This is a genomic window from Shewanella sp. KT0246 (genome assembly GCF_019654955.1).
In the GTDB taxonomy this organism is placed as follows: Bacteria; Pseudomonadota; Gammaproteobacteria; order Enterobacterales; family Shewanellaceae; genus Shewanella; species Shewanella goraebulensis.
Genome location: NZ_BPEV01000001.1, coordinates 1 through 115,343, shown reverse-complemented (window position 1 = coordinate 115,343; position 115,343 = coordinate 1). Strand labels below are relative to the sequence as shown.

Annotated in this window: 104 protein-coding genes, 7 tRNA genes and 1 pseudogene; 63 read left to right on the top strand and 49 right to left on the bottom strand. The window is 41.2% G+C overall.

Annotated elements, in window-relative coordinates; translation table 11 throughout:
* The first annotated feature begins 166 nt into the window (after window positions 1-166).
* Window positions 167-712, top strand: coding sequence for a DUF4136 domain-containing protein (locus K5Q58_RS00560; RefSeq protein ID WP_220751531.1), 546 nt, complete (start codon window positions 167-169; stop codon window positions 710-712).
* A gap of 135 nt (window positions 713-847) precedes the next feature.
* On the opposite strand, the gene K5Q58_RS00555 is transcribed toward K5Q58_RS00560, so the two are convergent.
* Together K5Q58_RS00555 and K5Q58_RS00550 are read right to left on the bottom strand one after the other, a co-directional pair.
* Window positions 848-1,996, bottom strand: coding sequence for an HlyD family secretion protein (locus K5Q58_RS00555; RefSeq protein WP_220751529.1), 1,149 nt, complete (start codon window positions 1,994-1,996; stop codon window positions 848-850).
* Between the two features lie 2 nt (window positions 1,997-1,998).
* On the bottom strand, window positions 1,999-2,388 hold the full coding sequence (locus K5Q58_RS00550) for a DUF3302 domain-containing protein (RefSeq protein WP_220751527.1): 390 nt from the start codon (window positions 2,386-2,388) through the stop codon (window positions 1,999-2,001).
* Window positions 2,389-2,656: 268 nt separating this feature from the next.
* Between K5Q58_RS00550 and purT the strand changes: the two genes are divergently transcribed.
* Window positions 2,657-3,853 carry a formate-dependent phosphoribosylglycinamide formyltransferase gene (purT, locus tag K5Q58_RS00545; protein ID WP_220751525.1) on the top strand — a complete coding sequence of 399 codons (1,197 nt, stop codon included), beginning with the start codon at window positions 2,657-2,659 and terminating at the stop codon, window positions 3,851-3,853.
* A 100-nt stretch (window positions 3,854-3,953) separates the two neighbouring features.
* Here purT and K5Q58_RS00540 read toward each other — a convergent pair whose 3' ends face one another.
* The 5 genes from K5Q58_RS00540 to K5Q58_RS00520 all read right to left on the bottom strand — a co-directional run bounded on the left by K5Q58_RS00540 (window position 3,954) and on the right by K5Q58_RS00520 (window position 8,314).
* Window positions 3,954-4,904 carry a D-2-hydroxyacid dehydrogenase gene (locus K5Q58_RS00540; protein ID WP_220751523.1) on the bottom strand — a complete coding sequence of 317 codons (951 nt, stop codon included), beginning with the start codon at window positions 4,902-4,904 and terminating at the stop codon, window positions 3,954-3,956.
* A 14-nt stretch (window positions 4,905-4,918) separates the two neighbouring features.
* Entirely contained in the window at window positions 4,919-5,542 is a 624-nt protein-coding gene (locus tag K5Q58_RS00535) for an outer membrane protein (protein ID WP_220751521.1), read from the bottom strand.
* 91 nt (window positions 5,543-5,633) lie between these two features.
* A complete protein-coding gene (gene djlA / locus K5Q58_RS00530; RefSeq protein WP_220751519.1) occupies window positions 5,634-6,410 on the bottom strand; it encodes a co-chaperone DjlA in 777 nt (258 codons plus the stop codon).
* 123 nt (window positions 6,411-6,533) lie between these two features.
* The gene (gene murU / locus K5Q58_RS00525) at window positions 6,534-7,214 is read right to left on the bottom strand and encodes an N-acetylmuramate alpha-1-phosphate uridylyltransferase MurU (RefSeq protein ID WP_220751517.1); all 681 of its coding nucleotides are present in this window, start codon (window positions 7,212-7,214) and stop codon (window positions 6,534-6,536) included.
* 98 nt (window positions 7,215-7,312) lie between these two features.
* On the bottom strand, window positions 7,313-8,314 hold the full coding sequence (locus K5Q58_RS00520; RefSeq protein ID WP_259651183.1) for an aminoglycoside phosphotransferase family protein: 1,002 nt from the start codon (window positions 8,312-8,314) through the stop codon (window positions 7,313-7,315).
* Between the two features lie 133 nt (window positions 8,315-8,447).
* Here K5Q58_RS00520 and lptD point away from each other — a divergent pair, with 133 nt between their 5' ends.
* The 7 genes from lptD to K5Q58_RS00485 all read left to right on the top strand — a co-directional run bounded on the left by lptD (window position 8,448) and on the right by K5Q58_RS00485 (window position 17,403).
* Window positions 8,448-10,748, top strand: coding sequence for an LPS assembly protein LptD (gene lptD, locus K5Q58_RS00515; RefSeq protein ID WP_220751515.1), 2,301 nt, complete (start codon window positions 8,448-8,450; stop codon window positions 10,746-10,748).
* A gap of 144 nt (window positions 10,749-10,892) precedes the next feature.
* Window positions 10,893-12,197 carry a peptidylprolyl isomerase SurA gene (gene surA, locus K5Q58_RS00510; RefSeq protein WP_220751513.1) on the top strand — a complete coding sequence of 435 codons (1,305 nt, stop codon included), beginning with the start codon at window positions 10,893-10,895 and terminating at the stop codon, window positions 12,195-12,197.
* A 9-nt stretch (window positions 12,198-12,206) separates the two neighbouring features.
* Window positions 12,207-13,193 (top strand): 4-hydroxythreonine-4-phosphate dehydrogenase PdxA, encoded by a 987-nt coding sequence (pdxA, locus tag K5Q58_RS00505; protein WP_220751511.1) that lies wholly within the window; start codon window positions 12,207-12,209, stop codon window positions 13,191-13,193.
* Window positions 13,194-13,200: 7 nt separating this feature from the next.
* Window positions 13,201-14,007 carry a 16S rRNA (adenine(1518)-N(6)/adenine(1519)-N(6))-dimethyltransferase RsmA gene (rsmA, locus tag K5Q58_RS00500; protein WP_220751509.1) on the top strand — a complete coding sequence of 269 codons (807 nt, stop codon included), beginning with the start codon at window positions 13,201-13,203 and terminating at the stop codon, window positions 14,005-14,007.
* A gap of 51 nt (window positions 14,008-14,058) precedes the next feature.
* Window positions 14,059-14,439 (top strand): Co2+/Mg2+ efflux protein ApaG, encoded by a 381-nt coding sequence (gene apaG, locus K5Q58_RS00495; protein ID WP_220751508.1) that lies wholly within the window; start codon window positions 14,059-14,061, stop codon window positions 14,437-14,439.
* 4 nt (window positions 14,440-14,443) lie between these two features.
* Window positions 14,444-15,259: a symmetrical bis(5'-nucleosyl)-tetraphosphatase gene (locus K5Q58_RS00490; RefSeq protein ID WP_220751506.1), complete on the top strand. Its 816-nt coding sequence runs from the start codon at window positions 14,444-14,446 to the stop codon at window positions 15,257-15,259.
* Window positions 15,260-15,381: 122 nt separating this feature from the next.
* Window positions 15,382-17,403, top strand: a complete 2,022-nt coding sequence (locus K5Q58_RS00485) for a methyl-accepting chemotaxis protein (RefSeq protein ID WP_220751504.1) — start codon at window positions 15,382-15,384, stop codon at window positions 17,401-17,403.
* A gap of 447 nt (window positions 17,404-17,850) precedes the next feature.
* On the opposite strand, the gene K5Q58_RS00480 is transcribed toward K5Q58_RS00485, so the two are convergent.
* The 7 genes from K5Q58_RS00480 to rplU all read right to left on the bottom strand — a co-directional run bounded on the left by K5Q58_RS00480 (window position 17,851) and on the right by rplU (window position 22,107).
* Complete coding sequence (locus K5Q58_RS00480) at window positions 17,851-18,243, bottom strand: DUF3718 domain-containing protein (protein WP_220751502.1); 393 nt, start codon at window positions 18,241-18,243, stop codon at window positions 17,851-17,853.
* Window positions 18,244-18,329: 86 nt separating this feature from the next.
* Window positions 18,330-18,806, bottom strand: a complete 477-nt coding sequence (folA, locus tag K5Q58_RS00475; protein ID WP_220751501.1) for a type 3 dihydrofolate reductase — start codon at window positions 18,804-18,806, stop codon at window positions 18,330-18,332.
* A 27-nt stretch (window positions 18,807-18,833) separates the two neighbouring features.
* Window positions 18,834-19,301, bottom strand: a complete 468-nt coding sequence (locus K5Q58_RS00470) for a threonine/serine exporter family protein (protein ID WP_220751499.1) — start codon at window positions 19,299-19,301, stop codon at window positions 18,834-18,836.
* Window positions 19,298-20,062 (bottom strand): threonine/serine exporter ThrE family protein, encoded by a 765-nt coding sequence (locus K5Q58_RS00465; RefSeq protein WP_220751497.1) that lies wholly within the window; start codon window positions 20,060-20,062, stop codon window positions 19,298-19,300. Before K5Q58_RS00465 ends, K5Q58_RS00470 begins: the two co-directional genes overlap by 4 nt.
* Before the next feature lie 63 nt (window positions 20,063-20,125).
* The gene (cgtA, locus tag K5Q58_RS00460; protein ID WP_220751495.1) at window positions 20,126-21,292 is read right to left on the bottom strand and encodes an Obg family GTPase CgtA; all 1,167 of its coding nucleotides are present in this window, start codon (window positions 21,290-21,292) and stop codon (window positions 20,126-20,128) included.
* A 232-nt stretch (window positions 21,293-21,524) separates the two neighbouring features.
* Window positions 21,525-21,779 (bottom strand): 50S ribosomal protein L27, encoded by a 255-nt coding sequence (gene rpmA / locus K5Q58_RS00455; RefSeq protein WP_055024328.1) that lies wholly within the window; start codon window positions 21,777-21,779, stop codon window positions 21,525-21,527.
* 16 nt (window positions 21,780-21,795) lie between these two features.
* On the bottom strand, window positions 21,796-22,107 hold the full coding sequence (rplU, locus tag K5Q58_RS00450; RefSeq protein ID WP_102529859.1) for a 50S ribosomal protein L21: 312 nt from the start codon (window positions 22,105-22,107) through the stop codon (window positions 21,796-21,798).
* A gap of 277 nt (window positions 22,108-22,384) precedes the next feature.
* Between rplU and ispB the strand changes: the two genes are divergently transcribed.
* Window positions 22,385-23,356, top strand: a complete 972-nt coding sequence (gene ispB / locus K5Q58_RS00445; RefSeq protein WP_220751493.1) for an octaprenyl diphosphate synthase — start codon at window positions 22,385-22,387, stop codon at window positions 23,354-23,356.
* Window positions 23,357-23,668: 312 nt separating this feature from the next.
* On the opposite strand, the gene ung is transcribed toward ispB, so the two are convergent.
* Window positions 23,669-24,328, bottom strand: a complete 660-nt coding sequence (ung, locus tag K5Q58_RS00440; protein ID WP_220751491.1) for a uracil-DNA glycosylase — start codon at window positions 24,326-24,328, stop codon at window positions 23,669-23,671.
* A gap of 99 nt (window positions 24,329-24,427) precedes the next feature.
* Between ung and K5Q58_RS00435 the strand changes: the two genes are divergently transcribed.
* Window positions 24,428-24,970 carry a prepilin-type N-terminal cleavage/methylation domain-containing protein gene (locus tag K5Q58_RS00435; RefSeq protein WP_220751489.1) on the top strand — a complete coding sequence of 181 codons (543 nt, stop codon included), beginning with the start codon at window positions 24,428-24,430 and terminating at the stop codon, window positions 24,968-24,970.
* A 71-nt stretch (window positions 24,971-25,041) separates the two neighbouring features.
* The gene (locus K5Q58_RS00430; protein ID WP_220751487.1) at window positions 25,042-25,365 is read left to right on the top strand and encodes a DUF3144 domain-containing protein; all 324 of its coding nucleotides are present in this window, start codon (window positions 25,042-25,044) and stop codon (window positions 25,363-25,365) included.
* 90 nt (window positions 25,366-25,455) lie between these two features.
* On the opposite strand, the gene K5Q58_RS00425 is transcribed toward K5Q58_RS00430, so the two are convergent.
* Complete coding sequence (locus K5Q58_RS00425) at window positions 25,456-26,073, bottom strand: LysE family translocator (protein ID WP_220751485.1); 618 nt, start codon at window positions 26,071-26,073, stop codon at window positions 25,456-25,458.
* A gap of 170 nt (window positions 26,074-26,243) precedes the next feature.
* Here K5Q58_RS00425 and K5Q58_RS00420 point away from each other — a divergent pair, with 170 nt between their 5' ends.
* Window positions 26,244-26,774, top strand: coding sequence for a thioredoxin family protein (locus K5Q58_RS00420; RefSeq protein WP_220751483.1), 531 nt, complete (start codon window positions 26,244-26,246; stop codon window positions 26,772-26,774).
* Window positions 26,775-26,836: 62 nt separating this feature from the next.
* On the opposite strand, the gene K5Q58_RS00415 is transcribed toward K5Q58_RS00420, so the two are convergent.
* On the bottom strand, window positions 26,837-29,422 hold the full coding sequence (locus K5Q58_RS00415) for a TonB-dependent siderophore receptor (protein WP_220751481.1): 2,586 nt from the start codon (window positions 29,420-29,422) through the stop codon (window positions 26,837-26,839).
* Window positions 29,423-29,894: 472 nt separating this feature from the next.
* Between K5Q58_RS00415 and K5Q58_RS00410 the strand changes: the two genes are divergently transcribed.
* Window positions 29,895-31,493: an AMP-binding protein gene (locus tag K5Q58_RS00410; RefSeq protein ID WP_220751479.1), complete on the top strand. Its 1,599-nt coding sequence runs from the start codon at window positions 29,895-29,897 to the stop codon at window positions 31,491-31,493.
* Window positions 31,494-31,587: 94 nt separating this feature from the next.
* Here the strand turns inward: K5Q58_RS00410 and K5Q58_RS00405 are convergent, their stop codons facing one another.
* Window positions 31,588-33,381, bottom strand: a complete 1,794-nt coding sequence (locus K5Q58_RS00405) for an ABC transporter transmembrane domain-containing protein (RefSeq protein WP_259651182.1) — start codon at window positions 33,379-33,381, stop codon at window positions 31,588-31,590.
* 294 nt (window positions 33,382-33,675) lie between these two features.
* Window positions 33,676-34,086 carry a hypothetical protein gene (locus K5Q58_RS00400; RefSeq protein ID WP_220751474.1) on the bottom strand — a complete coding sequence of 137 codons (411 nt, stop codon included), beginning with the start codon at window positions 34,084-34,086 and terminating at the stop codon, window positions 33,676-33,678.
* Between the two features lie 211 nt (window positions 34,087-34,297).
* Here K5Q58_RS00400 and K5Q58_RS00395 point away from each other — a divergent pair, with 211 nt between their 5' ends.
* The gene (locus K5Q58_RS00395) at window positions 34,298-35,431 is read left to right on the top strand and encodes a methyltransferase (protein WP_220751695.1); all 1,134 of its coding nucleotides are present in this window, start codon (window positions 34,298-34,300) and stop codon (window positions 35,429-35,431) included.
* Between the two features lie 1,093 nt (window positions 35,432-36,524).
* Here K5Q58_RS00395 and K5Q58_RS00390 read toward each other — a convergent pair.
* Window positions 36,525-37,265 carry a FadR/GntR family transcriptional regulator gene (locus tag K5Q58_RS00390; protein WP_220751472.1) on the bottom strand — a complete coding sequence of 247 codons (741 nt, stop codon included), beginning with the start codon at window positions 37,263-37,265 and terminating at the stop codon, window positions 36,525-36,527.
* An 813-nt stretch (window positions 37,266-38,078) separates the two neighbouring features.
* Between K5Q58_RS00390 and K5Q58_RS00385 the strand changes: the two genes are divergently transcribed.
* From K5Q58_RS00385 to K5Q58_RS00370, 4 genes are read left to right on the top strand one after another with little or no spacing between them, the layout of a single operon-like run.
* Window positions 38,079-40,346 (top strand): polysaccharide lyase 6 family protein, encoded by a 2,268-nt coding sequence (locus K5Q58_RS00385; protein WP_220751693.1) that lies wholly within the window; start codon window positions 38,079-38,081, stop codon window positions 40,344-40,346.
* 2 nt (window positions 40,347-40,348) lie between these two features.
* The gene (locus K5Q58_RS00380) at window positions 40,349-42,739 is read left to right on the top strand and encodes a heparinase II/III family protein (RefSeq protein ID WP_374758466.1); all 2,391 of its coding nucleotides are present in this window, start codon (window positions 40,349-40,351) and stop codon (window positions 42,737-42,739) included.
* Between the two features lie 9 nt (window positions 42,740-42,748).
* Entirely contained in the window at window positions 42,749-43,096 is a 348-nt protein-coding gene (locus K5Q58_RS00375) for a cupin domain-containing protein (protein WP_220751469.1), read from the top strand.
* Entirely contained in the window at window positions 43,093-44,394 is a 1,302-nt protein-coding gene (locus K5Q58_RS00370) for an MFS transporter (RefSeq protein WP_220751467.1), read from the top strand. The genes K5Q58_RS00375 and K5Q58_RS00370 overlap by 4 nt, the downstream gene beginning before the upstream one ends.
* A 415-nt stretch (window positions 44,395-44,809) precedes the next feature.
* On the opposite strand, the gene K5Q58_RS00365 is transcribed toward K5Q58_RS00370, so the two are convergent.
* Both K5Q58_RS00365 and K5Q58_RS00360 read right to left on the bottom strand, forming a co-directional pair.
* Window positions 44,810-45,691 carry a sterol desaturase family protein gene (locus K5Q58_RS00365; protein WP_220751466.1) on the bottom strand — a complete coding sequence of 294 codons (882 nt, stop codon included), beginning with the start codon at window positions 45,689-45,691 and terminating at the stop codon, window positions 44,810-44,812.
* Window positions 45,692-45,744: 53 nt separating this feature from the next.
* Window positions 45,745-46,788: a DUF2804 domain-containing protein gene (locus K5Q58_RS00360; RefSeq protein WP_220751463.1), complete on the bottom strand. Its 1,044-nt coding sequence runs from the start codon at window positions 46,786-46,788 to the stop codon at window positions 45,745-45,747.
* A 307-nt stretch (window positions 46,789-47,095) separates the two neighbouring features.
* Here K5Q58_RS00360 and K5Q58_RS00355 point away from each other — a divergent pair, with 307 nt between their 5' ends.
* From K5Q58_RS00355 to K5Q58_RS00340, 4 genes are all read left to right on the top strand, one after another.
* A complete protein-coding gene (locus K5Q58_RS00355; RefSeq protein WP_220751461.1) occupies window positions 47,096-47,662 on the top strand; it encodes a YajG family lipoprotein in 567 nt (188 codons plus the stop codon).
* 78 nt (window positions 47,663-47,740) lie between these two features.
* Window positions 47,741-48,325: a peptidylprolyl isomerase gene (locus tag K5Q58_RS00350; RefSeq protein ID WP_220751460.1), complete on the top strand. Its 585-nt coding sequence runs from the start codon at window positions 47,741-47,743 to the stop codon at window positions 48,323-48,325.
* 421 nt (window positions 48,326-48,746) lie between these two features.
* A complete protein-coding gene (locus K5Q58_RS00345; protein WP_220751458.1) occupies window positions 48,747-49,085 on the top strand; it encodes a hypothetical protein in 339 nt (112 codons plus the stop codon).
* 120 nt (window positions 49,086-49,205) lie between these two features.
* Complete coding sequence (locus K5Q58_RS00340; RefSeq protein WP_220751455.1) at window positions 49,206-50,624, top strand: MFS transporter; 1,419 nt, start codon at window positions 49,206-49,208, stop codon at window positions 50,622-50,624.
* Window positions 50,625-50,696: 72 nt separating this feature from the next.
* Here K5Q58_RS00340 and kdsA read toward each other — a convergent pair whose 3' ends face one another.
* The 7 genes from kdsA to hemA form a co-directional block, all read right to left on the bottom strand.
* The gene (kdsA, locus tag K5Q58_RS00335) at window positions 50,697-51,545 is read right to left on the bottom strand and encodes a 3-deoxy-8-phosphooctulonate synthase (protein WP_220751453.1); all 849 of its coding nucleotides are present in this window, start codon (window positions 51,543-51,545) and stop codon (window positions 50,697-50,699) included.
* A 60-nt stretch (window positions 51,546-51,605) separates the two neighbouring features.
* The gene (locus K5Q58_RS00330) at window positions 51,606-52,859 is read right to left on the bottom strand and encodes a DUF819 domain-containing protein (RefSeq protein WP_220751451.1); all 1,254 of its coding nucleotides are present in this window, start codon (window positions 52,857-52,859) and stop codon (window positions 51,606-51,608) included.
* A gap of 250 nt (window positions 52,860-53,109) precedes the next feature.
* Window positions 53,110-53,898 carry a SirB1 family protein gene (locus K5Q58_RS00325; RefSeq protein ID WP_220751449.1) on the bottom strand — a complete coding sequence of 263 codons (789 nt, stop codon included), beginning with the start codon at window positions 53,896-53,898 and terminating at the stop codon, window positions 53,110-53,112.
* A gap of 9 nt (window positions 53,899-53,907) precedes the next feature.
* The gene (locus K5Q58_RS00320) at window positions 53,908-54,303 is read right to left on the bottom strand and encodes a SirB2 family protein (RefSeq protein WP_220751447.1); all 396 of its coding nucleotides are present in this window, start codon (window positions 54,301-54,303) and stop codon (window positions 53,908-53,910) included.
* A gap of 112 nt (window positions 54,304-54,415) precedes the next feature.
* Window positions 54,416-55,282: a peptide chain release factor N(5)-glutamine methyltransferase gene (gene prmC / locus K5Q58_RS00315; RefSeq protein ID WP_220751445.1), complete on the bottom strand. Its 867-nt coding sequence runs from the start codon at window positions 55,280-55,282 to the stop codon at window positions 54,416-54,418.
* A gap of 124 nt (window positions 55,283-55,406) precedes the next feature.
* Window positions 55,407-56,492, bottom strand: coding sequence for a peptide chain release factor 1 (gene prfA / locus K5Q58_RS00310; protein ID WP_220751443.1), 1,086 nt, complete (start codon window positions 56,490-56,492; stop codon window positions 55,407-55,409).
* Between the two features lie 14 nt (window positions 56,493-56,506).
* Window positions 56,507-57,757 carry a glutamyl-tRNA reductase gene (gene hemA / locus K5Q58_RS00305; protein WP_220751441.1) on the bottom strand — a complete coding sequence of 417 codons (1,251 nt, stop codon included), beginning with the start codon at window positions 57,755-57,757 and terminating at the stop codon, window positions 56,507-56,509.
* A gap of 371 nt (window positions 57,758-58,128) precedes the next feature.
* Here hemA and lolB point away from each other — a divergent pair, with 371 nt between their 5' ends.
* From lolB to K5Q58_RS00285, 4 genes are all read left to right on the top strand, one after another.
* Complete coding sequence (lolB, locus tag K5Q58_RS00300) at window positions 58,129-58,704, top strand: lipoprotein insertase outer membrane protein LolB (protein ID WP_259651180.1); 576 nt, start codon at window positions 58,129-58,131, stop codon at window positions 58,702-58,704.
* A 92-nt stretch (window positions 58,705-58,796) separates the two neighbouring features.
* Window positions 58,797-59,681 (top strand): 4-(cytidine 5'-diphospho)-2-C-methyl-D-erythritol kinase, encoded by an 885-nt coding sequence (gene ispE, locus K5Q58_RS00295; protein ID WP_220751439.1) that lies wholly within the window; start codon window positions 58,797-58,799, stop codon window positions 59,679-59,681.
* A gap of 104 nt (window positions 59,682-59,785) precedes the next feature.
* Window positions 59,786-60,733, top strand: coding sequence for a ribose-phosphate pyrophosphokinase (locus K5Q58_RS00290; protein ID WP_102528060.1), 948 nt, complete (start codon window positions 59,786-59,788; stop codon window positions 60,731-60,733).
* Between the two features lie 175 nt (window positions 60,734-60,908).
* Entirely contained in the window at window positions 60,909-61,904 is a 996-nt protein-coding gene (locus K5Q58_RS00285) for an FAD:protein FMN transferase (RefSeq protein ID WP_220751438.1), read from the top strand.
* A gap of 140 nt (window positions 61,905-62,044) precedes the next feature.
* On the opposite strand, the gene K5Q58_RS00280 is transcribed toward K5Q58_RS00285, so the two are convergent.
* From K5Q58_RS00280 to K5Q58_RS00265, 4 genes are all read right to left on the bottom strand, one after another.
* Window positions 62,045-62,692, bottom strand: a complete 648-nt coding sequence (locus tag K5Q58_RS00280; RefSeq protein WP_220751436.1) for a hypothetical protein — start codon at window positions 62,690-62,692, stop codon at window positions 62,045-62,047.
* An 846-nt stretch (window positions 62,693-63,538) separates the two neighbouring features.
* A complete protein-coding gene (locus tag K5Q58_RS00275; RefSeq protein ID WP_220751435.1) occupies window positions 63,539-65,116 on the bottom strand; it encodes a general secretion pathway protein GspF in 1,578 nt (525 codons plus the stop codon).
* Between the two features lie 101 nt (window positions 65,117-65,217).
* Entirely contained in the window at window positions 65,218-67,662 is a 2,445-nt protein-coding gene (locus K5Q58_RS00270; protein WP_259651179.1) for a LamG domain-containing protein, read from the bottom strand.
* 2 nt (window positions 67,663-67,664) lie between these two features.
* Window positions 67,665-68,936 (bottom strand): hypothetical protein, encoded by a 1,272-nt coding sequence (locus K5Q58_RS00265; protein ID WP_259651178.1) that lies wholly within the window; start codon window positions 68,934-68,936, stop codon window positions 67,665-67,667.
* Window positions 68,937-69,190: 254 nt separating this feature from the next.
* Here K5Q58_RS00265 and K5Q58_RS00260 point away from each other — a divergent pair, with 254 nt between their 5' ends.
* From K5Q58_RS00260 to K5Q58_RS00190, 15 genes are all read left to right on the top strand, one after another.
* Entirely contained in the window at window positions 69,191-71,902 is a 2,712-nt protein-coding gene (locus tag K5Q58_RS00260; RefSeq protein WP_220751433.1) for a hypothetical protein, read from the top strand.
* A 52-nt stretch (window positions 71,903-71,954) separates the two neighbouring features.
* Entirely contained in the window at window positions 71,955-72,767 is an 813-nt protein-coding gene (locus K5Q58_RS00255) for an SH3 domain-containing protein (protein ID WP_220751431.1), read from the top strand.
* Window positions 72,768-72,805: 38 nt separating this feature from the next.
* On the top strand, window positions 72,806-73,477 hold the full coding sequence (locus tag K5Q58_RS00250; protein WP_192022254.1) for an outer membrane beta-barrel domain-containing protein: 672 nt from the start codon (window positions 72,806-72,808) through the stop codon (window positions 73,475-73,477).
* A gap of 126 nt (window positions 73,478-73,603) precedes the next feature.
* Window positions 73,604-74,107, top strand: a complete 504-nt coding sequence (locus K5Q58_RS00245) for a TlpA disulfide reductase family protein (protein ID WP_220751429.1) — start codon at window positions 73,604-73,606, stop codon at window positions 74,105-74,107.
* A 16-nt stretch (window positions 74,108-74,123) separates the two neighbouring features.
* Window positions 74,124-74,360 (top strand): DUF4266 domain-containing protein, encoded by a 237-nt coding sequence (locus tag K5Q58_RS00240; RefSeq protein ID WP_197495523.1) that lies wholly within the window; start codon window positions 74,124-74,126, stop codon window positions 74,358-74,360.
* A complete protein-coding gene (locus tag K5Q58_RS00235; protein ID WP_231919061.1) occupies window positions 74,347-75,504 on the top strand; it encodes a DUF3570 domain-containing protein in 1,158 nt (385 codons plus the stop codon). Before K5Q58_RS00240 ends, K5Q58_RS00235 begins: the two co-directional genes overlap by 14 nt.
* A gap of 36 nt (window positions 75,505-75,540) precedes the next feature.
* Entirely contained in the window at window positions 75,541-76,101 is a 561-nt protein-coding gene (locus K5Q58_RS00230) for an AraC family transcriptional regulator (protein WP_220751427.1), read from the top strand.
* 3 nt (window positions 76,102-76,104) lie between these two features.
* A complete protein-coding gene (locus K5Q58_RS00225; RefSeq protein WP_220751425.1) occupies window positions 76,105-78,426 on the top strand; it encodes a tol-pal system YbgF family protein in 2,322 nt (773 codons plus the stop codon).
* Window positions 78,413-81,736 carry a tetratricopeptide repeat protein gene (locus K5Q58_RS00220; RefSeq protein ID WP_220751423.1) on the top strand — a complete coding sequence of 1,108 codons (3,324 nt, stop codon included), beginning with the start codon at window positions 78,413-78,415 and terminating at the stop codon, window positions 81,734-81,736. Before K5Q58_RS00225 ends, K5Q58_RS00220 begins: the two co-directional genes overlap by 14 nt.
* The gene (locus tag K5Q58_RS00215; RefSeq protein WP_082420040.1) at window positions 81,711-82,496 is read left to right on the top strand and encodes a tetratricopeptide repeat protein; all 786 of its coding nucleotides are present in this window, start codon (window positions 81,711-81,713) and stop codon (window positions 82,494-82,496) included. Before K5Q58_RS00220 ends, K5Q58_RS00215 begins: the two co-directional genes overlap by 26 nt.
* A 1-nt stretch (window position 82,497) precedes the next feature.
* Window positions 82,498-82,842 (top strand): hypothetical protein, encoded by a 345-nt coding sequence (locus tag K5Q58_RS00210; RefSeq protein ID WP_055025746.1) that lies wholly within the window; start codon window positions 82,498-82,500, stop codon window positions 82,840-82,842.
* 102 nt (window positions 82,843-82,944) lie between these two features.
* Window positions 82,945-83,598: a MotA/TolQ/ExbB proton channel family protein gene (locus K5Q58_RS00205; protein WP_055025747.1), complete on the top strand. Its 654-nt coding sequence runs from the start codon at window positions 82,945-82,947 to the stop codon at window positions 83,596-83,598.
* Between the two features lie 4 nt (window positions 83,599-83,602).
* Window positions 83,603-84,151, top strand: coding sequence for a biopolymer transporter ExbD (locus K5Q58_RS00200; protein WP_220751421.1), 549 nt, complete (start codon window positions 83,603-83,605; stop codon window positions 84,149-84,151).
* A complete protein-coding gene (locus K5Q58_RS00195) occupies window positions 84,148-84,678 on the top strand; it encodes a biopolymer transporter ExbD (protein ID WP_220751420.1) in 531 nt (176 codons plus the stop codon). Before K5Q58_RS00200 ends, K5Q58_RS00195 begins: the two co-directional genes overlap by 4 nt.
* A 1-nt stretch (window position 84,679) precedes the next feature.
* Window positions 84,680-85,642 carry an AgmX/PglI C-terminal domain-containing protein gene (locus K5Q58_RS00190; protein WP_220751418.1) on the top strand — a complete coding sequence of 321 codons (963 nt, stop codon included), beginning with the start codon at window positions 84,680-84,682 and terminating at the stop codon, window positions 85,640-85,642.
* 48 nt (window positions 85,643-85,690) lie between these two features.
* Here K5Q58_RS00190 and K5Q58_RS00185 read toward each other — a convergent pair whose 3' ends face one another.
* From K5Q58_RS00185 to K5Q58_RS00135, 11 genes are all read right to left on the bottom strand, one after another.
* Entirely contained in the window at window positions 85,691-86,173 is a 483-nt protein-coding gene (locus K5Q58_RS00185; protein ID WP_220751416.1) for a GNAT family N-acetyltransferase, read from the bottom strand.
* 168 nt (window positions 86,174-86,341) lie between these two features.
* Window positions 86,342-86,416 (bottom strand) — tRNA-Gln (locus K5Q58_RS00180).
* Between the two features lie 57 nt (window positions 86,417-86,473).
* Window positions 86,474-86,558 (bottom strand) — tRNA-Leu (locus K5Q58_RS00175).
* Window positions 86,559-86,666: 108 nt separating this feature from the next.
* Window positions 86,667-86,743: transfer RNA gene (locus tag K5Q58_RS00170), tRNA-Met, on the bottom strand.
* Between the two features lie 5 nt (window positions 86,744-86,748).
* Window positions 86,749-86,823: transfer RNA gene (locus tag K5Q58_RS00165), tRNA-Gln, on the bottom strand.
* Between the two features lie 26 nt (window positions 86,824-86,849).
* Window positions 86,850-86,924, bottom strand: a tRNA-Gln gene (locus tag K5Q58_RS00160).
* Window positions 86,925-86,971: 47 nt separating this feature from the next.
* Window positions 86,972-87,056, bottom strand: a tRNA-Leu gene (locus tag K5Q58_RS00155).
* Window positions 87,057-87,180: 124 nt separating this feature from the next.
* A tRNA-Met gene (locus K5Q58_RS00150) sits at window positions 87,181-87,257 on the bottom strand.
* Window positions 87,258-87,472: 215 nt separating this feature from the next.
* On the bottom strand, window positions 87,473-88,564 hold the full coding sequence (ychF, locus tag K5Q58_RS00145) for a redox-regulated ATPase YchF (protein WP_220751413.1): 1,092 nt from the start codon (window positions 88,562-88,564) through the stop codon (window positions 87,473-87,475).
* 104 nt (window positions 88,565-88,668) lie between these two features.
* Entirely contained in the window at window positions 88,669-89,256 is a 588-nt protein-coding gene (gene pth / locus K5Q58_RS00140) for an aminoacyl-tRNA hydrolase (RefSeq protein ID WP_102528076.1), read from the bottom strand.
* Window positions 89,257-89,414: 158 nt separating this feature from the next.
* On the bottom strand, window positions 89,415-90,638 hold the full coding sequence (locus K5Q58_RS00135) for an FAD-dependent monooxygenase (protein ID WP_220751411.1): 1,224 nt from the start codon (window positions 90,636-90,638) through the stop codon (window positions 89,415-89,417).
* A 235-nt stretch (window positions 90,639-90,873) separates the two neighbouring features.
* Here K5Q58_RS00135 and K5Q58_RS00130 point away from each other — a divergent pair, with 235 nt between their 5' ends.
* The 7 genes from K5Q58_RS00130 to K5Q58_RS00100 all read left to right on the top strand — a co-directional run bounded on the left by K5Q58_RS00130 (window position 90,874) and on the right by K5Q58_RS00100 (window position 97,646).
* A complete protein-coding gene (locus K5Q58_RS00130) occupies window positions 90,874-91,386 on the top strand; it encodes a hypothetical protein (protein ID WP_220751409.1) in 513 nt (170 codons plus the stop codon).
* Between the two features lie 93 nt (window positions 91,387-91,479).
* Window positions 91,480-92,907, top strand: a complete 1,428-nt coding sequence (gene miaB, locus K5Q58_RS00125) for a tRNA (N6-isopentenyl adenosine(37)-C2)-methylthiotransferase MiaB (protein ID WP_220751407.1) — start codon at window positions 91,480-91,482, stop codon at window positions 92,905-92,907.
* A 143-nt stretch (window positions 92,908-93,050) separates the two neighbouring features.
* The gene (locus tag K5Q58_RS00120) at window positions 93,051-94,142 is read left to right on the top strand and encodes a PhoH family protein (RefSeq protein WP_220751405.1); all 1,092 of its coding nucleotides are present in this window, start codon (window positions 93,051-93,053) and stop codon (window positions 94,140-94,142) included.
* On the top strand, window positions 94,132-94,650 hold the full coding sequence (ybeY, locus tag K5Q58_RS00115) for an rRNA maturation RNase YbeY (protein ID WP_220751403.1): 519 nt from the start codon (window positions 94,132-94,134) through the stop codon (window positions 94,648-94,650). Before K5Q58_RS00120 ends, ybeY begins: the two co-directional genes overlap by 11 nt.
* 50 nt (window positions 94,651-94,700) lie before the next feature.
* On the top strand, window positions 94,701-95,579 hold the full coding sequence (gene corC, locus K5Q58_RS00110; RefSeq protein ID WP_220751402.1) for a CNNM family magnesium/cobalt transport protein CorC: 879 nt from the start codon (window positions 94,701-94,703) through the stop codon (window positions 95,577-95,579).
* Between the two features lie 46 nt (window positions 95,580-95,625).
* Window positions 95,626-97,155, top strand: a complete 1,530-nt coding sequence (gene lnt, locus K5Q58_RS00105; RefSeq protein ID WP_220751685.1) for an apolipoprotein N-acyltransferase — start codon at window positions 95,626-95,628, stop codon at window positions 97,153-97,155.
* On the top strand, window positions 97,152-97,646 hold the full coding sequence (locus K5Q58_RS00100) for a prepilin-type N-terminal cleavage/methylation domain-containing protein (protein ID WP_220751400.1): 495 nt from the start codon (window positions 97,152-97,154) through the stop codon (window positions 97,644-97,646). Before lnt ends, K5Q58_RS00100 begins: the two co-directional genes overlap by 4 nt.
* Before the next feature lie 64 nt (window positions 97,647-97,710).
* Here the strand turns inward: K5Q58_RS00100 and K5Q58_RS00095 are convergent, their stop codons facing one another.
* Window positions 97,711-98,211, bottom strand: coding sequence for a zinc ribbon-containing protein (locus K5Q58_RS00095; protein WP_220751398.1), 501 nt, complete (start codon window positions 98,209-98,211; stop codon window positions 97,711-97,713).
* Window positions 98,212-98,331: 120 nt separating this feature from the next.
* Between K5Q58_RS00095 and leuS the strand changes: the two genes are divergently transcribed.
* The 14 genes from leuS (at window position 98,332) to lipA (ending at window position 112,810) form a co-directional block, all read left to right on the top strand.
* Entirely contained in the window at window positions 98,332-100,911 is a 2,580-nt protein-coding gene (gene leuS / locus K5Q58_RS00090; protein WP_220751396.1) for a leucine--tRNA ligase, read from the top strand.
* Between the two features lie 182 nt (window positions 100,912-101,093).
* Window positions 101,094-101,588 carry an LPS assembly lipoprotein LptE gene (gene lptE, locus K5Q58_RS00085; protein ID WP_220751683.1) on the top strand — a complete coding sequence of 165 codons (495 nt, stop codon included), beginning with the start codon at window positions 101,094-101,096 and terminating at the stop codon, window positions 101,586-101,588.
* On the top strand, window positions 101,588-102,619 hold the full coding sequence (gene holA, locus K5Q58_RS00080) for a DNA polymerase III subunit delta (RefSeq protein WP_220751394.1): 1,032 nt from the start codon (window positions 101,588-101,590) through the stop codon (window positions 102,617-102,619). Before lptE ends, holA begins: the two co-directional genes overlap by 1 nt.
* The gene (gene nadD, locus K5Q58_RS00075; protein WP_220751393.1) at window positions 102,616-103,287 is read left to right on the top strand and encodes a nicotinate (nicotinamide) nucleotide adenylyltransferase; all 672 of its coding nucleotides are present in this window, start codon (window positions 102,616-102,618) and stop codon (window positions 103,285-103,287) included. Before holA ends, nadD begins: the two co-directional genes overlap by 4 nt.
* 99 nt (window positions 103,288-103,386) lie before the next feature.
* The gene (gene rsfS, locus K5Q58_RS00070; RefSeq protein ID WP_102528089.1) at window positions 103,387-103,716 is read left to right on the top strand and encodes a ribosome silencing factor; all 330 of its coding nucleotides are present in this window, start codon (window positions 103,387-103,389) and stop codon (window positions 103,714-103,716) included.
* Complete coding sequence (rlmH, locus tag K5Q58_RS00065) at window positions 103,716-104,186, top strand: 23S rRNA (pseudouridine(1915)-N(3))-methyltransferase RlmH (RefSeq protein WP_055025767.1); 471 nt, start codon at window positions 103,716-103,718, stop codon at window positions 104,184-104,186. The genes rsfS and rlmH overlap by 1 nt, the downstream gene beginning before the upstream one ends.
* Before the next feature lie 94 nt (window positions 104,187-104,280).
* Window positions 104,281-106,137 carry a penicillin-binding protein 2 gene (gene mrdA, locus K5Q58_RS00060; RefSeq protein ID WP_220751391.1) on the top strand — a complete coding sequence of 619 codons (1,857 nt, stop codon included), beginning with the start codon at window positions 104,281-104,283 and terminating at the stop codon, window positions 106,135-106,137.
* Entirely contained in the window at window positions 106,134-107,246 is a 1,113-nt protein-coding gene (gene rodA, locus K5Q58_RS00055) for a rod shape-determining protein RodA (protein WP_220751389.1), read from the top strand. The genes mrdA and rodA overlap by 4 nt, the downstream gene beginning before the upstream one ends.
* A 119-nt stretch (window positions 107,247-107,365) precedes the next feature.
* Window positions 107,366-108,376 carry a lytic murein transglycosylase B gene (gene mltB / locus K5Q58_RS00050; RefSeq protein WP_259651177.1) on the top strand — a complete coding sequence of 337 codons (1,011 nt, stop codon included), beginning with the start codon at window positions 107,366-107,368 and terminating at the stop codon, window positions 108,374-108,376.
* Window positions 108,377-108,392: 16 nt separating this feature from the next.
* Complete coding sequence (locus K5Q58_RS00045; protein WP_220751385.1) at window positions 108,393-109,217, top strand: septal ring lytic transglycosylase RlpA family protein; 825 nt, start codon at window positions 108,393-108,395, stop codon at window positions 109,215-109,217.
* Window positions 109,218-109,491: 274 nt separating this feature from the next.
* Window positions 109,492-110,670, top strand: coding sequence for a serine hydrolase (locus K5Q58_RS00040; protein ID WP_220751383.1), 1,179 nt, complete (start codon window positions 109,492-109,494; stop codon window positions 110,668-110,670).
* A 162-nt stretch (window positions 110,671-110,832) separates the two neighbouring features.
* Window positions 110,833-111,099 (top strand): DUF493 family protein YbeD, encoded by a 267-nt coding sequence (ybeD, locus tag K5Q58_RS00035; protein WP_220751381.1) that lies wholly within the window; start codon window positions 110,833-110,835, stop codon window positions 111,097-111,099.
* A 93-nt stretch (window positions 111,100-111,192) separates the two neighbouring features.
* Window positions 111,193-111,843 carry a lipoyl(octanoyl) transferase LipB gene (lipB, locus tag K5Q58_RS00030; RefSeq protein ID WP_220751379.1) on the top strand — a complete coding sequence of 217 codons (651 nt, stop codon included), beginning with the start codon at window positions 111,193-111,195 and terminating at the stop codon, window positions 111,841-111,843.
* 1 nt (window position 111,844) lies between these two features.
* The gene (gene lipA / locus K5Q58_RS00025) at window positions 111,845-112,810 is read left to right on the top strand and encodes a lipoyl synthase (protein WP_220751377.1); all 966 of its coding nucleotides are present in this window, start codon (window positions 111,845-111,847) and stop codon (window positions 112,808-112,810) included.
* Between the two features lie 178 nt (window positions 112,811-112,988).
* Here lipA and rimI read toward each other — a convergent pair whose 3' ends face one another.
* The 4 genes and pseudogenes from rimI to K5Q58_RS00005 form a co-directional block, all read right to left on the bottom strand.
* Window positions 112,989-113,408: a ribosomal protein S18-alanine N-acetyltransferase gene (rimI, locus tag K5Q58_RS00020; RefSeq protein WP_220751681.1), complete on the bottom strand. Its 420-nt coding sequence runs from the start codon at window positions 113,406-113,408 to the stop codon at window positions 112,989-112,991.
* A 59-nt stretch (window positions 113,409-113,467) separates the two neighbouring features.
* Window positions 113,468-113,812 carry a hypothetical protein gene (locus K5Q58_RS00015; RefSeq protein WP_220751376.1) on the bottom strand — a complete coding sequence of 115 codons (345 nt, stop codon included), beginning with the start codon at window positions 113,810-113,812 and terminating at the stop codon, window positions 113,468-113,470.
* Window positions 113,813-114,033: 221 nt separating this feature from the next.
* Window positions 114,034-114,942, bottom strand: coding sequence for a GGDEF domain-containing protein (locus tag K5Q58_RS00010; protein ID WP_220751374.1), 909 nt, complete (start codon window positions 114,940-114,942; stop codon window positions 114,034-114,036).
* 17 nt (window positions 114,943-114,959) lie between these two features.
* Window positions 114,960-115,343: pseudogene (locus K5Q58_RS00005) on the bottom strand (GGDEF domain-containing protein); the annotation flags it as partial.

Sequence of the window (115,343 nt, the reverse complement as noted above, 5' to 3'; positions counted from 1 at the left end):
TGTTAAGATTGGTTTAGCCGACAAAATTACATTAAGCTATTTAAACTACCCGCAGCTATACCCTTAAATTTATAATCAATTTGCTGCTTTAAAACGTTGCAGAACATCACCCATCTATTGCCATAGTGAATATTTTTGATGAACTCAGCCACACACGGAGATTGCCATGCTAATAAGATTACTCATGTTGTTTATGGTCATAGTTTGCTTAAGCGCTTGTAAGAGTACTAACAGTAATTCTGACTACGATACCAAATATGATTTCAGCCAACTTGAAAGCTTTCATTTTATTGATACTCCAGATCAAGGCGATCAACTCAGTGCAGAACGTATTCGCGCTAACATTAGAACCACACTCACAACTAAAGGATTTGTTGAACAACAAGAACAAAGTGATTTCTTAGTTAGCTATGCATTTTTAACTAAGGATAAACCAAAAAGTTCCGGGCTTTCTATCGGTCTAGGCACAGGGACTAGTGGTAGTCATGGTGGTGTCGGAGTCGGTACAAGTATGGGAATTCCAATCGGCAGCGATAGCGCTAAAATTCAAGTGATCCAGGTTGATATTATTGATGCTAAAGAAAATCGGTTAATTTGGCGTGGTACAGACGAGTTTGATTTTGAATCGGGAGGCGATGAAAAAGTTGCCCAAACAAGTAAAACAATCAGTAATATATTGGCACAATTCCCACCTGTACCTAAAGCGAAATAGCTTGAGCTACTATACTGACGGTCGTTGATATAAATGACGCTGAAATAAAAAGTCCGCTTAGTGCGGACTTTTTTTGTATCTTAAACCCATGACTTAAGACTCATAAATGCAAACACTTATAACGATAAAGGCTCACTAATGACCTTCGGCAAATAAGTAATTTAACCAGCCTTGCATGCGCAATAAGACTTTTCGAATAATCGATACATGGGTGAAGTGCTCGGTATAAATAGCCGATTGCCCTGCAACACCAGCTGGCAATGTTCTAAGTAATTCGTTTTCATCCTCCAGTTCAATAAGCACTAACGCCCTACCACGATTGAACAAGTCATTTGAAGAACGCAGTGAGCCGCCAAATTGCAGTTCACCTTCCGCCATTGCTGGTAATACTTTTACAACGCGACCTTTATGAACAACCCCAGGCATCGCATCTAAAATTAACTCTGCTTCATCACCTTCTTTTAATCGCAGTAAAGAGTTTTGCCAGAATGCTCCCGCAAAATAACGATCTTCATCAGGTATAAACGTCATAGCTGGACGCAGTGGGATAGGCACAGCCATCACACCAGGACGCAAGGCCATCTGAGTGACAACACCATCAACGGGTGCTGTTACTTCTGTTCGTTCAAGATTAAATTGAGCTTCATCAAGTTCAGCCTGAATAACAGCAACGTCAGTATTCACTCCATCGATATTTGATTCATAAGCAAGGCGGTATCGAATCTCATCAGCTTCTGCAGCTTTAAATTGTGCTTCAGCAGAAAGGTAGGTTTGACGCTTGTTGTCTAACTCAAGTTCAGAAAACGGTGAGTTTTTACCACCTTTACGTTTACCTTCATCATAACGTTCATAGGCAGACTTTGCTCTATCACGGTTAGCTTCAGCTTGAGTGACTTTTGCAATAGCACTATCCCATGCAGCCTTTAGTTGCGGCACAGCTTGTTTGGCGTCTTCTAAAGCAGCTTGCTTTTGCTTCACTGCAGCAATGAATGGCGTTGGGTCAATTCTAAATAATACATCGCCTTTTTTGACAGGAACATTCGGCTTAACATTTACTTCGACAACTAAACCTCGCACAGCTGGATTGATAGGAATTGAAACAAAGTATTCACGCGCAAAACGGGTATATGGATGGTTATAGTTCATCAATACCAATAGCGTACCAATTAATACTATCCCACCTAAAACGGCTGTCGGTACTGTCCATTTGGTTAATGGGATCTTAAATATCTTGAATATTGCTACACAAAACGCGGTGTAAGTTAAAATCAGTAGTAGATCCATGACTACACCTCTTGCTTAGGTTGTTGATCTGGAGTGGTTTCTGAAACCTTGTCAGCTTTTGGCGTCTCAATAAAGGCTAGGCGCTGATTTAAATCTTCAACCTTTTCCATTAATTCGCGTACCTCACCTTCAAGAATTAACTCTCGCTTTTTACCATTACTAAATCCCCACCCTCTATCTTCACGATACAAGGTTGCCCAAATCCATAAAAATGGCCAAATAGCATGCATGGTAAAAAGACTAACCCAGCCAGCAATATGCAATGCATCTTGTTGAGGGTGATTACGCTTTTTAGCAATTTCGTAGGGAATATCATGAATTGCAATCACACCGTAAAAAATCACTAGTGCTACAAAAAAAAGTAGTCCTAATGCAAAATAATCCAAAAACATATAACTCTCCTATTAAAGGTATGGCATTTGAAAATAAAAGCGCCTTAAACTAAAAACATCTCCATCGCAAACAAAGAAACATAAACACAACCTCAAGATAACATACGAACATCAATAAAATAACTGTAAAACACTGTTTATTCGCTGAAAAAATAACTCTTTTCACGTGATCCTTTACACATTTATAGGCTTTGCTAATCAATCAACTGCGAATAAAAGATAAAATATTTGAGTGTAATCCCTACAAGCTTCCCAACAAGGTAAAACAATGAACGCTCATACTCCTTTCAACTTTGGTACTGCTGGTACTAAAGGCTCTATTAAAGCGATGCTCCTAGGTTGCGGCGAACTCGGAAAAGAAGTTGCCATAGAACTACAACGTTTCGGCATTGAAGTCATTGGAGTTGACCGTTATCCCAATGCGCCAGCAATGCAAGTTGCCCATCGATTCCATGTGATTAACATGCTTGATGAAGTCGCTTTGAAGGCTGTTATTGAACTCGAAAAACCACATATGGTGATCCCAGAAATTGAAGCTATCGCGACCCAAGCCCTCGTAGAGCTTGAAGCAACTGGCATAAATATTATTCCAACAGCCAAAGCGACTCAGCTGACAATGGACCGAGAAGGTATCAGACGCCTTGCTGCAGAAACCTTAGGGATCCCAACGTCACCATACTTTTTCTGCGATACATTAACTGAGTTTAAAACGGCAATTAAACAAATTGGTCTACCTTGTGTTGTTAAACCAGTCATGAGCTCATCTGGCAAAGGCCAAAGCGTTATTAAGACCGAGCAACAAATAGAACAAGCTTGGCAATATGCCCAAGAAGGTGGGCGCGCAGGTGGTGGACGTGTCATTGTTGAAGGCTTTATTGATTTTGACTATGAAATTACCCTACTCACCATTAGTGCAGTCAACGGCATTCACTATTGCGATCCTATTGGCCACCGTCAAGAAGATGGGGATTACCGAGAATCTTGGCAGCCACAGGCAATGTCCAACAAAGCCATAGCTAAAGCACAACAAATTGGTGAGCAAGTCGTTGAAGCTTTAGGTGGATTTGGTCTATTTGGAGTTGAATTATTTATTAAAGGCGATGATGTTTACTTCTCAGAAGTATCGCCACGACCACATGACACTGGGCTAGTAACGCTAATAAGTCAGGATATCTCTGAGTTTGCCCTCCATGTTAGAGCTATTTTAGGTTTGCCTATTGCCGATATTAGACAACTCGGCGCCAGTGCTTCAGCAGTGATTCTAGCTGAAGGTCAATCAAAAAACATTCGATATCAGGGCGTTGAAAGTGCGTTAATAGAATCAGACACCCAAATAAAGTTATTTGGAAAACCTGACATAGATGGGCGCAGAAGATTAGGTGTTGCACTTGCAAGAGATAAAGACATCGATTCATCAATTGCCAAAGCCAAACGCTCGGCGGCTAAAATTAAGGTTATTTTTTAAGTTAACTTTACGTCTTAAAAACTAGTACTTATAAGGTAAAAAGCCTAACGGTTAACGTTAGGCTTTTTTGCTTATTTTAATTACATTGGCAATGACATAGCTAGTTAACCTGATTCACTGGTGAATGATTTAAAAATTGCTGCACATTATCAACTGCTATATTCAAAAGGTTCTGTCTAGCCTCAATAGTCGCCCACGCTATGTGTGGCGTAATCACGATATTATCAGCAGATAATAATGGATTGTCATCGCTAGGCGGCTCAGTAGACAGCACATCAACAGCGGCGAATAATTGATGCTGATTCAACGCTTGTGCTAATGCCGCTTCATCAATCAGACCACCACGTGCAGTGTTCACTAGCAAAGCGCCCATTTTTAACAAAGATAGGCTATCACCATTTATCATCTTCTCGGTGGCCTCATTTAACGGGCAATGTAATGAGATGATATCTGATTGTGCCAGCAACCCCTTAAGTGACAGCCAAGTCACATTATCTGGTAACCCTGTCTTTTCTCGACCACTAGTAATAATCACCTTCATATTGAACGCGAGTGCTAATTTAGTCACTTGTTGACCAATATCACCGTAGCCCACAATGCCAATGGTTTTTCCTTTGAGCGACATTAAAGGAGATAAAGTGAAACAAAAATCCCGGGATCTTGTCCATTGACCTTGCTTAACCGCGCTGTCATGCAAAGACACTTGTTGGGCATGTTGAAGGATTAAAGCAAATACCATCTGTGCTACGGCATCAGGGCCATAAGCAGGCACATTGGTCACCACAATATTACGCGCTGTTGCCGCTTTCATATCAACAACATTGGTGCCTGTAGCAGTTACACCAATATACTTAAGCTTCGGGCACTGCTGCATAACCGTATTAGTAATTAATGCTTTATTGGTGAGAATAATATCCGCTTGTTCACAGCGAGAAATGATTTGCTCATGATGGCTATGCTCAAAAACCTCAACATCACCTAGCTTTGATAATGCCGCCCAATTTAGGTCTCCAGGGTTTAAGGTATAGCCATCAAGTACAACTATTTTCATGCTCGGTCACCTATTTAAAATTTAACCTCTAAACCGACATTGGCTTGTCCTTGCCACATGACATCGGCTGAGATGTTCCAAACACATTCGTTAGGGCCACAAAAGAATGTATTATCTGAATTCACAAATGTCGCATAGCCTCTAACATCGGCAAATAATGCCACTTGCGGAGTAATTTCAAATGCCGCACCACCGCCAAAAGCCATAGAAAAACGCGTTTCTGATGAATAATTTCCACTAGGACGCATATGAGTAGCGCCCACACTGACAGTCACATACGGTTTAAATTTACCGTTGGGGAAATATAAACTGCCACCGACATGAAAATAATCGACATCGAGTTCATTAAAAATTTCATCACTAAAAGCACCGTCTCTCAGATCAGTTGCTTGGGTACTGTAAAGAAAATAGATATTGCCAGGATCTTTTGTAGTGGTACCAATCATCACGCCATAGTGTTCTGACTCTGAGATTTTTAACTTACCGCTTTCATCGGTACTAGGATTTGAAATATCGAATTCACTGCTGCCAAAACTATAACCTCCAAATGGTGCGACATAAATTTCAGCTTGGGTAGAAAGGGAAAAAGCGACAGTAGTGACAACAGTAACGAAACTGGCAATAGCGGTTAATTTCATGTGTAACTCCATATACAACAAACAATCATCATTGAAATAGCTCGAGTTATATTCTTCGAGCTATTTGATATTTTTAAGATTGAAAAACCCTTTAACGCATCCCTCTAGACGTTTTAACTGTTTCATAAGCAGACTGAATGTCTTGTGCCTTGGCTTTAGCTAGCTCCATCATTTCTTCAGGGAGACCTTTAGCAACTAGCTTATCTGGATGATGTTCATTCATCAGTTTACGATAAGCCCGTTTAATTTCTTGATCACTAGACGATTCTTGCTTACCCAACATCGAATAAGCATCATCAAGTTGCATGGTATTTCCACGACCAGATTGGTGATGATGAAACTCGGCTTGCCATCGATTAAGAAGCGCATCTAAATGAGCTTGCCCCAATCCTAACTCTTTGGCAACTGTAGATAATATTTGTTTTTCTTTACTGTGTAATTCGCCATCAGACAAGGCAGTTTGAATTTGAATTTCCAAAAACATTTGTAGAATTTCATTTCGACCTTGGGTCATCGCACGAAATTCTCGAAGAGTTAGTACTAAATCAAAATCAGCATCACGGCCTTTTCTAAAAGCGGCTTGCGCATCTCTTCTTGCATCACCGGTTAACTTCATTTGATCCATTAACATTGACGCGATGCGAATATCCACATCGGTAACATGACCTGAAGCTTTTGCGACATGGCCCATCACGGTAAATGTAGTATTAAAAAACTGAGCTTGCCTTTCTTGGCCTTTACGCAGCATGTCAGCAAAGCCAGCGCGCTTATCAAATAAATGTCCTAACCATAGTCCGATGAGGGCTCCAAAAAACCTGCCAAACATAAAACCAATGATAGAACCAAAAAACTTGCCCCAAATACGCATCAAACTTCCCACTAAATAACACCAAGACATTCATATAATAATGGCATCTTGGTTAAATGAATTCATTAATGACTTTAAAAGCCGCTAAAGGCTTTTATTAACTCTAAGGTTTTTTAATAACCGCTAAAGGCTTTCAATATAATCTGTTAACTTCTCTAAACGCTCAACCGTGCCGACATCACACCAGTAAGAAGCACTATAGCCTCCAGCGATTTTATGTTGCGATATTTTTTGCCTTAATATCGGCCCTAAGGCGCTTTTACCAGGCGCAATATCAACAAACATTTTCGGATGGTATATTCCCATGCCCGAATAAGTAAGCTTATTGTCAGTAGATTCTGTTAACTGATTATCAATAATAGCAAAATCTCCGTCAGGATTATGCTGTGGATTATCAACTAACCATAAAAAAGCATCTAATTCTGAATTACGCTTCATTACTGTTTTAGCATGCTCTAAACCTGGTAGTTCATCGATATAAATGTCGCCATTAATCACTAAAAAAGGCTCGGTGCCAAGTAAGGATATAGCTTGTTTTATTCCGCCTGCAGTTTCTAAGGCTGTTTCTTCAACGCTATATTGAATACTTAACCCCCACTGACTGCCATCACCTAAAGCTTCAGGTAACTTATGACCTAACCAAGCACTGTTAATAATGACGTCTTTAAAACCTGCCGCTGCCAACTTTTCTAAATGGTAGACAATTAACGCTTTATCCCCGGCCTTAACCAGAGGTTTGGGTACCGAATCTGTTAATGGCCTTAGGCGCTCACCACGCCCCGCAGCCAAGATCATGGCTTTCATTGATGACCTCTTTTGAAATCGATTAATATAGTGATTAATGTACTGATAATTTTATTGTCTTTGGGTTTACGCAAGAAAGAAGCGAAGCAAGCTTTCTATTAAACCTCAGATATTTTGCTTAGCACATTTAGCTCAACCCATTGACCAAAGGCTTCAAGTTGTGGGTACAAAGCTGAAACTTCAATGATATAAGTTAGCGTTAACGGAATATCTTTTAAATATCCTGATTTTCCATCACGATGATTTAACCGAGCAAATATACCTGCAGCTTTAACGTGTCGCTGTATGCCCATTAAGTCAAACCAAGTCTGATATTGATTGAAAGTTACGTCCTCAGAAATCAAGGCGTGTTGCTGGCACAAACTAAAGTGTTCACGTTTTAATACATCAATGATTTCAGTGGGCCACTTAATATAACAATCTCTAAGCAGCGACACCGCATCATATGTAACAGGCCCTATTACCGCATCCTGAAAATCAATTAACCCTAAACCATTTTCTACCACTAAAATATTGCGACTATGAAAATCACGGTGCATACCAACGCTTGGTTGTTCAAGTGCACTTGAAGCTAGTACATTAAATGCATTCTGGATAAGTGTTTTATCTTCTTGAGTTAAGGTAAGATCTAGATGCTTTATTAGTAACCATTCGATAAATATCTCGAGTTCCCTTTCAACAAACGCTCGATCATAAATAGGTAATGTGCCCTCTTCAGTTGCTGTAACCTTTGCTACTTGAGGCAATAAAGACAGGGCTTGTCGATAAAAGTCCGTCACGGTTTGTTCATTTAATTGATTTAAAAGCTGCTCATCGCCTAAATCTGACTGCAGAACAAAACCATTCTCATCATCTTGGGCTATGATTTTCGGAGCAATCAAACCAGCCTTGTTATAGGCTTGTGCCATATAGATGAAAGGTAAGATAGGCACCAGTTTAATGGGTGAGTCAGAGACTATATAAGAGTTTGCTAAATGTTTGACCCGAAAATAACGACGGAAACTAGCATCCCCACAAATAAGCTCAATAGACACTTCTGTCTTGAAATATTGACTTAACCAGTTCCTTAGTAAAATAAATCTTGTATCAGATAAACTCATCTCAATGGCTCTTATGGGAAAATTGCTTTATTATAGCCAACATAACATTTGGAAACAGCTAAAGATAAGTTGTTAGCTGCGGCTTTTTTCGATTCATTTTGTCAAGACTAAGAATTCATAATCATTAATTAAAATGCAGATCCGCTATTTTCTGGCATTGAGCCTATTACCTAACCTAGTCTCGGCACAAGAACCCTCTGACACAGAAGCGGTTGAGCTTCATTGTGTGATAAACCCTCCGGTTTCTAGTTCTATTGACGAACGTCAACAAGTTCCTAATTTAACAGCAGAAGATATTGTGATTATTTCAGATCGCTCTGAAGCTGCAATGGGCGATAAAGCGCATTTCTCTGGTAATGTTAGTTTCAGTCAAGGATCTCGTCACATTAGTGCTGACGAAGCTATCTTAGACCAAAAGAATGAGCAGCTAGATGCAAATGGTAATCTCATTTTTTCTGATGAGATGTTCACCGTTACCGCTGACTCACTTAATGCGCAGATGATTTCCAATAGCGCGACCCTAAATGGTGCTAAGTATTGGCTACATGGCCAGCAAATACATGGCGATGCTGAACAGCTCAAAATCACAGAACAAAATAATCTCGAATTACGAAATACCAACTTCACCACTTGTCCAGTGGGCGATGATTCTTGGCTATTAGAAGCGAAAGAAATCCGTATCGATAGTACAGAAGAGTGGGGAGAGATTTGGGAAGCTAAAATTCGCATTGCAGGCGTACCTGTAATGTATGTTCCTTATATGACAATTCCAGTATCAGATAAACGCAAATCTGGATTTTTATTCCCGGACTTTAGTACCAGCACCACGAATGGTGTTGAAGTCAGTACGCCATATTATTGGAACATTGCACCAGAGTACGACTTAACGTTTACGCCGACTTATATGTCATCACGTGGTTTTTACGCTAAAACAGAGTTTAGATATTTAGCGGGAGAAGACCAAGATGGTCAACTCAACCTAGAATATTTAGCCAATGATGACAAACTCGACAACAGTCCAGACCGTTACCTTTATCACTGGCGTCATCAAGGCTCAATTAATGAGAATTGGCGAGTACAGGCAAACTTTACTGATGTTTCAGATAATAACTATTTCAACGATTTAAGCTCTGACGTCAATCGCTCTACCGATAACCAGTTATCCCGTGTAGGTGAAATTAGTTACTTTGAGAAAGATTGGGATTTCGGTATGAAAGTCCAAGATATAAAAGTACTAGGTGAAGATGAAGTCCCTTATCAGGTAATGCCTCAACTTAACTTTAATTATCAAACTAATGATTTCTGGGAAGGATTAGATTTTAAGTTTAATTCTGAATTGACTAATTTTGAGCATAAAGAAAACGAATATAACACTGCAACTCGTCTCCATATGGAGCCAAGCATCACTTTGCCTATTCAAGGGCCTGCTGGCTCGTTAACCAGTGAAGTTAAATTACTGCAAACTCAATACTGGCAAACTAATTTCGATGATGACAGTGAACTTGAAGACTCTGTCAGTCGTACTATTCCCCAAGTACGCTTGCACGGGCAAATTAACTTTGAGCGTGAAACACACTTATTTGATGCTGACTTCAGACAAACTTTAGAGCCTCAATTCCAATATCTTTATGTTGGGTATGAAAACCAAGATGGTATTGGTATATATGATTCAGCTCAACTTCAAGAAGATTACTTTGGCCTATTCAGAGACAGACGTTACTCAGGTCTTGATAGAATTGCAGATGCAAACCAAATGACTTTAGGTGTAACGACTCGTTTATTTGACGATGCTAACATTGAAAAACTTAAAGTCAGTATTGGTCAAATCATTTACTTCCAAGACAGTAAAATTAATTTTACTGATGAAAATGTTGAGGCTGCGCCATCAACATCAGTGTTAGCCGCAGAAGTCGATGCTAATGTTTACCAAGATTGGTTTATTAGCGGCGCAGTGCAATTTGATACCGAGCATGGCGAAACAAAGAAAAGTGAAGTGACATTAGATTTTCGTCCAAGTAATGATAAATTGCTTCAGTTCAGTTATCGCTATGTACCCGATTTATTGAATACCAATACCAACGACCGAGTTGATATTTCACAAGTCGGTATGCGTACATCATGGCCAATTAGCGATGACTTATATTTTGTGGGTAATTTTTATTACGACCTTAACGAGTCTCGCAGTATTGAAACCTATACTGGCGTTCAATACGAGTCATGCTGTTGGGCCATGCGTTTAAGTTATCATTACCGCATTAAAACCAACTATGATGACGATTTAAACCCTAGTCTTGATACTAGAGAACAATTTGAGAGTGGCGTATACCTCAACTTTATTATTAAAGGTTTAGGTGGTTCAGGTCCTCTCGGTGTTGAAGATATGCTAAACGAAGGATTATTTAACTATCGTAAACCACTTTACTTAAGCAATTAGCCATCATTTAGCCATCATTTATGCATCATTTATGATAGATTGCTGAACCTAGTGGAAAACAAATAGTCCTATTAAACGTTAACAACACTATTTTGGCGATAGCGCCAACAATAATTAGAAATTTAAGTGCCAAGGATTCTGTGGATGAAACACTGTAAGAAAATGATTTTTGCTTTATTTACTCTGGCAGCAAGCCAAGTATCGATAGCCGCTCCCGTGCCATTAGACAGCGTTGCCGTGCAAATAAATGAAGGCATCATACTCGAAAGCGAAATCAGCCATATGGTCACTTCGGTTAAAACCAATGCAGAAAAAGCAGGCCAAGGTTTACCTTCTGATAATGCCTTGCGTACTCAGGTAATAGAACGTTTAATTTTAACTCATTTGCAATTACAAATGGCTGAGCGCATCGGCTTATCAATTGGTGACTTACAATTAGATCAAACCATTGAAAATATTGCTAAAGAGCAGCAACTGACTGTGAGTCAAATGCAGCAGCAAATCGAAAGCGAAGGTATGAGCTTTGGACAATACCGTGAACAATTACGTGAAGAAATCACCATTGGTGAAATTCAACGTATTCAAGTTCAACGTCGTATTCAAGTATCTCCTCAAGAAATTAATAACTTAGTCAAAATGATCCAAGAACAAGGCTTGAAAGATGTCGAGTTCCAAGTTGGTCATATTTTGATTGAAGTGCCTAGCAACCCAACAAGTGAACAACTTGAAGCGTCAAGCAAGCGTGCAAACATCGTACTCGAACGTTTAAAAGACGGTGAAGACTTTAGACGTACAGCGATTGCCTCTTCTTCAGGACCAAAAGCACTTGAAGGTGGTATTTGGGATTACATGAGCATTAATGAAATGCCAACTCTATTCGCTGAAGTGGTTACAGATGCGAAAAACGGCGATGTTATTGGCCCAATTAAAAGTGGTTCAGGTTTTCATATCATCAAAATTATGGATGCCCGAGGTTTACAAACTCAGGAAATCAGTGAGGTACGCTCACGCCACATTTTGTTAAAGCCTTCACCTATCCTTTCTGAAGACCGCGCTAAAGCGATGTTAGAAAGCTTCTTATCTCAAATTCGCTCAGGTGAAGCAGACTTTGCCGACCTTGCTCGCCAGTATTCAGAAGATCCAGGATCTGGAGCAAAAGGTGGTGAATTAGGTTGGGCAGAACCATCAGTTTATGTCCCAGAGTTCGCACAAACACTTAACAGTTTAGAAATTTATGAAATCAGTGAACCATTCCGCACCACTCACGGATGGCACATTGCTCAGCTTGAAGAAAAACGCACAACTGATGCAACCGATCAGTTTAATAGTAACCGTGCTCACCAGTTAATCTATCGTCGTAAATTTAACGAAGAACTACAAAACTGGTTAGATGAAATGCGTACAGAAGCTTACATTGAAGTTTTTGAACCAGAGAGTACTCGAGGTTAAGCTAACTTAATGACACAAAGAATTGCGATTACGCCGGGTGAACCGGCGAGTATCGGCCCAGATATAGTTATTAAACTTGCTCAGCAGGCTTGGCCTGCTGAGTTAGTTGTTTGTGCAGATCCAGAATTATTAACCAGCCGGGCTAAAATGCTTGGCCTGCCACTGAGCTTACGTCCATACCAGCCAACACTTGAAGCTAAACCTCAAGAGGCCGGAACCTTGACGATAGCGCCGTTTACACTTGCAGCTGAAGTTGAATGTGGCAAGTTAAACGAGCTAAACAGTGCTTATGTAGTAGATACCTTGCGTTATGCAGGTGAAAAAAACATGAGTAATGAGTTTGCCGCTGTAGTTACTGGCCCTGTTCATAAGGGAATTATTAACCAAGCGGGTATTCCATTCAGTGGCCATACCGAGTTTTTTGCACTGCAAGCGAATTGCCAAGATGTGGTCATGATGCTTGCCGCACCAGGATTGCAAGTGGCATTGATGACCACTCATATCCCTTTAGCTTATGTTGCAAAGGCTATTACGCGAGAGCGTTTACACCATATCATCCAGATTTTGCATAGCGAATTAGTGCAAAAATTTGGCATCACTTCACCTAAAATTTATGTATGTGGCTTAAACCCCCATGCTGGTGAAGATGGACACTTAGGACGAGAAGAAATTGATATCATGATCCCAGCGCTCAATGAGCTACGAGATCAGGGAATCGATATTGTTGGGCCACTGCCTGCCGATACACTCTTCCAACCTAAATACTTACAAGAAGCAGATGTGGTTCTTGCTATGTATCACGACCAAGGACTTCCAGTACTTAAATCATTAGGTTTTGGAAAATCGGTTAACATCACCTTAGGTCTTCCGTATATTAGAACCTCTGTCGATCATGGCACTGCATTAGAACTTGCAGGCACTGGTGAAGCAGATTGCGGTAGTTTTACCTGTGCATTAAATAAAGCCATTGAATTGGCCACAAAAGTAAGTAAATAATTTTCCAATGAGTAGCAATAAAGTACATTTAGGCCACACGGCCAGAAAACGTTTCGGACAGAACTTTTTAACTGATGAAAGTGTCATCAGCAGAATTGTGGGCGCTATCTCTCCTGACAATGATCACGTCATGGTTGAAATCGGCCCAGGTCTTGGTGCATTAACCGAACCCGTTGCAGATGCAGTGGATAACTTAACGGTTGTTGAGCTAGATAAAGATCTTGTTGAACGTTTACAAAACCATCCGGAATTAAAAAATAAATTAACCATCAATCAAGGTGATGCGCTTAATTTTGATTTTAGCCAACTTCAGCAAGACGGCAAAAAGATGAAAGTATTTGGCAACTTGCCATATAACATCTCTACCCCGTTAATGTTTCACCTTTTCGAATTTGCCGAAATTATTGAAACTATGCATTTTATGCTACAAAAAGAAGTAGTGTTACGTCTTTCAGCAAGCCCTGGCACAAAAGCCTATGGCCGCTTAACGGTAATGGCTCAGTATTTTTGTAAAGTCGTGCCTGTGTTAGAAGTACCGCCTGAAAGCTTCAAACCTGCACCAAAAGTGGATTCTGCTGTTGTACGTTTATTGCCTTACGATGTGAAGCCTTTTCCATGTAAAGATGTGAATGTTTTACGTCATTTATGTACTACCGCGTTCAATATGCGTCGTAAAACTTTAAGAAATAACTTAAAGCAAATGATCACTGATGAAGAGTTTACTCAACTAAACATTGATTCAACTCTAAGACCTGAGCAAATAAGCGTTGAGCAATATGTCGCGCTAGCCAATTTGGTTTGTGATAAGAGTTAGTATTTTCAAGGGCATTTTTAATGAAAGTGCCCTTTCTTTTTAGGAAGTTTAATGACCTCAGTAGCTGCTAACGTCAAAATAAAAGTTGAAACCAAATACCTTGAAGAACAATCATCAACCGAAGATGAAAAGTATTTGTTCAGTTATACCATCACCATTATCAATCTCAGTGAAATCCCTATTACACTAAAAGACCGTCATTGGATTATTACTAATGCCAACGGCGATACCAGTGAAGTTAAAGGGCCTGGTGTGGTAGGTGAAACCCCAACGATTGATCCTGATACCGCTTATCAATACTCTAGTGGTACGGTTATGGAAACACCTGTTGGTTTCATGGAAGGCAGCTACGGCATGGTGACTGCACAAGGCGAGCCTTTTAAAGCTGAGATCCCAACATTCAGATTAGCCATTCCAGGTATTTTGCAATAAACCTATGGCACATTATTTCGTTGGCGATATACAAGGCTGTTTCGACGAGCTGCAATTATTATTAGCAAAGGTTGATTTCAACCCTGCAAAGGATGAGCTTTGGGCTGTGGGTGATTTAGTTGCTCGAGGACAAGGCTCGCTACAAACTTTACGTTACCTTAAATCTTTAGAAGGCAGTGCCAAAATAACGCTTGGCAATCACGATCTTCATTTACTTGCACTTCACGGTAAAATCAAAAAAGCCAATCCCAAAGATAACCTTGCTGAATTACTTGCAGCAGAAGATATATCCCATCTCATTGACTGGTTAAGACAACAACCCTTGGTGCAAACTTTACCATCACATAATATCATCATGACTCATGCTGGTGTGCCACCACAATGGGATTTAGCAACGCTTGAATCTGAAGCACTAGCTGTCAGTGAGGCTCTTAAAAAAGATAACTACCTTTCTGCGCTTATCGCAAAAATGTACACAGAAGCCCCTGATTTATGGGATAGTCATTCAACAGGCTTACCGCGATTAAGATATTGCATTAACGCACTGACTCGAATGCGCTATTTACTCGATGATGGCAGTTTAGATTTTGCGTGCAAGAAACCTCTTAAAGATAAATCTGTAGGCCTTACCCCCTGGTTTGAGTTCGATTCTGAACTAAAGAAAACCCACACTTTGGTGTTTGGCCATTGGGCCGCCCTAATGGGGGTCACTAATCAAGCGAATGTGTTAGCGTTAGATACAGGCTGCTGTTGGGGGGAACATATGACACTTTGGCATGCTGAAACCAATGAAAAGATAATTCAGTTAAAACTAAAATAATTAATAAATTGTTAAACTTATAAAAACCTTAGCCGATAAAGCTAATAGATCTCACGTGATCACACTACCCTGAGCGATCAAGAGACAAATTCGGGATAAAATAATAACAGCCGGAGTATGCTATGAAAATTAATGTTGCCACCAGAGTCATTGGCGGTTTTACTGTTGTAACACTACTTTTAATTGTGTTGGGAGGCGTATCTCTGCTCACCAATAGCTCAATTAAAGATAGCACCACAACGTTGCAAAAAGTTAGCCTCCCAGCGCTCACTGCAACAGGTGAGTTGACACAAAATTTAAGCGCGCAGCAAATTCAAATACTATTTGGTTATTACACCGACGAGTCTGCCCAAATTCCTGCAGTTGAGAAAAAGATCAAAACTGAGTCTGCTGAGTTCACTAAAACGCTCAATAAACTATCGAGCCTCATTTCAGACCGACAAGAATTCTCTTCAAACCTGTCGCAATTAAAAACGAGTTATACAAGTTTTGAAAAAAATAGCCGTTTGATGTTAGAAGAGCATGAAAATGCATTGGTTAAACATGAAAAACTAATCCAGCTTCGTGGTGACTTAGAAGATAGTGCAGATGAAGCATCGTCCATCTTATTAGACCTCATTGATTTAGAAATGAGTGACGACCCTACAGAACAGAGTATTGCAGCTACAGCTGGCGTTGTAGACAGTACTTTTATTAATATTATCACCACAATTTATGACTTAGTCGCAGCTAAAGATAATAGCAAATATAACGTCATCGTTAACGAACTCGACTATATGGTTAGTGATACACGGGTCAAGATTGAGCATATTAATCGCCAAGGTAGAGGTATCATCAGCGACAATACGCTAAATAATCTTAATACAGAAAGTGAAGCGGTGTTTAAGCTAATCAATGACAGTAATACGATTGTTGCTTTAAAAGGTCAGCAATTAACTCATGCTCAACAAGCTGAGCAAATGCTCGCTGCAACAGATAAAGATCGATTAGAAGTTAATGCCAAGATGATTAATTTGGCAACTAATATTGAAGGCTTCACCGGACAAATCAGTGATAGTGCAATTGAGAATATCGACTCTGCAAGTTTAAAAACCATGTTTGTAGTCATACTTGCTATTTTGGTTTCAATCGTTGTCAGTATTGCTGTAGTTAAACCATTAACACGCTCGTTAGCAAAAGTGAATCAAGCATTAAATATTCTGGCTTCAGGTGATTTGACACATAAACTTGACGACTCTGGTCACGATGAATTTGCTGAATTAGCTAAAAATTGCAATAGCTTAGTTGATAGTTTGCGCAATCTTATTGTTGGCATCCTAGATAGATCAAACCAACTTGCTGCCGCAGCTGAAGAAACTTCAGCAATTACTACCCAAACAACAAGCGGAATTCAAGAGCAGAAGAGCCAAGTGGATCAAGTTGCCACCGCAACAACACAATTAAGTTCAAGCGCACAACAAGTCTCTATGAGTGCAGACCAAGCACTAGAGCAGATAAAGCAAGCTGATGAAGAAACTCAGCACATGCGTACACTTGCTGAAGAAAATAAGGTGACTATCCTAGCTCTTGCTGATGAAGTAGCTAAAGCTGGCCAAGTCATTAATAAGGTCCACTCTGACAGTGCTTCTATTGGTTCAATCCTTGATGTTATTCGTGGTATTGCAGAACAAACAAACTTACTAGCATTAAATGCGGCCATTGAAGCTGCACGAGCTGGTGAACAAGGTCGTGGTTTCGCAGTCGTTGCAGATGAAGTTCGAAGTCTAGCGTCAAGAACACAAGAGTCGACTAGCGAAATTCAACAAATGATTGAAATGCTACAGCAAGGTGCACAGCAAGCGGTATCAGTAATGGAACTAGGCCGCAGTCAAGCAACCAGTTGTGTTGATAAAACAGAACAAGCTAACTTAGCTCTTGAAACTATTAGCCAATCTGTCCATAAAGCTTATGATTCTGGTAATCACATTGCTCAAGCTGCGCAAGAGCAAAACCTTGTTAGCCAGCAAGTATCTGAGATGTTGGAGCATATTGCTGCAATTTCTGAAGAAACAGCAACAGGCGCAGATCAAACAGCACAATCTAGCCACCAAGTTGCTGTACTATCTGAAGAGCTACAAAGCTCTGTGGGCGAATTTAAAGTCTAAATACATAAAGGTAACACTTTTAATAAAAAGGCTCTTAGGAGCCTTTTTTAATGCCCTGAAGTTAGCAAACAAAGTTAACGTCGCTTATTACTGACCAAAATTGTATAGTTCCAGTGAAGTAAAATGAGAATGGGCTGTATTAAATGAACTTCAGGTGTTCAAATTACTGTCTAAAATAACCTAAAGTCGACAAAGATATTTTTTATATTTATCAATAACCGCAGCCGATTATTTAATTTTAATTTATTTGCAGCAATTAGCGTTTATAAGATTTATGACTTAAAACTGCTCCATAAAAAAACCGCCATTTAGGCGGTTTTTAGACGAATTGTTATTTGTACTAACAAAAGGCGCAAATTAACAATTTGGTCTTGCTTGTTATGGTGTAACTAACCAAACGAACTAGTTACACCTCAACATAACAGGGAACAATACTAAGCGTAATGCTTACTCACCACTGTTAATTCTATCTTGCACTGCAGCAGTAATAGCACTTCCGCTATGACCGTTAGCATTTGCCCAATCAAGAATGCTTTTTCCATCTGCTTCAGGTGAATTTAAATCACCTGCAGGAAGACGCTTGGCAATATACTCACCAACTTCTAATGAATTAGAGTTATAAGCAGTTCTTAATAAACTATTACCTTCGCAAGAAATACCAGTGTAAATATTACGTAATTTTACGCGGCTTTCTTTCAACTTTTTACGTAAACGATTTTTGTCATTAGATTTTACATAATCACAAATGTTTGCGACAAGCTGTTCAGTATTTGCTTCGGCAGGGGTTGACACAAAAGATGCTGCTATTAGGGCTGCTATGGCCACTGGCAGTAAACGCATCTGACACTCCTTTTTAGGTATTTTTATTTTGTACCTACCATCAAGGGTAAGTATCTATTCAGGGTAACACAGGACACAATTTAACATTATTTAACCAAAGTGTTAAAGCTATATTGCAATTGTGATTCATTTATCTCTACAACCTTCTCTGTTAACTTCCAATTACCATCATCCCACTCAGGAAAAAAGGTATCTCCATCAACAGTTAAATCTATAAAGGTTAGATATAAGATATCGGCCACGGGTAGAATTTCTTTATAGAGTTGCCCGCCTCCTATTACAACTAATTCATCACAATCACTAACTAGATCTTTTGCCGCCTCAAAGGAGTTCACGCAACTAACACCGTCAGGTTGATAATCACTCTGACGAGTAATAACAATATTATGTCGCCCTGGGAGTGGTCTTCCTATCGATTCAAATGTCTTACGCCCCATCACTACTGGCTTTCCTAACGTCATGGCTTTAAAGTGTTTTAGGTCTTCAGGTAAATGCCAAGGCATTTTATTGTCTTTACCGATTACACGATTGTTTGCCATAGCGGCGATCATTGCGATGCGCATGTAAAATCCTTATAGATGCTTAAGAAATTAAATAATGGGTCTAGTGCGATAATATACTAGTGAAGGCATTGCTAAACCTACAGCTAAAGCTCCTAGAATAAATACAGTTTTTAAACCATTAAAAATAACTAATGATGTTAAATCACTGCTAATTTGATCTTGTACACTCAATTGCACAATTGAAATTAAAGTATTGTACGCGTAAGTTCCTGGCACCATAGGAATGATGGCAGCTACTGAGTACATCAATGGTGGTGCTAAATGTTTTTTGGCAAATCGAATGGTAATCCCCCCAACTAATGCTGCAGCGGTAAAAGTTGCCCACTCGATTGGCATGTCAAAATGCATTAATAACGTTCGAAAGCTATGCCCTATTGCACCTGCTATTCCGCAATAAATTAAAAATCGCCTTGGAACATTAAACACCATTGCAAAACCTATTGCTGGAATCGCTGAGAAAAATGCGTCATGCAATAATTCTAAAATGAGATTCATAGAAATAAACTCCCTCCTAGTGCCATCGCAAGGGTTATCCCAATTACAGTGGCCAAAGTGAGTAGAGTTGCGTGTCCCCAGCGAGAAATTCCAACATTCATATGGCCTTTCACCATATCTGAAATAGCATTAATCAGCGGAAAACCTGGCACCAGCATTAACACGCTGGCCGCCATAGCTGTTTTGGGCGTCTGGGTGACATCAATCACATAACCCAGTTGAGCAATCATCGTGGTAATAAACGCGGTAATCGAGAAAATGATCAATAAGTTAAAATGTTTTTTAACTAAAGAAAGCCTAACCGTCATTCCAATTGATGATGCAATAAAGGTAATCATACAAGATGCAATATCGCCACCAAATAAGTGACAGAAACTTGCACAAGACAAGCCAATCATGCCAATGACATATTTAGCTGGATAACTTTTAGGTTCTATTTTTTCTAAACGCCGTTTAACTTGCTTGGCATTATAAATGCCCTTTTCAGCCAATAAACAGATTCGCTGAACTTCACACACAATCATCATATTGATGCCGTGTTCTCGAATACGTCTTGTGGTAGTAATACAGCGGCCATGAACTAGGCTGGTTAATACGAGGGAATTTGATGATATGGAAAGTTCAACACTGGCTAGGCCAAGTGCTTTGCCTAGGCGCTGACTGATCTCTTCAACAAGATCAGATTCAGCACCATAAGCTAAGAGTAATTGCGCACTGCGTACCACAAGACGAGTGATATCATTTTGAGTTTCTGCGTACACTGCTCTCTCTTCATTACCCTGTTATTGACTCAATGATAATCGAGTGCAATTTATCTCACAATTTTAGCGTTGATAAATGATTTCTACATCGTAATCATCTTCGTCAAAATCGTCATCAAAATCGTCGTCGTAATCTTCATTTACAGATTCAACATTTGCTTGATGATAATTATCCCACTTGAATTCAACTTCATCTTCAGGACTAGTTGATTCATCTACCGCAGGAAGTGCAGAAATAAAGTCTAATAATTTAAGACTCAAATCCTCAGTATTGGTACGGTTGAATGCCGACATAGTGTAAATGTCGCCTTTCCAATCGATTTCCTTAACGATGTGCTCCATTTTTTCAGCAAGCTCATCTTCTTGAAGTAAGTCGATTTTGTTAAAGACTAACCAGCGAGGCTTAGATGCCAGCTTTGGTGAATACTTCTCTAACTCAGCCACAATTGAACGTGCAGACTCAACAGGATCACTACCATCGATTGGATCAATATCAATGATGTGTAGTAATACCCGACAGCGTTCTAAATGCTTCAAGAAACGAATACCAAGACCCGCACCGTCTGAAGCACCTTCAATCAAACCTGGAATATCCGCAATAACAAAGCTTTGACCTGGACGTGGGCTAACCACACCTAAATTCGGTACTAAAGTTGTAAACGGATAGTCAGCAACTTTTGGCGTTGCACGAGAAACTGAACGAATGAAGGTTGATTTACCCGCATTTGGTAAGCCCAATAAGCCCACATCAGCTAGTAACAATAGTTCGAGCTTAAGCATGCGAACTTCGCCTGCAGTACCAAGCGTTTTCTGTCTTGGTGCACGGTTAGTACTACTCTTAAAACGAGTGTTACCTAAACCATGGAAACCACCTTTAGCCACAAGTAATTTTTGGCCGTGGGTTGTTAAATCACCTAATAGTTCTTCAGTTTCAAAATCCATTGCACGCGTTCCAACTGGAACTTTTAATAACGTGTCTTCGCCACCATGACCAGTACAGTCACGGCCACGACCATTCTTACCGCGCTCAGCAATATAAGAACGTACAAATCGAAAATCAATAAGCGTGTTCATGTTTTCGTCTGCGACTAAAAATACGCTACCGCCGTCACCGCCGTCACCACCATCTGGGCCGCCGTCTGGCACATATTTCTCACGTCTGAAGCTAACGCAGCCACTGCCACCGTTACCCGCTTCAACTTTGATTTTAGCCTCATCTATAAACTTCATACATACTCCTGACACCACTTAATGTGCCAATTATAACCTCAAAAGACTGAGATGTGCAGGGAAGCGTAGAAGATACAATCACCATAAATCGCTTACTGCAAAAAAAATAACTATCAATGCTATGCATCGAAATACTTCATTGAAGTTTAGTTAACTAAATTCAACAATGAGGTAATAAACACAAAAGCCCCGCCAGAAGGCGGGGCTTTCAAAGACTGATTAGAGTCTAGAATTAAGCTTCGATGCTAATAAACTTACGGTTATTAGGACCTTTTACTTGAAACTTAACTTTACCGTCTGTTAATGCAAACAAAGTATGGTCACGACCAATACCTACGTTTACACCAGCGTGGAATTTAGTACCACGTTGACGTACGATGATGTTACCAGCAACAACTGATTCGCCACCGAAACGCTTAACACCAAGACGTTTACTTTCTGAATCGCGGCCGTTACGAGTAGAACCGCCAGCTTTTTTATGTGCCATGAGTTAGACTCCTAAATTATGCGCTGATCGCAGTGATTTTAACTTCAGTGAACCATTGACGATGGCCCATTTTCTTTTCGTGATGCTTACGACGATTGAACTTTTGAATAGTTACTTTCTCACCGCGACCGTGGCTAACCACTTCAGCAACAACTTTACCACTAGCAACTAGAGGAGTACCTACGTGAACGTTCTCACCATCAGCAACCAATAATACTTGATCAAACTCTACAGTTTCACCAGTAGCAACTTCAATTTTTTCTAAACGAACTGTATGACCTTCAGCAACACGGTGTTGCTTTCCGCCACTTTGAAAAACAGCGTACATAGCTATTTCACTCCAAATGGACTAACACTCCGATTCATAATTGTAGATATCGGGTGCTAAAAACTTTTAATGACAATGGGCGCGGATTCTACGGGAAGATTTGCAGTCTGGCAAGCGTTAAATTTGAATCAATAAAAAAAGCTCGGTTTAACTCTCACTATCTAAGAACAAAAGCTGTCTAAGGCATGAAAATTAGTTAAAATTTGTTAATATACAATTTGAACCTTATATAGTGGGCAATATAATTTGCCTGACAGCCTAATAACTAGAGACCATTATGGATTTGAACGCCATTCGTCAACTAGCTGATAATGACATGCAAGCCGTCAATCAGTTAATTTACAAACAACTTGAGTCTGATGTTGCACTAATAAACCAACTAGGTTTTTACATTATCAATGGTGGTGGTAAAAGACTTCGCCCACTACTTTCAGTATTAGCAGCACGTGCAATCGACTATAAAGGTGAAGAGCATCTTAAGTTAGCTGCCATCATTGAATTCATCCATACCGCTTCTCTATTACATGATGATGTAGTTGATGAATCAACACTAAGACGCGGTCGTAAAACAGCCAATGCTTTATTTGGTAACAGCGCCAGTGTCCTTGTGGGTGACTTCTTATATACCCGTTCATTCCAAATGATGACAGAGCTCGATAGCATGAAAGTGCTCAGAGTTTTAGCTGACACCACAAATATTCTTGCAGAAGGTGAAGTCTTACAATTAATGAATTGTAATGACCCAGAAACCACTGAAGAGAATTATATGCGAGTGATTTACTGTAAAACAGCTAAATTATTCGAAGCCGCGACCTTACTCACAGGTGTGATTGCAGATGTGAGTAAGGAGCAACAAACCGCATTAGGTGAGTACGGTAAATTCCTTGGCACCGCATTCCAGTTGACTGATGATTTATTAGATTACACCGCTGATGCCGATGAGCTTGGCAAAAACATCGGTGATGATTTAGCAGAAGGTAAACCAACCTTACCTTTGATTTATGCAATGGCTCACGGTAATGACACCGCGAAGGCCTTAATTAAAGAAGCGATTGAAAAAGGTGATGGCACTAAAGCAATCGATGAAATTGTTGCGGCACTAAAAGAGTCTGGTGCACTTGAATACACTAAGCAAAAAGCTGATCAAGAAGCAGATAAAGCGATTGCTGCTTTAGCGCCAATTGCCGATAGTGAGTATAAAGAGGCATTGATTTCTTTAGCTAAGATTTCTGTTAAGCGTAACAACTAATGTTTTCATTAGTCTGAGCCTAAAGCAGAAATGGCAATCACCACTCCTGCTTACAATAAAAATGCACTTGCCTTTAATTAGCCAAGTGCATTTTTTTATTCATCAATAGAGTGCCGCTTAACTTTACAGTTTAGATTTCGTTCGAAGTAAAGTCATTTTAATCGAGGAAAGTGAATTGCTACCTCGTCATTTAAGCTAAATTCACTCAACAAAAAGTGTTATTAATCGCCCCCCTTTAGGACAGCGTTTAGTTGGCAAAAACAGCCATAAAAGTTCAAAAGGTCCTAGCCTGATTTCACGTAATAATTGGCACTACACCTGCCAATTAATCGTTTTATCGCCTTGTTGCTTCAAAAGCTGATTCACTTTTGAAAAATGCTGGCAACCGAAAAAGCCACGATATGCCGATAGAGGCGAAGGATGAGGCCCTGTCAAAACATGATGTTTAACGGTATCAATAAGCTTGCCCTTTTTCATAGCATGGGCTCCCCAGAACATAAATATCAGCGGTTCCTCTCGCTCATTGAGGCATTGCATTACGTTATCAGTAAAAGTCTCCCAGCCAGCTTTTGAATGCGAATGAGCCTTACTTTCCTCAACAGTAAGAACGGTATTTAATAACAGCACGCCCTGCTCTGCCCATTGAGTTAAATTTCCATGTGTTGGAATATCAAACCCATCGATGTCTTGATGCAATTCTTTATACATATTAACCAGTGAAGGTGGCGTTTTAACTCCCGTTTTTACAGAAAAACATAAACCATGAGCCTGACCAGCCCCGTGATAAGGGTCTTGACCGAGAATGACGACTTTTACTTTATCTAAAGGCGTTAACTCAAATGCACTATATATTTCCTCCGTAGGCGGATATATCACTTTATCAAGCTGTTTTTGATTTTCCAAAAAAAGTGTTAATGCTTTGAAATACGGCTTAGCTTTTTCTAATGTTATGAACTCTTTCCAACTATTCATCTGGTTATTTACCTCATTCAAAATACAACAACTCGCACAAACACATCATTTACATTAAAATTTAATTACAACAAGGATAAAAAAGGATGTTCATTTACCATGCAGAAATTGAACACCAACAGAGTTTCAGGCTTTACCCTAATCGAATTAGTCGTAGTCATTATAATACTCGGTGTGATTGCAGTAATAGCGTTACCTAAGTTTATCAATATTAAACAAGATGCTGAGATTTCAACAGTACAAGGTACTGGGGGCGCTTTTTCGAGTGGTATCTCACTGGCTAACGTTAAGTGGGCAGCTTTAGGTAATTCAGGCCCTGCGGACAATTTACAAATTTACCCAAATGCTGGCGCTGATGGTCAACTCGATATCAATCAATGGGGATTTCCTGCGCAAAACTGGCCACCATTTGAGGCTTCACCTCGACTAAATAATGAGAATGATTGCATGTCAGTGTGGGAAACCATTTTACAAGATGCTCCTTCGATATCTGATACCGCAGCTCCTGAAGATACACTCTACCTAGCCACCTACATCAATCCTGATCAATGCCGTTACTTTTATAATCCTTTGCCCGCGCTATCGATTTATTATGACTCCCGTAACGGCCAAGTGATCACAGATTCTGATCCTAATTCGTAATTGACTCTTTATTCTGTCGCTAAAGTAGGTAGACTCTTGGCTAATTTTTAAATCATTATGAGAAGATTTTCATGTCTGAAGAAAAAACAGAAACAACCATGTATCAGCTAGCTGATCAATTTATTGCATTAGCAAACCAGCTTGGTCAAACTGAAAATGACATTGGTAAAGTTGGCACAGCCTTACGCTTTGCAGCTGCTCGTTATAACGCATTCGAAGCCGCAATCAAATCAGCTGACTTAGAAGCTGAAAAAGAAAATGCTTTAAACTGGTTCTCTGATGAATACAAAGGCATGTTGAACGAGAATTTAAACGACCACATTAAGAATCCTCCAGGCGGACAAAAAGCCACTGAAGAAAAAGCTGATGACTCTGTGCAAGTATTTAAAAACTAAATAATACTTAGCGTCATATAAAAAGCCATCTCTCGATGGCTTTTTACTTTTCTAACTGACATTTTTAAACTTAGTTTGGCAGTTTAACCCCTAAAACAAGTTCACTATCACTCTGATAGCCAGCAAAATGAGTACGATTCCCGACAGTTTATCTATTAAAGCTGCTTTATCCCTTAAACGGGATAGTATCGGCCCATGGGATAAAACAACCGCGATAATCGTATACCACAGTCCATCAATCACCAGCGGTGTCAGTACAATCAGTGCTTGGCCAGTTGATGCTTCTGCAGCCATAACAAACTGACTGAATAAAGCCAAAAAGAATAACAGTATTTTAGGGTTAAATAGCGAAATCGCTAATCCATCGCGAGCTGCTTGTAATAAACTGCTCGACTCTCCAGATTGAAGTTTTTGCTCCATCCCACCTTTTGACTGCAGTGCTTGTAGCCCCATCCAAGCAAGATATAGAGCCCCCAAAATAGCAATACCATTGAAAACAATTGGCGACTTTGCTAACACAACAGCCAAGCCTAACAGGGTCACCAATGCGTATACGCCGATACCTATTGAATGCGCCCACGCACAAACCACGCCATGTAATCGGCCACCCGATAATGTATGCCTTAACACCATCGCTAAACTCGGCCCTGGCGACATTGCGCCCAAACAACAAATGGCTAATAAACCTAGCCAAGTACTCAATGCCATTGTTAACCCCTTTTACTCATTAATGCAGGTATCACCTAAGCATCGAAGGAAATTTTAAAGGCGTACGTTATCATGATTTTAGGATAACAACATTCATTTAACCTCAGCTTAAGCAAAGCTTGATATAGTGAGCTAAATTACTCATTTCATTTTGCAAGAGATTATAAACAATGACATTGATGCTTCCGTTACTACTCGGGCTTTTACTTGCCGGAATCGCTTTGCTTATTTTTTTGAAAATTAAAGGCAAGAACATACCCACTGCTATTATATTTCTACTGGGTTTTATGACCTTATGTTTTACCGGGGTATACTCTTTTCTCAATAAAACTGAAGATTATAATGCCTATCAGCGCCTGCAGTGGAAGCCATTAAACCCCGCCCAAATTGATCCTTTAGTTGAGCAGGGTTATACCGTATTTGTTGATGTAGATGCTGACTGGTGTCTACCGTGTCGCGCGAATAAAGCCAATGTTACTCATCGCGAAAAGGTCGTTATCGCGCTAGAAGCAGACAACATAGTGCTGATGAAAGGTAATTGGAGTGAACCTAATGCCATGATAGAAAACTATGTGGGCATGGAGGGCGGTATGGGTACACCATTTAATAAAGTTTACGGCCCTAGTCACCCACAAGGCATCGTGCTTCCCGTTGAGTTAACAATCAATGCTGTTTTTCAAGCTCTCGCTGCTGCGAAATAATTGTATTTTTTGTAATAAAAAAGACTGCCAAGGCAGTCTTTTTTGTTTTCAAACTAAAAAACTTAAAATGAATAGCTCAGCTTACCGTAGTAAAACCCACCATTGTAATCAAATGGACCACTTTCATAATAGACTGCACCTAATGCTCCTTGAGTGCCATCTTTAAGTTCTTGTGCTTCTTGGTCGAACAAGTTGTTAGCACCGACAGACAAAGTTAGCTGTTCAAACATAGTGTAGCTAACTTCCAAATCGACAGTAACAGCGGAATCAGCCGTTTCAGAACCCCAGTCTGAAGTATCATCAGCATGAGTTGCATAGTACTCACCAAAGTAATTACCGCGCAGTGATACGCTTAAGTCATCCCAAGTTTGACCCCAAGTTAGTGTTGCACGATGAGCTGGAATACCATCTTCTAAACGACGAACTTTACCTTCATCTGTTGTATTCGGGTCGAATTTATCAACACTTGTGTCAGTCCAGCCATAAGCAAGGCTGAACATAGTATCACCCGCCAATAACTCCGTTTCATAAGAACCGACAATATCAACACCTTGTGTGGTGGTATCAAAATCATTGGTGTAATACGTTACTGCAGAAATAAGTTCAGGGAACTCCACTCCAGCATCTCGTAAATCGTCATAATCTTCTGCTTTAACTTCAATTTGGCTTGATTGAGCAATACGACCTGTAACTTCAATATTGTAGTAATCAACGGTTAAGAAGAAATCTTCATACTCAAACACAGTACCAATGGCATAGTTCACAGATTCTTCTGGCTCTAACACTTCACCGCCATAAAATGCAGCTAATGGATCTGTAGGAGGAGCAATAAAGGTCTGAATTAGATCGCCATTGACGATTGATGTTTGTGTATTAACAACATTTTCTTGTCCAACTGTTGGCGCTCTGAACCCTGTACTGTGAGATGCACGTACTGATAGGTAATCAGTAAATGAATATTGAGTTGAAATCTTATAATTTAATGTATCGCCAAAGGTAGAGAAATCTTCATAACGAAGTGCCACGCCTAACAACCAATCATCCGTTAAGTAAGCTTCAACATCTGCGTAAATACCGATATTACTACGGTCATTCTTACCCGCAGCTTCTGGACCAAAACCTTTAAAGCCATGAGAACCAATATTGAAACCTTGATCTGCATATGGACCCGCTATCCAAGATGCTTCTTCACCTTGAGTAATTTCAAATGATTCTTCGCGCCACTCAAAACCGGTTGCAAAGCTAATGTCTTCAATCGAACCTAAGGTAAAGTAACGAGAAAAATCAAGGTTAACGGTTGTTTCAACTTGCTCATAGGCACCGGTATCAAAGTCAGTTTGTGTATCTTCTGGGTTAGCCGCTAAACCAAGTGAAGGGTTTAAAGAGTTGTACAAACTAAAACTAGATTTGTTCGAACCTGTACCAGCACTAGCGTCATACATCCACTCGCCTAATTCACCTTCAATACCAGCGAAGAAAGACATATCTTCAATCGTGCCAGCAAATTGAGGAGTATAACCACCTGGGCGAACTTGGTTCATAGAGAAACAATTAGCATCAGCAACCATTGCTTGATATGCCGCAGTGTCTAAAACGTTGCCATCCGAACCATCAGCATTTTTTGGGATTGGCACTGGAGCACAGGTTGATTGGTCGCCGTTAACAGCACCCACTAATAAGTTTTCACCACCATCAACTGAGTAAACATTGCCACGGTTATGTGGGTTACGGTAGTAGAACCCACCAATCGCTTCACGTGACGATACATTACCAAAAGCATAAATACGGTGCTTATCATTTAAATCAAATCCAGCATTAACAAATACGGTGTAATCATCATTAATTTCTGGATTCCCCCAAACTTGCGCAGGATCATTAACGTAAGTATTGCCTTGTTCGATTAAGTTTGCAGCATCAGGACGCTGAACACTTCGGCTAGTGGCATCTGCGGTTTTATACTGCGCACTAATGTTAACAAAGCCAGCATCGGTAAGTGGTAAGCCAATGTTGCCATCGATAGTCGTTGTAGCACCATCACCTTCATAGTACTCGCCCTGACTGATACTGATTGAACCGCCTTCAGCACTATCTTTTAATTGGAAATTCATCACACCAGCAATAGCGTCAGAGCCGTATTGTGCTGCAGCGCCATCCCGAAGTACTTCTACTTGTTTTAACGCAATACTCGGAATAACCGAAATATCAGGTCCTTGAGCACCGTCATTAATACCACCGCCTTGGAAAGCAATGACTGAAGCACGATGACGACGCTTACCATTGACAAGGATCAAAGTACTGTCTGATGGTAAGCCACGTAAATTTACTGGGCGTACCAGCGTGGCAGCATCACTAATTGGTTGAGCTCGTGAATTAAATGAGGGGACAGATGTCACTAACATATCAATCATGTCAGTAGAACCATTTTTTCTTAGGTCATCAGCACTAATAATATCAACGGGGACAGGAGATTCACCCACTGATCGGGGTGCGGCTCGGCTACCGACTACGGCAATTTTTTCTACGTTTTCTGCGACTTCTTCGTCTTCAGCCATTGCTTGTGTCGACATAACAGAACCGGCCAAAGCAACTGTTACCGCAAGACTTAACGAATTTAAGCCAAACTTCCTTTTCTTTAGATTAGTCATCATTTGTGTCTCATTATTTATTATATTTATGTGTTTGTGACAGATGTTTTAATCGCCTGAACGAGTAAAAATCGTCTCTCCCAAAATGAAATAACTTCATTCACATTTACATTTCTATAACAAATAGAACCTAATTGCTAACAATTTCTATTATTAGTCAAAACAATCAACGTGTTTAACACTTAAATTTAGATAATTAAACCAAAACAGAAGGGAAATCAGACAAATAACAGTTAAATCAACCAACTATTAGCAACTACTTAACTAGATAAACCTAGAGAACCGACTAATTTCAGTTCAAAAAACCATCATTACCACTTTAGTTGTACAGAGATCTTTAGCAACAAAATGGAGTAAAAACTCTATATTAATTAAGATGATAAATAATAATTATGTTGACCTTTTATACAAAACAGCACTAATCTAAACGCTCGTTTGATTACCTAAAAAATATAAAATAACAAAGGTGGTAAGCATGGCTTACGATGCAGATACACAGCTTGATCTCAACCAGTATCAATCTCTGGTGGACTTGATTGAACAAACTTGCAAGCGTTATGGGGATAATGTGGCTTATGCTTGTTTAGGCCAACAAACCACTTTTAGTGAAATCGAAATCGCTTCGCGTCATTTTGCAGCCTACATCCAAAACCACAGTGATTTAAGCGCTGGGGACCGCATCGCAATTCAACTGCCAAATATTACTCAATTTGTCATCGCGGCTTATGGGGCTATTCGAGCAGGGCTTATCATCGTTAATACTAACCCGTTATATACTGAGCGAGAGCTTATCCACCAATTTAATGATTCAGGCGCAAAAGCTTTAGTTGTGCTGTCTGATTTATTACCGACCTTAAACAACGTCATAGATAAAACCGATGTTTCTTTGGTCATTAGTACCCACGCATTAGATTTGATTAACCCACAACCGCAAGCTGAAACACCATTTGATAAAGTGGAATTTAATCAGATGCTATCACTTGGTGCACAAACCAATTATACCCCTGTTAAGCCACAACAAAATGATTTAGCAGCCCTGCAATATACAGGCGGCACAACGGGTTTATCTAAAGGCGCCATGCTGTCTCATCGCAATATGTTAGCCAACTCAGCTCAAGTAAAATCACGTATTGCCAGCACCATGACACCGGGGAAAGATATTTTTGTCGCACCACTGCCGATTTACCACATCTATGCCTTTATGGTGAATCTAGTACTTTACTTCGAATCTGGCAGTTGCTCAGTATTAATCCCGAACCCGCGAGATATTGGTGGGTTAATTAAGACTATGGCAAGTTACCCTTTTACTGGTTTTGCTGGCCTTAACACCTTATTCGTTGGCTTATGTCATCAACCTGAATTTCAAGCATTAGATTTCAGTAAGTTAACCATCACTATCTCTGGCGGAACCGCTCTAACAAGCGCAGCAGCTGGTGTTTGGCAAAAAACGACTGGTTGCATGATCTCGGAAGGTTATGGTTTATCGGAAACGTCACCTGTTGTGAGCTTAAACGCCCCTGGCTACCAGCAACTCGGCACCATAGGTAAACCAGTCCTGAATACTGACGTAAAAATTTTGGATATTAACGATGAAGAAGTGCCATTAGGCGGTGCAGGAGAACTTGCAGTTAAAGGACCGCAAGTCATGCAAGGTTACTGGCAAAAGCCTGAAGAAACGGCAAAAGTGATGACCGCAGATGGCTACTTTAAAACTGGCGACATTGCGGTTGCGACCGAAGAAGGCTTCCATAAAATTGTCGATCGTAAGAAAGATATGATTATTGTATCGGGTTTTAATGTATACCCTAATGAAGTCGAAGACGTGTTATCTCAAAATGAGTTAGTACTAGAGTGCGCCGTAGTGGGCGTAGCAGATGATAAGTCTGGTGAAGCTGTTAAAGCAGTGATTGTGCTGAAAGAAGAAACGACTAATGAAGCAGAGACTAAGCAGCAAATCTCCGATTATTGTCGCCGCCAATTAACGGCTTATAAAATTCCTCGTATTATTGAATTCACTCCGCAATTACCTAAAAGCACTGTAGGTAAAATTTTACGACGAGAGCTTAGGAAGTAAGCAGCCACTAACAAATCCACTTAAATTAAACGCCGTTATCACTTATCTGACAACGGCGTTTTATTAAAAGAGCTGAACCACATTCTCAAGGCAATTAACTCTGCTCAGTCAGTAACTGTAAACTGGCAAACTCTTTGTACACCTCACTGGTTAACATCAACTCTTGATGTGTACCTTGAGCAACGACTTGGCCCTTTTCAAGTACAATAATCCGATCAGCATTAATCACGGTAGCCAGCCTATGAGCAATAATCAGCGTAGTACGCCCGTGCATTAAGTTATCTAATCCTTGCTTAACTTTGACTTCACTAACCGCATCTAACGCACTGGTAGCTTCATCTAATAACAAAATAGGTCTATCGGTAAGAATAGCCCTCGCAATGGCAATACGTTGTTTTTGACCACCAGAGAGTTTTACTCCTCTCTCGCCAAGGTAAGTATCATAACCGTCTGATAACTCTTGAATGAACTCATCTGCTTTTGCAGTTATACACGCTTTAATGACTTCTTCCTTAGTTGCATCCACGCGACCATAACGCACATTTTCAAATACATTGGTGGCAAAAATAACCGACTCTTGAGGCACTAAAGCATATTGCTCTCTCAGTTGTTGTAAGCTCAGTTTGGACACGTCAATATCATCTAACTTTACTAGCCCGGCTTTGGGTTGATAAAAACGCAGTAGCAATTCAAACAAGGTACTTTTTCCTGCGCCACTCTCACCCACTAACGCCACTCTTTCACCTGCATTGATATTAAGCGTAATGCCTTTTATGACATCCTCTTTATTACTAGGGTAAGCAAAACGAAGCGCTTCAAGGCTCAGATTGCCGTTAATTTTTTCAGGTAACACAATAGGTGTTGAATCTTGTGGAATATCAATTGGCGTATGCACTAACTCAATCAGTCTTTCTGCCGCGCCAGAAGCACGCTGAATTTCACTGAAAACTTCACTAATAGTAGCAACCGAGCCGGCAGCCATAACGGCATAAAACATAAAGGCAGATAGTTCACCTGCACTGATATTATTTTGCATAACATCCTGGGCTCCAACCCAAAGCACTACCGCTATAGCTGCAATACTTAAAAACATCACTGAAGAGATTAAAATTGAGCGATATAAAATACGTGCTTTTGCCGCCGTCATAACTGATTCAACTTGGAGGTTGAATACTGTTCTGTCTTTACTCTCGTGGCCGTAAGCTTGCACCGTATGGATTTCATGCAAAGTCTCATCGATATACGCCCCTAAGTCACCGACTTTATCTTGGCTTTTACGTGAGTATTGACGAACTTTTTTACCTAAAAATATCACAGGGATAAACACCATTGGCACTGCAAGAAGCACCAAACCCGTCAGTTTAAGACTGGTAATAGCCATCATCACCATCGCGCCAAAAACTGTCACTGTCGAGCGAAATGCCATCGATAAACTGCTACCCACAACACTTTGTAATAAAGTACTGTCAGCAGTAAATCGCGATATCACCTCCCCCGTTCTTTGTTCAGCAAAAAACGCAGGTGAGAGATTTAAGAGGTGGTTATAAACCGTTAAACGAATATCAGCTATCACACGCTCACCAAGCCAAGTCATTAAATAAAAACGACAAAAAACCGCACTACCACTGATAGCAGTAATACCTAAAATGAATAAAACAATTTCATTTAAACGCTCGGCATTGTCAGCAACAAAACCTTCATCAACCATCATTTTCACCCCTTGGCCAAGGGATAACCAAGCGAACGAGCCAATAAACAAAAAGATAATCGCTGCCACGACTTTCATTTGATAAGGTTTTAAAAAGGACATGATCCAAGATAAAACAGAATATTGAGGTGAAGTAGTCAATTGAGTATCTGCATCTAGCTGGGAAGTTTGTGTTGTCAAAATGAATTCTCGTGAACGCGTTATGCCAGCCATGATACCAATAAACTGACAGTTGACGTTAAAGCGATTTGGTTTCGATTTTTCATAACTGTCAATTAGCAGGAACAGCTAGGTTTTCGTTGGTAACAATATATTTAGGTAATGATGTTCTAGATAATAACGTGCTTAAGTAATAGTCACTTTGGTAATAGTATACTTAATCAATCAAGTGCAGTTCATCTGCAAGTAACTAAAACTAAAAAACGCTAACATTTACAATATTAGCGTTTAAAATCGAGTAACTGATTACCTGGATTATGACTCTTTAACGCTCGAGTCAATCGTTTTTAATGAACGTAAAAATATCCCTAAACCACCCACACTGAGCACTAGAATAACAATCAAATCAAACGCGCTCATATGGCTGAAACGGAAATTAATCGAACTAATCACACCGAATATCAACCCCACTAAAGAACCAAATGTCAGGATCCAGCCTAAGATGTTCTTAGCGTTATAAAACATAAGCCCGATACCGAACATGAATGGGATCATAATCATGCCGCTGGTTAAGCTAACTCCACCAACATTATAAAGGCTATGGCTAAAACCAAATGAGCTGGTTACTTTTATCGCCTTCAGTAGCATATAAAAGCCGCCACACATCATGATTAAACCGATAAAAAATGATCCAATACCGCCAGAGGTACCACCTGCACCGTTCATACAAATCCTTTGTAAAAAATGAAGTTATCAATTACTTGATGGTACTGATTGGTCACAGCAATAGCAAACCTCAGCTTAATAGTGCTGAGTAATAAACTGTATCAGTAATCGAAGGAAAACAGATCTCTGAAACAACTTCCCTCGCACAACTCTAGCTAATCTGCGATAATTACTGGCTATTCGTCGTGATGGTTTTAGGTAAAAAATAATGATTGTTAGTCAGTTTTCATGTGCAGGTATCGAATTAGATTTATACCGCTATCCCAAACAACAAGAATCGAATCTTCAAGCATGGGATGCTGCTGATGAACACCTTATTAAGCACATTGTAGAGCACGAAATCACCGCGAAAAAAACTGCTATCATTAATGACAGTTTTGGAGCCTTACAATGCGCCTTAACCAAACGAGAACCAACTTGGCCATTATTTGTTGAAACTGATGCTAAAACCAGTTTATTAGGGGCAAAACAGAACCTTGAAGACAATCATTTAGCGCAAACCAATATTAGCCACTTTAATAGTCGTGACTTGTTGCCTACAGACACTCAACTTGTACTTATAAAACTGCCTAAAAACCTGACCTACTTTGCCCACCAATTACAACGTTTATCTCAGGTTTTACCTGCAGGTACCCAAGTACTTATTGGCGCTAAAGCAAAAAGTATCAATAAGTCGCTACTTGCAATTATTGAGCAAAACCTCGGTCCAGCTTCTGCGAGTTTAACTTGGAAGAAAACGCGCGTTATAAGCTGTATCACTGACGGTAAGCTGCGTAAAAACCTTGTTCAAGTGACTTGGCCAGTTGAGCATTTAAAGCTAACTATCAGTAATTTGAGTAATGTATTTGCTGCCAACAAACTAGATATTGGCGCACGGATTATGCTTGAAAACATGCCTAAAGGTGAATTTAATACTGTCATAGATTTAGGCTGTGGCAACGGGATTTTAGGTTTGCATGCTGCGCAGCTTTATAACAATGCCAATATACATTTTGTAGATGATTCTGAAATGGCTGTGGCCTCTAGCCAACATAATTGGGAAATAAACCAATTACCAATCGAGCTCGGCCACTTTCATTGGGATGATTGTTTAACGCATTTGGATGAAGAAATTAGTGCGGACTTAATATTGTGTAACCCGCCGTTTCACCAAGGTGAAGCCATCACCGATCATATCGCATGGCAAATGTTTCTTGATGCTCGAAGAAGGCTTGCCCCAGGCGGCTTATTGCAGGTTGTCGGTAACCGTCATCTGTCTTATCACATTAAGCTTCAGCGGATATTTAAAAACTGTAAAACAGTGGCATCCAACGGTAAATTCGTTATTTTACAGGCCCGTAAATAACCACATAAAGCTAATAATTGTTTTAAACATGCCATACTTAGTTGAGTCTACCGTTATTGAATTCTACTAAATTGTGTCCAGCACTAGTGCGTAAAACCAAGCTAGTGATAGCGATACTGACCATAGATTTAAGCATTGCTATAAATAATAGATATTGGCGATGAGTTAGTTTTTACTAGCGCATCGCTAATCATCTAAGCTAAAAACTTACACATAAAAAACTAACTAATTAATTAAACTTCCCCCCTAAAGCCTTTCTGGTAAAACCTTACTGATAGAAGCTTACTGATAAAACATTAACGCAGGCTTACTCCCAAGACATACAACACGATGCCATTTACTTGTATTTGCTTACTAAAGACTCGTTGTCGTAGCGATAACCTATTAGTTTAACCAAGCTAATAGATCGCATATAAATCTCATTATTAACCCACAAATTGGTAATACAAAAAACAAAACCCGGTTGACAAAATAGAGTTGCTACCACTATTGTTTCATTAATACTGCGTAGAAATCAGAATTCAAACCAGTGAAACTGGCTCACAAATAGTTAACAATCAAATTAATTTAGATTATTTTTAGTGCAGAAAAAAGGCTAAAGAGCTGACCAAATTTTAATAAAATTCACTCAGGCAAGCTCGATTTGTATTAATTTCATTTCAAATTGAAGATTGATTTTATTATTAAGACTTTGTTTAAAACTCAGGTAAAGCTGATAAATCAGTTTTGCTGGCTTGTTTAGCTGTTAGAAATCTTGATGTGAATAATCAATACCTTAGCAAGAAGGTAGTCAAATTTAGTGAAACCTATGATTAAAATCATTCAGTTTTGATGTTTAAATCGAGTAATTTCGTTCCAAATCATTCCCCCTCGTTTGGAGCGAAGTAAAAGGCCTCTCATTATGAGAGGCCTTTTTTACTTTTAAAAATAAAAAAAGACTTTTACTATCAATAGAATACAATAACAGCTTAAGTTTTACGTAAGCATGAATCCATAAAAATAAAGACAAAAAAACCTTTCATATTGAAAGGCTTTAATTAAAACGGTTACTTATTCACCTGAGTTAACACTCACTAAAGGAAGTGAAAATACGTTAGCTTAAGCGGTTAACTAAGTTATCAATAGAGTATAAGTCACGTTTTTCACTGTTCTTACGACGCACTTCTTCTAATGATTGCGCCTCAACAGTATCAAATAAAACATTAATCAAACGATTAAAATGTCTATGCATTGCAAGCCTTGCTTCTGAAGCGTCATTTGCTAATAGTGCTTCATAAATGGAGGTATGTTCATCAAGGGTTTTCTTATTATCCTTGCTACATACACTGGCATAGTCAGTAATAATCTTTTGACTCGACGCCCTTAATGCCCACAAATTTTGAAACGATTTAATTAAGGCACCATTTCGAGTGGAATTAGCGATTATCTGATGAAACATCTCATCTGCTTCTTCAACGTATGATTTATTTTCCATCATAATCAATGTTTTATTTAGTTCGATCAATTCTTCTTTAGTAATGGTATTTGCAGCAAGAGCGGCAATTTCACCTTCAACTAAAGCACGAGCTTGCGTCAGTTCAAACGCATTAATCTTATTAGTTTGATCAGCTTTATTGGCAGACTGTAAGACATAAACACCAGAGCCAGTTTTAACTTCGATTTTCTCACGCACTTCCAGTGCAATAATTGCTTCACGAACTGTTGGTCGACTAACATCAAACTTTTCAGCCAACTCCCTTTCTGGAGGTAAACGACTTCCAGGAGTATATTCGCCGCTAGCAATAGACGCTTCGATCTCTTCTACGATGCGCCAAAACATACGCCTACTTTTCATCTCTGGTCCTTCAATTGTTAAAACCAATTTTCTTGTATTACTAACATGATATCTATTTAGCTAGTCAACGCAAATCCTATTTAACAAATTTGTTTAACCAGAACAAATTTCATATAAGTCCTGACTTAGTTAAGTGAATGTTATTGGTAATAACAATAGCACATACTTTATAGCTTTGCGGTAACATAAATTGGTTGACAAAGTGGTTGACCGTTGGTTAGTTTCTATTTGACGCAAAGTTGTATTTAAAGATCATTTTTAAAGATTAGTTGTATTTAAAGATCGTGTTTAAAGGATTGTGTTCACATTTAATTAAACAATTAATCTGGCGTCAGTCTACTGGGAAGGTGATTGGGCAACGTTCCGCATACTTTATAAGTATCGTGAACAGTACTTCCAACCAAATAACTTACCGTTCCCTACACGTTCACATCGCTATGTGCAGGACTCAAGCTATTTAGATTTCTCAGCTAACTTCAAAGTGACAGATTACTTATCACTATCACTTAAAGCGCTGAACTTGTTAGACGAACCGCAAATTATGACGCGTGGTAACGACACTATGGTTTCGGACTACTCGCGTTCTGGTTCTAAATATTTCCTTGGTGCAAAAGTTAAGTTTTAGCCTTAAGTAAAACTTAGTCGTGCAGCTCCTACCTTAATTATTGAGGTAGGAGTTATTTAATTTAATCAGATGCAGTATCAAGCCTGTAAAAACAGGTTTAATGAACAAATTTGACAATAATAACGATAAAGAGAGTCATGATGAGTTTTTCATTCAAAGCAATACATAGCTCAAAACACTATGACAAGATGTTCTCTGTTTCTTTAAAGTCAGTATTCGTATTTGGAATGCTATTAGCCTCATACCAGCTCAATGCAGCAAGTTATAAGGTAAGTAACCAAGCAGAGTTTAATCAGGCCGTGAACAAGTTAACCGCTGGTGATGACATCATACTCACTGACGGAGTTTGGCAAGACTTTGAAATGAAGTTTACTGGCCAAGGCACCAAAGATGCCCCTATTACCCTTTCAGCACAAACCAAAGGTAAAGTGATATTAACAGGCCAATCAAATCTACAAATGTCTGGTGCATATTTACAGGTGTCAGGCTTAGTCTTTAAAGACGGTTATACTCCAAGTAATTCAGTCATCTCCTTTCGTACAGCTAATGATGATCTTGCCAACCACTCCCGTGTAACTGAAGTCGTTATTGATAATTTTAATAACCCAGATCGTCACAAATCAGACTTTTGGGTCGCGCTGTACGGCAAACATAACCGTTTTGACCATAATCATCTGATTGGAAAACGCAATAAAGGTGTGACATTAACAGTTAGACTTCGCAGCGAAGCAAGCCAACAGAACCATCATCAAATCGATCATAACTATTTTGGCCCGCGCCCAACATTAGGCTCTAACGGCGGGGAAACCATCCGTATTGGCACCAGCCACTATTCAATGACAGATTCCTACACAGTTATCGAAAACAACTATTTTGATCGCTGTGATGGTGAAGTAGAAATTATCTCAATTAAAGCAGGCAGAAACATAGTTCGCAACAACACTTTCTTTGAATCCCGCGGCACATTAACCATGCGGCACGGTAACGGCAATAACATCGACAGCAACGTGTTTTTAGGTAACGGTGTTGACCACACGGGTGGTATTCGAATTATTAATCGAGATCAAACCATCACCAACAACTACCTAGAAGGCTTAAAAGGGTATCGTTTCGGTAGTGGTTTTACCATCATGAACGGTGTGCCAAACTCGCCACTCAACCGCTATCATCAAGTGATTAATGCCAAAGTTAATCACAACAGCTTTATTGACGTTGACCATATTCATTTGGCTGCGGGCAGTGATAAAGAACGCTCTGCAATTCCAAAAGATTCAACCGTCAATGACAACTTATTTGTTAATAACAACCAACAAGCTCCATTTTCAATCTTTGATGATATTTCAGGGATTCAATTTGCCAATAACTTATCGAATGAGCTGACTAACAACCAAATCTCTCAGGGGATAAAACCAACTAAGATAGCCCTAAAGCGAGCTGCTAATGGTCTGCTTTATCCAGTTAATAAAGTTAATGCCAACTATGGCGCGTCCAAAAAGATTTCCCCAACTCTGAAAGATCAAACGGGCGTCACTTGGTACCCTAAAAATGAACCTGAAACCATCTTTGATTCAGGTAAAACCCACCCAGTATCGACATCAAATGAACTAATCAAGGCGATAAGTAATGCCAATGATGGCGATATCATTTCATTACAAGCTGGTGAATATCTGATTGAAAAAATCATTGAGATTAATAACACCATTTCGGTTATCGCCCAGTCACTACAAAAGCCCATAATCAACTTTAACCGCGCCAGTTTATTTGAGATACAAAACGGCGGAAGTTTGAAACTCGATGGCCTTGCCATAACTGGGATAAACAGCCCAGATTCATCAGGTAACACCGTCATCAGAACCCGTAAATCGGGCATGCTAACCAACTATCGATTTAGTATGTTTAACAGTGATATTAGCCAATTAAACATTAACCACTCGTTTCATTTTTTTGACTCTGGTGCACGCGCATTTGCCAATAAGATTGAAATTATCAATAACCGTTTTAGCTTAATTTCAGGTGATTTATTTAGGCTCAATAAAGAAACTGATGATCGCGGTATTTATAATGCTGAATACCTCACTATCAATAACAACCAGTTTAATGACATCGATGGAGCATTAGTGAAGCTTTATCGCGGTGGCACTGATGAGAGCACCTTTGGCCCGCACTTCAGCTTTAATAATAACGACCTTATCAATGTTGGTAATAGTAAGCGCAATAAGACTAAAGCCAGCTTATATATTCATGGTGTTCAAGTGACTGACATCAATAAAAATCGTTTTGCTAACAGTGCTTATATCAATATTGAACACACAACAGGGGAACCTATCACCCAAGTGACACACAATCAGTTTATCGACACTGAAAAACCTAATGTCACTGAGCTTTACACTGTTGGCGAATCAACCGCCAAGCTGACAAATAACCTCGTTACCCTGTCAGATAAGAAAGCGCTGTAATGATGAAAAAAACTTTAATACACAATCTCAACCAAGCCATCACTTTCTCGCTCGTAGCGATATTACTTATAACTCTGTTTTCAGTTTCATCCCAGGCTGCAACATTGAGCCACCCTAGGTTGGTGATTAATCAGCAAGATGTGAAAAGTATGCGGCTAGCAATTCAATCACCAGGTGTATTTAGGCAGACTTTTGAGGCCCAAAAAGCTGAAGTTGACCGCTTCATAGAGCAAGAGATTATTGTGCCTGTTCCCGTTGATGGTGGCGGTGGTTACACCCATGAGCGCCATAAGAAAAACTATCAGCACATGCATGATGCAGGCATCATGTATCAGCTAACCCAAGAGCTTAAATATTCGCATTTCGTTCGTGATATGTTGCTGGAATATGCCGAGCTTTACCCTACCTTACCCCGCCACCCAAAACGTAAAAGTAAAAATGAAGGCAAGCTATTTTGGCAAGGGCTTAACGAAGCAATGTGGCTTGTTTATACCATTCAGGCTTACGATTTTATTATTGAATCTTTATCCGAAAAAGACAGGAAAACAATAGAAACTGGCATTATTTTACCCGTGGCAGACTTTATTTCAATCCAATCACCTCACACCTTTAATAAAGTTCATAATCATGGCACATGGGCAACCGCTGCTGTGGGAATGACAGGCTTTGTATTAGATAAGCCAGAACTGATTGAAATAGCACTATTAGATTTAAACAAATCTGGTAAAGGCGGGTTTCTCAAACAGTTGGACGAGTTATTTTCACCAGACGGCTATTATAACGAAGGCCCATATTATCAGCGTTTTGCCCTACTCCCTTTCGTGACATTTGCTAAAGCCATTGAGCAGAATCAGCCTGAGAGAAAAATCTTTAACTACCGTAATGGTATCTTATTAAAAGCAATCTATAGCACGATTGATTTAAGCTATAACGGCTTATTCTTCCCGTTAAATGATGCCATTAAAAGCAAAGGCATCGATACCATGGAGCTAGTGATTGCCGTCAGTATTGCCTATGGTCTCAATGCTAATAGCCTTAATGCTAATTCTCTTGATACTAACTCTCTTAATACTCGCATTGGCCTCATCGATATTGCCCGACAACAAAATCGTATTTTACTCACAGGCGATGGTCTCAAACTTGCTCAGGCAATAGATGCAGAAAAAAAATCTACCAAGCTAGCAAGCCGTTACCCATTTTCATCTATGGTACTGCGTGACGGGAAAGAGGGTAATGAAGGCGCACTGGTTCTTATGCGCCGTCAAACTACCAGCAATAATCATAAACCTAAGCAAGGTGTTCGCAGCCAAGCTTTAGTATTCAAGGCTACTGCGCAAGGTTTAGGCCATGGGCATTTCGATAAACTAAATTGGCAATTTTACGATGATGGCAAAGAGATTATTGCTGATTATGGCGCAGCAAGGTTTCTGAATATCGAAGCTAAGTCCGGTGGTGGCTATTTACCTGAAAACAAAACTTGGGCTAAACAAACCATTGCTCACAATACCCTAGTCGTTGATGAAACCAGTCACTTTAATGGCAATACCCGAACAGGGAATAAGCACCATCCAGATTTGCTTTTCTACCATAACGATAAACAAGCGACATTCGCTTCAGCAAGCATCAATACGGCGTATGAAGACGTCAGTTTTACTCGTACCATGGCATTGATATCCGTTAATGCTAATGGTGTTGAATATCCGCTAGTGTTCGATGTATTTGATGTAAATAGCGCAAATCCGCATCAATATGACCTCCCAGTCCATTATCAAGGGCAGTTCATTGATACCAATTTCCAGCGTCAGTCATTTATTAATCAACTTCAGCCATTAGGCAAGAAATCCGGTTATCAGCACTTATGGCTTACGGCGACATCCCAGCCTCAGAGCAGTGAAATGTCAGCTGGTAGCGCCTTGCAAAAAGTCACTTGGTTAAATAAAAACGGCCATTTTTATACTCACAGCAGTATTAATGATGGTGCGATTCAAGTGTTATTTACTCAACTGGGCGCTAATGATCCTAACGATAATCTTCGCAATGAAAGCAGCTTTATTCAACGTGTGACAAACAGTAAGCAACATCGATTTGTTAGCGTGTTAGAGCCCCATGGCGAATACAACCCATCAGCTGAATACACCTTAAATGCCACCAGCAGATTGCAATCAATGACATATGAACGTCAAGGTGACATCAGTATTATCGGTTTTAGCTTAAAAACTGACACCGATGCAGCGCTGCCATTCGTATTAGCCGTGTCACATAAACAGGCTGACGACAGTTTGAAAAACAACACCAAAAATCCAAAAAAACAAACCACAACCAATAACTTTTCTTACCTTAAAAAGCCTTACAGCTTCAGCGGAAGATACCAGTTATTAACCATTACGCAGTAGGAGTAAACCATGAAACAGAGTGCACATTTCTCATTTGGCAATGAAACGGAAATTGAAGATATCGGCGGCGGCCTAAAGCGACAAATGCTTGGGTTTAATGAAGAGTTAATGGCGGTAAAAATTTGGTTTGAAAAAGGCGCAATTGGTTATAACCATGCCCACAGACACTCTCAAGTCACTTACGTTGTAGAGGGCGAGTTTCATTTTAATATTGACGGCGTCACTAAGATTTTAAGAGCTGGTGACAGCTGCATGATCCCTCCTCATGCCGACCACGGTGCAACATGCCCTACTGGCGGTATTTTGATAGATACCTTTAGCCCTGCAAGGGAAGATTTCATTGAGGGATTAAAATGAAAATAAACAATCTTCGATGGTGGGTCATTTTACTCATCGCATTAGCGACCGTAATTAATTATATCGATCGCTCTGCGCTTAGTGTGCTTTGGCCCGACATTGTTGAAGATATATTCCCTGATGAGTCAGCGTTAGAGCGCAAACAAATATATGCAAATATCTCGATTGTATTCATATTATCTTATGCGTTTGGCCAGGCGATATTTGGCAAAATATTTGACTGGATAGGCACCCGACTAGGCTTCGTACTTTCTATCGGTGTTTGGTCACTTGCTACTGCAGCCCATGCTTTTGCCCAAGGAATGCTTAGTTTCAGTATCTTCAGAGCCATTTTAGGTGTCGCAGAAGCTGGTAACTGGCCAGGTGCAGCCAAAAGTAATGCAGATTGGTTCCCCACAAAAGAACGCGCGCTAGCTCAAGGGATCTTCAACTCAGGCGCTGCTATTGGTGGCATTATCTCGATTCCACTTATCGCTTATATGACTGTTTACTTTAGCTGGCAAATGGTTTTCGTGGTCATTGGTTTAGTGGGTTTACTCTGGTTAATCCCTTGGATTATTTTAGTCAAAGCACCGCCTAAGTCTCACCCTTGGATCACTGAAGAAGAACGTGAATACATTCTAACAGGCCAAAAAACGGCTAAACCAGACGATGAAGCTGACGCTAAAGAGTACAACCCTACAACGAGTGAGTTGCTTTCTCATAAGCAAAGTTGGGGCGTGATTATTGCCTCTGCAGCGATAGATCCTATCTGGTGGTTATTTGTTTTCTGGATTCCAATTTATCTTAACGAAGTCTACGCCATGGATGTTAAATCTATTGGCATATACGGCTGGGTTCCTTATGTAGGCGCTATGTTAGGTGCATGGTTCGGTGGTCTATTGGCACAAAACCGCTTAAAAGCAGGCTGGGACACCAATAAAACGCGCAAACTGACGATAACCTTAGGTTGTTTAATTATGTTGCCAGCACTGTTATCCATGGCGAACCCAGGTGGGCCAACAACCGCCGTTATGATCATGGCGGTTATCTTATTTGGATTCCAAACCGCCATCGGAAATGTGCAAACATTGCCAAGCGATTTATTTGGCAAAAAAGCGGTTGGAACATTAGCTGGTTTATCTGGAATGGCGGCAAAGTTAGGTGCATTAGGTTTAACAGCATTAGTGCCATATCTAACAGCTAACGGTAACTATACCCCAGCATTCGTTATTGGTGCATCACTTGCGGTTATTGCCATAGCATCAGTCTGGATTTTGATACCTAAAATAGAGCCTGTTAGCCCGAAAAGTAAGTAAGCATGTAAATAAACAAATAAGTAGTATTTTTAAACGATTTAGCAAGACATTATCTTTAACGAAAAAGTCTTTCGCTATGTTGATGGATTAACTGAAAACTACTCATTGCTCAGTTAGTTTTATTGAATAAGGTGATTGGCTTTATATTGATAATTTAAGCTGGGGCTGTACCCAAAGAGCCCTTTTTTATTTGGTGAGACCTACTTAGCATATACTCAACCCCTTCCGAGTATCTGTTAAGTAGGTTAAACCTTTCTTTATCTCATCTTCAGAATGTGTCTAAATGTTCACCTCAAAAGGTTCAGCATTACACTTTCAATTCATACCTGCCTTTAGCGCACAAATTTTATCTCGGGTTTATCTATGGTTATGCCTAAGTTGAATGTTCTTTTTATCAGAATAAAGCATACCTGCTTTAGCTTGCTTTCCCAGTTTTAGCTGGCTTGTCAGCTTGAGCTGGTGGCGAAAACAACACTGTAAACCTTTGCTTTAAGCTTAAGCCTGACTGGGTCACATCACTCAACATATCCCGCCACTCAGCAAAACTAACAGTGAAAGGGTTAAAGCTATTTACAGGTTTAGTGATACCGTAAATCACGGTTTCTTTTTCGGCTTCAAAAGTACCAAATAGCTTATCCCAAATAATCAGTACGCCAGCATAGTTTTTATCAATATATTGAGGATTCTGACCATGATGAACTCGATGATGTGATGGCGTATTGAAAATAAGCTCAAATGGACCTAACGACTTTATCGCTTGGGTATGTACGAAAAACTGTAAACCTAGGTTAAGCAGCACAACAAATACCACCCAATTAGGGTCAAAACCTATAATCACTAACGGTACCCAAAACAACCACATTCCCGCCAATGGATACATTAAGCTTTGCCTAAAAGCAGTACTAAAATTCATATTCTCTGAACTGTGATGTACTACATGGGCAGCCCACATCCAGCGTATGCGATGACTTGCACGATGAAACCAATAATAGAAAAAATCTTGCAGCACCATTAGGATGATAAAACTTAACATGCCCATTTGAATATCAAAAAGCTTCCAGCCAAATAGCACTAAATACACTTTAGCAATTAACAACCCAGCTAGAATATCGGTTACCTGGTGCATACCCGCTAAGCACATATTACAAAACACTTCGGCTTTGTGATAACGAGCAGACTGAGGGAGTTTTTGGCGTTTATCCCCTAAGTACCATTCAAGAAAAAAACAAAAGAAAAACACTGGTGCCAAGACCAGTAACAACATTTCAGGGTGATTGATGATTGAGTTCAAATCCATTGAAAACCTAATATTATTATTCTATTAAAAATCTTATACGGGTTATTTAACTGCTACCACTTAGCAAAATGATCTTCTGTTAATCCAAGCTGATTATGTAGCAGATGTTTATGACCATTATTATCAATAATATGACCGCTAAAATATCCAATATATTGTCTAAAGTTACTCTTTAAGAAACCCAAATTAAGCTTCTCACTGCGACAATTTAGCGCTTTAAACGTTAAATCAATTTCGCCAGTAGTTGGGTCTTCACCAAAACCAGCACTAATGTGCCAATAGTCATTGCTCAAATGGCGGTTAAAGTCGAATTTCACACTAGGCAATAAATGGCGCTCACCATTAATCCATAATACATTTTCAGTGGCGCCCGTTTCGTTAACACCTGCCGCAAGGTTTAAGCCTAAAACACCCGCTTCAACATGTGTGTTTATCGACGCCCAGCGCCAGCTTGTTTCACGGCGCATATAACCTGCAGAAAAGTCATAACCTCCAAGGGCTGCGTTAAGGGGTTGAGGCTCATCTTTTATTATTAAACTGCCGTTAACTTTGAGACCATTGTGCTTTTGAGTATAAGTCCAACCGCTGTAACCTGTTGGTGTACACAAACTCATGGGTAAACTTAATGGCGGCGGCGACAACTCCAGCTCTGCCTTAATGTCATCTGTCTTAATACTTAGCTGCCATTGTGAGTCTTTAATCGAGAACTCGATTTTACCTTGGCGATGTTTTATTTGTGCTTTACCCTGCTGTGGCGAATGAGAAACAGACATCCCCCAAGATAATGGCTTTAATGCCTGCGTTTCAGTTAGTTTATTCTTTTCAATATCGTACAAATAACAAAAGCTACTGCCCACATAGCGGATATCAGCAATGGCTACACCGATAATGTATCTCGGTGTGGTGATATTGATAAATTGAAATTGCTTATAGTCGAAATACTTAGCAAACCAAGAGCAAGGCTTATCCATCTCATTGAAATAGTTAAACTGCTTTATTGCTAAGTCACTTACTACACCATCAAAGTGTCCATAAATTGGCTGACCTTCAGAGTTCATTAGCTTGTCTGGCGCAAGTTGTAAATGATTCAATGACATACTGCTTCCATGTTTTTGTCGTTAATCGTCATACTCATTAGAGAGAACAATATAAATAAACCGCTGAAATTCAACTTGATTGCCTAAAGCTGAATCCGTTTACTTTAAAGTTCTAACTCTAACGTGGATAAATTATCAACATATGTCAACGCATAGTGTTCAATTAAAATTAAAAATCAAGCCGAACATCTATACCTTTTGCAGGCTAATCACTATATTTCGACCAACTAATTAACTCAGTTATTGGGACTGGAAAGGTAATAGAAATCTGTTATTCTGAGCGCACCATTTTTTATTGTCTTTAGCTATGAAATCATTGCCATTATTCTTGTGTTCCGCGTTATTTTTATCAGCTTGTGCTAGCCATACTCCGACTCATATTGCACTTAACCCAAATGTGCCTAACGTCGTTAATAAAATAGATCGCTATGATACTGTCGCTGTCAGTACTATTGATGTGCGTAAAGCAAATTTTATCGTCCGTTTTAACAAAGGTGATGAAGCAGCGCAGCTTGTCAGCCCAAGCGAACCTATCAGACAACAACTTGATAGCGTATTTAAAAAGTCGATGAGTAATGCAGGATACCAAGTGGATCCAGCTGCCAGTAACACTGTTGAGTTCCAGTTAGATTATCTTTTAACGGATGTCACTGAGTCGACTTTTGGCTTCGAAGCAAAAACAGATTTAACCATCAATGTCATTGCTAAAAATCAAACCCAAGAATTCACTAAAATTTATAACGGTAAAGGCTTATTAAAAGGCCCCTTTAGTCCAGACTTTGCCACCTTAGAACTTGATATGAATAAGTTGATTGATGAACTCACTACTAAAATCATTAATGACCCTGAGTTACATCATTTTTTGCAAGGTTAATTCATTTCGGTGAGTTTAAGCGGCCATAGAACAGAAACAAATAGTCATCAACCATATACAATAGATTAGGAAAACCTTATGTTTAAACGGATTGTAACCAGTGTATTGTTATTTTCGTCAATGATGGCCAATGCCGCCGTCGATATTCAACCAAATACCCTTTACCCAAAAGTCGAGTTTGATACGACTATGGGAAAAATCATCGTTGAATTGGACCGAACACGTGCCCCTCTGACTGTCGATAACTTTCTGACTTATGTAGTGAAAGGTGAATATGACAACACGATTTTTCATCGCGTAATTGCTGATTTTGTGGTTCAAGGTGGTGGATTAAATCCAGAGCTAGAAGAACGTGAATCAATGGACCCTCTGTTTAATGAATCAGGGAATGGCTTATCCAATAGTATGGGGACCATTGCCATGGCGCGTGATAATGACCCACATTCAGCAACACGTCAGTTCTATTTTAATGTCGATGACAACAAAAACCTCAACCCATCAAAACGTCGTTGGGGTTATGCCGTATTTGGTGAAGTAGTCGAAGGCATGGCAGTGTTAGAAGCGATGTCATATGTGCCAACTCAGCATAATGACCACCTTAATTGGCCTGATTTTCCGGTTAAAGAAATCCTGTTAAACAAAGCAACGCTTCTTGCCAAATAATCAACTCGCAGTTTAACAATTAGTAGTACGACAAGCTCAATAAACAAAGCCAAATAACAAGCCTAGAAAACAGATAAATGTAAATTATTTAAATTTACATTTTTTGGCTACAGCACAAATTAAATTTAAAAGTGGAGTGAAATATTGATTTCATTCCACTTTTTTAGCTATTTGTGGCGCTGTTACTTTCAAGACTAGTTAAAGCCTCTAAATTTGCTCTTACTTTGTAAACTTGAGTAATTATTCCACAATCCTGACTATACTTAATTTACCTTTAAGTTGCGGCTTTTCGTGTTTAGAGCATTATTTATCGAATGATGAACCACCCGCAGCTTATTAACCTTGTCTTATTCGATAAATAATTTCAGTTAATTTTAGTTCCGTCTTAGTCAATGGAAAGCAATAAAAAAGGATGTCATCAATGACCCCAAATGACTTCATAGAAACCAAAGCGCCGCAATTGGCCTATTATGGTAAGGCATTTTTAGATAACCAATTGGAGCATAAAGAAATCAAACTATACATGTGGGATGTACTAGAGGAATGGCAAAGTATCAGTGTAGACACTAGCGATAACTCCCCTTCACCCACAGACACAGAAAAGGTATTTTGGCACTTACTCCACTGTTTTGATGAATGGCCAGATATTGTCATTAGAGGTAACCAATACCTCAGACAACAAATACATGACTGTTGTGATTACATCAATATTGGCGGCGATATCCCCCACGGATGTATCGGGATCAGGCCCACAGTTTGACCCATATGTTCAATTACAATGCTTTTGTTTAACACTCGATTAAATTTCCAATCAGAATGGCTTGAACCAATCAGCTACGCGACATAAGCTAGAGCCATTCTCCTTCAATCAGTTGCCTCAATGTCAGAACTGCTAATTCGTACCCGTGAAGCCTTATCTGTTTATTATCACAAACGTGTACTCATCATGTTATTACTGGGCTTTTCTGCAGGCCTGCCACTTATGTTAGTTTTCTCAACGTTGAGCTTCTGGCTTCGTGAAGCGGGAGTCGATCGAGCCGCTATCGGTTACTTCAGTTGGATTGCATTAACTTACGCCTTTAAATGGGCATGGTCTCCTCTTGTCGATCGCATGTCCTTACCCATATTTACGCGCTTGTTCGGTCGTCGACGTGGCTGGATGATATTCGCCCAGCTTGGACTGGTCGCGGCCATTTTAGGCATGGCCCAAAGTGATCCGTTAGTCGATTTAGAGCAACTTGCGATATTTGCACTTATTCTGGCTTTTGCTTCAGCCACCCAAGATATTGTCATCGATGCTTTTCGAATAGAATCTGCCCCTCAAGACATGCAAGCGGCACTCGCTGCGGCATACCAAGTGGGCTACCGCGGCGCGATGATTGTCGCAACAGCTGGGGCATTAACCATTGCCGCTTGGGTCGACCCTGGTAATACCGAGTACAACTTAGAAGCATGGCAAACCGCCTACCTAGCCATGGCCATGCTAATGTCTATTGGACTCATCACCACCTTTTTTAGTAAAGAGCCCGAAGTTGATACCAAAGATGCAGATGAAAAAGAGCGTCAACTCAAAGCAAAGTTTGCAGAAAAATACCCCACTAAAGTTGCCAGCGCAATGGCGTGGTTATATAGCGCGAGTGTCTTGCCTTTCGTTGATTTTTTTAAGCGTTACGGCAAGTCAGCCATCCTGATTTTACTGCTGATTTCTTGCTACCGCATTTCCGATATTGTCATGGGGATCATGGCCAATGTGTTTTATGTTGATATGGGGTTTAGTAAAGAAGAAATCGCTTTTTTAAGTAAGGTCTATGGCTTAATCATGACCTTGTTAGGAGCTGGAGCTGGCGGGATTTTAATCATGCGCTACGGCACCATGAAAATTCTGTTTGTTGGTGCACTCTTGGTTGCTGTCACTAATTTATTATTTGCTTGGCAAGCCTATATTGGCTACAACGTGCCGTTCTTAACCTTCGCAATTTCGGTGGACAACTTTAGCGCGGGGATCGCCACCGCAGCGTTTATCGCTTATTTATCCAGCCTTACCAGCAGTGGTTATAGCGCCAGTCAATATGCATTGTTATCTTCCATCATGCTGCTATTCCCTAAATTTATCGCCGGTTTTTCCGGGGTTTATGTTAATGCCTATGGCTACGTTAACTTCTTTATTGCGGCCAGTTTAATCGGCTTTCCAGTGTTGCTACTCATTAGTTTGTTACAGCGATATCCGCCGCCGTCTCAGGAGAGCGAAAAAGTTAATCAAGATGATGCGATTACAGAAACTGCAGACAATAAAAACTAACTTACTGAATGCTTGATAAGCAGCAACAAAAAAGCCCAACATTAAGTTGGGCTTTTTATTGAGAACGATAAACTACTTACTGGTATCAATTGGGTCAAACGATTTAACTAAGTCGTCTACCGCTTTCATTTGGGTTAAGTAATTTTCTAACTGATTTAGCGGTAATGCACATGGGCCATCACACTTAGCGTTATCAGGATCTGGATGCGCTTCAATGAACAAACCAGCCAAACCTAACGCCATGCCACTACGGGCAAGTTCTGTAGCCTGTGCGCGACGTCCACCAGCGCTATCTGTACGTCCACCTGGACGCTGCAGTGCATGCGTTGCATCAAAGATTACTGGGTAACCCGACTGCTTCATTTCATCCATACCGAGCATATCAACAACAAGGTTGTTATAACCAAAGCTTGAACCACGCTCACAAAGAATGATGTTGTCGTTACCGGCTTCATTAAACTTTTTAATGATATGACGCATTTCATGCGGTGCTAAAAACTGCGGCTTTTTCACGTTAATGATTGAGCCTGTCGCCGCCATAGCTACAACCAAGTCAGTTTGACGCGCTAGAAATGCAGGTAGTTGGATAATATCAACTACATCAGCCACTGGCTGACATTGGTGGATTTCGTGAACATCTGTGATGATTGGTACATTGAAGGTTGATTTAATTTCTTCAAAAATCTTCAAGCCTTCTTCCATGCCTGGGCCACGGTATGAATTAACCGATGAGCGATTAGCTTTATCAAAAGAGGCTTTAAATACATACGGAATGCCTAGCTTTTGCGTTACTTCAACATAATGCTCGGCAATCGACATGGCTAGATCACGAGACTCAAGCACGTTCATGCCGCCAAATAAAACAAACGGTTTGTCATTTGCAATTTCAAGTTCGTTCAAACCAATGATTTTTTGTTCCATAGTCATTTCTCTTTTATCAATATCGTCGCGTTAACCACTTAACGCGACATAAAAACGGGGCTAAACAGCAATAATTTGTAGCAACTGGCCACATAACCACGCCATATATGTACCTACAGCATAACCTAATACGGCCAATAACACGCCTACCGGGGCTAACGCTGGGTGGAATGCTGCCGCAACCACTGGTGCAGAAGCTGCGCCGCCAACATTGGCTTGGCTACCAACAGCCATATAAAATAACGGTGCCTTAATTAGTTTAGCGACAATCAGCATAAAGCTCGCATGAACAATCATCCAAATGATACCAATAGCAAAGTACCAAAGGTTTTGCTCGTCAGCGAGCTTTGAGACATCCATATGAAGGCCAATGGTTGCCACTAAGATATATAAAAATGCCGAAGCCACTTTCGATGCGCCAGCAGCTTCTAATTGTTTTACCGGACTAAATGATAACGCGAGACCAATTGAGGTCACCAGTACCACTAACCAGAAGAACTTTGAGGTTAGGCTGTAATCTCGTGTCCAAGGGTAATTCGTTTCAAAAAACGGCCCTAAAAAGTCTGCTGCAAAATGTGCAAGGCCAGTAACACCAAAACCAATAGCCACAATCAGCATTAAATCACGTAGCGAAGGAATGCGCGCATGCTCAGCATGATACTTTTCAACTTTCGCTTTTAATGCTTCTAATGCAGTGGTATCTGCACCAGTTTTAGCATCGATTTGTTTTGCTCGTGATGCCATTAATAACAGCACAGCCATCCAAATGTTGGCAACGATGACATCTACAGTCACCATCACCGAGAAGATACTACCACCAGCTTCATAGATCTCTTTCATCGAGGCTTGATTCGCGCCGCCACCAATCCAACTTCCCGCAAGAGTTGTCATACCACGCCAAACGGCATCAGGGCCGTTTCCACCTAATACATCAGGATTGATAGCTGAAATAATTAACAGCGCGATGGGGCCACCAATCACTATGCCTACGGTGCCAGTTAAAAACATCACAATCGCTTTAGGGCCTAAACTTAAAATGGCTTTTAAGTCGACACTTAAAATCAGTAACACTAAACATGCTGGCAATAGATAGCGCGATGCCACGTAATAAAGTTTAGAAGTATCCCCATCAACTATCCCAAATGTATTGAGCAATGACGGCAAGAAGTAACACAGCAATAATGCAGGTATAAATTTATAGAATTTTTGCCAAAATGGATGTGGTGAAGAACTGGTGTAAAAAACGAAACCGAGAATTACGGCTAGTAGGCCTAATGCAGTAGCATCATTAGTGACCATAGGACTGGATGTCATTAAAATCTTCCTTGTGAATGCATGTCAAAGTGAATTATTTTTATTGTTGTTTTGTACTTTTAGCAGTACTTATTGTTATGACTTTTTGGTCATTTTTAAATTTAACATGGTAATGTAATCGAAATTGTCTCGATAGGCAGCAGTTATCTTTTATTTGCTTGAACACCCTCACTGATAAAATTCAAACAAGTCATAATAAAAAATTCAGGCCCATAAAATGAGCCTGAATTGTTTAATAAACTAAATCAAATTAGTGGTAAGTCTGCGGTTGGTCGCTAAGTTCCTTCAACTGCATTTTGACAATTTCAGTCACAGGATCATGAGGACTGCTATCAATAAAATGCTGTAAATCAGAAATCGCCACTTTAATACAACCTAATTGCTGAGCTATAAAAGCACGTTCACGATTTAAATTAACGTCGTCAGGATGCCATTGCAGTAACAAGTTACAACACTCCATTGCCTGCTCAAATTGATGAGTGACAATACAACCTGCTTTTAGCTCATGGATCATGCGAGTAATTAAGCGTTTTAATGATGCCGTTTTGAGGTACTTTGGCTTTAACAATGCCGAGTTACCCAACTCACCGCGCACTAAAAGATGCAGCTGGCGACGGGTTAATTCTTGCCCTGTTAACGGATCGATATAAACGATGCTGTCGTTAATGCGCGAACGCACAACCGTTTGTCCCGGTAGTAATACCGCATCAAGGGTAATATCAAGCTGCTTAGCCAGTAAGATCATCACAGTCGCCAATGTGGTGCTATTGCCTTGACGACTCATAATGCAACGACCTAAATCGGCGGCTTCAACACTGAAGTAATCTTCACGTGCACAAAAGCCTAAGTCGGTATAAAACCAACGAAGCAAACCGTCAAAGCGTTGCTGTGGATCCTCAACATGCAAGCTCATTACCGACCCAGCAATTTCATACCAAGCCCATAACGCTTTTTTCTCTTGAGAAAAACCTAAATGCTGCGTAATTTCGAATGCAGTGTCTGGGATCTTCACTGCATCATTCATTTGATGTTTAGCCATGAAACTCTATTAACCCATTAATACAACTTGTTTAAAATGAGCCAGCCTGGCAGCCAATACGAGCCATCCAATAGCGCCTAAAAAGGCAAAGATTTTGAAGAATTTATTGCGGTCACCTTTCAGTGCCATTACACCTAAACCGATGTAAGCAAGTACTGCAAGTAACTTCTCTGTCATCCACGCATCCACAAAAGGATACTGCTTGATCATGAAGCACAATGTCAGTCCTGACAATAATAAGAAGGTATCAATTACATGCGGTGCAATCTTAATAAACTTCTTGTCCATCACTGGAGATTGACGCATATGCAGTACAAAGCGAGTAATAAAGAATACCACACTTAAAAAGATGAAAGTTAAGTGCGTGTGCTTAACAGCAGGATATAAACTGTAAAAGGTTTCCATTATTGTTTTTCTCTTTGAGCTACAGATAAAATGGCCGCTAGTTTACTCGATCAAGCGGCTCTATAGCAATTTTAAGAAAAACACTGATTTTACAAAGGTGAATGTTGTGTAACTAGTCTTTTAATGTGCCTTGCCATTGTCCTAGTGTGCAGCGGTCATTGCTGCCAAAGTCACGCACTGTAGCCACATTGTCATACCCAAGCTCAATCAGTTTTTGCCTAACCACTAACGCTTGCTCAAAACCATGTTCTAACAACAAGTATCCACCTTGAGATAAATGTTTAGTCGCGTGTTGGGCAATATGAAATAAATCAGCAAAACCTTGTTCTGCGGCTGTTAAAGCACTTGATGGCTCAAAACGAACATCACCTAAATCAAGATGCACATCGGTTTCATCAATATAAGGAGGGTTGGACACAATCAAATTAAAATCTTGATGTTCTACAGCACTGAACCAGTCAGATTGTAGTATTTCAACATGAGCAAGATTTAAGTTTTCACGATTGGCTTTTGCTAATTCAACCGCATCATCTACTTTGTCGATGGCTGTCATCTGCCACTCAGGACGTTCAGAGGCTAAAGACAAGGCAATAGCGCCGGTTCCTGTACCTAAATCCAATACTTTTGCATTGTTATCTAACGGCAAATTAAGTGCTGTTTCGACTAATATTTCTGTATCAGGGCGTGGAATAAGTGTGGTGGCATTAACAATAAATGGCAGAGACCAAAACTCACGTTCACCAATAATATGAGCAACAGGCATGCCCTGCTTACGCTTTTCAATCATGGTTTGAAACGATTTAAATTGGTCAGCAGTGAGTACCTTTTCAGGCCAAGTGTAGAGATAACTGCGCTGCTTATTAAGACAATGCAGAAGCAAGGCTTCTGCATCAATATTAGCCGACTCAGATGAGTCGACCAACTGGCTATAAGCCCATTGCAAAGATTCCGCAATGGTAGAAAAAGAAGACTGTGGCAACGTCGTTCCTTAGTCATTTTAATAGCCATTGAAACTAGCTATTAAAACTAGCTATTAAAACTAGCTATTGAAACTAGCTATTGAAACTAGCTATTAAAACTAGCTATTAAAAAAGTTTTTGAAATTAATCGTCAGCTAATGCTGCAAGCAGATCAGCTTGTTCTTCTTGCATCAATGGCTCAATGATGGAGTTTAAATCGCCTTCCATAATTTCATTTAAGCGGTAAAGCGTTAAATTAATGCGGTGTTCGCTCATACGCCCCTGAGGGAAGTTATAAGTACGAATACGTTCAGAGCGATCGCCACTTGCCACTAAGTTACGACGAGTAGATTCTTCTTCACTACGGCGTTTCTCATCTTCAACAGCTTGCAGGCGAGCAGAAAGAACACTCATTGCTTGGGCACGGTTCTTATGCTGCGAGCGCTGATCCTGACATTCCACCACAATACCTGAAGGTACGTGAGTAATACGGATTGCGGAATCGGTTTTGTTGACGTGCTGACCACCGGCACCTGATGCGCGGAAGGTATCCACTTTCAAGTCTGCTGGATTAATTGAAATTTGTTCAGCTTCTGGCACTTCAGGCAATACCACAACAGTAACTGCAGAGGTATGTACGCGACCTTGTGATTCAGTTTCTGGTACACGTTGAACACGGTGTCCACCTGACTCAAACTTAAGCTTGCCGTAAACACCTTCACCGCTCACTTGAACAATCAGCTCTTTAAATCCACCATGCTCGCCTTCGTTCGCGTTCATGACTTCCATTTGCCACTTGTTCGACTCGCAGTAACGTGAATACATACGGAATAAGTCACCCGCAAAAATCGCGGCTTCATCACCACCCGCACCTGCGCGAATTTCGATAAAGGCATTACGATCATCGTTAGGATCTTTAGGCAGCAGTAAAATCTGCAATTCGTCTTCAAGACGTGCAATTTCTGATTTTGCTTCTTTAATTTCTTCTTGCGCCATTTCGCGCATTTCAGCGTCGTCTTCAGCTAACATTTCGTTAGCAGACTCAAGGTTCTCTTGCGCCTCTTGGAACGAAGTGAAGCTTTTTACGATGTCTTCAAGCTGAGAAAATTCTTTTGATAAGGTGCGAAAGCGGTCTTGATCCGCAATAACTTGTGCATCACTGAGTAATGCTAACACTTCTTCATTACGTTCAAGCAAGCCTTCCAGCTTGCGAATAACCGACTCTTTCATTTAACGTTGTTACCTTAAGTTTTATCTAAACCAAGCGTGACGCGTAATTGGCCTAAGGTATTCAAGTCTCCTTGACGACTAGCAGAAGTTAACGCTTGTGTTGGCGCATGAATAAGGCGATTGGTTAGGCGGTTCGCTAGCTCTAAAATCACTTGTTCATTGTCACCACCTTGAGTCAATTTATTCAAGGCGCGTTCTACTAATTCATCTTTAATTGCCAAACTTTGGCTACGGTATTCTCGAATACTATCTACAGACTCTAACGATCTCACCCATTCCATAAATACATGGGCTTGCTCATCGGCAATTATCTCTGCCTGCTCGGCGGCTTCTTTACGTGAAGCCATGTTCTGTTCAATGATGCTGTGCAAATCGTCCACAGTATAGAGGAAAGCATCGTCTAATTCGCCAACTTCTGCTTCAATATCTCGTGGAACGGCAATATCAACTAATAACATTGGTTGATGACGGCGTTGTTTCAGCGCCTTTTCAACCATGCCTTTACCTAATATAGGTAATGGACTGGCGGTAGAGGATATCACGATATCGGCTTTAGGTAGATAGTCAGGTATCTCTTGCAGTGTAATTGCTGTGGCATCAAACTCTTCACACATGGCTTGAGCACGCTCAACCGTACGATTAGCAACCACAATGCCAGCGACTTCATTGTCTTTTAAATGCTTAGCAACCAATTCGATAGTTTCACCAGCGCCAATCAACAATACGTTAGTTGTGCTTAGTGACGAGAAAATATGTTTGGCCATGCTAACAGCGGCAAATGCAACTGACACAGCTGCGGCGCCGATTTCAGTTTCGGTGCGCACTTTTTTCGCAACAGAGAAGGTATTTTGAAACAAACGGTCGATAGTGACCGCTGTGGTGCCCGCTTCTTTGGCTTTAACGAAAGCTTGCTTCACTTGACCTAAAATTTGCGGCTCACCTAATACCAGTGAATCAAGTCCAGAAGACACGCGCATTAAATGTTTTACGCACTCTTGGTTCTCATAGCTGTAGATACATGGCATTAGCTCTTCATGCGTCAAGCTATGGTAATCCTCAAGCCACTCGATAATGTCTGCTTTAGATCCATTATTACAATAGAGTTCGGTGCGATTACATGTCGACACGATCACGGCTTCACCAGAGCTGGTGCGGCTGGCCAGACTCTTCATGGCGTCATGAATTTTGTCAGGCGAAAAGGCGACTTTCTCACGAAGGTCGACCGTGGCGGTTTTATGATTTATTCCGATTGCTACTAGGCTCATGTGACTCGTTTTAAGTTCTTCGCGGGATCATTAATTAGGCTATTCTACTTAATTGCCAAAACTAAAAACACAATTGGCTTAACAAAACCGAATAATTGTCTATATTTTTTCTAAAAATTCTATCTTGTTAACAAAAAGATAGGAAAGTAGACCCATTCATTTAAACTTTATGATGCCTATAAACACTTAACAAGCAAAGCTTTCTTACTATATTTACTTCTATTGGCTAATAAAAATGCAAAAATCAAAAAGCATTTTTACAATAGTCGCTTAGGTCAGTATCATAAAGTACCACTATATATAGGTAGCGAAATCTTTTGCGATATTTAACATCTTCCCTACAGCGCGTGATGCTACTTTGTTGTCTTTTTTTGGCAGCGTGTTCAGTTAAACCTCCCCATAAGCTCACCGATATTGACGTCAGTCAAGCTAGTGAAGCAAACGCCTGGGAGATTCAAGGTAAACTGGCATTTCGCTCGAATGCCGATAAATTCAGCACTAATTTATTTTGGTTTCACGACAATACTTTTAACCAACCTCATGATGACTTAAAGCTCACTACTGTTATTGGCACTACCGTCTTGTCACTGACTTCTCAATACGGCCTTACTAGTATCGATGTTCAAGGTAAAACCTATACCGATAGAGACCCGCAACAACTTATCTCGCGAGTCAGTGGCATGCAAATACCACTCAACAAACTGCCGTTATGGATTACCGGGCAAGTAACTCCAGACGATGAGGTTTTAGAATATAACTCGGACGGCACAATAAAAGCCTTTACCAGCAAAGATATGGGTGAAGACTGGCAAGTGAAGTTCATCAGCTATCAGCAGCAAAGCGGCGCTAGTGTACCTAGGTTATTACAGATAGACCGAGCTGACGTGCAAATTAAAATTCAGATTAATCAATGGCAAGCTTTAACGCCCATAACTGACAACCTTTAATTTCACCAACAATTAAGTCACTAAAGTCGATAGCTAATGATTGTCCATTTATTACTCGTTAACTTATTACTATTAAATAAAGAAGCACTTCTATGACCACAGCGACCTTGAACACTCATGATACTCAAGCTGCAATTTCTGCAAACTGGCCAGCACCTGCAAAGTTAAACCTTTTTCTGCACATTACTGGTCAACGAGCTGATAGTTACCATGAATTGCAGACATTATTTCAGTTTATCGATCAATGTGACTTTTTGGATTTTTTACCGACCGAAAATAAAACACTTAAGTTACATTCAGAATTATCTAAAGTTGTCGCAGAAAAAGATAACTTAATTCTAAAAGCCGCAAAATCTTTACAAGAATATTGCAATTATCAAGGCGGTGCAGAAATTTGGTTACGTAAAAACTTGCCAATGGGTGGTGGTTTAGGAGGCGGTTCTTCCGATGCCGCAACCACATTAATAGCCTTAAACAAGCTGTGGAATTTAAATTTAACGCAACAAACTTTAGCTAAAATTGGTCTAAAGCTGGGCGCGGATGTCCCTGTTTTTATTAATGGTTTTTCAGCTTTCGCCGAAGGTGTTGGCGAGCAACTATTACCTGTCGAACCCACTGAATTCTATTATTTAGTTATCGTCCCTGATGTACATGTATCTACTCAAGCTATTTTCCAAGATCCATTGTTACCTCGTAACACCCCTAAATTAGCTATTGATACATTAATGCAGAAAAATTGGTCAAATGATTGTCAGAAGTTGGTCGCAGAAAAGCACCCTCAAGTTGCCAATGCATTGAGCTGGCTGGTAGAATATGCGCCGTCAAGAATGACCGGAACTGGCGCATGCGTCTTCGGTGAGTTCGAACAGCAACAAACAGCGTTAGATGCTCTGGCAAAACTGCCTAAATCTATGCAAGGTTTTGTTGCTAAAGGCTTGAATCAGTCACCTTTAGTGACCCGATTAAGCCAAAGCTAAAATATTTCTAAAAGTGTATTACGATAATGTTTACTGTTCAGTTCACAGTCATTTATCAACATTTTTAGCCACTAACATTCAAGCCAACACCTGAGGTTCATAAAGTGCCCGATATCAAGCTCTTTGCTGGTAACGCTACCCCTAAACTAGCCAAAAAAATAGCCGACCGTTTATTTTGCAAACTTGGCGATGCAGTAGTAGGCCGTTTCAGCGACGGTGAAATCAGTGTTCAAATCAATGAAAACGTACGTGGTGCTGATGTATTCATCATTCAGTCTACTTGTGCACCGACTAACGACAACCTAATGGAACTTATCGTTATGGTTGACGCGTTACGCCGTGCATCAGCTGGCCGTATCACAGCCGTTATTCCTTACTTCGGTTACGCTCGTCAAGACCGTCGTGTACGTAGTGCTCGTGTACCAATTACAGCAAAAGTAGTTGCAGACTTCCTTTCAAGTGTTGGTGTTGACCGCGTACTGACTTGTGATTTACACGCAGAGCAAATTCAAGGTTTCTTTGATGTGCCTGTTGATAACGTGTTTGGTAGCCCAGTGCTACTAGAAGACATGTTAGGTAAAGAACTTGATAACCCAGTTGTGGTTTCTCCAGACATTGGTGGTGTAGTACGTGCTCGCGCCGTAGCTAAACTGCTTGATGACTCTGACTTAGCCATTATCGATAAGCGTCGCCCACAAGCGAACGTTGCACAAGTAATGCATATTATTGGTGACGTACAAGGCCGTGACTGTATCATCGTTGATGACATGATCGATACTGGCGGTACTTTATGTAAAGCTGCTGAAGCATTAAAAGAACATGGCGCAAACCGTGTTTTTGCTTACGCAACTCACCCAGTATTTTCTGGTAACGCAGCAGCTAACATTGCAGAATCTGTGATTGATGAAGTGATTGTGACTGACACTGTGCCATTAAGCCCAGAAATGTTAAAAGTGGAAAAAGTGACCCAACTGACTATGTCAGCGGTACTGGCTGAAGCGATTCGTCGCGTAAGCAACGAAGAGTCTATCTCTGCAATGTTCCGTCACTAATATTCTAACTCACTAGCAATAGTGAAACAGGATAGATTAAACGCACTCAATTGAGTGCGTTTTTTATTGGCTAGAAATCGACTCAAGCCACGAGTCAGAATACTCTGTAGATAAATCCTTCATAACTCAGTACCCTATTGGTTATAAAAATATCTAACAATAAGTATTCAATTCCATGCTCAAGCGCTGCTCCTTTATCAGTTTGTGTTTTATCACACTCGCTTTCCCTTCCCATGCAATCGCCCAATGGCACCAAAAAACTTTTCAAGTCATGGGAACTCAAGCACATGTCGAGTTTTGGCTTGAGCAAAATGAACACTCTAGCATCTCAGACTCGCCAGCCCAGCTTATTGAAAAGGTCGAACAAGAGATGCACCGCATCGACAGGTTAATGAGTCCTTACAAGCCAAATAGTCAACTGAGTCATATTAATCAACAAGCTGGAATAGCCCCAGTTAAGGTAAACCAAGAACTGTTTAATTTACTGCTTGATTCACGCCAAATAGCAGAGTTAACCCTAGGCACATTTGATATCACCTACGCTTCTATCGGTTACCAATATGATTATCGTCAAGGTCAAAAACCAGCTAAGTCCGACATCAGCCAAGCGCTTGATGCCATTGATTACCGCGCAGTGATATTAGATAAACAGCAATCTAGCGTTAAATTCAAAAACCAAGATGTCAGAATAGATCTAGGCGGTATAGCCAAAGGTCACGCAGTAAAGCAGTGCCTAGCCATACTCAAAGCCGCTGGTGTCGAACATGCCCTTGTTAGTGCAGGCGGAGACACAGGATTATTAGGCGACAGACGCGGCCGCCCTTGGTTTGTGGGGATTAAACATCCTCGCGCCGCTGAAAAAACAGCAGTGCAATTACCGTTAAGCGATGAGTCCATCTCAACATCAGGGGATTATGAGCGTTACTTTATTGAAGATGGCGTACGCTACCATCACATCATTAACCCCAAAACCGGTGATTCAGCCAGAAAAGTGGTCAGCGTATCTATCATTGGCAAAAACTCAACTTACGTTGATGCCCTATCTACCGCAGTGTTTGTTAAAGGCTTACAAGAAGGCATGGCGCTGATTAACCAGCTACCAGAATACGAAGCGATTATTATTGATAATCAGCAAACATTGCATATGTCTAAGGGATTACAAGAGAATTAGATTAAAGGGTAAGTTGGGAGCAGTTTGGACTGTGCCTCCCACACATTTGTAAAATTTAAAAGATGTACTTATGACGCAAATAAAAGCAATTATTAATTGATTTATTTGACTGCCCCCACAACCAAATAAATCAAGCTCAACTATTGTTCAGTTGGAGGCTCATTAGTGTCAGTAGTACCTTTGACTTCGCTAACGGTTATCAATGCACCAAGAAAGATAATTGCCAGGATATCTATAGCGATAAATTGTGATTGCATAGGGGCTGTATATTGATAAAGAGCAAAACCTGGACTCAATGATGCATCAACACCAAGGGAAACTTGAGGTGCTAAATTGATTGAAACATATGCTCCACCAAGACCTGAGTATTTAGCTGAAATGGTTCCAATAGCAATATTAGGAATTTGTAGAGCTTGATTGAAAATGGAAAGCCAATAGTACTTATACTTTTCTTTGATTGCCGTTATACCCGCCACAATATTTAGCGCAACTAAAACTAACGTAACCAGAGTGCTTAATAGGGAAGCTGTTCCATCAAATACTGACAAAAAATAGATTGCAGTAATTGCAACTGCTGCTATCACTTGAAAGTAGCCAATAATTTGCACTCTTTTTTCAGCTATATTTAGCTCTTTCTCTTTTTCTTTGACTTGATGAGTTGTAACTTCTTCCTTTCTGTTAGCCAACTCTTTCAACAAAGACTCATAATTTTCACTTTTAGGGTCAATGTTACCTTTTACCTCTATTAACTCATCAATTGAATATTGAGAATAGTCGATTAACTTCATACACATCCTTGTATTACTAAATTTTATAGTGCGCGTGCACCTTTAATAAACCAAATATTTAAGCCTGACTAATGCAAAGCTATTGATTAATATGAACTCTATCAGAATTGAGTTGGATAAACGAGCACCTATAATTGGAATCATTCGATTCCGATGACGCGCTATTTGATTGCTTTATTTCCAGACATCGTTTGGATTAAGATCAACGTCGTGGCGCTTCGCCCACACCAGACGAAAGGGAAACAACAGCATTTCCCTTTTCGATATCCCTTGCCGCTCCGACGAAGTGTTACTCCTCATGCTATAGAGCGAATTTACTACCGCCTCAGACTCGCCATCCATGGCTCAACTGAGGCTATGTCGGCGTCCAGCCTCCATCACGCAAATTAGCTCAACGCATTCGGACACTTCCAACGGAGATTATTGAGCCTGCAAGTTCATTTGTTGTTACATAACCCATTATTTAAAAGCTTTAAACTGATTTTGATTTTCTATGAATACTGCAATTAAATTGAAGTAAGCAAAAAACCGCGTGAGTCCAGACATGGATGTCTGGCTAGCTTTCGAGGGGAAGGGACGCTCCATCGTAAGCGTTAGTGATTTTTGTAGCTTGCTGAAGCGGGTATAAAATGAAGTTTGAAGCTGGATGATTCTCCGTTGGAAATTTTGCTTTTTAAATTTCACCGGAACTGCGGGGCGAAGCGCCACGACCTTGATTCTGATTTTGGTTTTATCTTAATCTTAAAACCAAACCCCAAAACAAAAAAAGCTCAGAGGAAAACCTCTGAGCTTTAACTTTCATATGGTTAACTAATCGTAGCGAATCCAAGCGAAGCTTAAATTCAATCAAACAATCGGTTGAAACGCTGTCAGTGAATCCAGCATTGTGCTGTTCCCCAAACCTTGTCTTGGCGCAACTGTATTAAACTGACCTTGTTCACCATGTAGTGCCATGTAGTTAAGCAATACAGTATCAACCAATAAGTTAACGTTATTGGCCGATGGTGCTGATGCGGTATCCACTGAGGCGTCTGAGCGCATAAAACCAATCTGTTGACTTTGTGCCATTTGATCCGCATTAGCCCCCATCAACTGTGGTTTACCTGAAGGGTTATAGACTAAAAAGAACGAAGCGCCTGTTGATGAGTTATCACCTGTCCATTCACCCTTGCCTCGCCCTTCCATTGATTCATCAATGCGGCCGTTACTGGCAACTGAGCCATCACTGAACACATACATCATCAATGGTTGGTTGCGTCTGGCTGCGTACTCTAAACATGCCCCCATACAACGACCCGCTCGTAAATCTCGTAACTCACCTGTGCCACGCTCACCTGTGTGATAGTCAAAGCCGCCCATAGTGACGGTACCCGCACCAGAAAAACCATTAACCACTAGCTTCATTATCGATGCGGTTTTTTGAAACTCTGATTCAGAATCAAATTCGTTAATGGTAAATATGCCGCTCGGGCCTACAATATCAGGATCGAGTACCGGGTTTAAGGTTGAAGGATCGCCAAATCTATCTGCTAAATCAGCACTTTTTACATAACCACAATTGACTAAATCTTTAATCACATCGTCACGGGTGACTTGAGTATTCACTGAAGCCATTTTCTGAGCACTGATACGCTGAATACTTTCCATCACAGTGACGGCATCGCGCTGCGACAATAAGCTAAATAAGTCCCCCACATCGACTAAGCCCGTCACATCTGACGGACGATCAATCTTAGTCGGGCGCATACTTAAATCAATAAAGTTATTCGGCGCCATAGAATTGCCACCAGAATCTGTGCTGCGAGAGCCAACCAACGGCATCAGTGAACCATTCGCACCAGCTGCAGCAATGGCATACATTGGGTTATGCGGGTTATTACCGGTGTCATTGTCAGAGCGACATGGGATAACGGCACCATTTATACGTGATGCCGTATCTGCTGAGACTTTTTCTAATATGCCCCGTAAAAATGCAGAGTCAGAATGAAAAGCCAAACCTAAATCCGTATTGATAAAATCAGACATGCCCACATCAGGGTTAGCAATTGATGGCGCCATATCACCAGGTAATCCCAGTTTGTTATAGCCAGCGGTTGATAAGAAATCTTGCTGTCCGCCAGCACCGCCAACTAGTACGTTTGAGCCAGCAATATTGGCTCCACCCGCTAAATCAAAACTAATAAAAGGAATTTTGCCTGCGCCTTGAACACTAATGCCACAAGAGTCTCGCAGTGCTTCTAAATCAGAAGACAATGCTGCATTAGCTTGGTTTGGATTAGCAAACATGCTCATTAGTGACAGCCCAGCCACCGCTTGACCACCTTTAACTAAGCCTGTTGAGATAAACTCACGGCGTGTCATTGGCTTGCGGTGATCAGAAAACAATAATGGCGTATCCGGATGAAGATGCTTTGGTTTAGTCATGTTGAAATCCTTTTGAACAGGCTAATACATTTGCTACATTGACCAGTTTCAATCTTGAACGAGAAGTAATATTCAGCTGCTGTTTTATCATTATTACTCTCCTATTGAATCAACATAACAGCACTAGCAAGCACTGCAGCACAAGAGGCTTTAGCAATCGTTTGGGTGCGCTCTGCATTACAGTTTGTACCACAAACTGATAAGTGGCTTACCAAAGAGTCCAGTTCATCATACACAGCAGTTGCATCTGGCTGGGTTGCAAGACTCAACGGCATTAATTGATTAATAATCGGATTAAGCAATGCTGGGCGTTGCGCTGCATTTAATGCGTCAGCAGGTGCAAGGCTAAAGTCGACATCAGGAAACCAAGTCGTGCGAATCATGTTGTCGTCAATAGCAACATCACAATAGGCAATGGCCAGTTGCGTTACCCCCATTTGCTGCGCTGAAATAAAGGTGTCGATATTTTCAATACTCGGCAACTGACGCTTAACCAAATCATAAGTCGTGAACACTTTGGCGGTATCTTGCGCAACACCTGTCAGTACACTCATTGAGTGGTTAATTTCAGCAAAATTACGTAGACCAATATGCGATGTTTCTGTGCTGGCTGGGAGTTCTTCTGGTGTAATGACAACACCCGGTACGCGAACATTTTCGTGCTCACCGATTTGCTCGAAAGTTAAGAAAAACTCATCTTGGCTGGCACCTTTTTCAAGGCCAATAATCGTGCCGAGTGCCGAAATTGGCATTGGTTCAGCAATTTCTTGACCACTGTCTATGGTTAAATCAACATTGGAGTATGCTTGGCCCTGAGCGCTTTCTTTGCCGTTAATACCAAGACGGATCCCGCGCATATCAAAGTTGTCTGCCACAGGCGTGCCATTAATATTCACCAGTGATGCGCCAGTAAATAAGTAGCTATAATTATCAAACTGACTGACTTCGAACATGACGTAGGTTTCAGGTAAATCAATTAAATGACTGACTGAAAACAGTAAGAAAAATTTCTCACCAACTCCAACATCGTAGTTTTGGCTAATTTGTTCTTGCTCGAGTACACGGTTATAAATCGCTAATAAACGAATATCCCCTTGCCAAACATGTTGGTTTGAGGCTTCACGACCTAGTATTAATGCAAAGCTGTCATCCCATGATGCAAGCGGCGCAATATCTTCGTCAACGGCGTCAATAAGGTTGCCATTAACATAAATACGTCGCCCTTGAGTTGCATTGTAGGTCAGTACCACATGCTGCAATGTTGCTTGTAGCACTTCATCAGCATCAGGCGTACTTAACGCAGGCTCACCGTTTACTGTTGAGCTTTCTGTGCGCAACATAAAGTCATAGTTATATTGTGTCTGACCTAACGTGAAGTTACGCGCATCATCACCTGCAGAATAGGTGACGATTCTTGCTGGGCCTTCTTGGGTAACATTGTTTGGAGTCACCCAAGCCTCAATAGAAAACTCACCCGTTGAGGTAATAAGGTCATGCAGTTTCTTACTATTAGCGGTACTGGCTTGCGCTTTGCCGTTAGTAAAAGATAATCCCCAGCTACCTAGCCACTCAACATCACCTGTTAGTGATAAATTGGCTTCTGGTGCTATGCCAGATGTGTCATAAGCAATGGCACCTTCACCCGTCTTAAATTGATAAAGCGCAATCACATCAGTTTCAAAACGGCCGCCACTGGATGCGGTAATACCGTCAGTTAAACGTAATGACTTTGATACCACCATATCAGGTGAAATTTCATCGACTTCAATGGCATCACTCATTGCTGTAATCGCAGCAAGCATTTCATTGCTGTTTTCCTGACAGTTAGTCCAGCAATTATGAAACTCGCTACCCAAACGAACCACTAAACGTGATTGGGTTGGCTCATCAATATTGATGACATTTTTGGCTGATTCATAAGCTTGATTAATGTCATTGCTGGCAAAAAATGGCGACTGGGCAAACGTTGCTGATTCATTATGACAGTCACTGCAATACTGGCTTACGATAGGATAGACATGCTGACTAAATAAGCCGCTATCATCGGGAAAGCTTTTACTGGCTCCTGGTTCTCGTATGACTGGTGATGTCAGCTCAATGGTATTGGCGCTGCTGACTCGCTCATCAGCCCACAGCTTGATCCATGAAGTCATGGTTTCACCGCAGGCACTATCACTGTCTAACCAGCAATTATGGCCACCAGCGACTTTTTCAACTAAACGAGATGCCGCAGGATCTGTTAAGTCTACTAATGGGTTAGTCGCAGCGTAGGCGTCGTTGACGTTTTCTCGACTGGCGAAATACGGCGCTTGATTACCTTCGGTATGACATGCTCCGCATCGATTTTGCCCTGAAATATTATCCCACAGCGACACTTTATATTTTTGAATGTCTTCTGTAGCGGGCGCAGGACCTGTGTAGACATCAGAGCCAGGATCTTGCTGTTGAGGTGGATTGCTTTCGACATCTCCCCCACCACAAGCGGATAAAGTTAATAGCAAACAAATAGCAGAGAGTAAGGTTAGGTTTTTATGAGGTAATATCACCGTTATTCTCCCATACAATAATTGCCAACTTCAGCAAACACACGCTTGAGTTGATATGAGTTTTGTTGAAAAGATGCAGTTGTAGCAGCAATCTGATTAATGTCTTCAGTTGACTCTGCATCTCTTAAACATACGGTTTTAAATACTTTTTTAACTTGGCATTGGGCAAATGCTTGGCTGTTAGCAAACTCTTGGCCTAATGATTTAGCCCCAAAACCTTTACCATTGAGTGATTCGTCCCACCCAAGCTTTTGGTTAACACCTTCACGCCAATAATTTTGCCATTCATCGTCTTCTGTCACGTAACCATAGGGGAAACTGGTGGAGTTAATATGGTATTTCCCCTGTACTCTGATGCCAGTGTCAGGATCTATTTGACCGCTTTGGTTATAGGTAATTGCCCCACTATCACCATCAGGGTCGCTCTCAACATCAAAGTCATATTGATAATATGCAAACCCTTGAGCAAGGGGATCCATTCCACTATGGCAAGCCAAACAGTTATTGATAAATAACCGGCTATCACCACCAGGGCTGCGGCTCACATCTTGGCGAATTCTGTCTGGCGAGCGAGTATTATCTTTTAAAGGCTCTAAATCACTACAAAGGTGATTCATCAAGGTAAAGCGCACCATCGCTCTGTTAGTGCCTAAATAGAAAAATGCTTTTGCCGCGGCGCGACTTGTAAGCACCCCGGCTGTTGCATCGCTAGGTAAGCCGTTAACACTGGATTGACTGGTTCGCTCTAGGCCTGACTTTAAATCAATGAATTGATCTTCAAGCGCCTGATAATGAGCATTATCACGGGTGCTATAAGCGGGAAGGTTTAGACTATTATCGCCCACATAAACCATATCAGCTTGGAGTAACTGCCTAAAATCCACATCATCTCGAACCGCACCAATCACAGTAGCGCTGTAATCATTTAATGGCGCAAAGCTATCTTGGTCAATATTGGTCCATGGAGTGGCAAATAATTTAAGCGTAGTCGAATAAAAAGCGGGGTTTTCCATTGCTATGTAAGCCGCTTCAATTGGCTTACTGTCACTGAGCAATACAGACATCTCATTGAGTGTTTGTTCTGACGCTGGGACACCAGCGATTCTGTCATGTAACTGTTTGGCTTGCTCTAATGTACCAGCAGAGGTGTTTGCTGAAAAAACAGTCAAGCATGACAACAAAAGCAGAGTAATACCTTGTTGAACTTTAAGCTGGATTACATTAATTCCATTCAAAAAATGCCGACTTTTAAGCGTATAAAGTTGCAACTTCATACAGTCTCCTTGTCTTTGTTCTTAGCTAACAATTGCTTTAGTAGCAATAAGATAAAAACGCAGACAATGATCGAGTATTCTAAAATCATAAAGCTTATTGTTTTTATTTTGTTAACTTTATTTTTTACTTGGCAAAATAATTTTTGCTAAAAAAGTATTGAAACACTGGGACTAGGCGGCAATAATGTCAAGAATTATTACATTTTTACTATGTAACGATAACAATAATAACAATTACGTATTAAGGGTAATAAATGAGGCCAATTTGGGGCTATGCAGGGAAGTACGTCTATGTCATTCTGGCCTTCTTTTATCTTACAGGATGTAATACCGATACAGCCATTAAGGATGAGCAAGCTGATCCTGTTTTAGTTGAATACCCTGTTATTTATATTCAACGAGATCTTGTCGCTTTAGATGGCGATGAAGGTGCTCAATCTGCCAGTTTTGATTCTCGCCACCCTGCTCAGTTTAATCCCGGCGCGCAGCTTTTCGTCAAACGAAATGCCTTTAGCGACTCCCCTGTTACTAACATATCAGCCCAGTTATTTGCTGATTTACTGCCAGAAGATGCACCTGCTGACACCATCCAGGCTATTGATATTCGAGATTTGTCAGTTTCAGATGATGGCCAACAATTTTTAGTGTCAATTCGAGCGCCTGAAATTGAAGATGCGGATGAAATGGACCAACCGAGTTGGAATATTTGGCGTTATCAACTTGCAACACAAACTCTTGAACGAGTGATTGTCAGCGATACCACTGCTGAGCAAGGTGACGATCTCATGGCATCGTTTTTACCTGACGGCCGCATCATTTTTGCTTCGACTCGCCAGCGTTTATCTAGAGCGATTTTATTAGATGAAGGTAAGCCCCAATACACCGCCCTAGATGAAAGCCGAGATAATGAAACCTTCAATATTCATGTGATGAATGCCGATGGTAGCGGTATAGAGCAATTGAGTTTTAATTTAAGCCACGACACACACCCATTAGTGCTGCAAAGCGGTAAAATTTTGTACAGTCGCTGGGATAATATGGGCGGCAATAAGGGCATAAACCTGTATGAAATGAACCCTGATGGCACCGATAATCAGTTGATGTTTGGCTGGCATTCACATCAAATAGCCTTCGATCAGCAAGATGAACTCATCGAATTTGTTAAACCACAACAGCTGCCGAATGGTGAGATCTTACTTTTACTCTCTTCACAAGACGAAACCAGCTACCAAAAGCGCCCTGTGGTGATTAATATCGAAGAGTTTACTGATAACCAACAGCCAACCTTTGCGTCTGGTGCTAACGATAGTGCCATTAACGATTTAGCATTCAGTTTCGAGTTTAATTTTAACTTCTCAGATAACCTTTCTCCTTCTGGACGATTAACCCATTTAACGCCACTACCTGATAATAGTCAGCGCTATTTATTAAGTTGGGATTTATGCCGTGTCGTGATTGAAGAGCAAATTCGTGCTTGCGGGCAGCTAACTGATGAACAGTTATTGGATCCCACACTAGAACTTGCCGATCCCTTGTACGAGCTTTGGCTATTAAATGATGCCGATGGAACTCAGCAATTAGTCGCTGATAGTGAAGAAGGAAAAGTGATTACTGAAGCCTTAGTCATGCAACCGAGTTCACAGCCAAAAACATTTATAGCCAATAAAGTGATCGGCAATGAACTTGATGCGCAACTACACGAAGAGCTGGCAGCAGCCATTGATATTCGCAGTGTGTATGACTTTGACGGTCAAGACAGTAGTGCCAATTTAGGCGGGATTAGCCAACTCAGCGATCCAACCCAAACACGTGCAACTGAGCTACCTGCACGTTTTTTGAAAGTAGTTCGTGGCGTGCCTATGCCATCAGATGAAGTCAGAGATATTCCTAATACAGATTTTGGTCGTAGTCGCAATCAGCTAATGCGTGAAATTATTGGTTACACGCCAATACAACCTGATGGCTCTGTAAAAATTAAAGTCCCAGCTAATGTTCCTTTGGCTATCAGCGTATTGGATGCATCTGGTCAACGTATTGGTGGCCGTCATAGCCAATGGATTAGTTTAAAGCCGGGTGAAACACTACAATGTAAAGGCTGTCATACTGCAAACAGTCAATTACCCCACGGCCGTTATGATGCGCAAGCTGAATCAATTAACCCCGGAGCAACGGGCGGCGCTGCTTTTACAAACGCCACACAAAACATCATTCCCACTCAAGGGCAAACCATGGCTCAAGCTGATGCGATGGTTAATGGTATCGCCGAGTTATCGGCTAACTTAACCTACGAAGATCGCTGGACCAACCCCGCATTGTCTACGGTTAATCCCAGTACAGATTATTCCTACCAAAACCTTGCTACACCAGCGCCAAATGGTAGTGAGTGCTTTAACAATTGGAATGCTTATTGCCGAATTCAGATTAATTATGAAGAACATATACAACCATTGTGGGATTTGCAGCGCCTTGCAATAAATGAAACGACCTTAGCTGTTCTTGCAGATAACACCTGCACTGGCTGCCATAGCATTGTTGATGACAATAACCTTGCCCAAGTACCAGCTGGGCAACTTGAATTAGTAGCAACGCCGTCCACTGACCAACCAGCACATTTTACTAGCTATCGTGAATTGTTTTTCAATGATGTCGAACAAGAAGACATTGATGGCATTATCGTCGATCGCTTAGTCGTGGTTCTCGACGCTGATGGCAATATTGTCTATCAAGTTGATAGCGAAGGTGAGCTTATTCTTGATGCTGAAGGTAACCCAATTCCGGTTATGACGACAGTAAATGTGCCAGCCATCATGTCAACTAACGGCGCAAGCGCTAGCAGCAACTTTTTTGACACCATGAATGATGTCACTCATCAAAACATGCTGTCTGCCGACGAACTTAAATTAATCGCTGAGTGGATAGATATTGGGGCGCAGTATTACAACACCCCTTTTTATACACAAGAGTAGTAAACACTGACAACAGCACATAAAGGAATGATGATGTTACAACAAGGAAACCATGTTTAATTATCCATTTACCATGAAGTGGTTAAGCCCAATATTATTGTCTATGGCAATGATGCTTCCTTGCTATGCCCTTGCGGCTGAGCCAACTTCCATTCCTGAACGTGACACCACAGTCGATTCATACCAAGACACAAATACAGCAGCAACATTGACCATAGACGTGCCTTTTATCGAGCTACATTCAGGCCCAAGCGCAGGCTATCCTGTAGTGCATGTGGTAGAACAAAGTGAAAAAGTGACCGTGTTAGTCAAGCGAACGGCTTGGATAAAAGTGCGTGACAAACGTGGGGTTGAAGGTTGGTTTCACGAAGATGATTTGTTCGGTTTTAGTCAACATGGACAAGCCGTTGAACAAACTCAGCTCGGGACTGATGCATACCTTAATCGAGATTGGGAAGCCGGGGTAATGTACGGCGATTTTGAAGGTGCAAACCTTTACACCATCCAACTCGGCTATGTATTTACCCCTGTATTTAGCGCTGAAATATCAGCTGGTAAAGCACTTGGCAGTATATCTGACAGTGATTTATTCGAAGCCATGTTAATTAGCCATCCTTTTCCTGAATGGGTAGTTAGCCCATATATTGGTGTTGGCGGTGGCATTATTAATACTAGCCCTCACAGTGTTATTGCAGATTCACAATCACGTGAAAACACCTTAATGAGTGCGGCAGCAGGCCTTAAATATCACTTAGGCCGTAACTTTATTTTACGGGCTGAATATAAGTTTTCTCTGGCATTAACCGACCGAGATGAAAATGAGCAACTGCAATCTTGGCAACTCGGTTTTAGCGTATTTTTCTAAACATATTAATTAACACCAAGGTCGTCATGAAGGTAGCAATGAAAACAACAATAACAAGCCGTGCTAAAACCGCTTTGAAAAGCCGATTCACTTATTGCTTGCTGGCACTAGGGCTCAGTTTCAGCGCTGGAGCCTTAGCTCAAGAAAACCCAAACAGTGTTGGTGTTAAAGCCGATGTTGAGCGTCGTGAAGTGTTGGACGATGTATTAGATACCGAAAATTTCGAGATCGGTTTACAAGGCGGCTTAATGTCGATTGAAGACTTCGAAAATAGCCCTTGGATTAGTGCACATTTAGGTTACCACATCAGTGAACACTTTTATGTCAAAGCCCGTTACGCCATAGCTGAAGGCGGTGATACCAGTTTTGAAAAGCTAGCTAATACAGCCCCACTGTTGACAGATGAAGAACGTGAAATGCGCTATTACGGGCTGAATATTGGGTATAACTTTCTACCTGGCGAAATCTTTTTCAGTGAAGACTTAGTGTTCAACAGTGTCTTTTCATTTGAATTAGGTGGCGGCAGCACTGAGTTTGCTGGTGATGAACAGTTTACTGTCAACTTAACTGCTAACTATCGAGTATTTTTAACTGATTGGGTTGCTTGGGATCTGGCCATGAGTGACTACATTTTTGACACACAAATCACTGGCTCAAGTAAAACGACTCATAACTTGACCTTTGCAACCGGCATAGCCGTTTACTTTTAACCTGAGGTTATTGTTTACATAGCGCAACTGAGTAACTGAGTAACTGAGTAACTGAGTAACTGAGTAACTGAGTAACGAACAATAACAGGCAGTGAAAGACAGAATAAAAACAATAAAGGATTATTAATGTTTAAATTAAATCAGAGCCTTAAAAGCTTAGTATTGGCTGCGACACTGGCACTTACCGCGCAAGCAAATGCGGTGACAACCGGGCAAGTTGCGCCAGATTTTACCCTTAAAAATATGCAAGGCGAAAACCAAAAGCTGTCTGAGCAGCGTGGCAATATTATCTTAATTAACTTCTGGGCATCTTGGTGTGGACCTTGTCGTAAAGAAATGCCCGTACTGCAAAAATTACAAGATAAGTACCAAGACTTAGGTGTCGCAGTTTGGGGGATTAATGTCGAGCAAGAAAACCAAGCCGGTAAAGACTTCCTAGCAGACTTAGATTTAAGCTTTGCTATCTTTTTTGATGAAACTAACTCCCTTTCAGAAACCTATGATGTGAAAGCTATGCCTACGACTGTGATGGTCGATCGTGATGGTGTCGTACGATACGTCTTCTTAGGTTATCAAGACGGCTATGAGAAAAAGTACGCCGCAGCTATCAAGAAACTAATCAGAGAGTAACGCTATGAAGTCTTCTATGACAAAGCTCATCATGTTAAGTGCAGGATTAAGCTCATTATTAACGCTCTCAGCTTGCTCTAGTCTTGATATAGAGCCTTGGGTAAAACCTTACGAGCGCCAAAACTTAGCCGACCCTATTATGCGTTTTGGTCGCCACCCAATTGCCAATATGCATGTAGCTCATGTGCTTGAAGCGCGTGAATCAGCAAGAGGCGCTGAAGGTACGGGAGGCGGTGGTTGTGGCTGTAACTAGAATAATGAACCTTACAGTATGTAAGCTAATCACATTGCTGCTCGTTAGCATAAATGTCCCCTTATCATGGGCGGCTGTTTTAGAGCCAGATAGAGCCGATGCGCTTTATCATAGTTACGAAGGCGGCGGGATGAAAATTGACGGTCCTTCTGTGCTGCTGCGAAAGAAGGCGTCCGAGTCATTAGCTTTCACAGGTTATTATTATCTAGACAGTATTTCTTCTGCGTCAGTGGACGTTCTCAGTACTGCCAGCCCTTACACTGAAAAACGTCATGAAGGTCAGATTGGTGTTGAATACCTTAATGACAAAACCCTAATGACGTTTAATGCTAGGCAAAGTGACGAAGACGATTACCTTGCCCAGTCTTTTAGTATTAACGTTTCGCAAGATACCTTTGGCGACTTAACCAATCTTAGTCTCGGTGTGTCATACGGTGACAATGAAATTCGCCGAAACGGTGATGACCTATTTGAAGAGCAAAGCCAACAATATCGAATTCGTGCGGGCATCAGTCAGATTTTAACCCGCAACTTAACTGCACAACTTAATTTTGAAGCAATTGCCGATGAAGGCTACCTTAATAACCCATATAGAACAGTACGTTTTATCGATACTACCAGCCCATCAGGGGTAGGCTATCAATCCGAAGTGTACCCTGAAACCCGTAACTCCTTTTCGAGTAAATTGTCAGCCAGTTACTTTCTTCCCTATCGTGCAGCGCTATTTTTTCACTACCGATACTTTAATGATAGCTGGGAAATCAATGCCAATGATGTGGAGCTTGGCTATCGTCACCCGATTGGTGACTACTTAGAGCTGGAGTTTAAAGTGCGCTATTACCAACAAACTCAAGCTGAGTTTTATAGTGATCTGTTCCCTTATCAAGATGCCCAGAATTATCTCGCTCGAGATAAAGAGCTTAGTGATTTTAATGACTTAACCTTAGGTTTAGGCGTGACTTATTTAATGCCTGAAAGCCTGTCCTTTGGAGATAACCGCTCAGAGGCCAGCCTGCAATGGGATTACATTACCTTTGACTATAGCAACTTCAGAGATCCTACCGCTGAAGGTGGTGTCGGTAATGAGCCATTCTATAGCTTTTCAGCCAATGTCATTCGTGCTTTTTACAGTATTTATTTTTAGTAGTACGCAACTCAACGCTGCGTCCAAGGCAATAATATGAAACGAACACAACAATTTTTCAGCTTATCTCAACGAGCACTGTACGCGCTCTTTTTGAGCTTATGTATCTCAGTATCGCCAGTCGTCGCGGCAGATGCCTCACAAGCGCAAAGCAGTATTGGTAGCGAACTTGAAGATATTAAAAGCCAGGTCATTCAACTCAATCGTGATTTGTTTATTTTAGAAGAAGATTTACTTTTCCCTGCCAGCACGCAAATAGCAGTCTTTGTCTCCGTGGATGTTGGACGTTTTTTTACCTTAGATAGCGTCGAGCTAAAAATAAATAACCAAGATGTGGCTGGATTTTTATATACCCAGCGTCAGCGCCGCGCGCTTGAAAAAGGCGGCATTCAAAAATTATATATGGGCAATTTAAAAACTGGCCAGCATCAATTAACAGCAATATTCACCGGCATTGATGCAGAAGGACGCACGATACAAAGAGCAGTCAACCACCCTTTTGAAAAGACAGATGAAACCATCTTGGTTGAATTAAAGCTTGAAGACAGCGAATCAAGTTACCGAGCTGATGTTAGCGTTGAAGAATGGGTTTTATAACAGATGATACCAGTGCTTCAACGAACCCAAGCCGGCGATGTTAGTAAACAATATCGTCATCCAGAGCGAAATAAACCAGCTAAAACGAAGTTTTTGTCGCTACTGTGTCTGATGACATTCGCTATTGGTTTCAGCAACAGTGTTTCAGCAACTGAAGTAAGCACTGTGACCACTGCTAATACTGAAGTCACGACTCAAGCAAACCAAGTACTGCGCAATAAACTTTATCGCCAAGCCTTGTATTACTACTTTGAAGGCGATTATCAAGCAGCGTTAAGGCAAGTCAGCATTAACCGACAACGATTTGATGCCGATACTGCTAAAAGTCAATTGTTTGAAGCTGGGCTGCAAGTATCAGTTGGTCTTCATCAAAAAGCGACTCGTACCTTATCTTCATTTGAGCAAACATTGGCAATTGAGCAAGCGTTAACTGGCAACAAAAACCAAGCCAATCAAACTTCTTCTCAGTCTCAAAAAAATACTTCACCCGCTGAACTCAAGTTAGTTGCATTATTGCAATTATCAGAGCAGCAAATAGAGCAAGGTCAGCCATACCAAGCTCAGCAAACGTTGCAGCGTATTACCCAAGTCCCTAACAGCTATATTGAGCAATACCACATTCTTAACCAACTGGCTTATTGGCCTAACGAGCCTGCCATAATGGCAAAGATTGCGGGTGGTGTTAATGCATCTGCTTCTATCAATCACGATAACCCAACTGATAACCAGTCAGCTTCTTCATCGTTATCGGCTTACGTTATGCTAAACCAAGCGCTGCATTTCATTGAACAAAAGCAGTATCAACAAGCTGAAACCCTGCTCATTACAATAAAAAATATGCCTTTAGCTGAAACTGAAACGGGCTTTTGGCAAAGCTTGTTCACTGAAAAAACGCCTTCAGAACTTACCGCTCCAATGACAGCTGAAAATATCGAAAACAGCCAAAAAAGCGTTACAGCCCAAGAATCTGATCAGCAAGTACAGCAGCAAGCGATCAATGATTATGCGCAACTGTTATTAGCGCAGTCGTATGTCAAACAAGGTCAATTTCAAGCAGCATTTACACAATTAAAAGACTTTCCCCAACAGAGCCCTTATACCGAATCAGCGTTATTTTTATATGCATTTTCAGCACAGCAATTGCAGCAATATCCCATTTCATTAGCGCTATTGGATCTACTAAAACGCCAATATCCTTATTCTTTGATGGGTTGGCAATCGGCAATATTACTGGCCGCTCAGGTTCGAGAGCAACAAAGCCTTGAACAAAGTCTAACAAGCTACCAAGACGCAGAAGCACTTTATCTTGAACAATTAGCACAATTAGACGCTTTTGAAGCAGTACTAGAAACTCGCTTTAACACAAGCCTAATAATGCAAAGCGCATTAACCCCGCAAGGGTTAAGTCCTGAAGCACTCGAAAAGCAGCCTTGGCTTGAAAAAGCGCTAACAGACAATGCATTGAAAAATGACTTTACGACATTAGCCAGTTTATCCCTATTGGAACAGAACCTTACTCAGCAACAACGTAAAAGTGACTGGCTCGCTGAGACTATCGATTTAAATAAGCAGCGTAGAGAAAAAAGGTTATCTCAACAGCAATTAAGCGATTATAAAAACCTTATTAGCCAACTAACCGAACGCAAGCAGCAACTTAGCAAACAAATTCAAGCTGTCGATGTTCCTGTCGATGAAATTACCTTCCAGCAAATGCAACTGTTTGCCAATAGTACCGAACAAGCATGGTTACAGCGGATTGAATCAAGCAAAAAAGCACTTGCTAACATTAGCTCAGCACGTGACACAGAAGATGATTTCCTGCGACTAACACGAGTAGAAGGCGCGCTGAATTGGCAGCTGCAACAATCTTTTATGCCACGTTTATGGCAACACAAAAAGCTATTAAAAGACATCGACACCCAATTACAAGCATTAAACGCTCAATATGTTCGCTTTAAATCAGTCACGCAATCTCAACAAGGCGCCACTGAGTATGCTATCCGTCAGCAGAATTTAGCCAAACAAATCGAAGATATTACGCGTGATATCAAGCAAGCAAGTCACAAAACACAGCTAACGATTCAGCAAAAGCTGCGCCTATTTACCCAAAATCAACGTCAAAAGCTAACGCAGTTATTGCTGACTTCACGCCATGAAATGGCAGCGGTACTGGAAAGAATGAGCCAGCAAGATATAACACCGAGCAAAGCTATTACCTCTGATAACTTGAACACAACTAAGCTCATGCCCCATCAGGAGCATTCTCCACTGAGTTCATTGACCGCTCATTTCGAGCAAGTGGAGAAGCATTATGCAGCGCACTAACCCACTCGCTTTACAAGCCAACAACTCTGACACAAGCAATGTTTCAAGCCTTGGTAGCAATGTGGCCTTAACGCTTCCTAAACGCTTTGGTGTATCACGATTGGTAAGTTGCTTAGTGTTAATCAGTCTAGCGGGTTGCCAGCTAACCGATGAGTCGCCAACGTCAAGCAAACAACAGCGACCAACATTGACTGATTTAGCCAATAGCCAGCCTCAAGTAAACTATGAAAAACAGCAATTAAGCCAAGCTCAGCGAAAAGCGAAGTTAGCATTAATTTACCAGCAACTACTGACGTTAGAGCCAGATCCAGAAGTGCGAACTCATGTTGAATATCGCTTAGTTCAAATCAAATCAGAACATTTAGAAGAACAAATGTTTGGCGAAGCCTTTGATGAAGTTGCCAGTCAGCAGACTGACATGTCGGCGCAAGAAGCTGAGCAGCTGGCGTTAACTCAGCTAAAACACAATGATCAACAGCTCGATAAGCTTATTGCAGAATACCAAGTATTACTGAACCGTTACCCAGATCGAGCCGAGAATGAACACTTGCAGTACCAACTTGCGAAAGCACTCGATGTGCAGGGTGAGATAGATGCAAGCTTAATCGAAATGGAGTCATTACTGACTCGCTACCCTAATACTCAATATCGGGCAGAACTCAACTTCCGCCGTGGTGAGATTTATTACAACTTGCAAGATTACCCTGCTGCGATTCAAGCTTATCAGCAAGTAGAGTCGGCAAACGACAATGATAAATATCTCATCAATAGTATTTACATGTCGGGTTGGGCGCTATTTAAGCTCAATCGATTACCCGAAGCGGATGCAAGATTTTTGCAGGTGTTTGATAACATCATTGCGGCAAACGAAGAATTAATTAGTACTGATAATGAACAGTTAACCCAAACCAGTTTTGAATTTAACAAGTTAGCAAGCCGCTACCAAAATCTGGCTATCGATGCGCAACGCGTACTGAGTATTTCATTGTCTCAACAAGAGCAATCTCGCTCACTGCTTAACTTGGTAAACCAACAAAAGTCATCCCCTTACCTGACGATATATCAACATGTACTGTTTGATAATTTGGCCAAATTTTTACTTAAAAAAGAGCTACAGCATGACGCAGAGCTGACTTATCAAACTTATATTGAATTTGACAAAAATAACATTTGGGCTGCGCGTTACTCATTAGCTTTGCTGGACTTATATCAACAGCAAGGCAAGTTCGCCTCGATGCACCGTCTTAAAAATCAGTACGTTGAACAATATGGCTTATCTAGCCAATTTTGGACTCATGCTAATACAGCACAGCAGCAAGAAGTGTTACCGCATTTATTAGCCTTCAGTGACGAGCACAGTCGTCGCCTGTATGCCAGTGCACAACAACTTCCACCTGGGCAAGCTCGCATAGATGGATTTAAAACCGCTGCAAGTGCTTTAAGTGTTTACTTACAAGTTGCTAAGTTGCCACAAGCTCAATCTTTACTGACCAAACCTATTCACGGTGACGAGTATCTATTTGCTGATGCAAACTATGAAGCGCAGCAATTTAAACAAGCCTTAATCAGTTATGAGGCTATCGCTTATGCACAAAAAGATGCGCTCGCCCTACCTGCAGAGCAACTTGCCTTACAGCAAAAAGCGGCATTTGCGACCACGTTGACCATCCGAGCCATATTGTCACAACATGATGAGTCAGTGGTAAAAGGCGATGAAATAACACCAATAAGTCAGTCAAAAAGACAATCCATCATCTCGGAGCGAACCCGCTTAGATAAGCTATTTATTGCCAACCACCCACTTGATAAACGCGCGTTAGAGCTTGCTACCGATGGCGCACAGTATGCATTTAACGCCAAGCAATTTGATGATTTAATCCAGTTCAGTCAATTTGTATTACTGCGCCACAAAGTGATTAATCAGGCAAATAGCAATATCGGCAACAAAAATGACAGCGAAGAAAATGAGCATGCTGCGCTAGTGGTAAATCAACAAGCTGGAAACGAGCCAGAGAGCAGGCTTATTCGTTACGATAACTCGCAAGTCAGTAATCACTTGCGTCACGGGCAAGCCTTATCAAGTGTTGCATTAACACAAGTACAAGTTGTCAGCCAACTTTACGCCCATAGTTTGTACCAACAATCACACTATATTCAGGCTGAATCGGCTTACGACATCGCCCTGAATTACCTCAATGCCAGCACAAATCTAAAGCCACAGCAGCATAAAGCCAAAACAGAAATGCGCAATTTATTGGCATCCAGTATTTACTTTCAAGCCCAAGCCAATAAGGCGGAAAACCCAGCTTTAGCCGTTAAGGATTTGAAACGGATCAGTACCAGAGCGCCAGAGTCACCATATGCGATAAACGGCCAATTTGAGGCTGCCAATATTTTGCTTTCCCAACAAAAATGGCAACAAGCTATTGAGGTCTTAGTGCCCTTTCAGCAGCGATATCCAAACCATGAATTTAGCGCCACGATCCCCGCTAAATTGGCGCAATCTTACGAAGCATTAGAAGAATGGGAGCTTGCCGCAGAGCAGTTGCTGATTATCGTTGCTAATCAGCCCTCAACAGAATTAAAACGTGAAGCCCAGTACACAGCTGCAGAGTATTACCTAAAGGCAGGCAATACCGAAAAAGCCCGTTTAACCTTCAGAACCTACGCTAGAACTTACCCTAAGCCGTTTGATTTAGCCCAAGAAGTACGCCTAAAAATGAGTGGGTTTTACCAAGTATCCAATGAACCGAACAAAGAATACTATTGGTATCGCCAAATTCTCAGCGCCGACAAAACACAGCGCCAACAAGCTATAGCTATTGGCAATCGTGAGGTCGTTATCGCTTCCATTGCTGCAATTTCGCTTGCCAAAGCTCATCAGCAAACATTTAAAACCATTAAGCTAACAGCGCCGCTCAACAAGACGTTAAAACGTAAACAAGATGAAATGAAACTTGCAATTAACTATTACCAGCAAGTATTAGATTTCCAGCAAGCACAATATGTGCCCCAAGCCACTTATGAACTTGCAGAGATGTATCGTCAACTGGCGGCCGATGTTATGGACTCTGAGCGCCCATCAGATTTAGATGAACTGGCACTAGAAGAATATGAAATCTTGTTAGAAGAATTGGCCTACCCATTTGAAGAAAAAGCGATTGAGATCCACATCAGTAACTCGCAACGTGCTTGGCAAAATATATACGACCAATGGGTAGGTAAAAGCTTTGCCACACTCACTGAATTATCCCCCGCCTTATATAACAAACCGGAGGTAACTCATGATGTTATTGAAGCGATTCATTAAAGCGCCGCTTATTTGTATGACTAGAAAAAGTCTATGGTTAAGCTTTTTTGCTTTAATACAAGGATGTAGCAACACTCAAGTTGCAGAAAGCCAAAACGACAACATCACTGAGTTAGAAAGTGATTCGGCAGCATTAGTTGAGCTGGTAGACACCACAAATGGTGCCCAAGCATCGATAGAGTCATCATTACAAACAAGCTCAGCAACAAGCCAAGTGAATGCTTATGAAGCAGAGGCTAAGCAAAAGCTGGCAAACGTTCCAGCCTCTGTATTAGAGCAATATCAGCAGGCGATAGCGTTAATGAAGCAACAAGAGTGGCAACAAGCGGATGCGATGTTTTCTGTAATCATTAACGCAGAACCACAACTGTCAGGTGCCTATGTTAACCAAGCTATTATTGCCCTCAATCAAAACCAGTTAGATAAAGCTAACGGACATTTAGCCAATGCCATTAGTGCCAACCCAACTAACCCTTATGCCCATCAAATCAAAGCTAACATAGCCAAAACCCAAGGCAAGTTTGAACAAGCTGAACAAGGTTACTTAACGGCACTTGAAATTTGGCCTAATTACCCAGAAGCGCAAGTTAACCTTGCGGTTTTACTGGAGCTTTATAGAGGCAAATTGCTAGATGCTCGCCACTATTACCAATCTTATTTACGCTTAAAACCAGATGATCAACTTGCTCAGCGTTGGTTGGCAGGCTTAGAAATTAAAATTCAGCGTGCAGGTTTAACCTTGCCTGAAGGAGAAAGTTAATATGTCGACATTTATTCCTTCAGCAACACTCAAGCGCTTTGTCAGCTCAATGCTGCGTAATGGTGGATTGTTTTGTATTTTTTGCCTATCAGCAATTCAAACACATGCGGCCGAACCTGCTAGCTCGCCCAATAACCCCGTACTGATTGAAACCAAGGTGACCGGCACGCAAGAGCAACCCAAAGTTCTCTACATCATGCCTTGGCAAGGGATTACAAATCCCGTTGCGATTCAGGATACTGACATGCAAGTCACCTTACCTGAATTTAACCCGATACATCCGAAGCAGTTTCAACAACAAGTAAGAGAGTTCAGCCTTAACAAGAGTAAGACCAATAACGATTAATCAATAATAAAAATTTACCCGAAAACACGTAACTAACGATTCAAAACAATTAGGACGAGTTAATAAGAACTATTCGTTCAACTCAATAAAAAGGAAAATATCATGAGTTTTACCGACCATATCATTGCATTTTTACAAAATGGCGGCCCATTCATTTACCCTATCGCATTAGTGCTCGTGGTAGGTTTAGCGATCACGATTGAACGCTGGTTATATTTAAGTTCAGCACATCGCACTAATCAAAAAGCCTTTGCACTGATTAAAGAGGCATTAAAAAAAGGCGACGTTGCAACCATCAGCCAGCATGCACAAAACAATAAAGCGCCAGTATTTGACGTCCTCCAATCAGGGATTGTTCGTATCTCTCAAGCTGATCGTCGTGAAGATGTGGAATATGCGATGGAAGAAACCATCATGGAATACATGCTGAGGCTAGAAAAGCGCACACCATTTATTGCAACGTTAGCCAATATCGCCACCTTACTCGGTCTTCTCGGTACCATTATGGGCCTAATCGCGGCATTCTCTGCTGTGGCAAGTGCCGATCCAGCAGAAAAAGCCAATCTATTATCATCAAGTATCTCAGTTGCAATGAACACCACAGCATTTGGCTTGATCACAGCTATCCCACTGATTTTATTCCACTCAACCCTACAAACGAAAACAGCAACGATTGTAGATTCAATTGAAATGGCAGGCATTAAGTTACTTAACTCTTTGTCATTTAATAAGCATACGGATTCTGATCGAGGCTAATACTATGAGACGCCGTCGTCGCCCCAATACCGAAGACGCTGAACTCGATATCACTTCGTTTATGAACTTGATGATCGTGTTAGTGCCAGTATTGCTGCTTAGTTTAGTGTTTTCACAAGTGCGGATTTTAAATCTGCAACTACCTGTGTCTGCAGAATCTCAGCAAGCTGATGAAGATCAAGAACCTAAGGTACTTGAGCTGGTGATCACCTCGAATCACTTAACCCTTAACTACCCTGCGGGTATTTTACTTAAACGTTTTGAAATAACTGACGAAGGCTATGACTTCAAGGCATTATCTGTATATTTACAAGATTTGAAGCTGACATTTCAACAACAAGCCATTGAGAAAAAAGATATCGTGTTGTTGCTTGAGCCCAATGTCGATTACCAAACCATCGTCACGACAATGGATACCGTTAGGTCATATAAAGCTGTGGTTGCCGCCAATTTAGTGGATGCTGAGTTATTTCCGCTTATTTCATTAGGCGACGCCCCAGAAAATAGCCTTGAGCAAAGTGCAAGCAGTACAACCGCAGGAGGCCAGCCATGAAGCAATCTTCAAGAGCTAAGCGTCTTGCAAAGCACCACAAGCGCTTTAAAGCTGGCGGTAAACTTAATCTTGTCGCATTAATGGATATTTTCACAATCTTGGTTTTCTTTTTGATTGTGAACCAATCAGAAGTGCGGGTATTGCAAAATATCGAAAAGATAAAATTGCCAATATCGATTGCCGAAGAACTGCCTGTTGAGAACCTGGTTATCACTGTATTGCCAGACACTGTGCTCATTCAAGAGCGTGCAGTGTGGCAAAACTCTGACGATAAACCCAATTTTAGCGAACAAGAAAATGCGCAATTTATTGCCGCTATCACCACAGAGCTGACCTATCAAGCTAGCAAGCGTGTTGAATTGACAGAGTCCGAAAAGGAAAAAGGACGAGCGGTCACCATCATAGGAGGCTCTGACACGCCTTACCTGGTGTTGAAACAAATTATGGCTGCATGTGCTGAAACAGGCTATCGCAATATGTCACTCGCTGTTGAGCAACAAGCCAGTAAAACACAGAGTGAGGGCTAATATGACCACAGTAAGCCTTACTCATAGCAGTGATAATAGCTTTTCTGATATCGGTGATATGTTTAAACCAAGTAGACAAGATAGATTATTCAAACAAATCTTAATTTTGTTACTGGTGGTTTATGTCATCTTTGGTGTTGGTGTCCCTTTTTTAGAACAAGTGGAAGTGCCAAGGGAAGTCAAAGAGCAATTGCCACCTCAACTGGCCAAAATCATGCTGAAAGAAAAACAACTTCCAGTACCTGAAAAGCCAAAAGAGGAACCTATCCCAGAACCCGAACCAGAAAAACTCGAAGAAAAACCTGTCGAGAAAGTGGAAGAACCACCGAAGGTGCAACCAACAACTCGAGAGGCAGCAAAAGAGAAAGCACAAAAGTCAGGCCTTGCAGCCATGAAAGATGAGCTTTTTTCGATGCGTGAAGCTTTTGATGTTAAACCTGCAGCGCAAAGTAACCTTGAGCAAAACCAAGCCCAAGAAGTGAAAGTAAAACGCAAATTACTTGCCGCAGCGGCTAATACACAAAGTGAAAGCTTATCGACTTCGACCGTGCAACAAACCGTGGTATCTGATGCGATTAGCACTAAAAATACCCAGCAAATACGGTTAGCTGAAGAAGAGGTATTAGCAGTCGCAGGGGCGAATGCAGAAATTGATCGTGAGGCAAGTTCTGCAGGTCAACGTTCTGAAGCGGCGTTAAGACGTACCCTTGAGGCCAACAAAGCACGATTGTATGCACTGTATAACCGTGCCTTGAGAAAAGATCCTTTTCTTAAAGGTAAAGTCATGTTCGAAATTGAAATTCAACCAAACGGCAGCATTAGTCGTGTCGATATTCAATCGAGCCAATTAAATAACCCGAAATTAGAACGCCAATTAAAGGTTGTTTTACGTTCAATCAGCTTTCCTGCTGAGGATGTAGCGACCATGACGACAATTTGGGCCATAGACTTCTTACCCAGCTAGTTAATCGCATTAACGACAAACAAAAATACGGCCAATAGGCCGTATTTTTTATAGGGTTAGCACCATCACTTGCGCATTGTCGCCATAAGTCTCACTGGCGACATTATTTACATCAATGCTAAAGCCCATTTTCTGCCAAAATGGCACTGAATGCTGAATCGCGACTAATTGAATGTGTTGGTAATGACCAGCTTTAGCAATATCAATTAACTGGGTTACCATTTTTTTACCAGCGCCTTTGCCTTTAAGTGCTTTAGAAACTGCTAAATCATGTAAGAACAGCCTATCCCCTTTATTTTCATTTAAAAGAGGCTGATAAAGCTTAGGAGGCGTTTCATCGTGCCATTCGTGAGCGAGCAAGTAAGCAAGGATGTTATCCGCTTTATCTTGCAGTACAAAACAGCAGTGAGGCGAATGTAGCCACTTGCCTCTTAACACCTGCAAACTTTCTGGCTCAATCTCAGTATAGACCTGACACTGTAACTCAAAAATCGCTTGCCACATTGATGGTTCAATCTTGTTTATCTGCATCACATTCTCTAAAGATAGCTCGCTAATAACAAACGCCGTTAGGGCTCTGAATAATCAAAGCGCCATTGTTAAGTACTAGAGTGCTTCAAGCATAACGCTGATACTAAATTTTAAGCAACAAAAAGCCCGTCATAAGACGGGCTCTTGCTTTAACCGTGAGGCTAAATTTGGCTGGGATACCAGGATTCGAACCTGGGGATGCCGAGATCAAAACCCGGTGCCTTACCACTTGGCGATATCCCAAAATTTGGATATGTATAACTTAAACTAGGAAGATGTACATATTGAAGAAAAATTTGATGGTACGGGAAGAGAGACTTGAACTCTCACACCTTACGGCACCAGAACCTAAATCTGGCGTGTCTACCAATTCCACCACTCCCGCATCAAATTTTTACCAGAATAAACTCATTTACATCATGAGTAAACTCTGTTTCTTGCTCTTTTCTAACTAAGTAGTAAAAGGATGACCCTCTATTCTACCTTCAAAATATGGTAGCAATGGCGGGACTTGAACCTGCGACCCCAGCATTATGAGTGCTGTGCTCTAACCAGCTGAGCTACATTGCCGAAGATGGCTGGGATACCAGGATTCGAACCTGGGGATGCCGAGATCAAAACCCGGTGCCTTACCACTTGGCGATATCCCAATAATCTTTTACTACTTACTTTAAAATGGCTGGGATACCAGGATTCGAACCTGGGGATGCCGAGATCAAAACCCGGTGCCTTACCACTTGGCGATATCCCAATCTAAAGCTTTTTAAAAAACCCGCTATAAGCCAGCTTTCTTAATAATGGTACGGGAAGAGAGACTTGAACTCTCACACCTTACGGCACCAGAACCTAAATCTGGCGTGTCTACCAATTCCACCACTCCCGCACTGACTCTGTTTAACATCCAGAACACGATGCTCATTTAACCTTGAGAAGGTAGCCAGTCATATTTCTAAAATCAAACTGATTTTAACTAACTAGCAAATCTCATCTTTTACATCTTGAGAAGATGGTAGCAATGGCGGGACTTGAACCTGCGACCCCAGCATTATGAGTGCTGTGCTCTAACCAGCTGAGCTACATTGCCACTTCATTCTTACTTGCCCTCGTCGTGAGGACGGGGCGTATTATGCTTATTCAGAGTATCGAGGTCAACTGCTTTTTTTAGCTATTTTCATCAATTGTTGTTGTTCGGCTATAAGTTCACCAAACTGAGCGTCAAATCGACAAAATATCCCAATAAAGCTAACCTCAATACTCTTTATCGGTGATCTTCAGACTATTATAGTTTGAAAATACCGACTAAACGTTAAATAGGAAATGCATAACATCGCCATCTTTAACGATATAACCTTTACCTTCGACACGTAATTTACCCGCATCTTTAGCGCCGGCTTCACCTTTAAACTCGATAAAGTCATCATAGCTCATTACTTGAGCACGAATAAAACCACGTTCAAAGTCAGTATGGATAACACCAGCAGCTTGTGGTGCACTTGCGCCTACTGAAACAGTCCAAGCGCGAACTTCTTTTACGCCTGCTGTGAAGTAAGTTTGTAAATCGAGTAAGTCGTAACCTGCACGAATAACGCGATCAAGACCTGACTCTTCAAGGCCAAGGTCAGCCATAAACTCAACGCGGTCATCTGCATCCATTTCTGCAAGTTCTGATTCTATTGCAGCACAAACTGCAACAACCACAGCATTTTCTGTATCAGCAATCGCTTTAACAGCATCTAAATGCGGGTTATCTTCAAAACCATCTTCAGCAACGTTAGCAATGTACATAGTAGGCTTAAGCGTTAAAAAGTTAAGGTACGCAACTGCGGCGATTTCTTCTTTGCTCAACTCTAATGAACGCAACATTTGGCCTTCATCTAAAGTTGGACGCATTTTTTCTAATACTTCAACTTCAAATTTAGCTTCTTGGTCGCCACCTTTAGCACGCTTTTGTTGACGGAAGATAGCTCGTTCTAAGCTATCTAAGTCAGCGAGGGCTAATTCAGTGTTAATCACTTCGATATCGCCAGCAGGGTCAACCTTGTTAGCAACGTGAACGATGTTTGGATCTTCAAAACAACGAACAACATGGCCAATAGCATCAGTTTCACGGATGTTAGCAAGGAATTTGTTTCCTAAACCTTCACCTTTAGACGCACCTGCAACCAAACCAGCAATATCAACGAATTCCATCGTTGTTGGTAAAATACGCTCTGGGTTAACAATCGCTGCTAACTTATCTAAACGAGAATCCGGTACAGGAACAACACCTGTGTTTGGCTCAATGGTACAAAACGGGAAGTTAGCTGCTTCAATTCCTGCTTCTGTTAATGCATTAAATAGTGTTGACTTACCTACGTTTGGCAAACCAACAATGCCGCATTTAAAACCCATATTTGTTACCTTTATATATGTTGAACTGCATCAAAACTGAGGCAGTGAATATCAATAGTTGTTTTGAAACGAATAATGTTACTGCTTAATATAAGTAGTAATAGTTAAACCGCTTTAAAAGTATGTAGCCTGTTCATGGCTTTCGCCATGTCTTGCTTAAATAATATTTCAGTTGAACGGACTGCTTCGTCGATCACTGCATCCATCTTTTCTTGTTCACTGGCAGGCGCTTTTCCAAGGACATAACCGCTGACACGATTTTTGTCACCAGGATGGCCAATGCCTATACGTAGACGATGGAATCCTTTGTCATTGGCCATTTTCGCAATAATGTCTTTTAAACCATTATGACCACCATGACCGCCACCAAGTTTAAACTTAGCCACGCCGGGTTCCATATCAAGCTCATCATGAGCGACTAATATCTCTTCCGGCGTAATTCGAAAGAAATTGGCGAGTGCTCCAACAGACTTACCGCTAAGGTTCATGAAAGTCGTTGGTATTAATAATCGTACGTCTTTACCGTCAATCGTCACTCTGGCAGTTAGGCCAAAGTATTTACTGTCAGGTACTAGCGTTGCGCCGCATAAGCGCGCTAATTCCTGCACATACCATGCTCCGGCGTTATGACGAGTTTGTGCGTATTCAGCACCAGGATTGGCAAGACCAACAATTAGTTTTATTTGACTCATTAGCACTCATTTTTTAGCGAAAAATATGACCGCGCTTACCTCAATTCTTCGATATAAAAGTATCGATTTACGAATTGAAGGCGCTAAAGCGCGGCATTTTAACACTCAAAACTGAACTCAACAAATACCCTGCATCATTTATAGTCAGAATATCTGTTTCATGCTAAGCCTAATGCGTATTTAAGGACTTTCTTTTTGATAGGGTTGTCGTGATTTGCAATCTTCAACATTCCATTGCGCAGCAGTTTAATTGGCAGTAAGTCATTACTAAAACCAGCATAAAACGCATCCATAGCAGACATCATTAATAAATTGTCGCTGTAACGCTTACATTGGTATTGCTTTAGGGTCGTAGCTTTCCACCAAGGATGATCATTGCCAACGGCATCTGCGATTGTGGCAATTAATACATCAACATCTTTAAAGCCTATATTCACTCCCTGACCAGCAAGCGGGTTAATCGTGTGGGCAGCATCGCCTAATATCACCACATTGTCTTGGCAATAAGATTGTGCATGACGGCGAGTTAACGGAAAGCTGCCACGATCAATCACAGTAAAGTCACTGTCTAATCGCTGCGGGAAATGTTGCCTGATTTGCTCGGCTAATTGTTGATGATTTAGCTGCATTAACTGTTTAATACGGCTACGACTGTCATACCAAACTAACGAAGCATTATTGCCAGGAAGAGGTAATAAAGAGCGAGGACCTGCTGGGGTAAACTGTTGCCAAGTAATATCTTGTTGCGCAGTCGCCGTGCTCACATTAATCAACATCGCAGATTGCGCATAATCCCAACCGGTAATGCCAATGCCCGCCCACTGACGAACTTGAGAATTAGCACCATCGGCACCAACAATTAATTTACTTTGTAGTTCAACCCCTGATTGTAAAGTGACTTTTATTTGCTGTTGTTCGTCGGCATTTATACCCTCGAAGTGGTTCACACTATCAGGACAATAACGGGTGATATTGTCCATGGTATCGAGTTGCTGCCACAAACAAAGCTGGATCAGACGGTTTTCAAAAAAATATCCTAGATGCGGTTCATCTATTTGATCAGCATGAAATTGGGTGATGCAATTTTCCATTTCCCATGTTTCTAGGCCTTTATAGGCTACGTGACGTAAAGAAAGCAACTTATCCATTACTCCAAGACGTTCAAGTAATTGCTCAGAAGCAACACTTATAGCAGAAACACGTAAATCTAAAGCTTGTTCTGGCTCATAAGATTTTGGTTGATAGGCTTCTATCATGCCAATATCTAAACCTAACTGACCTAAACCAACCGCAACCGCAGCGCCAACCATACCTCCCCCCACAATCACTACATCATGCTGGATTGGTTTATTTTGGCCTGCTTGATTTACTTCATCTTGCATTGTTGAACCCTTCTCATTGCACTTTGTACTTATTATTAGCAAATAGCCCTAACGGTCAAAATATGTACAAACGTGTCTATAATCGCTTAATCGTGTCGATATGTTTCTAGATAATCTTTGAGCAACACCTGCTTACAATGGTGACACATTAACCGGTAAACCTCTTCTTATACTGAGACTGTCTAATGAAAACACCTTGCAGCAAATCCGCCATGCCAAGGTAAGAGAGGATACTATGTCTAGTCACAGCACGGTCGTACATTCTACAAAAATTAGCACCACTAATTTGAGACTGCCACTTGGGCAAAAAGCCAAAAAAATCGCTCAAGCCTTAGTAACAGGTCTGCTTGCCACTGCAGCATTGTTTTCAGCTCAATCACACGCACAGATACAGCCAATGGAAACAGTTACTGTAATTTACCGTTCTTCGTTTGATTATGCCTTATATCAACAAACCACGGAAATGCTCACACGCTTTAATCGAGAGCTACCACAAAAAAATATTGCTAGAGCACGTCAAGATAATGTGGCAATGGCTAAGGAGTTCGGTTTCTTAATCCAAGAAGCTAACGAATTAGTGTCGTTTGAATATAATGCCGATGAACTGCAACAAAACTTGATAGCTAATGCTCGTGCAGATAATCAACAAATGGCCAAACAATTAGGCTTTTTTACCAATCAATCAAACGAGTTAGCTAACGCAGATAAATACCCTGAAAAACTACGGGTATTAAGCTTTTCAGAATAAAGCTCACTAGATGTGCACAAAGGCTAGCCAGCGAGCCTTTGTGCGGTTAAAATATGCGGCTATTTTTCTGTGGTATATAGAACGGCGTATCTGATGAGTAAAAAACTACACATAAAAACCTGGGGCTGTCAGATGAATGAATATGATTCATCTAAAATGGCTGACTTGCTGGACGATTATCAAGGTTACACCTTGACTGAGGATGCTGAAGAAGCAGACGTACTGCTGCTTAACACATGCTCGATTCGTGAAAAAGCACAGGAAAAAGTGTTTCATCAGCTTGGTCGCTGGAAAACCTTAAAAGATAAAAATCCTAATTTAATTATTGGTGTTGGTGGCTGTGTTGCTTCCCAAGAAGGTAAAGCAATTAAAGAGCGTGCCCAATGTGTTGATATCATTTTCGGCCCACAAACCTTACACCGCTTACCTGAAATGATCACTCAAATTAATAACGGCGATAAAGCGGTTATCGATGTGAGCTTTCCTGAAATAGAAAAATTTGACCGTTTACCAGAGCCCAAAGCTGATGGTCCAACTGCGTTCGTGTCAATTATGGAAGGTTGCAGTAAATACTGCTCATTCTGTGTTGTACCTTATACCCGTGGTGAAGAAGTTAGCCGTCCAGTCGATGACGTGATTTTAGAAGTCGCGCAACTCGCTGAACAAGGTGTACGAGAAGTTAACTTGTTAGGTCAAAACGTTAACGCTTTTCGCGGCCCTACACACGACGATGAAATCTGTACTTTTGCTGAGTTATTACGTTTAGTAGCCTCGATTGATGGCATCGACCGTATCCGCTTTACTACCAGTCACCCTATCGAGTTTTCACAAGACATTATTGATGTCTATGAAGATACACCTGAATTAGTGAGCTTCTTACATCTTCCTGTTCAATCAGGTTCAGACCGAATTCTGACGAACATGAAGCGCGGCCACATGGCGATTGAATATAAATCAATTATTCGCCGTTTACGCAAAGCTCGCCCAGATATCCATATCAGCTCTGACTTCATTATTGGTTTTCCAGGCGAAAGCCAAGCTGATTTTGAAGACACAATGAAGTTGATTGAAGATGTCAGCTTTGACCATAGTTTCAGCTTTATTTACAGCGCCCGCCCTGGCACGCCTGCAGCAGATTTACCAGATGATGTGACTATGGTTGAGAAAAAGCAGCGCTTGGCTATTTTACAAGACCGCATTACCCAGCAGGCAATGCGTTATAGCCGCCAAATGTTAGGGACTGTGCAACGTATTTTAGTAGAAGGTCCTTCTGTAAAGAATCCAATGGAGCTTCGTGGTCGTACTGAAAATAACCGCGTGGTGAATTTCGAAGGTAATCCTAAGAGCATCGGCGGATTTGTTGACGTTGAAATCGTTGACGTATACACCAACTCTCTTCGTGGCGTGTTTGTTCGTGCTGAAGATGAAATGGATTTACGTCGTAGTTTACGTCCGTCAGACATTTTAGCTAAACACAAAACTGATGATGATTTAGGCGTAACTCAGTTTACTCCTAACTAAAGATTAAAATCAGTCATAAATTTTAGTTAATAAAGGCGGCTATATGCCGCCTTTATTGTGCTTTTGCCCTAATACCGTGGTATTTTAAGTGCAACACTCGTAGACTCATTGTTAATAAACATACCGTTTTTGGAGCATTATTTTTGTCCACTAAAGTTACAACCATGAATTTGTATCTCGAGCCTGCAGAGACTCGAAGAATCGCCTCATTATGTGGCCCTTATGATGACAACATTAAGCAACTTGAACGCCGCCTAGGTGTTGAAATTGTGCACAAGAATAACCACTTCAAAATTGTTGGTTTACCTCGTAATGCCTTTAACGTTAATAATTTATTGAAACAACTCTACATTGAGACCCAAACCATCAAAGGCAGCACGCCTGATCTTGAGCCTGAAAGAGTCCATTTAGCCATTCAAGAAGTGATAAATCTGGAAGCTGAATCTTCAGCTGAAGACGATACTCTGCACATTAAAACGAAGCGCGGCATTATCAAGCCACGAAACCCAAACCAAGCTAATTATGTAGCGAACATTGCTAAACATGATATTACCTTTGGTATTGGGCCAGCAGGTACCGGCAAAACCTTTCTAGCCGTTGCAGCTGCTGTCGATGCATTAGAGCGTCAAGAAGTACGCCGTATATTATTGACTCGCCCTGCGGTTGAAGCTGGCGAAAAACTCGGCTTCTTGCCGGGTGATTTAAGCCAAAAAGTCGACCCGTATTTACGTCCGCTTTATGATGCATTGTTTGAAATGCTAGGCTTTGAGAAAGTTGAAAAACTGCTTGAGCGCAACATCATTGAAATCGCCCCATTGGCTTACATGCGCGGCCGAACATTAAATGATGCCTTTGTGATTTTAGATGAAAGCCAAAACACCACGGTTGAGCAAATGAAAATGTTCTTAACCCGTATTGGTTTTAACTCTAGGGCTGTCATTACTGGCGACATCACTCAAATCGATTTGCCTCGCAGTCAAAAATCTGGACTTCGACAGGCCATTGAAGTGCTTAGCGAAGTCAACGACATCAGCTTTAACTTCTTTATGTCTCAAGATGTGGTTCGTCACCCTATTGTTGCCCGCATTGTTGAAGCTTATGAAGCCTTTGATTCAAAAGAAAGCGCCTTAAAAGCTGAAAAAGAGCGTCAATACAAACAGCGACAAAACCCATTTAATGAACAAATGACTAATGAAGACGTCAAAGCTACGGGAGTCGTAAACAATGACGCTTGACCCCCAGCTAAGCAATAAATCAGGCTTAGATTCAAAATTAAGTTCAAACTTAGAACTGGACCTAGACTTACAAATTGCAGTGGATGACCCACAAAGTATTCCGACTCAACAAGAGTTCGAATTATGGGTCAAAACGGCATTAGGTAATACTATGGAAACAGCTGAACTGACCATTCGTATCGTTGAAAATACTGAAAGTCAGCAGCTAAACCATACTTACCGCGGTAAAGATAAACCGACCAACGTGTTATCTTTTCCTTTCGAGGCGCCTCCAGGGATTGAATTACCACTTTTAGGTGATTTAATCATCGCTGCTGAAGTCGTAGAACTCGAAGCAAAACAACAGAATAAGCCCCTTGTAGCACATTGGGCCCACATGGTTATTCACGGCTGCTTGCATTTGCTGGGTTATGACCATATTATCGACAACGAAGCTGAAGAAATGGAGTCATTAGAGACTCAACTCATTGAAGGCTTAGGTTTTTCAAATCCCTATAAGGAAGCATAAATAAGTCAAAGGATTGCATGAATGTGCCTCCGATGATTTAGTAAAATATTATGAGTGACGACATCCCACCGAGTACCAACGCCCGTAAAAAAAACTGGATTGACAAAATAGGTCAGTTGTTTCAGGGCGAACCTCAAAATCGCGAAGATCTTGTTGAAGTCATTGCGGGCGCCGAAGAGCGCGACTTAATTACTGAAGATACACGCGAAATGATGAATGGCGTATTAGAAGTATCAGGATTGCGGGTACGCGATATCATGATACCTCGAAGCCAAATTGTCACACTGCAAATCGATAGCACAGTTGATGAATTACTGGAAACAGTCATTGAATCTGCTCACTCTCGTTTCCCTGTAGTAAATGAAGATAAAGACCATATCGAAGGCATTTTGCTTGCAAAAGACTTGCTTAAATATGGCTTCAAGCAATCAGACCAGCCTTTCTCGCTGCACCAAGTCATTAGGCCTGCTGTAGTGGTACCTGAAAGCAAACGCGTCGATGTGCTACTCAAAGAATTCCGCTCCCAACGTTATCATATGGCCATTGTGGTCGATGAATATGGTGGGGTATCCGGTCTTGTTACTATTGAAGATATATTGGAAGAAATCGTCGGTGAAATCGAAGATGAGTTCGACCATAGTTCAGTAGAAGATACGGAAATCAAAAAGATCAGTAACACCGTGTTTATGATTAAAGCACGCACCCCTATTGATGAATTTAACGAAGCTTGTGGTACTCAATTCAGCGATGAAGAATTTGATACTGTCGGCGGCCTTGTGTCACACGCCTTTGGTCATTTACCAGAGCGTAATGAAAGTGTCCTAATCGATAATATCGAGTTTAAAGTCACAAACGCTGATACAAGACGGTTAATTCAACTGAGTGTTAAGTTACCTGATCCTAAACTTCAAGAAGATAACGACGACTAACACTGTGCTTAAAAAACTAAATATCTCTAAGTCATCACTGTTAAGGATGGTGACGGCTTTTGCTGCGGGCGCAAGTACCACTCTCGCTTTTGCTCCTTACGTAATTTGGGCTTTCTACCCTGCGGCAATGATATTTGTTCTCTATCAAAGTCGACACTTAACCCCTAAAGAAAACTTCTTTCATTGGTTAAGTTTCGGTTTTGGTTGTTTTGCTTTCGGGATCAGTTGGGTTCACGTCAGCATCGACACTTTTGGCGGTTTACCATTAATCGTCTCAATGGGCTTAATGGGCTTACTAGCACTGTATTTAGCGCTATATCCAGCACTAGCGGGGTATCTCACCGCCAAGCTCAGTCAATTCCCCCATTTTAAACATTGGCATCATCCATTTCAGTATCTCGGTTTATTCCCTGCTCTATGGGTATTAACTGAATGGATGCGTGGCTGGGTGCTAACAGGGTTTCCTTGGTTATGGGCTGGTTACAGTCAAACTCAAGGACCAATTTCTGAACTTGGCAGCGTTATTGGTGCGCTAGGGTTAAGTTATCTCATCGCTCTGTTTTGCGGCAGTATTGTTTTAGTCTTAAAAAAACGTTTTATCAGTGCAGCGGTAATCACCGCTATCATTATCATCGCGACTCTCATTACGCCATTGACCTCTAATATTAGCCCTCGCGGCGAAACCGTTAGAGTAGCTTTAGTGCAAGGTAATATCGAACAAAGCATGAAGTGGGAGCCAGATGCACTATGGCCAACACTGCTTAAGTACATGGACTTAAGCCGCCCAAACTTTGATGCCGATATTGTCGTATGGCCAGAAGCTGCAGTACCAGCACCAGAATCTATGGTGGGTGACTTTCTGCATAACACCGACAAAGTCGCTAATATGAATAATAGCGCCATCATCACCGGTATTATTAGCTTACAACAGCAAGAATTTTATAATTCACTCATTGTAATGGGTAATGCTAACCAGCCTGTTCAATCTCATGGTGATTATCAAGGCAATGGCACTAATGATTACAAAAAACACCACTTACTGCCTATCGGTGAATTCGTCCCGTTTGAGAGCCTATTAAGACCATTAGCGCCGTTTTTCAATCTGCCAATGTCATCATTTGCTAGGGGAGATTTTCAGCAGAAAAATTTAAACGCCATGGGGTATCAAATCGCCCCAGCACTATGCTACGAAATCGTCTTTCCAGAACAGTTACGTGCCAATACTCATGCTGACACTGATTTACTGCTTACCGTGTCAAATGATGCATGGTTTGGCGACTCAATTGGCCCACTCCAGCACATGGAAATCGCCCAAATGCGCTCAATTGAATTAGGTCGTCCACTGGTTCGTGCGACTAACAATGGTGTCACAGCCGTTGTCGATATTCATGGTCGAATCACCCATAAAATACCCCAATTTCAAGAAGGCGTATTAGTTGCAGATGTACCGTTATATGACGGTGAAACTTGGTTTAAACGCATTGGTCAAACGCCGTTACTTTTACTCTGCGGATTGCTATTTTTGATTGGTTTAACTCAACAAATCATTCTTTGGAAAAAAGGCCATCGCGATTGAGCTTCAAACGACTTAATCAAGGGTTTACCTTAATAGAGCTTGTGGTGGTGATAATTATTTGGGCCATACTGGCTATTGTCGCGGCTCCAAAGTTTATCACTTTCTCTACAGAGGCGAGAGTCAGTGGCCTTGCACAGCTCAATGCCAGTGCTAAAACAGCGAATAATCTTGTTTATGCTCGCTCGCAGATGAGTAGTTTTTCGACTCAAGCGGTGGGAAATCGTGATGATTTGTTAGATATTGATTTAGAAGGTGACGGCAGTTTTAATACGCGCCTTAAATGGGGCTATTTAGATAATACCGATATCGAAGATTGGCTTATTCTTGATGACGGCTTCACTATCGAGTATCGCGGTATTGCTGATACCTTTATAGGTTATGACCTAAGTGGTGACGGCAAAGTGTTAGACGACAATTGCTATTTTCATTATGTCCAAGCGAGCAATGCCAACACCCCTCCCGAATATAATAATGTCACAACAGGTTGCTAGCCGCTCTGACGCAGCTAGCATTCCAAGATAACCCTAAACACTTCGTTCAAACAGCTAAGCTTGCTTAAGGCGCCAAAGACTCACGGGTAAACATTTCATTATCGCATTGTGGGCAATCAGGGATTAAGCTCGGAAATTCGATACTCATTTCATGATTACATTCAGTACAAATCACCTTACCTTGATTAATCACCTCACCCGCCATATAAAAACCCTTATGCTTAAAGTCTTGAGCAATTTCATGCCACTCAACTTGGCTGCGGTCAGTAATTTCCCCTAACCAATGCCAAAGGGTGTTTTCTAGGGTGATCACAGTCGGGCTATAACTGAGATTATCGGCATTTTCGTCTTTTAGATAACTTGCAATGTCACGCTTTAAAAATTCTTCTACTAAAGCTAACTCTTCTGCTTCGGCTTCTGACTTCAATTGCAAATAATCTTTACACTGGGTTACTGATGCAAAAAGGCTCTTTGCAGTCAATGAGTTATCTTCATCATAACGCTGCTTAACTTGTTCAAAAAGCGTGTGATAAAGCGCTAATAACGCTGAACTTCGTCCACTCATAAAAAATACTCCTTCATCTGAACCTTTTTAATGCATCACTTCTAGTTTATTCTATGCAGATCTCACTCGCGCTTTTTAGCGTTAGATCAAACAATGGGCGGCATAGGCCGGAATAGATTGATGCAAGAGCAATATAATCCCTCAGAAATTGAAGCCCTAGTGCAAAAGCACTGGGAAGACAAAAAAACCTTCGAAGTAACAGAAGATGAAAACAAAGAGAAATTCTACTGTCTCTCTATGTTCCCTTATCCATCTGGCCGACTTCACATGGGACACGTCCGTAACTACACCATAGGTGATGTTGTTGCTCGTTACCAACGTTTGCAAGGTAAAAATGTATTACAACCTATTGGTTGGGACTCATTCGGCCTACCTGCTGAAAATGCGGCAATCAACAATAAGACTGCCCCAGCACCGTGGACATACGAAAATATCGACTACATGAAGAACCAACTTAAGTTATTAGGTTTTGGTTATGATTGGAGCCGTGAAATCGCCACATGTACGCCAGAGTACTACCAGTGGGAACAATGGTTCTTCACTCAGCTTTACGAAAAAGGCTTAGTCTACAAAAAGACTGCGTCAGTAAACTGGTGTCCAAACGATGAAACAGTACTCGCCAATGAGCAAGTACAAGACGGTTGCTGCTGGCGCTGTGACACTGAGGTAGTTCAAAAAGAAATTCCTCAGTGGTTCATCAAAATTACCGATTACGCTGAAGAGCTATTAAATGATATCGATCAGCTAGACGAATGGCCTGAGCAGGTTAAGTCTATGCAACGTAACTGGATTGGCCGCAGCGAAGGTATCGAAATGACCTTTAATGTTGCGGGTAGCGACGAAACATTCGATATCTATACCACTCGTCCTGATACTGTAATGGGCGTCACGTATGTTGCAATTGCAAGTGGCCACCCATTAGCTGAGCAAGCTGCCAAGAATAACCCTGAATTAGCGGCATTCATTGAAGAATGTAAAAACGTTGATACTACCGAAGCAGCTATGGCTGTGATGGAAAAGAAAGGTGTTGCTACAGGTCTTAATGCCGTTCACCCACTGACTGGCAAAGAAGTGCCAATCTGGGTAGGTAACTTTGTATTAATGAACTACGGTACTGGCGCAGTCATGTCTGTACCAGCTCACGATCAACGTGACTATGAGTTCGCTAAAAAATATAACTTAGCAATTGAAGCTGTGATCAAGCCAGTTGACAGCGAAGTAGACATCAGTGAAGCAGCATATACCGATAAAGGTGTGTTGTTTAACTCTGCAGAATTCGATGGTCTAGAATTCCAAGCTGCATTTGATGCGATTGATGCCAAACTAACTGCTGAAGGCAAAGGTAAGCGTCAAGTTAACTTCCGTCTACGTGACTGGGGTGTATCGCGTCAGCGTTACTGGGGCGCGCCTATCCCAATGGTTACGCTTGAAGATGGTACTGTAATGCCGACTCCAGCTGAGCAACTTCCGGTTATTTTACCTGAAGATGTGGTAATGGATGGTATTCAAAGCCCAATCAAGGCAGACAAAGAGTGGGCTAAAACCGAAGTTAACGGTCAACCTGCTCTTCGCGAAACAGATACCTTCGATACCTTTATGGAATCATCTTGGTATTATGCGCGTTACTGTAGTCCACATGCTGATCAAATGCTTGACCCTGCTAAAGCAAACTACTGGCTGCCAGTGGATCAATACATCGGTGGTATCGAGCACGCTTGTATGCACCTATTGTACTTCCGCTTCTTCCATAAATTGTTGCGTGATATCGGTTTAGTTGATTCAAATGAACCTGCAAAACGCTTATTAACTCAAGGTATGGTTCTAGCTGATGCTTATTACTATAACAACGAGAAAGGCGCACGTGTTTGGGTTTCACCTGCTGATGTTACTGTTCAAGAAACAGATGACAAAGGCCGTGTAGTCAAGGCTGTCGACAATGAAGGCCATGAAGTGGTTTACACTGGCATGAGCAAAATGTCTAAATCTAAGAATAACGGTATTGACCCGCAAGAAATGGTTGATAAATACGGTGCCGACACCGTACGTTTATTCATGATGTTTGCAGCGCCACCTGAGTTAACTCTTGAGTGGCAAGAGTCAAGTGTTGAAGGCGCGCACCGTTTCATTAAGCGTTTCTGGAAAACAGCACATGATCATGTTGCCCAAGGCGAAGTGGTTGCATTAGACCCTAAAGCGCTAGACAACAATCAAAAAGCACTACGCCGTGAACTACATAAGACTATTGCTAAAGTCAGCGATGACATTGAGCGTCGTCAAATGTTCAACACAGCCATTGCTGCAATCATGGAATTAATGAACAAATTGCAAAAAGCGCCGTCTGCTAACGAGCAAGACCGTGCCCTAATGCAAGAAGCATTGACTGCCGTGACTCGTTTACTTTACCCAATCATTCCGCACACTAGCTTTAGCTTGTGGACTGCATTAGGTAACACTACAGATATCGAAGATAGCTTATGGCCAACCGTTGATGAATCAGCATTGGTTGAAGACAGCAAGCTCATCATCGTTCAAGTAAACGGTAAACTTCGTGCTAAAATCACTGTCGCTGCAGACGCTTCTAAAGAAGAAGTAGAAGCGCTCGGTTTAGCCGATGAAAACGTGCAAAAGTTTGTTGATGGTGTAACAGTACGTAAAGTAATTTACGTTCCTGGTAAGCTATTAAATATCGTTGCTAAATAAACGATATTGATGCATTTATCACTACCTTTGAGATGATGATAAATGCTCAACAAATTGCTTAAGTAGACTGTAAGGTTGCTATTGATTAGCAACCTTACTTATTTCCCTGTAATCTAACTTCAGGGTTGCTTCAGCAATTAATTTCAATTTAAAACTTAAGTAAAAGGATGCCAATAACAGTGATGCTAGTAAAACGCATTAGCTTGGCAATGATGGCGCTGGTTATTCTAACCACTGCAGGTTGCGGCTTTAAATTACAACGCAGTTATTCTATTCCGGCAGAGCTTGAAGAATTACACTTAAGCACTAACGATCAATACAGTGAGCTTTCTCGACTAGTGAATGACAGATTGCGTATTCATGCCATTTCAACCGTTGCCGCATCTGATACCACTCCAACACTCAGACTTGTAAACGACTCACTTGAGCGTGCGACCTTGTCTTTGTATCCAACAGGTAACGTCGCTGAATATGAATTAATCTACTTGGTTAATTACTCCGTCACATTGCCTGGGTCTGAACCACAAACATTCCAAACAGAGATCCGTCGCGACTACCAAGACGATCCCCGAACAGCTTTAGCAAAAAGTCGTGAAATGGATATGTTGGTAAAAGAAATGCGCATTCAAGCCGCTGACAATATCATTCAAACTCTGGCCTCTATTGAGGTGGATTAATGCGGGTTTATCCAGACCAAATAAGCCAACACTTAAAAAATCCGCAAGGTTGCTATCTGTTATTTGGCGATGACCCTTGGCTTATTGAAAACTGTAAAGGCCAAATCTTAGCAGCCGCTAAAAAGCATGGCTTTGATGAACGCGTTCATTTAACCCAAGAAACCGGGTTTAGCTGGAACGACTTAATTCAAGAATGGCAATCAATGAGCTTGTTTGCCAGCCGTCGCATTATTGAACTGACCTTACCTCAAGCAAAACCAGGCACTGAGGGCTCGGCCGCATTTATTTCAATGATGCAAAATCCGAATCCTGACATCATTTTGTTAATCCATGGCCCAAAGCTTTCAGCCGAAACCAAAAGTAAATGGTTTAAAACGCTTGATGCAGCGGGTATTTATTTGCCATGTACTACCCCTGAAGGGAAGCAATTTCAGCGCTGGTTAGACAATCGAATTCAGCATTACAAGTTACACGTGCAGATGGACGCTAAAGCCATGCTGTTTAACTTGTTTGAAGGTAACTTGTTAGCTGCAGAGCAAGCATTGCAGTTACTGCAATTATTAAGCCCCAATGAGCCCATTCATAGTGACCATTTAACCGATTACTTTGAAGACCAATCACGCTTTACCGTTTTCCAGCTCACCGACGCGTTACTGGCTAATCATCAAAAACATGCACAACACATGATTGTGCAGCTAAATGGTGAAGGCACAGCCATGCCAATTTTAATGTGGGCATTGTTTAAAGAACTCAATGTAATGTTGAATCTAAAAACTGCTGTTGAGCAAGGCGCCCAGCTAAATAGCTTATGGCAACAACATCGCATTTGGGATAAACGTAAACCTTTATATCAAGCGGCACTAACACGCTTAACCCTTAATCAAATCGAACACATGCTGGCATTTGCTTCAAAAATGGAAATGAATCTAAAACAGCATGGCATCGAAGATTGGACAGCCATGAGCCATTTATGTTTATTGTTTGACCCAAATGCACACCGACGTTTAGCCCATATCGAGCTTCAAACATGAAAATTGGTTTGCTCGGTGGCACCTTTGACCCGATTCACTATGGCCATATCAAACCCGCTTTAGAAGTTCAGCAACGCCTAGAGCTCGATAAAATCTGGTTAATGCCGAATCATATTCCACCGCACAAACAAACCACCCAAGTCAGCAGCCAGCATCGACTTACCATGGTGGAATTGATTAGTCAGCAGTATGACGAATTTGAAGTATGCGATATAGAAATTAATCGTGATATGCCCTCCTACAGTGCTACAACCTTACAGATACTTAGTGAGCAATATCCACTGCACCAGTTTTATTTCATCATGGGTACAGACTCATTTATCCAATTTCAATCATGGTACCAATGGCAGTCAATATTGAAATTGTGCAATATAGTTGTATGCCAGCGCCCAGGTTGGCAATTAGATAAAACCAGTCCGATGGCAGAAATACTCGAGCAAAACATGGCTGTTTCAACGTTGGCCAAGACAGGCAAAATTTTTCCTATCGACGTTAGTTTGCAAGACATCTCATCAACTGAAATTCGACATATCCTCTATCAAGGTGGGCAAAGAAATTTGAGTTCTACTCCCGCAGCAGAAACGACAAACATTTCAGAAACCTCTCACATGCTGCCAAATGTGATCCAAGAGTACATTTTCGAACATCATCTGTATCAAAATAAGTAAAACCGATTTTAGATGCTTAATTGAACACGGCTTCAATTGCGCTAGCTAGGGTATTTTGCGTATAATGCTCCGTTATTTTTACATATTGAGGTAAGTGACGTGCAGAGCACGGAATTAAAAGATTTTGTTGTCGATAAGATTGACGACCTAAAAGCCAAAGACGTTGTGGTATTAGACGTGGCAAACCAATCACACATTACTGATTACATGGTAATTTGTTCTGGTACATCAAAAACTCATGTTCGTGCAATCGCCGAAAACATGATTGTTGAAGCTAAAACTGCTGGCAACCAACCTTTAGGTGTTGAAGGCCGTGATAGCAGTGAATGGGTACTCGTTGATCTAGGTGGCGTAATTTTACACGTGATGCAGCAGCAAACACGCGAATTTTATGACCTAGAAAAGCTATGGACTGAAAACGACGCCTAATGAAGTTACAACTGATTGCTGTTGGCACTAAGATGCCAGATTGGGTCACCCGCGGGTTTGAAGAGTACCAACGCCGATTTCCTCGAGATATGGCGTTAGAACTTATAGAGATCCCAGCAGGAAAGCGCGGTAAAAATGCTGATATAGCACGCATTCTTCAAAAAGAAGGCGAACTCATGCTAGCAGCTGTACCCAAAGGCAATCACATTGTAAGCCTAGACTTGCCAGGCAAGAACTGGGAAACACCCCAGCTTGCTCAGCAGCTCAGTAAATGGCAACTTGATGGCCGCGATGTCAGTTTATTGATTGGCGGTCCTGAAGGTCTTGCACCAGATTGCAAAGCCGCCGCTAGTCAAAGTTGGTGTTTATCAGCCCTTACGCTCCCCCATCCATTAGTAAGAGTTTTGGTTGCCGAAAGCCTTTATCGTGCTTGGAGCATAAATAACAACCATCCCTACCACAGAGAATAACCCTTAATGGTAAACCTCTGGTAAAAGTGAAGTTAATTCAGCTAATATAGCTAAGCTGAATTTGTCAGCCTGAACCCTATCGGAGAAAGCTCAAGTGTCGCCAAAAAAGCGCATTGCCATGCACGACCACGCTGCCGAGGCGTCGCTATTCAAACGTCGTGCTTTGTTTACTTTCCTGTGCGTGTTTATTCTAATCAGTATCTTGCTTTCCAACTTGTATCAGTTGCAAGTCGTCTCGTTTCAAGATTATGAAACTCGCTCAAACGATAACCGTATCCGTGTAGTACCTGTCGCGCCAAGTCGTGGGCTCATTTATGACCGTCACGGGCAATTACTCGCAGAAAACCAGCCATTTTATACTCTTGAAGTCATTCCTGAAAAAACCGAAGACATTAGCGCATCGCTAGACAAGCTTAACGAGTATATTGAGTTAAGTGCAGATGAGCGTGAAACCATTACCGAAAGGCTTCGATACCACCGCCGCTTCAAACCTTTGACGATTAAATCTCGCTTAACTGAAGAACAAGTGGCGACCTTTAGTGTTAATCAGCACCAGTTCCCAGGTTTTAGAGTCGAAGCAGGCCTAAAGCGACATTACCCTTACGAAGGGCTCATGACCCATGTGCTCGGCTATGTCGGTAAAATTAATGCCCGTGACAGAACCTCGCTTGAAAAATCTGGTCAATGGAAAAATTACGCTGCCACCAATGACATTGGTAAGCAGGGCATTGAAAAGTTTTATGAGTCCTTATTGCTAGGCAAACCTGGCCACTTAGAAGAAGAGGTCAATAACCGCGGCCGTGTCATTCGCACATTAAAAGCGACTCCGCCAACGCCTGGGCAAGACATTTACCTCACCTTAGATTTAAAACTGCAGCAAAAAGCCATGGAGCTATTAGATGGTCGCCGCGGCTCTGTTGTCGCTATCGATCCCCAAGATGGTGGCGTATTAGCCATGGTATCAAGTCCGACTTACGACCCTAACCTCTTTGTTCATGGTATTAGCTCTAAAGCCTATAGCGCCCTACTAAATGACAAATCTAGACCGCTAATTAACCGAGCTACACAAGGCCAATATTCGCCAGCATCAACCATTAAACCGCATGTTGCGTTACTAGGACTCGAAGAGAAAACCATTACCGAAAAGACCCGTATTTGGGACCCTGGTTTTTGGCAAATTCCTAACGTAGAACGTAAATACCGAGACTGGAAGCGTTGGGGGCACGGCTGGGTTGATGTTTACAGCTCAATTATGGATTCCTGCGATACTTTCTTTTACGACTTAGCTTATAAAGTAGGTGTCGATAAAATGGCAGCCTTTATGTCCAAGTTTGGCTTTGGTGAGTCAAGTGGTATCGACATTTATGAAGAAGCTAATGGCATCATGCCGTCCAAAGATTGGAAACGCATGCGTTACAACCAACCTTGGTATATTGGTGATACGATTTCAGTGGGTATTGGACAAGGTTATTGGACCACAACGCCACTACAGCTGACCAATGCTGCCACTATTTTAGCTAACCATGGTCAGCGCTTTACGCCTCATTTATTAAAATCATTCAAAGATGAAACCTCTAAAATCGAAACGCCAATCGATGAACGAGAGCCCATCAAACTCAATGACGATAACAACTGGGAAATCATCAACGAAGCCATGCGCCGCACTGCCGACAAATCTCGCTTTACTGATGCATCCTATACTGCGGCAATGAAAACCGGTACTGCTCAGGTATTCAGTGTTGCTCAAGATGCAAAATATGACTCAGAAACCGTTGCCGAGCATTTACGAGATAACGCATTAATTATTGCTTACGCCCCATACGAAAACCCCAAAATTGTACTCGCAGTAGTATTAGAAAATGCGGGTTGGGGTGGCGTTAACGCAGGCCCTGTTGCCCGCGCTTTACTGGACGAATATATGTTACGTGACGAATGGTTGGTGGCAGAATGAATGCATCACACCACCCCCATAAAAAGAACATTTGGCAAAAGCTACACATAGACTTGCCGCTGCTATTAGGCTTACTGGCTTTAATGGTATTTGGCCTGTTTGTCATTTATTCAGCCAGTGGCGAAGATGCCGCCATGATGGAAAGGCAGCTTGTTCGCTTAAGCTTATCGCTGTGTGTCATGTTTGTGTTTGCCCAAATTAACCCTGAAATCCTCAGGCGGTGGGCACTGCCTATCTATATTGCAGGCATCATACTATTACTTGGGGTGCACTTTTTTGGCACCATTAATAAAGGGGCGCAGCGCTGGTTAAACCTTGGGTTTATGGAGTTTCAGCCATCGGAGTTGATTAAACTGGCATTCCCTATCACCATGGCGTGGTATATCAGTAAATTCCCACTGCCGCCTAAAAAACGCCATTTAGCAGGGGGATTAATTATCCTATTAATCCCTACCCTATTAATTGCTAAACAACCTGATTTAGGTACATCTATTTTGGTTGCCGCCTCAGGTGTTTTTGTGCTGTTTTTATCAGGTATGAGCTGGGTCATTGTCGGTTCCTGTGTAGCTGCAGTGTTGGCATTACTACCGATATTATGGTTTTTCTTAATGCATGATTATCAACGAACACGAGTAATGACTTTGTTCGATCCTGAGCGCGACCCGCTCGGCGCTGGTTATCATATTATTCAATCTAAAATCGCGATTGGTTCAGGCGGCTTATGGGGTAAAGGTTGGCTACAAGGCTCGCAGTCTCAGTTAGAGTTTTTGCCAGAAAGGCACACCGACTTTATTTTTGCCGTGATTGGTGAAGAGTTTGGTTTGATTGGAAGCTTAATCCTACTTGCTTTGTACATGTATATTATTGGTCGCGGCTTAGTCATTGCCTCGCGCGCGCAAACCAGTTTTGCACGATTACTAGCTGGCAGTATTACCTTAACCTTCTTCGTTTATATATTCGTGAACATTGGAATGGTCTCAGGATTATTACCCGTTGTAGGTGTACCACTGCCATTAGTCAGTTATGGTGGAACATCGATGATGACTCTGATGATAGGCTTTGGCATATTAATGAGTATTCATACTCATAGGCGTTTCATAGACCGTTAAGTATTACCCTGTATATTCTGAATTGGCTCTTTCAATAAAGGGCTAAAATAAAGCTCAGATAACGAAACTAAAATAATGAAACTAAAATAATGAAACCAAAGATAACAAAAGGATTGTTAATGCATTTAAAAACGACATTCGCTGCAGGTTTAGCCTTATTATTAAGTTGCTCTAGTATTCAAGCAGCCGAAACAAACTCAGCAGACAGCCCTGAAGTTACCGCACTTAAGCAAGCATTCATTACAGAACAAGTCGGCAAAGGCTTCTCAGAAAAAGAAGTCACTGATTTTCTGCAAACAGCCAATCATAACCAAGCTGTATTAGATGCCATTTCAAAGCCTTGGGAAGCAAAACCTTGGCACCAGTATTATCCAATATTTCTGACCGACAAACGCTTAGAAAAAGGTTTAGCTTTTTGGCATGACAATGCAGAAACGATTAAAAAGGCTGCCGATAAGTTTCAAGTTGACCCACAAATTATTGTTGCCATTATCGGTATCGAAACCTATTACGGTGGCTATATGGGCAACTACAAGGTTCAAGATGCTTTGTATACACTCGGATTTTATTACCCGCCAAGAGCGACGTTTTTCCGCAGTGAGTTTGGCAACTTAATGTCATTGGTCAAAGAAGAACAATTAGATAACGACAGTTTAAAAGGCTCATACGCCGGTGCTATGGGCTTTGGTCAATTTATTCCATCAAGCTACCGCCATTACGCTGTTGACTTCAGTGGTGACGGTCGCCGTGATTTACTCAATAACAAAGAAGATGCCATCGGCAGTGTCGCTAACTACTTCCACCAACATGGATGGCAACGCGGCGCACCAGTCACTTTAGAGTTAAACCATACGGTTGAAACAGCACCTAAAGCGAAAGTCTGGGTTAAAGGTAAACCAACTCAAACCGTTGCCGACATATTATCGCCGACATTGAGCTTAGCAAAATCAAAAGACATTGACGCCTCCCAACGAGCGTTATTAGTTAAACTAGAACAACCAGAAGCCACTGAATACTGGTTAGGTTTAAATAACTTTTATGTCATTACTCGCTACAACCGCAGTCCGTTATATGCGATGGCGGTATACCAATTCAGCCAACAGTTAGAAGCCGCATATCATGCTAAATAATGTGATGAATTCATCAATGCAACTGAAACTGAAAAAAATCACTATTGGTTTGACTGCTGTCAGTGTACTTGGGCTACTAAGTGCCTGCTCAAGTTCACCTTCATCCAGTCAAGATGATCGTTATCAAATGAAAAATGACCGTGCGCCGCAAAGTGCACCCGACGTAAGCAAGGTTGAAGACGCACATCCTAAATACGAGCCTTACAGCCGCCAAGGTAATAAGCGCACCTACACAGTTCGTGGTAAATCTTATACCGTTATGCCAACGGCAAAAGACTTCAGCCAAAGTGGTTATGCATCTTGGTATGGGTCAAAGTTTCACGGTCACTTAACCTCAAATGGCGAAACCTATGACATGTACTCAATGTCAGCGGCGCACAAAACGTTACCTTTACCTAGTTATGTCAAAGTCACTAATGAAGCAAACAACAAACAAGTTATCGTTCGCGTGAATGACCGCGGCCCATTTCATGAAGGCCGTATTATCGACTTATCTTATGCCGCAGCTTATAAGCTAGATATGCTTGGTAGTGGTACAGCAAAGGTCAACATTGAGACAATCCACATTGAATCACCTGAGTCGATGGCATTAGATGAGCTCAAAGACGACAGTGTGCATATCATTCAAGTGGTTGCCTCTAAAGATCAAGTAAGGATCAATGTGTTAGCCAAAGAGTTTGAAGCAAAATATAACGTGCCAGCCATTGTTGAATCGGCTAACGGTTTTTATCGCTTATTACTGGGTCCAATCGGTCAAAGCTACCTAGCTAATAAACTGTTACTGCAAATCAAACAAGATGGCTACCCACAAAGTTACTTAAGGACGCCAACCAAAAAGTAACCGCTAAACTTGTATCGCTCAGTTGTGCTAGTTGACTTAAATAGCATAACTAAAAGAATGTAAAGATAACCAGTCGACCCCAGTAAATAGCCTGTGTTAAGGAACCTTAATGCCAAATTGAGGTCGACTAATGATATAATCTTTTTAATTGTGTCGTTTAACTATGTAAATCAGCTGAACTAGTTAGCTACTTATTATTTAACTCGCTGTAATATCATTAAATATTTTATAAACGACTTACCTCTTTCATGACTAACCAGAGATGTGCAACTCAATGAAGAATATTGTAAACACTCCGCTTAAATCTTTGCTGCTGCTTTCCGCTGTATCTTTTTCTTCTCAAGCAGCCAACGCACCCATGGTTATGCCTAATGCGCCAACAGTAGCCGCTAAAGCTTACGTTTTGATGGATTACAACTCAGGCCGCGTTATCGCTGAAAGCAATGCATACGAATCTCTAAACCCAGCCAGCTTAACTAAAATGATGACCAGCTACGTAATTGGCCATGAAGTTAAGGTCGGTAACATTTCATTAGAAGATGAAGTGACCATCAGTAAAAAAGCTTGGTCTAAAAACTTCCCAGATTCTTCAAAAATGTTTATCGAAGTAGGTAAAAAAGTCACCGTTGAAGATCTTAACCGAGGCATCATCATTCAATCAGGTAACGATGCCTGTGTTGCAATGGCTGAGCATATTGCCGGTACCGAAGATGGCTTTGTTGATTTAATGAACTCATGGTCAAAACAGCTTGGTATGACCCAAAGTTATTTTGAAAACTCACATGGCTTAGATTCTGACAACCACAAAACAACCGCATACGACATGGCATTATTAGGTGCAGCCTTAATCCGCGACGTGCCAGATGAATACCGTGTTTACTCTGAAAAATCATTTACCTTTAACGGTATTAAACAATACAACCGTAACGGCTTACTATGGGACAGCAGTTTAAATGTTGATGGTATTAAAACAGGCCACACTTCAGGCGCTGGATATAACCTAGTCTCTTCTGCAACCAATGATGGCATGCGTTTGATCACTGTTGTTATGGGTACGGGCAGTGAGTCAGCTCGTAAAGCTGAAAGTAAAAAGCTACTAAACTACGGATTCCGATTCTTCGAAACCATTACCCCTTATAAAGCGGGTGACACCTTTGTAACTCAAAAAATCTGGTATGGCGATCGTGAAACCGTCGATTTAGGTGTGGTTACTGATACGCCTATTACTATCAATCGTGGTCAAGCTAAAAACTTAGAAGCAAACTTTGAGTTAACTAAGCCGCTAACAGCACCATTAGCTAAAGGTGAAACGGTTGGCCGTATCTTCTTCCAACTTAACGGAAAAGACATTGCTGAGTTCCCACTGGTTACCCTTAACGAAGTTAACGAAGGTAGCTGGTTCAGTAAGTTAATGGATTACTTCAAGCAAATGTTTGAAGGCTGGTTTAGTTAAGCTATACCCGCGATTAATCAGATAATTAAAGCTACCTTTGGGTAGCTTTAATTTTTTTCGCTAAGGATAAATACACAGACTCTGTGTTATAGGCCTTGTATTACAGTATAATTACCCCATATAGAACAGATAGCACATATTACAACTGCAGAGAGCAAACACATGTTAAATACAAACTTTGGCGAACTTATGGAATTTCCGAATTCTTGCCCATTCAAAGTCATTGGCGCAGCAGATGATACCCTTGCTGATCGCATTGTCGCTGTTGCTCAACAACTTGCTCCAGGTGATTATGCACCAACTGTAAAATCTTCAAGTAAAGGCACTTATTATGCGATTTCAATCCGCATCACAGTGACAAGCAAAGAGCATATCGAAAAAGTTTATACCGACCTTGCTGCCATTGAAGGCGTTAATCGCGTACTTTAATCACTAATAAAATGTGATCCACCTAACGCTTTGATGTCATTTTGGTGTTAGGTGCGTATAATAAGCCAACTTTTTTGAGGGGAGAGGTTGCCCTTGCAAACTCAAGCGTTACATATCAGACATCTTGGCCGTCAAGATTACGAATCAGTATGGCATGCCATGCAGGCTTATACCGATAATCGTGACAGCGACAGCAACGACGAATTATGGATTGTTGAACACTCGCCCGTATTCACCCAAGGCCAAGCAGGCAAAAGCGAGCACATCCTCAATCCTGGTGATATTCCCGTTATTCAAGTCGACCGTGGCGGACAAGTGACCTACCACGGACCTGGCCAGTTAGTTGTCTATCCACTTATCGACATAAAACGCGGTAAACTCGGAGTCAGGCAATTAGTGAACAATATTGAACAAAGTATTGTTGATATGCTGGCAATGTATGATGTTAACGCTTACGCCAAAGCAGATGCACCCGGTGTGTATGTTGATGAGCGTAAAGTTGCCTCTCTAGGACTTCGTATTCGTAAAGGCTGTTCATTCCACGGCCTCGCACTCAATGTCGATATGGATTTAGCACCGTTTCAGCGCATCAACCCATGCGGTTATGCAGGACTTGAAATGGTGCAATGCAAAGCATTAGGCGGCCCACAAACCGTTGAAGACGCTGGCGAAAAACTGATTCAAACATTAAGCAAAGTATTGGGCTACCAAGAACTTGTACATCATCAAGGATTAGCAGAATAATATGAATAGGCCTGAAAGATTACAACCTGGCGTAAAACTGCGTGATGCCGAAAAAGTCGCACGTATTCCAGTAAAAGTGGTTCCTTCTGAAAAAGAAACCATGCTACGCAAACCAAATTGGTTACGCGTTAAGTTACCTGCATCAAACCAGCGTATTACCGAAATTAAGTCTGCTTTACGTAAAAACGGCTTACATTCAGTCTGTGAAGAGGCATCTTGCCCTAACTTAGCTGAGTGTTTTAACCACGGTACTGCAACCTTTATGATTTTAGGGGCTATTTGTACTCGTCGCTGTCCTTTCTGTGATGTAGCCCACGGCCGCCCACTCAAGCCTGATGCTGCAGAACCTAAAAAGCTTGCCCAAACCATCAAGGACATGAAGCTTAAATACGTGGTGATCACTTCGGTTGACCGCGATGATTTACGTGATGGCGGTGCACAGCACTTTGCTGATTGTATCCGTGAAATCCGTATTTTAAATCCTCACATCAAAATTGAGATTCTAGTACCTGATTTCCGTGGCCGTATTGATGCTGCGCTAGACATTATTGCCACCGAGCCACCTGATGTGTTCAACCATAACCTTGAGACTGCGCCAAAGCATTACCGTAAAGCGCGCCCAGGTGCGAATTATCAATGGTCATTAGATTTACTGAAGCGCTTTAAAGAGCGTCACCCGGACGTGCCGACTAAATCGGGCTTAATGATGGGCTTGGGTGAAACCAACGAAGAGATCGCTCAAGTACTACGAGACTTGCGAACTCATGATGTTGAAATGCTGACTTTAGGCCAGTACTTACAACCATCTAAATTCCATTTACCTGTTGAACGTTATGTACCGCCAGCAGAATTTGACGAATTAAAAGCACTCGCTGATGAACTTGGCTTTACCCATGCAGCTTGTGGCCCACTTGTTCGCTCTAGCTACCATGCTGACTTACAAGCACAAGGTAAAGAAGTTAAATAGACTTTGATATTTAATGGGGTAAGGCTTTTAAATAAGGCAACCATTTAAATAACTTCGTCCAATAAAAAAACAGCGCCTAGGCGCTGTTTTTTTATTGTCTAAATATTGAAGCCATTACTCTCGAACAAGGCAATAATCAGCTTCTCTCCATAAAGTTAATCTTGCCAACGGCACTCTGTTAATCTTGCCAGCAATAGTCCATCAATATTGCATCTTCCTTGCCTGCAGCACTCACACTCAACTCACAAGGGTAGTAATTTTTACGTCTACCAGACTCCACAAAACCTAACGCTTCATAAAGGGATTTAGCAGCAATATTTGACTCGCGCACTTCAAGCATCATCACGACTGCATCACACGCTTTCGCTTCAGCAAGTACCTGTAACAGGAGCTTTTTTCCTAAACCTTGCCCCTGTGATGTAGGTGAAACACATATATCTAATAATGTCGCTTCATCGACTATCTGCTGCACGATAGCAAAACCTAACAACTTGTTGTGCTGATGAATACCTAATACCCGATACAAGTGACCAAAACACCCTTCTAAGCTCACTAAACTCCAAGGGTGAGTATGCGCTTGGCTTTCGACAGCATACATCTCTTGAGCGTTTTCAGGCGTCAGTGGTGAAATAGAAAATAGCGAACCGTTATCTGTCACTATGCCGCTACCTTGTCGTTATGCTGACAAATCTGTTGCCATAACTCACGCTTAGCTTGATGGCCAACTTCTAGCGCTGTTAAAGGCGCTGACACCAGCCAAGCGACACGTGGGCGGACTCGTAACTTACGCATATCCCAAACCACTTGCATGCCTTTCACCATTTCAGTATCAAAATCACAATCAGCAACGTCGATATCCAGTAAGCCTAAAACGGCTAACACTAATTGATTCTGGCTAATGTCAGAGTCACTGTCATGAATGATTAAATAGGGTTTACCTTTCGCATCAGCACTACGCCAACGAGTTACACCCATTGCATCTAAATAAGCTGACTTTTCCAAAAGAATACTCCACAACGAAATGTTTGAATGATTGGTATCAAGAATCGAACAAGATATTTGAATGAGTAGAATAGCAGTTCATCAACAGGATTGTTAAGCAAAAATAAAGCGATTGACGCTTTTCAACGTAATCGCTTTATCTATGAACAGTAGTCAGGGTCAAGGTTGGCTTTACATAATCAAACTCTATACATAGTTTAATAATGACTAAATTTGCATCGTTAAATTATCACTGAATTTGAATCATCAGCTGCAACCACGTCACGGTAGCTACACACCTGATTACGCCCAGTATCTTTAGCAAGGTACATGGCATTATCAGCGTGTCCCGTTAACGCCTCTAGGCTGTAACCTGACAGGCGACTATCTGTCACCCCAAAACTTGCTGTTATCGGGAATGTATTACCACTTGGCGCGCTATCAATCGCTTCAATAGCCTTACGATAATCTTCTGCAATTTTCATCGCTGTATTCGCATCGCACCGAGACAAGATAATACAAAACTCTTCACCACCTAAACGGGCAAAAATATCATTCTTACGGCCAATGCTTTTACAAGTTCTAGCAACGGTTTTTAACACCCAATCTCCACAAGCATGGCCATAATTATCATTAATAGTTTTAAATTTATCTAAATCAAACAAGATACAACTAATATCATCTTGGTTAATTTGGCAAGCTTGCATTGCATCTTGCGCGGCAGAAGTGAAATGGCCTCGATTATAGATTTGAGTGAGAGAATCATGCTCAGCTAAGTGTTTTAAGCGCTTCTGATTTCGGTTTGAACGAATGGCAGCAATGGCAAGTAAGCTGATGACCATGATTAATAACGCCATAAACAAGCGGTTATTTTCGGTTTCACTGTCAGCTAGACGTTGGCTCGCCTTTAATAATTTATTTTGTTTATTAAGTAATTCAATTTGAACTTTTTGCTCAACCGCTTTGTGCTGGGCAAGTTGAAAGGCAAGGTATTTGGTTTTTAACTCATCAAAAAAAGCTTTATCAGCTTCAGCAAATTTTATGTAATAATTTAAAGCAACCTCGAATTTCCTGGAGGATACGGCGACTTGGTAAAGAGTTTCGTAAGCTATCATTTCTGGTTCTGGATTCGTCATATTACTAGTTAGCAAGAGAACTTTTTCTCCATTTAATTTGCTTTATCAAGCTCATTACTCGCTAAATATGCTTTTGATAATAAAGCATGGAAATGTGAAAGAATCGGGACATAATTTATAGATTTTAAAACACTAATATTATTTTCAAGCAATGTAATTGCTTCGAGGTTTAATCCATCGTTTAAGTAAAGGTTTGCCTTAAAAGTATATATCGAACTTAAAATTACGGGCTCATTATTCTCTTTACACGCTTTTATCGCCACCTCAAACTCTTCAGAGTCCGTTGTTAATTGTCCCAGATAATACTTAGCTTCTACAATTTGATGTTTTACTATACAAAAATTTCTTCCGAACAAAAAAGCGTCATCAAGTTTATTCACATAATTAAGTCCCAACTCATATTGACCCAATTTATT

What these genes read in the sequence shown, in the direction of transcription:
- K5Q58_RS00265 (WP_259651178.1), bottom strand. Translation starts at nt 68,936, where the DNA reads ATGAAGTTGCAACTTTATACGCTTAAAAGTCGGCATTTTTTGAATGGA.
- K5Q58_RS00480 (WP_220751502.1), bottom strand. Translation starts at nt 18,243, where the DNA reads ATGCGTTTACTGCCAGTGGCCATAGCAGCCCTAATAGCAGCATCTTTT.
- K5Q58_RS00135 (WP_220751411.1), bottom strand. Translation starts at nt 90,638, where the DNA reads ATGCAAGATGAAGTAAATCAAGCAGGCCAAAATAAACCAATCCAGCAT.
- K5Q58_RS00490 (WP_220751506.1), top strand. Translation starts at nt 14,444, where the DNA reads ATGGCACATTATTTCGTTGGCGATATACAAGGCTGTTTCGACGAGCTG.
- K5Q58_RS00185 (WP_220751416.1), bottom strand. Translation starts at nt 86,173, where the DNA reads ATGCAGATAAACAAGATTGAACCATCAATGTGGCAAGCGATTTTTGAG.
- ispE (WP_220751439.1), top strand. Translation starts at nt 58,797, where the DNA reads ATGACCACAGCGACCTTGAACACTCATGATACTCAAGCTGCAATTTCT.
- rodA (WP_220751389.1), top strand. Translation starts at nt 106,134, where the DNA reads ATGAATGCATCACACCACCCCCATAAAAAGAACATTTGGCAAAAGCTA.
- K5Q58_RS00195 (WP_220751420.1), top strand. Translation starts at nt 84,148, where the DNA reads ATGAAGCAATCTTCAAGAGCTAAGCGTCTTGCAAAGCACCACAAGCGC.
- K5Q58_RS00245 (WP_220751429.1), top strand. Translation starts at nt 73,604, where the DNA reads ATGTTTAAATTAAATCAGAGCCTTAAAAGCTTAGTATTGGCTGCGACA.
- lptD (WP_220751515.1), top strand. Translation starts at nt 8,448, where the DNA reads ATGCAGATCCGCTATTTTCTGGCATTGAGCCTATTACCTAACCTAGTC.
- leuS (WP_220751396.1), top strand. Translation starts at nt 98,332, where the DNA reads ATGCAAGAGCAATATAATCCCTCAGAAATTGAAGCCCTAGTGCAAAAG.
- K5Q58_RS00255 (WP_220751431.1), top strand. Translation starts at nt 71,955, where the DNA reads ATGTTTAATTATCCATTTACCATGAAGTGGTTAAGCCCAATATTATTG.
- purT (WP_220751525.1), top strand. Translation starts at nt 2,657, where the DNA reads ATGAACGCTCATACTCCTTTCAACTTTGGTACTGCTGGTACTAAAGGC.
- rsmA (WP_220751509.1), top strand. Translation starts at nt 13,201, where the DNA reads ATGAGTAGCAATAAAGTACATTTAGGCCACACGGCCAGAAAACGTTTC.
- K5Q58_RS00540 (WP_220751523.1), bottom strand. Translation starts at nt 4,904, where the DNA reads ATGAAAATAGTTGTACTTGATGGCTATACCTTAAACCCTGGAGACCTA.
- K5Q58_RS00340 (WP_220751455.1), top strand. Translation starts at nt 49,206, where the DNA reads ATGTCAGAACTGCTAATTCGTACCCGTGAAGCCTTATCTGTTTATTAT.
- K5Q58_RS00380 (WP_374758466.1), top strand. Translation starts at nt 40,349, where the DNA reads ATGAAAAAAACTTTAATACACAATCTCAACCAAGCCATCACTTTCTCG.
- K5Q58_RS00280 (WP_220751436.1), bottom strand. Translation starts at nt 62,692, where the DNA reads ATGAAGTTAATCGACTATTCTCAATATTCAATTGATGAGTTAATAGAG.
- K5Q58_RS00390 (WP_220751472.1), bottom strand. Translation starts at nt 37,265, where the DNA reads ATGAAAAGTAGGCGTATGTTTTGGCGCATCGTAGAAGAGATCGAAGCG.
- ung (WP_220751491.1), bottom strand. Translation starts at nt 24,328, where the DNA reads ATGAATAGTTGGAAAGAGTTCATAACATTAGAAAAAGCTAAGCCGTAT.
- rimI (WP_220751681.1), bottom strand. Translation starts at nt 113,408, where the DNA reads ATGTATGCTGTCGAAAGCCAAGCGCATACTCACCCTTGGAGTTTAGTG.
- K5Q58_RS00560 (WP_220751531.1), top strand. Translation starts at nt 167, where the DNA reads ATGCTAATAAGATTACTCATGTTGTTTATGGTCATAGTTTGCTTAAGC.
- K5Q58_RS00435 (WP_220751489.1), top strand. Translation starts at nt 24,428, where the DNA reads ATGCAGAAATTGAACACCAACAGAGTTTCAGGCTTTACCCTAATCGAA.
- K5Q58_RS00550 (WP_220751527.1), bottom strand. Translation starts at nt 2,388, where the DNA reads ATGTTTTTGGATTATTTTGCATTAGGACTACTTTTTTTTGTAGCACTA.
- K5Q58_RS00520 (WP_259651183.1), bottom strand. Translation starts at nt 8,314, where the DNA reads ATGAGTTTATCTGATACAAGATTTATTTTACTAAGGAACTGGTTAAGT.
- K5Q58_RS00430 (WP_220751487.1), top strand. Translation starts at nt 25,042, where the DNA reads ATGTCTGAAGAAAAAACAGAAACAACCATGTATCAGCTAGCTGATCAA.
- K5Q58_RS00330 (WP_220751451.1), bottom strand. Translation starts at nt 52,859, where the DNA reads ATGACATCCAGTCCTATGGTCACTAATGATGCTACTGCATTAGGCCTA.
- murU (WP_220751517.1), bottom strand. Translation starts at nt 7,214, where the DNA reads ATGAAAGCCATGATCTTGGCTGCGGGGCGTGGTGAGCGCCTAAGGCCA.
- K5Q58_RS00535 (WP_220751521.1), bottom strand. Translation starts at nt 5,542, where the DNA reads ATGAAATTAACCGCTATTGCCAGTTTCGTTACTGTTGTCACTACTGTC.
- prfA (WP_220751443.1), bottom strand. Translation starts at nt 56,492, where the DNA reads ATGAAAGAGTCGGTTATTCGCAAGCTGGAAGGCTTGCTTGAACGTAAT.
- K5Q58_RS00260 (WP_220751433.1), top strand. Translation starts at nt 69,191, where the DNA reads ATGAGGCCAATTTGGGGCTATGCAGGGAAGTACGTCTATGTCATTCTG.
- rlmH (WP_055025767.1), top strand. Translation starts at nt 103,716, where the DNA reads ATGAAGTTACAACTGATTGCTGTTGGCACTAAGATGCCAGATTGGGTC.
- pdxA (WP_220751511.1), top strand. Translation starts at nt 12,207, where the DNA reads ATGACACAAAGAATTGCGATTACGCCGGGTGAACCGGCGAGTATCGGC.
- K5Q58_RS00355 (WP_220751461.1), top strand. Translation starts at nt 47,096, where the DNA reads ATGAAATCATTGCCATTATTCTTGTGTTCCGCGTTATTTTTATCAGCT.
- K5Q58_RS00200 (WP_220751421.1), top strand. Translation starts at nt 83,603, where the DNA reads ATGAGACGCCGTCGTCGCCCCAATACCGAAGACGCTGAACTCGATATC.
- K5Q58_RS00095 (WP_220751398.1), bottom strand. Translation starts at nt 98,211, where the DNA reads ATGAGTGGACGAAGTTCAGCGTTATTAGCGCTTTATCACACGCTTTTT.
- K5Q58_RS00250 (WP_192022254.1), top strand. Translation starts at nt 72,806, where the DNA reads ATGAAAACAACAATAACAAGCCGTGCTAAAACCGCTTTGAAAAGCCGA.
- lnt (WP_220751685.1), top strand. Translation starts at nt 95,626, where the DNA reads ATGGTGACGGCTTTTGCTGCGGGCGCAAGTACCACTCTCGCTTTTGCT.
- lptE (WP_220751683.1), top strand. Translation starts at nt 101,094, where the DNA reads ATGCTAGTAAAACGCATTAGCTTGGCAATGATGGCGCTGGTTATTCTA.
- K5Q58_RS00370 (WP_220751467.1), top strand. Translation starts at nt 43,093, where the DNA reads ATGAAAATAAACAATCTTCGATGGTGGGTCATTTTACTCATCGCATTA.
- K5Q58_RS00360 (WP_220751463.1), bottom strand. Translation starts at nt 46,788, where the DNA reads ATGTCATTGAATCATTTACAACTTGCGCCAGACAAGCTAATGAACTCT.
- K5Q58_RS00325 (WP_220751449.1), bottom strand. Translation starts at nt 53,898, where the DNA reads ATGGCTAAACATCAAATGAATGATGCAGTGAAGATCCCAGACACTGCA.
- holA (WP_220751394.1), top strand. Translation starts at nt 101,588, where the DNA reads ATGCGGGTTTATCCAGACCAAATAAGCCAACACTTAAAAAATCCGCAA.
- K5Q58_RS00485 (WP_220751504.1), top strand. Translation starts at nt 15,382, where the DNA reads ATGAAAATTAATGTTGCCACCAGAGTCATTGGCGGTTTTACTGTTGTA.
- K5Q58_RS00275 (WP_220751435.1), bottom strand. Translation starts at nt 65,116, where the DNA reads ATGACTAAACCAAAGCATCTTCATCCGGATACGCCATTATTGTTTTCT.
- K5Q58_RS00210 (WP_055025746.1), top strand. Translation starts at nt 82,498, where the DNA reads ATGTCGACATTTATTCCTTCAGCAACACTCAAGCGCTTTGTCAGCTCA.
- ybeY (WP_220751403.1), top strand. Translation starts at nt 94,132, where the DNA reads ATGACGCTTGACCCCCAGCTAAGCAATAAATCAGGCTTAGATTCAAAA.
- K5Q58_RS00555 (WP_220751529.1), bottom strand. Translation starts at nt 1,996, where the DNA reads ATGGATCTACTACTGATTTTAACTTACACCGCGTTTTGTGTAGCAATA.
- K5Q58_RS00410 (WP_220751479.1), top strand. Translation starts at nt 29,895, where the DNA reads ATGGCTTACGATGCAGATACACAGCTTGATCTCAACCAGTATCAATCT.
- K5Q58_RS00425 (WP_220751485.1), bottom strand. Translation starts at nt 26,073, where the DNA reads ATGGCATTGAGTACTTGGCTAGGTTTATTAGCCATTTGTTGTTTGGGC.
- K5Q58_RS00230 (WP_220751427.1), top strand. Translation starts at nt 75,541, where the DNA reads ATGAAACGAACACAACAATTTTTCAGCTTATCTCAACGAGCACTGTAC.
- folA (WP_220751501.1), bottom strand. Translation starts at nt 18,806, where the DNA reads ATGCGCATCGCAATGATCGCCGCTATGGCAAACAATCGTGTAATCGGT.
- pth (WP_102528076.1), bottom strand. Translation starts at nt 89,256, where the DNA reads ATGAGTCAAATAAAACTAATTGTTGGTCTTGCCAATCCTGGTGCTGAA.
- K5Q58_RS00240 (WP_197495523.1), top strand. Translation starts at nt 74,124, where the DNA reads ATGACAAAGCTCATCATGTTAAGTGCAGGATTAAGCTCATTATTAACG.
- K5Q58_RS00345 (WP_220751458.1), top strand. Translation starts at nt 48,747, where the DNA reads ATGACCCCAAATGACTTCATAGAAACCAAAGCGCCGCAATTGGCCTAT.
- djlA (WP_220751519.1), bottom strand. Translation starts at nt 6,410, where the DNA reads ATGCGTATTTGGGGCAAGTTTTTTGGTTCTATCATTGGTTTTATGTTT.
- K5Q58_RS00385 (WP_220751693.1), top strand. Translation starts at nt 38,079, where the DNA reads ATGTTCTCTGTTTCTTTAAAGTCAGTATTCGTATTTGGAATGCTATTA.
- nadD (WP_220751393.1), top strand. Translation starts at nt 102,616, where the DNA reads ATGAAAATTGGTTTGCTCGGTGGCACCTTTGACCCGATTCACTATGGC.
- apaG (WP_220751508.1), top strand. Translation starts at nt 14,059, where the DNA reads ATGACCTCAGTAGCTGCTAACGTCAAAATAAAAGTTGAAACCAAATAC.
- hemA (WP_220751441.1), bottom strand. Translation starts at nt 57,757, where the DNA reads ATGAGCCTAGTAGCAATCGGAATAAATCATAAAACCGCCACGGTCGAC.
- K5Q58_RS00320 (WP_220751447.1), bottom strand. Translation starts at nt 54,303, where the DNA reads ATGGAAACCTTTTACAGTTTATATCCTGCTGTTAAGCACACGCACTTA.
- mltB (WP_259651177.1), top strand. Translation starts at nt 107,366, where the DNA reads ATGCATTTAAAAACGACATTCGCTGCAGGTTTAGCCTTATTATTAAGT.
- K5Q58_RS00205 (WP_055025747.1), top strand. Translation starts at nt 82,945, where the DNA reads ATGAGTTTTACCGACCATATCATTGCATTTTTACAAAATGGCGGCCCA.
- K5Q58_RS00040 (WP_220751383.1), top strand. Translation starts at nt 109,492, where the DNA reads ATGAAGAATATTGTAAACACTCCGCTTAAATCTTTGCTGCTGCTTTCC.
- rpmA (WP_055024328.1), bottom strand. Translation starts at nt 21,779, where the DNA reads ATGGCACATAAAAAAGCTGGCGGTTCTACTCGTAACGGCCGCGATTCA.
- miaB (WP_220751407.1), top strand. Translation starts at nt 91,480, where the DNA reads ATGAGTAAAAAACTACACATAAAAACCTGGGGCTGTCAGATGAATGAA.
- lipA (WP_220751377.1), top strand. Translation starts at nt 111,845, where the DNA reads ATGAATAGGCCTGAAAGATTACAACCTGGCGTAAAACTGCGTGATGCC.
- K5Q58_RS00285 (WP_220751438.1), top strand. Translation starts at nt 60,909, where the DNA reads ATGCTCAAGCGCTGCTCCTTTATCAGTTTGTGTTTTATCACACTCGCT.
- cgtA (WP_220751495.1), bottom strand. Translation starts at nt 21,292, where the DNA reads ATGAAGTTTATAGATGAGGCTAAAATCAAAGTTGAAGCGGGTAACGGT.
- corC (WP_220751402.1), top strand. Translation starts at nt 94,701, where the DNA reads ATGAGTGACGACATCCCACCGAGTACCAACGCCCGTAAAAAAAACTGG.
- K5Q58_RS00225 (WP_220751425.1), top strand. Translation starts at nt 76,105, where the DNA reads ATGATACCAGTGCTTCAACGAACCCAAGCCGGCGATGTTAGTAAACAA.
- K5Q58_RS00215 (WP_082420040.1), top strand. Translation starts at nt 81,711, where the DNA reads ATGATGTTATTGAAGCGATTCATTAAAGCGCCGCTTATTTGTATGACT.
- K5Q58_RS00365 (WP_220751466.1), bottom strand. Translation starts at nt 45,691, where the DNA reads ATGGATTTGAACTCAATCATCAATCACCCTGAAATGTTGTTACTGGTC.
- K5Q58_RS00350 (WP_220751460.1), top strand. Translation starts at nt 47,741, where the DNA reads ATGTTTAAACGGATTGTAACCAGTGTATTGTTATTTTCGTCAATGATG.
- K5Q58_RS00400 (WP_220751474.1), bottom strand. Translation starts at nt 34,086, where the DNA reads ATGAACGGTGCAGGTGGTACCTCTGGCGGTATTGGATCATTTTTTATC.
- K5Q58_RS00190 (WP_220751418.1), top strand. Translation starts at nt 84,680, where the DNA reads ATGACCACAGTAAGCCTTACTCATAGCAGTGATAATAGCTTTTCTGAT.
- K5Q58_RS00375 (WP_220751469.1), top strand. Translation starts at nt 42,749, where the DNA reads ATGAAACAGAGTGCACATTTCTCATTTGGCAATGAAACGGAAATTGAA.
- K5Q58_RS00415 (WP_220751481.1), bottom strand. Translation starts at nt 29,422, where the DNA reads ATGATGACTAATCTAAAGAAAAGGAAGTTTGGCTTAAATTCGTTAAGT.
- kdsA (WP_220751453.1), bottom strand. Translation starts at nt 51,545, where the DNA reads ATGGAACAAAAAATCATTGGTTTGAACGAACTTGAAATTGCAAATGAC.
- rplU (WP_102529859.1), bottom strand. Translation starts at nt 22,107, where the DNA reads ATGTACGCTGTTTTTCAAAGTGGCGGAAAGCAACACCGTGTTGCTGAA.
- ispB (WP_220751493.1), top strand. Translation starts at nt 22,385, where the DNA reads ATGGATTTGAACGCCATTCGTCAACTAGCTGATAATGACATGCAAGCC.
- K5Q58_RS00220 (WP_220751423.1), top strand. Translation starts at nt 78,413, where the DNA reads ATGCAGCGCACTAACCCACTCGCTTTACAAGCCAACAACTCTGACACA.
- K5Q58_RS00420 (WP_220751483.1), top strand. Translation starts at nt 26,244, where the DNA reads ATGACATTGATGCTTCCGTTACTACTCGGGCTTTTACTTGCCGGAATC.
- K5Q58_RS00470 (WP_220751499.1), bottom strand. Translation starts at nt 19,301, where the DNA reads ATGAATCTCATTTTAGAATTATTGCATGACGCATTTTTCTCAGCGATT.
- ybeD (WP_220751381.1), top strand. Translation starts at nt 110,833, where the DNA reads ATGTTAAATACAAACTTTGGCGAACTTATGGAATTTCCGAATTCTTGC.
- surA (WP_220751513.1), top strand. Translation starts at nt 10,893, where the DNA reads ATGAAACACTGTAAGAAAATGATTTTTGCTTTATTTACTCTGGCAGCA.
- K5Q58_RS00045 (WP_220751385.1), top strand. Translation starts at nt 108,393, where the DNA reads ATGCAACTGAAACTGAAAAAAATCACTATTGGTTTGACTGCTGTCAGT.
- ychF (WP_220751413.1), bottom strand. Translation starts at nt 88,564, where the DNA reads ATGGGTTTTAAATGCGGCATTGTTGGTTTGCCAAACGTAGGTAAGTCA.
- K5Q58_RS00130 (WP_220751409.1), top strand. Translation starts at nt 90,874, where the DNA reads ATGTCTAGTCACAGCACGGTCGTACATTCTACAAAAATTAGCACCACT.